This is a genomic window from Pedobacter jaeyakensis (genome assembly GCF_054461315.1).
Window position 1 is genome coordinate 3862152 of the sequence record NZ_CM136921.1, and the last position, 115343, is coordinate 3977494.

Sequence of the window (115343 nt, forward strand, 5' to 3'; positions counted from 1 at the left end):
ATTTTAATAAGGCATTCAAAAATCTGGCTTCAACCGGTGAAGGCTCTACTTTAGCTTTTGAAGATCAATGGCCAATTAGCGGCGACTTCGATTTAAACGATTTGGTGATATCTCACAATTATACCGTAGTCACCAATGCCAAAAATATCGTGGTACAAGTGATTGGTGAATACAAATTAAGGGCAACTGGCGGTGATATTTCAAATGGCTTCGGCGTTGAATTTCCATTAGTGGCTGGACAGGTGGCTAACCTCAAAGGGGCTAAACTCGAAGAGGGCCAAAAAAAGGCGGTAATTGTGTTGTTTACGGATATGCACAAAGAACTCGCTACCTACAACACAGTTCCCGGTCAGCCTGCCACTGAACCTAAATCTTATACCGTTACATTTGACGTAGAGAAAGGCCCTGAATTTGAAAGTTTTGGAACAGACTTTAATCCATTTATATTTTACAAAGTCGGCCAATCCAGGCATGAAGTTCATCTTTCCGGTAAATTACCAACTGATTTGGCAGACACCAAGCTTTTCGGAACCGCAGATGATGCCACTGAACCCGGAAGTGGGACTTATTACTTAACTAAAAAAGGTCTGCCATATGCCATCGATATTCCTTTGGCACAATTTGCATATCCCAGTGAGGGTAAAGACATCACCCTGGGTTATCTTCATTTCGCAGAATGGGCAAGATCTGGTGGAAAGGAATTTGTAGACTGGTATGAGAATTTATCAAAGGGCTACAGAAATCAGTCAATGTTGTATACTAAGTAAAACCTGATTCAGTTTCCCTATTTTTGTTTCTTATGAACAAAATAACGGTAACTGCAGATGGCTCAAATACGCTGTACAATGAAAGTATTGGTGAACACTATCATTCCAAGCATGGAGCTTTGCAGGAAAGCAAACATGTATTTATTGATGCCGGACTAAGGCATGCCATCAATCTTTTTCCTGAACAAGAGATCAGCATATTAGAGGTCGGTTTTGGAACCGGCCTCAATTTTCTCATGTCCGCTGCTTTTTGCAAAGAGCAAAATGTTAATATGAAGTATGTGGGATTAGAAGCATTTCCTTTACGATCTGAGAAATTGGTAGCTACAGGATATGATCAGTACGTGTCAGCAGATGTTTGGAGCGGACTGATAGACAATTATGGAAAAGCTATGCAACAGTCGGCACATATTTTGCCTAAACAGCAATTGAGGATATTTCATACATACCTGCATAGATTTGACACACCAGAACGTTTTAAGTTGATTTACTTTGATGCCTTTTCTGTACAACACCAACCAGAAATGTGGACTGATGAAATCATCGCTCAAGTATGTCAATTTTTACAGCCAGGCGGTATATTCGTAACTTACGCGATAACCGGCAACTTAAAACGTGCCTTGAAAAGCGAAGGCTTTACGATTGAAAAACTTCCCGGCGCCGCAGGTAAAAGAGAGATGCTGCGCGCGATAAAACAGGATTAGCTACCATTGAAACTAAGCATATGAAACAACTATCCATTCCATTTTATGCCAAGCTAGCGCTGGTACTTTTTGCTATCGTGTGTTTAGGCTACCTGGCCATATTAGGACAAACCCTGCTTGCACCTATGTTAACCTCATTTTTGCTTGCACTGCTCTTGCTCCCGCTGGCCAATTTTCTGGAACGGAAGTGCCGTTTTAAAAGAAGTATGGCTTCTATTTTCTCGGTTATTTTAATGATCGCAGTAATTTCAGGAATTATGTATTTTCTGGTTAATCAGCTTACCGATTTGTGGCAAGACTGGCCTTTGCTCAAAAAGCAGGCAGAAACTTCATTTCACGACGTGCAGTTGTGGATCTCCAGAACATTCCACGTGAACACTACCAAACAGATCAAATATTTGCAAGACAGTACCACAAGCGCTCTGGCCACCAGCGCTACGGTATTGGGTGCAACGTTGTTGACCGTTTCCTCTACCCTGCTATTTCTTTCATTTTTACTATTGTTCACCTTCTTCATCTTAAACTACCGCAGGATCCTTTTTAGATTCCTTACTTCTGTGTTTGCTGAAGAGCACGCAGAAAAGGTTAGCGATATTGTAGAACGAATTCAATACATCATTAAGAAATACATCACCGGGTTGTTCCTGCAAATGTTAATTGTGACCAGCCTGATGATGTTCGTATTGTGGATACTTGGCGTAAAATACGCTGTGCTCTTAGGTTTAATTGCGGGCATATTTAACGTCATCCCTTACATCGGTATTTTTAGTGCTTTACTTATTAGTGTGCTCATTACTTTTGCCACTGCCGGAGCTGCAAAAATGTTATTAGTCATAGCCGCCTTTGCGGCAGTACATGCAGTAGATGGCAATGTTTTAATGCCGCTGGTAGTGGGATCAAAAGTTAAGATCAACGCTTTGTTTGCATTTATTGGAATTGTAGTGGGAGAAATGATCTGGGGAATTTCTGGGATGTTCCTTTGCATCCCGTATTTGGCCATGCTTAAAATTATATTCGACCGCATAGATCAGCTTAAACCCTGGGGAATCTTACTTGGCGGAGAAGAAAAGCCAAATAAAAAACGTAAGATATACAGAATTACAAAGAACATTAAACTTGAAGAGCAGGAATAATTAACTTTGGCGCATACACCAGAATTTTATGCCCAACAACATACCCCCTGTTACCGCCAAAAGTCCCGCAACTGCTTTTGAAAGACTGCTTACAGTACTTAATACCTTGAGGACGGAATGCCCATGGGATAAAAAGCAAACCATGGAGACGCTCAGGCACCTCACCATTGAAGAGACCTACGAGCTTTCTGATGCGATTATAGAAGGCGACTTGCAAGAAGTCAAAAAGGAATTAGGTGATGTGATGATGCACCTGGTATTCTACGCAAGGATTGCCTCAGAAACCGGAGATTTTGATATCGTTGATGTTTTAAACAGCGTATGTGAGAAACTGATCAGCAGACATCCACACATTTATGGCGATGTTGAAGTTCTCGATGAACAGGATGTAAAGCGTAACTGGGAGAAACTTAAATTAAAAGAAGGAAACAAGTCTGTTTTGGGAGGGGTACCAAAGGGCTTACCTTCACTGGTAAAAGCCAGCAGGATCCAGGAAAAAGCGCGAGGCGTGGGGTTCGATTGGGACAATAAAGAACAGGTTTGGGAAAAGGTTGAGGAAGAATTACAGGAGTTTAAAGACGAGTTCAATATTGAGGATGGAAAAGAAATAGATGCAGAAAAAGCCGAAGGAGAATTTGGCGACCTCCTGTTCTCTTTAGTCAATTATGCACGATTCATCAACATCAACCCGGAGAATGCACTAGAGAAAACCAATAAGAAATTCATCAAACGCTTTCAGTATCTGGAAGAAAAAGCTAAAGAAAACGGCAAAGCGCTCCAGGACATGACATTAGCAGAAATGGACATCTACTGGAACGAAGCCAAGAAACTTTAACCGTGCTTCTTTTTCATGGTCATTTTGGCTTTCTGGCCAATGCCATAATTGTAATCCTTGGTATTGCTTTCTTTCTTATCATGAAAAGCACCCCCACCTTTTGGAGCACTTAAGTCTTCCTTTGTGGTTTTAACTTTTGGTACTTTAACAGCCTTTTCAATTAACAACTCTTCCGGTAGATCCATTACCTGGATCTTAGCACCTATGGACTGCTCAATCTTTTTTACATCGATCAGTTCCATATCAGTAGCAAAAGTGATGGCCACCACTTCTTCCTCACCTATTTTGACTATCCTGCTTAAAAAAGTTTCCTTTTTCTCAGGAACTTCGAAATGAAAAATAAAGGGGATACCAGATAGATCAAGTGAAGCCGAAAAACCCTCATTGGCAACTATCAATACCCTTGCTTCTGGAGTTTCTTTAAAATCCTCAATATGATCAAACCCTGCCTCATCAAAAAACAAAGGATTCAATACAGCTATGGCACCAGGCTTACGAGAAGGCAATGCTTGTCCGAGTTTTTGAGCAGTTAAACGTGTATTTACAAATACAACAACCTTATTAAAGACCTCATCATCGCGAAGCAGGAGGTCAAGCAAGTTAATTTTAGTCTTGTAGTTTGGAACTTGGTAAAGCAAAAGATCATGCGTTTCAGCGGTTTTTTCTCCTAAATCTTCTACTTCTAACGTAGTTGGCAAGCTCAAAAACTGGTCGACCATCTGGTTTAGCTTTTCGTGTACCACAGTAGTAAATATCAGGTGCTGACATTTGCCTGCACTTCTGGCCAACTCACAAACCGGCAATTGCATACCCTGCTTTACTATTTGTTCCGCATCATCAACAATAAACATTTGCAGGCGGTTCAGGTTGAGGCCAAGCTTTAAATATACCGCTCGGGCACGCGTAGGCGTAGAAACTACGATGTCCACTCCTTCAAGCAAATCCAGCACTTGCTCTTCCATACCTCCTGTGCCGTACATCCCTATAATGCGAAGATTCCGGTTACCACTAAGAGAAGTAAATTGATCAACAACTGCCAATACCCGCTCCTGATCAGGAACCAGGATCAATACTTTTGGCGCCTCGTCGGTGCTGTATTTCAGCTTCATTAAAACACCAAGCACATAGGTAGTGGTTTTTCCGGAACCTTCAGGGCCAACAGCGATGATGTCCTGCCCACCTAATATTCTGGACATACTTTTAGCCTGAATCTCTTTAGCACTAAGATACCCGGCATCCGTCATGGCCGAAACCAACTGCTTGCTTAATTTTAACTTCTCTAACGACACAATTCCTGTATTTGATAAATAATGATGCAAATTTACGCATTTCAAAGAACTTAATGACCCGCTATCTTAAGAGCTGCCATTCTCTGAGGCTTCTGTGCAGTTGCGCTGAGTTCAGGATACCTTTTTGTCACAGAAAACATGCAGAAGCTGCGTTATTACCACCCAAAATCAGAAAACAAAATTCAAATAAAACATCGCACTGCCATAGGGTTGTCAGTATAACATATTAATATTGCAGGAAATAAAACATGATGAAAACCATACAAATAGAAACACGCTACATTGTCGGTATATCAGTAAGAACTACAAATGAAAATGGACAGTCGGCCACCGACATCCCAGCGCTCTGGAATACATTTATGACCAACAACATGGCTGCCCAGATTCCTAATAAAATGGCTGATGATCTGTATTGCATTTACACCGATTATGAACTGGATTACACCAAACCATATACTACTATATTGGGTTGTCAAGTTTCTTCATTATCTAATGTTCCTGAAGGTTTTACAGGAATTACTATACCGGCCGACAACTATTTGCCCTTTTTGGCTAAGGGAAAAATGAGCGATAATATTGTATTTAAAGAATGGGAAAAGATTTGGAAAACTGACATCCCAAGAAGTTATCATGCGGACTTTGAGATTTACGGAGCAAAAGCTCAAAACTTTGATGATGCAGAAATTGAGATATTTATATCAGTTAAATAATTAACCTTATCGCTTTAAAAAGCCAATATTAGCGATGAAACTCACTAAGCAAACTGGCTCTAAAATACAAGAACATTAATTTTTTGGTAAATTGCCGTACATGGGCAAATATGTGAACCTTATTTTCTTTCTGCTACTTTCAACGTTTGCATCATCTTTCGCTAACGAGGCCGACACCAATATCATTAAGAACCATCTGATAGAAATTACCAAACCAGTTGCTTTTAGAAATTATCAAAATATTGATCAGCTCAATAAGACTGCAAAATATATTGAGGAATATTTTAACACATACGCTGATACCGTTTTTACTCAGGATTATTTGGTAGATAATCGGGTTTATAAAAATGTAATCTGCTCTTTCGGGCCATTAAATGCAAAACGCATTATAGTAGGCGCTCATTATGATGTATGCAACGAACAGGAAGGGGCGGATGATAATGCTAGCGGAGTGGTTGGACTCCTTGAACTGGCAAGATTGCTAAAAGGTAAAAAACTGAATTACAGGATTGATCTGGTTGCCTATACTTTGGAAGAACCTCCGTACTTCAGGACAGAATTTATGGGCAGTTATGTGCATGCTAAATCTCTCATTGATCAAAAGGCCGATGTTTTCGGCATGATCTCTTTGGAGATGATCGGCTATTTTAAAGACGAAAAGAAGACACAATCCTACCCTCTTGGCTTATTGTCATTGTTTTACGGAAACAAAGGCAATTACATTACAGTAGTTAAAAAGTTTGGTGCAGGAAAGTTTGCAAGAGCATTCAACAGAAACTTCAGAAACGCAAAAGTAGTTGAAACTAAGACATTCACCGGCCCACGTGCACTACCTGGAATTGACTTTTCTGACCACCTGAATTACTGGAAATTTGGTTACAGTGCACTAATGATCACAGATACGTCGTTTTATAGAAACAAAAACTATCACGAGAAAACTGATGTTCTTGAAACGCTGGACTTAACCAAGATGGCGAAAGTAATTGACGGTGTATTCTTAACACTAGGAAATTTAACCAATTAATTGATCACATTTTAATGAAAAGGCTTTTATCAATATTCCTATTTTTTTTCACTACTGGTTTAACCTTTGGACAGCAGCTTGATGTTAAATACCAAAAATCAGTCGGTGATTTTATCGCATTAGTAAAAAGCAATCAGCTTCAGAAGTTAGTTACATCCGTTAGATTCCCATTAAAGCGGGAATACCCATTGCCAGCAGTTAAAAACAAGGTTGACTTCATTAAAAGATATAAAGAGTTGTTTGATGATCAGCTAATTAAAATGATTACAAAATCTGATTTGAAGAATGATTGGTCGGCAGTGGGTTGGCGCGGGATTATGCTACGAAATGGTAGTGTTTGGCTGGATTATGATGGGAAATTAATTGGAATAAACTATCAATCTGACGCAGAGAAGTTAAGGAGAACCAAATTGATCAACGCAGATAAACTCTTGCTTCATGCATCACTAAAAAACTTTAAGAATCCTATCCTTGAAATGCACACGAGCAAGTTTAAGATTAGGATTGACGAAATGGATAACGGAAGTTATAGGTATGTATCCTGGCCGGTAAAAGGAGAAACGAGCAGCAAACCGGACTTAATATTACAAAATGGAAAATTTAAACCAGAGGGCAGTGGTGGCAACCACAGCTTTCAATTTACTAGCGGCGATTACCGTTATGAATGTGCTGTCCAGGTTCTTGGAGAAGAAAAAAGCCCTGAGGCGGCACTGACGATTTATAAAAATAATAAGGTAATCCTCAGCCAACCGGCCTCGCTTATTAATCAATAACAGAGTATTTGTTTATACTTATAATTATTCCATGGATCTTTTTAATACCATCAATAGCGACATAAACCTATTACCTAAAGATGGAATAGTAAATTACTACGGGCCAATTATGTCTTTAAATGAAGCAAATGGCTTCTACGATGCCTTGTTAAGCAATATAGAATGGAAAGCGGATGAGGCAATGATCTTTGGAAAACACATCCTTACCAAACGGAAAGTAGCCTGGTACGCAGATAGTAAATTCAGCTACACCTATTCTGGCATTACTAAAGAAGCGCTTCCCTGGACTAAAGAACTGCTGAAACTTAAAGCCATTACTGAAAAGGAAACCGGGGAGACCTTCAACTCTTGCCTGCTCAATCTTTACCACAATGGTGATGAAGGCATGGCATGGCATAGCGATGGAGAAAAGGACTTGAAAAAGCATGGCGCCATTGGATCGTTAAGTTTTGGCGCGCAACGGAAATTCTGCTTTAAACACAAGGAGACTAAAGATATCATCTCTTTGGTATTGGAGCATGGAAGCTTATTGGTGATGAAAGGCGCCACGCAAGACCATTGGTTGCACCGCCTCCCACCTACCAAACTGCCATTTAAACCGCGTGTTAACCTTACGTTTAGAACGATACAGAAATAACCGGGTTAATTCTTATCCTTAATTTTTATAACGGCAACGTATTTATCAATAGTGAAACAGCTGTTGAACCTCCAAATGCAGATTTTGGTTTAAGCTCTGGCGTTTTAGTTGCCCATTTGGTCTGAATTAAGTCCTGCGAATTTCTATTGTTATAAGCTACTTTAGCATTCAATTGTAACCATGGCACTAAATCCTTGTTTTTAGTTTCCAGCGTATACTTACGGGCATAGCGTACAAAGATCCCTTTGAAACCAGGAAGGTCGTTGCCACCATCTTCGTTGTTCATGGTCTTTCCGTTAAACATCTCGTCTCTTGCGTACAAAGCAATCTTCTTAGCATCTGCCAGGTATTGCTCATCTTTAGTGTATTTATAGAGCATTACTGCAGCGCCTAGGTAAGTGCCCTGATTATAGGTGGAACTCCAGGTACCAGTTTTTACCTCACCGGTCTGCTTGTCCAGATCAATATTATCATTCACTTTCCCTGTGGCAGGGTTAAAAAGATAAGTTTTAGACCATTTGTAAAGTCCTATTGCCTTATCATAATAGTTCCTATCGCCTGTTGCCTGTGCTAAGTAGCAAGCCGCCACCATTGCAGGACCTTGTATACAAGCATTCTTAGAAGTCTTGGTTTCAAACCAGTTTAATCCACCATCGTATTTATCGGTTAGCGCTCTTGCATACATTTTATCAAACTGATCTTTCCCTTTATCCAAATAGGCCTTGTTGCCAGTAAACAGGTATCCTCTAACGCTAAAAAGAACAGCCCAGGCGATGTCGTCATTAAAGTTATTGTACATCCAATCTTCTTTATTACGGGTGATGAAATTGGTGTACATCGAATTGAATTTATCCAGGTATTTCTTATCCTTGGTTACTTCATAGGCATCCAATACTATTTCCATCATCTCTGCCTTATCCCAAAATCCTCTTCCTGTTTCTATTTTATAATGGGTGTACCAGGCATCAAATACCTTTGCAGCTGCTTTTGGGCTAAGCGCCTTATCCTGGACTTGCTCTTGCTTGAAGACCCAGCTTTGCGCTTCGCCAACAGGTAATCGACTAAGGTTAACTTTAGCCCCGTCTGCCGTAGCATTGGCATATACGCCAAGCAAAGAGTTGACCTCAGATAAGGATTTTAGCTGGTAAGAACCGTCGTCTTTCTTAACGATTTTCCATTTCACATCGTCTGAGCCAGTGTTGTCATACTGGTCTACATTTACGGAATCCGCCACACCTGCTACTGCATGCAATAATTTTCCGCTGCCTAAATTGGTTAAGGTATAGATTCCCTGACCAAGGTGCGTGATTGTCCACCGCTGTGCGTCGGATTTTGTATCGGTCCAGCAATTGACCTGCGCCCTGTTTTCTACTGATGAGTTGTGAACATCAAGCAACTTTCCATTTGCTTTTGATTGCAGCGTGTAAATGGCTCGCGACTTGATACCCGCGGTTTGTGACACGCCCGCCTCCGGACGTAAAAAGCCGATCAGCATCACTGTGGTTGTTAAATAAATAGATCTCATTTGTGTGTGGTGTTAAGACCCACGAATATAATCTTATCTAACGAATTTTTCTGAGTGCTTTCTAATTGGTATCTTTCAAAACTGTTAATATCGCTTATTAAAATATCGCTAACCAATACACACAACATGAACATCACCAAGAAGTCTATCTTTTTCATCCTTTTTTCTACAGTCCTTTCAACCTTTCTATTTGCACAGAAAAAGAACAGCAATTTTTATAGTAATGAATTGAAATCTTTTGATGCTGTCCTTCAGAAAAACTTTTATGACAAAGAGTCTGGATACTACCTGGTAGTCCTTGATCCCGCGCAACGGGAAAATAAGAATGGTTATTTGAGAGAATATACCTACTTGTGGTCGCTTTGCGCGTTATACCAGGCAGCCAACGAAATGGAGAAGCTGGATCCTAAAGCCAACCTGATGGCGCCTTTGTTGAAAAATATGGAAGCCTACTACAACCCTGCCCCTCCAAAAGGTGGTTATACCGATTACATCATGAAGTTAAAACCAGGTGAACGTTACTATGACGATAACCAATGGATCGGCATTACTTCTTTGGATGCCTATGCCCGTAAAAAGAAGAAAGCTGATTTTGAGAAGGGTAAGGAGATGTACGATTTTATGATGACAGGTTATAACCAGGTTTTAGGTGGCGGAATTTACTGGAAAGAAGGTTCTACCAGTTCAAAAAATACCTGCTCAAATGGTCCGGGTGTATTGGTTGCCCTACAAATGTACCAGGCAACTAAGGATAAAAAGTACCTGGATACGGCAATAAAGATATTCAACTGGACTAACGACAAGCTGAAAACACCTGATGGCTTGTATTATGACAACATCCATACAAAGGATGGGAGTTTAGATAAGACCAAATTTTCTTATAACACAGGCACCATGCTAGAATCCAATGTGTATTTGTACGAGATTACTGGCGACAAAAAATACTTGGATGCCGCTAATAAAATGGCAGATGCATCTCTCGCATATTTTTATGGCGATGGTAAATTTAGAGATGGTTACTGGTTTAACGCAGTACTTTTAAGGGGTTATCAGCATTTGCTAAAGCACAACAAGGACACCAAATACCTAATTGGTTTTAAAAAATGTTTAGACCATGCGCTTAAGAATGAAAAAAACGGTCAAGGTCTCTTTATTGGAAAGGATGGTGTACAAAACCTGGTTGAGCAGGGCGGTATGCTAGAAATATTGGCTCGCTATGCCTGGTTGGAAAAGACGATTTCATTTTCTTAATTAACCCGGGAGTATGAAAAGGACAGGTATTTTTTTAATGTGCTGTTTGGTCATCTTAACTGGACAAATTGCTTTAGCGCTGGACAAACCCGGCATCGCAAAAAACCTTTATGGCGAAATCAATGGTGTTCAGATTTTTCAATACACTTTAACAAACATCAAGGGTATGCAGGTAAAACTGATTAATTATGGCGCCAGCATTACCGATATCATTACGCCGGATAGAGATGGCCGCATGGAAAGTGTGGTATTTGGTTTTGACTCACTAAGCGGATATACCGGTCGGCAAAATGCTTTAATGGGTGCTGCTGTTGGTCGTGTGGCGAACCGCATCGCCAATGGCAAATTTACATTGGAGGGAAAGGAATACACCTTAACTGCCAACATCCATGGGGGTAAAAATGGCTTTGACAGAAGGATTTGGAATGCTGAGGAAATACCTGGCAAAGAACCTGCTATAAAAATGACCTATTTTAGCAAGGATGGTGAGGAAGGATTCCCGGGAAATCTTTCTGTAAGTATCACCTACACGCTGACTAACCATAATGAACTTAAGATTGATTACCAGGCTAGTACTAATAAAGCTACCCACGTCAATTTTACCAACCACAGTTATTTTAATTTGTCGGGAGGCCGGGATGCTACTGCTTTGAACACAGAATTGACTATTCTTTCCGACCAATACCTGGAAGCCAATAAAGACAATATTCCCACCGGAAAGGTAATTAATGTAAAAGGAACAGAGATGGATTTTTCATCGCCAAGAAAGATTGAGCACGATTACGACCTCACCTATGTATTGAGAAATCAATCAGGCAAACTGGCTCTTGCTGCAACTGCCTATGAACCTTTAAGCGGTCGGGTTTTAAAAGCTTATACCACTGAACCCGGCCTGGTATTTTATGTGGGTAACCATTTAAATCCGGGGTTAGTTGGACGCGGACAAAAGGCTTCTATAAAAAACGCCGCTTTTTGCCTGGAAACGCAGCACTATCCTGATGCGGCTAACCAGCCTGCTTTCCCCAGTACGGTATTAAAACCAGGTCAGGTCTTCAAATCTCAGACCATCTACGCATTTTCAGTTAAAAAGAATTAAAGATATATCGCCCAAATATGTATTTTAGGCTATGCATCATTTGGTGATCCAATACGTTAGTCTATTATTTGTTATTCTCTTTGTAGTCATGCTGGCACAAAAAATCAAGGTGGCCTACCCGATCTTGTTAGTGCTGGTGGGCTTGCCTCTCGGTTTTGTGCCTTTCCTTCGGGGAATAGAGATAGAACCCGAACTTATCTTCGTGATCTTCCTGCCGCCATTGCTGTATGAAGCTGCATGGAACACCTCGTGGAAAGACTTTTGGAAGTGGCGCCGGGTCATCAGCAGTTTTGCTTTTCCTGTGGTTATACTGACCTCCTGTGTAGTAGCTTATGTATCGTCGAGCATTATCCCGGGCTTTACTTTAGCCGCAGGGTTCTTACTGGGTGGCATCGTTTCTCCGCCAGATGCGGTATCTGCAACTACGATATTGAAGAACCTGACTGTACCCAAGCGCTTTGTAACCATAGTTGAAGGTGAAAGCCTTTTAAACGATGCATCCAGTTTGGTGATCTTTCGTTTTGCCCTGGCTGCAGTAATTACCGGCAGTTTTGCATTTACCGAAGCTGCTACAGATTTTGTACTCGTTATTGTAATGGGTGTGGTAATTGGAATTGCAGTAGCTTTATTCTTTTATGCAGTACATCGTTGGCTCCCAACATCAACCAATAGTGATGTGGTGCTTACCCTGGTTACACCCTACGCGATGTACATGCTGGCAGAGCAATTTCATTTTTCGGGCGTGCTTGCCGTAGTTAGCGGTGGATTGTTCCTTTCTTCCAGGAGACATGAATTCCTATCGCACCGCAGCAGGCTTCATGGTGTTAATGTTTGGGAAGCCGTAGCTTTTGTACTTAACGGATTTGTCTTTATTTTAATTGGTTTGGAGTTTCCTGTGGTAATGAAAAACCTGGGCCCCGAAGGACTAAAGCCGGCACTTACTTATAGTCTGATTATTACCGGCGTACTCATCATCACCAGGTTTGCCAGCACTTATGGGGCCATTGTAGTGACGATGATCATGGGAAAATTTATAACCGTGGCCGACCCCAATCCAGGTTGGAAGGCCCCTATTCTATTCGGCTGGACGGGCATGAGAGGTGTGGTCTCTCTGGCCGCAGCACTGAGCATCCCGCTTACCATGAACGGTGGGACAGCTTTTCCTAATCGGGACCTCATCCTCTTTATTACCTTCACCGTAATCTTAGTTACGCTTGTAGTTCAAGGGCTTACTCTACCTGCTGTTGTAAGATGGGTAAATATGCCAGACCCCGATTTCACCATTACCTTCGAGCAGCAAAGACAATTGGTACGCAAAAAGCTCTCTCACTTATCACTGAAAATTCTTGATGAGGAGTATGCAGAACATATCGAAAACAACGACATGGTTAAGGCATTAAGGTTGAAATACAATGCTGATATTGAACTTTTAAAAGATTGGGACAAAGCGGATAATGAAGCACGTGCCAATGAATTTTACAAAGGTTACCGGCAAATTATGGCGCACTTACTTAGGGAACAGCGAAACCTGCTACAGACCTTGAATAAAAAGGAGAACGTAAGTGACGATCTGGTAAAGCAACAGCTTGAACTGCTGGATCTGGAAGAAGAAAAGCTAAGACAGCACTTTGAACCCAACAATAAAAACGAATAATACGATCGCCAATGTTAACAATAAATCTAGCCTCTTTACCCGTTCTGGAAACAAGCAGGCTTGTGCTGCGTGAGCATTCCTTAGCAGACGCTGCACCTTACCTGGAAATGCGGAGTGATGAACTGATTATGAAATACATTGACCGCCCACGTTACAAAGACCTGGACGAATCAAAAACTGTTCTGCAAAGCCTGATCGATGGATTTTATAAAAGAACAAACCTTCTTTGGGCAATAGAATTGAAAGATAGTCCAGGTAAAATGATTGGCAACCTTGGCTTTTGGCGTACTGAACTGGAAAACCACCGTGCAGAGCTGGGCTATATTCTTCATTCTGATTACTGGAGAAAAGGAATACTTACTGAGGCTTTAACCGCTGTTATTGAGTTTGCCTTTACAACGATTGGACTGCACTCCATATCGGCAAACATCAATCCCGATAATGTTGCATCACGACAATTGTTACTTAAGCATGGGTTTGAAAAAGAGGCCTATCACAAAGAAAATTACTATTTTAATGGAAAGTTTCTGGATAGTGAGCTTTACGGACTGCTTAACCCCTACCATAAGGCTTAACATTTTAATACTGATAACCAAATTGAACACCATGAACAAATTATTTAACCTGGCACTCCTAGCTCTGCTGCTTAGTCCAATCGCTATTTTTGCGCAAAGCGGAAAGGTTTACGACAACCTGAGCTTACCCAGCAAAATCTTAAAGAGCGAACGTAAATATGCGATATACCTTCCGCCAGATTATGAAAGCTCTGGTCGCAGTTATCCAGTACTTTACCTGTTGCACGGCTCTGGTGATGACCAGACAGGCTGGGTGCAATTTGGAGAGGTACTGAACATCACGGATAAGGCCATAGCTGATGGTACTGCTACACCGATGATTATTGTGATGCCTGATGCCAATACCGGAAGGCGCGGATACTTTAACGACATAAAGGGCGACTGGAACTATGAAGACTTCTTTTTTACGGAACTGATCCCTTTTATAGAGAAAAAGTACAGGGCTAAAACTGACAAACGTGCAAGGGCAATTTCCGGCCTTTCTATGGGTGGCGGTGGAACCTTTATGTATGCCATGCACCATCCTGAACTGTTTTCATCGGCTTGTCCATTAAGCGCTTCTGTTGGCGCAATTAATTTAGATGATGCCAAAGCTTCTATTAAAAAGAACAATGCGAATTTAGCAGACTCTACCATAACCAACTATGCAAACAGACACAGCGCAATTGCATTGGTAAATAACATGCCCGATAGTCAAAAGAAAGCAGTAAGGTGGTACGTAGACTGTGGTGATGATGATTTCCTGTACGAAGGAAATGCATTGGTACACATCGCAATGCGGAAAAAAGAAGTTCCTCATGAGTTTAGGGTTCGAGATGGTGGTCATACCTGGACCTATTGGCGAAGTGCACTACCTAAGGTTTTGGAGTTTGTATCAGATTCTTTTCATCAATACTAGTGATCTCGTAGAGATCTCCAAATCCTAATGGGCTGATTTTATGAAACTAAAAGACTTTAACGTAGTAGTTACTGCCGCAGGTTTGCTGTCTGTGCTAGCCCTTGGCTGCCACGTTTCACAGAAGAATAAGAAGGCAAACGCGGGTGTTAGCAACCAAAGTCAGATACCATATCCCGGACCTGAAAAGTTCGCTGATCACATACGCAGTACAGAATTTCAGACTCCTGAAAAGGAAAAAGCAGGGTTTAAGTTGCCACCAGGCTTTGAGATTTCCCTGTATGCTTCAGAACCAGATATTGGCAAGCCGATAAATATGGAGTTTGATGAAAAAGGGCGGCTATGGGTAACACAATCATCAGAATACCCAATGGCAGCAGCCTCTCTAAAAGGGCATGATAAAATTACGATCCTGGAAGATACCAATGGAGATGGGAAAGCCGACAAGTTTACACCATTTGCGACAGACCTCAACATCCCTATCGGGATCATTCCTGCACAAAAAGGAGCTATCGCCTTCAGCATCCCAAATATTTATAAGTTCAATGATGAAGATGGCGATGGGATTTCCGAAAGCAGGCACAAGCTATTCGGTGAGTTTGGTTATCAGGATACGCACGGTATGGTCAACAATTTTGCAAGGGGCTTTGACGGATGGATTTATGCTTGTCACGGTTTCACCAATACTTCTACTCTTGCAGGTACGGATCGCGATTCGATAACTATGGTATCTGGGAATACCTTTAGATTTAAGGAAGACGGAAGCCGTGTTGAACAAACCTCCTACGGCCGTGTTAACCCTTTTGGATATACATTTGATGAGCTGGGCTATTTGTACTCTGTAGACTGCCACAGCAAACCGATTTACCAACTGATAAGAGGTGGTGAATATCCTCATTTTGGAAAGAAAACTCCGGCAATGGGCTTTGCTCCTGAAATGATGAGCTTTGAACTGGGCTCAACTGCGTTATCAGGGTTAGACTATTATCTAGGCGAACAGTTTCCTGAAGAATACAGGAATAGCTTTTACAATGGCGATGTGGTGACTTGTCGAATCAACCGTAATACGATGTCGTTCAGCGGCTCATCACCTGAGGCCAAACGGGAAGAAGATTTTCTGATCAGCTCAGATCCCTGGTTTAGGCCAGTGGCTATTAAAGAAGGACCGGATGGCGCATTGTATATTGCAGATTTTTACAACCGCATCATCGGGCATTACGAAGTACCACTCAACCATCCGCTGCGCGACAGGCAAAGCGGCAGGATTTGGAAAATCAAATATGTAGGCGACAAGCCTCATAAAAATCATAAGCTGAGCGATTGGACAAAGGCAAACCTTGAGGAGCTTTTGAAAAACCTGGACTATCCGCAATTGAACTTAAGGATGTCCATAGCCAACCAGGTTGTGCAGCGCTTTGGCCCAACTGCAGTTAACCCATTATTGAAAATGGCGGCGTCTGATAAAATAAATTCAAAATCACTAGTTCAAATACTTTGGGCACTATTTCGATTAAATGCCTTGCCAGATGCAGTGATTGATAAAGCACTAATATATAAAGATATTTTAGTGCAGGTGCACACACTGCGGATACTGGCCGAGCAAAAAGTAGTAAACCCTGCTCATCAAAAAAAAGTACTGCAACTTTTGGAAACCGGCAATGTTCATGTGCAGCGCGCTGCAGCAGAAGTTCTGGCAAAAGCAACCAATATCAATAACATATCTGTGTTGCTTAGTGCCTACCAAAAAACCGACGACAAAGACAGTCACCTTAAATACACTTTACTGCTGTCGATACGCGATAACTTGCGGAACAGGGCCGTGATCGATGAGGTATCTGGTATGGTCTGGACAAAGGAGCAGTTACAGGTATTACTTAAGGTGATTAGGGATGTACCTTCTGCGAATGCTGCACTATTTACTATGTTGTATCTGGAGAATCATGACCTGCCACCTGCAGAACTGGTAAGCAACTTAGAATTTATTGGGCGATACATTAAGCCCTCCGAGCTTGGCAGAGCTATCGAACTAATCCAGAAACGCTTTTCAAACGATTTGAATGCCCAGTATGTGCTCTATGCAACCATGCAGCAAGGACTAAGGCAAAGCGGCACCCAGGAAATCACCGCCATGAAAGACTGGGGAATTCGACTTGCCGAAAGTGTGCTGAGTAACCTGCCTGCCACAAGTTCATCGGCCTGGAGTAATATCCCCTTGGAAGAAACAGGTGATCCGGAAAACCCCTGGTCGATGATTGACCGTGCCATTGTTGGCGAATTGCCACGGGTTAGGCTGATGTGGAGTGAATTTAACTGGTATGCTCCAACAGGTATGTTGGTTTCACCAGAATTTAAATTGCCTGCAAAATTGGAGTTGAGTGTTTTTGATAATGATGTACACAATACAGAAGCAAAGACTGGTGTCTCAAAGAATTCTGTCCGCATCAGGCTGGCTAAAACAAGGCAGGTTATTGGCAGCTACAGATCTGCATTCTCCACTCCTATGGGCATGGCCGATTTGATGAAGCAGGTGCCCTTTGACCTGAGTAAGTACGCTGGTCAGCAGGGGTACATTGAAGTGGTCGACAGTACAAAAACGGGATCAGTAGGTATAGGAGGTTTTGAGTCGGAGGTTTTAACCATACCAGACGCAGGCCTCGCAGAAACTGCTGAGAGGTATACTCGTGCAGCCGAGTTGGCAGGAAACTATCAAGTGGCCTCACTTGCACCTGCATTGAAAAGCTTGCTGTTGAACAAACGTGGAAATTACAGAACCAGGACCGCTGCAGCGAATTCATTAATGGCCATTGATGCTTCGAAGAACAGTGCCTTAATTGAGGTAATATTTTCTGATTTGGATGAAACACAACTGATCAAAGAAAAAATGGCCCAGGTACTATCGCAGAGTTCCTCCCCTTCTCGATTTAGCACATTGCAAAAAGGCCTGGCAGGCAGCCGGCGCAGCTTACAAATCACCATCGCCTCTATTCTAGTGAACACTGAACCGGGCATTTCAAAATTGCTAATGGCATTAAAACAAGGAGATATTAAATACGACCTGTTAACAGAGGTTTTAATTAAGGAGCGGCTCACTAACAACATGAACAGTGCACAGCGAGAGGAATTTAAGAAGTTATCGGCCGGACAAGCTTCAGAAAGCGAAGCCAGACAGGCGCTGATTAACTCACGACTGGCCAATTTTGATCCCTCTTCGGTGAGCGTAGAGAATGGCAGGGCTATGTTTATTCAAAATTGCAGCATGTGCCATCAAATAAAAGGAACTGGAGGAATGATTGGTCCGCAGCTGGATGGGATTGGCAATTGGGGGCAGAAAGCATTGACAGAAAAGATATTAGATCCGAACAGGAATATATCTCAGGCATTCCGCACCTATAACATCACTTTGAAGAACGGAAAAGTGCTTTCTGGTTTATTTCGAAGGGAAGAAGGGGCGGTTTTTGTATTTGCAAATCCAGGTGGCTCAGAGTTTACGGTAGCGAAAGCAGATATCAAAGAGCGGGCACCTGCAAAGTATACCCTTATGCCGGATGAATTTAGGAATACGATAACAAAAAAAGATTTTGATGCACTACTTAAATTTTTACTGGCCACCAAAGAGTAGTAATTGATTGTGAAAGTGTAAATTAGTAACACCAAATGAAATAAACACGATGAATGTAACCTATAAAATATGTCTCGCAGCATTGTTTACCACAATCAGTATGTACTGTGGAAACGTCTCGGCGCAACAATCAAAAGAACTGAAGTTTAAAAAACATGTGCTCAGCACAGAATTCTTTTCTGAAGGATCTGCTTATGGTGATTTTAATAAAGACGGTAAGATGGACATCGTTGCGGGAGCTTATTGGTATGAAGCGCCAAACTGGGTAAAACACGAAGTGTATACACCTGGCAAGTTTGATTTCAATACCGGTTATAGTAATTCGTTCATCAATCAGGCAATGGATGTTGATCAGGATGGATGGTTAGATTATGTCAGGGTAGATTTTCCGGGTGAAGCTGCTGTGTGGTACCAAAACCCGAAAAACTCAGGTGAACACTGGAAAGCTTTTCCACTTTATTCTTCAGTTGGTAATGAATCTCCATTGTTTACAGATGTTGATAGCGATGGGAGATTAGACCTACTGTGCAACGATTCTAAAGGCGGCAAAATGGTTTGGTTGGAATCGCCAAAGAAAAAAGGAGATACAGCATGGACTGTACATGTAATCAGCGATGTTAAAGATCGTGGCACACATCAGTTTACCCACGGACTAGGATTTGGCGACATCAATAAGGACGGAAAAAAAGACGTAGTGCTGAGAACAGGTTGGTGGGAATCTCCAAAAGATCCTAAACAAAGCAACTGGACCTGGCATCAGGCCGATCTAGGTGAAGATGCATCCCAGATGTATGTGATGGATTTGGATCAGGATGGTGATATGGATGTAATTAGTGCCTCCGCACACGCCTATGGAATTTGGTGGCATGAGCAAGTAGTTGATGCGCAAGGGCTAGTAAGCTGGAAGCATCATGAGATCCTAAAGACTTTTTCTCAAACACACGGACTAGGATTAGTAGACATAAACAAGGATGGTAATCCAGACCTGGTAACGGGCAAAAGATTTTGGGCACACATGGGCCATGACCCGGGAGAAAGAGAGCCGGCTGTACTCTATTGGTTGGAATATAAGCCCGGAAAAGTACCGTCATGGACACCACATTTAATAGACAGTGATTCTGGTAATGGGTTACAAACCAATGTAGTAGACATGAACAAAGACAAACTGCCTGACATTGTTGTAGCCAATAAAAAAGGTGTGTTTCTATTTGAGCAAATAAAAAATAAATAATCAAAAATAGACTGACATAGGGTTGTCAGTGGTGTGCCTTTTCTTTGTTTAAGAAATTAAACAATTGATTATGAACACAACAGAAATTAGTACCGAAACAGCAGTATTTATCTCAGCAGAGAACTTTTTAAATCAATGGTTAGGGCATCGCAGGGTAACTAGAAGGGTAATTGAAGCATTTCCGGAAGACCAACTATTTACCTTCAGTATTGGAGGGATGAGAACTTTCGCCAGTATGGTAAAAGAAATAGTGGATGTATCTGGTCCGGGTATAAGAGGTATCGCTACCAATAATTGGGAAAACACAGGAAACTGGGACCATACCGTTGCTCCAGAGCATCAGACAAAAGCAGCATTATTAAAACTTTATGACGATAGTACCGAAGTGATCAAAAGTTATTGGGCGCAAATTGATGAAGCGCGTTTCCAGGAGAAAGTAGCGGCCTTTGGTCAGTATGAAGACAATGTATACTCGTCTATTCTTTATTTTAAAGACAATGAAATCCATCACCGGGCGCAAGGCACCGTTTATCTGCGTGCATTAGGAATTGAGCCACCTGCATTTTACGATAGAAGCTAATCGCTTAAAATAGTTCAAGAGTAACAGCCGCCTGTCCGCCTTTGGACGGGCCAGGCTTTACTTTGCTTTTTTTACGATGATTTATAATCCAGTTCAAATAGTCTCGCTTCAAAACAGGTTCCTTTAACAAACCTGAAGCGTTCAGTATCTTAGTGTTCCGGTCATCAACAATTTGGCGGTATTTGAGCAACAGATGTTGCACTTGCTGTTGTAGTTTGTTCTTAGGTTTGATCCTGATATTTTTATTAAGCGGATTTAGCAGCTGTGTAGTCATCTCCTTTGCAAAATAGAGTTGTGCAGATTCGATCCTGCTTTGCAACACCTGCTGATTTTTAAATCCATGTTGTTTATGAAGCTGCAACAATTGAGACTGAAAGCGATCTGAAACAACAATTAGCTCCTTTATTGAGCTTATCAATTGTGCAATGATGACCTTAAGTTCAGGTAGATGTGCTTTGGCTATTTCTGGATTATTACTGATTTCGTTAAGGCCAGTAATCAGCGACGAAAGAGAAAACTCAGTAAGCACCAGCTTAAGAATAAAGCGTTCCTGTTCATGCAAAAGTAAATCATCAAGATCCCGCTCTCGCGCAGGGTTCAAGTAATTGATAACCTCTGTATTTGACCGGAGACTCTCGGTATTGATTTTTGACTTTAAAATAAGGCCATGAAGAGTTCTTACGCGACTTAAAGCCACATAAACCTGCCCGGCTACAAAAGATTTCCCAGCATCAATAATGGCACTATCGAAAGTCAAACCCTGACTTTTATGAATGGTTACAGCCCAAGCCAATTTAATTGGGTATTGAGAGAATTCTCCTACTTGTTGCTGTACTATAGCGTCTTCGTCTGCTCTATATTCAAATGATTGCCATGCAGATTTTTCCAGTGCCAGATCGTCTTCGTTGGGAAAAGAAATGTTGATGGTACCATTCTCAACGGCTTTAACTCTTCCTATCTTACCATTGTAAAACTTACGGTCATCACCAGTATCATTCTTAATGAACATGACCTGTGCACCAACCTTTAATTTTAAACTTTGCTCGGCCTGTAGATTTAGGTCGCGAAACTCTCCGCTTACCTCCGCTTCAAATGTATATTCCTCGCCATTTAACTCGTCCAACTTTGATTTATTAATGGTGTTCGCTTCCGCATTATGAGAGGTGATGATGATTGGATTCAGATCTTCAGTTGCCCGGAACATCGGATTATACCGCTGGTTTAACAAGGTTAGCCCGGCCTGATCAATCTGGTTATTCCTGATGTCGTTTAGAATTTTTATAAACTCGGGCTCAGTTTGCCGAAACATCTTTGTCAGCTCAATTTGTAAGAGCGGATTTCGATGGATCACATGCGCATCAAAAAAGTAGGGAGAGGCGTAAGCCGTTCTCATAAACGCCCACTCCTCACGTTTAGTTACTGGTGGCAACTGAAACAGATCTCCAATTAGGAGGAGTTGCACACCACCAAAGGGGTAATTGTTTCTTCTTACCGCTCGAAGTATCGTATCGATCACATCTAGCAGATCAGATCGCACCATGGAGATCTCGTCGATAACCAATAATTCCAGTTCAGTAAAAAGGGCTGTTTTTTCCCTGCTGTAACTCAGGTCTGATACCATCGACTGTATAGATAGGATACCCGATTGCAGGTTGATCAAACTGATATCGCCGGGAAAAAATGAACCTTGGGGTAGTTGGAAAAATGAATTGATGGTAGTGCCTTTTGCATTCATTGCCGCCACACCTGTTGGCGCCACAACCGCCAGCTTTTTAGTGGTTTGCTCCTTAATTTTTTTAAGCAAGGTTGTTTTCCCTGTACCCGCTTTACCGGTAAGAAAAATGTTCTGACCGGTATACTCTATAAAAGAAAGAATCTTATCAAAAATCAAATCAGCAGAACCCTCATTACTCATACTACAAATTTAGGGAAACCTATTTGAATCTCCATTGTTGTCTTTAAGATGATCACTAACAATTTGGAGGAGAACCCGATGGAAAGCTTTGTTCAGAAACAATGGGAAGAGATAGACAGGAAGTTATATAAAGTAATGTTGTTTAAAGATTTTCAGGAGGCATTTGCGTTTATGGTGCGTGTTGCTTTCCTGGCAGATAAAAATAACCATCATCCAAAATGGACAAATACTTATAATAAACTGGAGATTTGGTTGTGTACACATGATGCTGGCGACATTGTAACCGACAAAGACCGTAGCCTGGCCAAGCAAATCGATCAGCTGTTAGTGCCTTGTGATTAATGAGCTTTAAAGGTGTATTCGAAATTGAATCTACCTAGTGGAGCAACGTCGCCATTCACCAAAAAGTCCATTATGTCGCCGTCCTTTTGCATGTTGTCAGACCATTTAAACTGAAAGCTATTATCCCTTAAGTTTAACAGGATTTTTGGCACTTTAATTTCCAGCTTATGATCAGCAAAGCTGTACTGCACTTGCGCGTACGACTTCCAGTTCCATCCTTTGCCTGCCTTTTCCAGAATGGCCGTCTTGCCGGGCGAAGTCCTATTTATCAAATAATCGTAACCCTCCCATCCTGTTTGCTTATTGTTATCTATGTCGATAAAAAGACGCATCCAGCCTGGGTCTGTTTTTGGAGTTAAGCCAGCAACTGTTTCCACGTAGAAGTAAAAATTGCCTTTATCTTGAGCCACTTTCGCAACTAAGATGTCATTTCTACCGGTTGTATTGACATAGTGAGTTCCAGAAAACCCATCTGCATCACGATGCAGTGTGTTACCCTTATGACTTTTAAATTCTGGCAATACGTTTTTCCATTCATCAAACTTCCCGTCAATTTTAATAGTACTGTGCCCTGATGCCTTAGGAGGTGTTGGCATCCCTTTAAACCTCCTAATATTTGCAATCAGTTGGTAATAGTAATTATCGTTGTGCCCGCCCTTCATCGGTTCTATATCTCTGCTGTGCTCGGTATCAAACTGATCAGGAAAAGCATTTTGCTGGCCTTGCCATTTCTCATATCTACCTGCTATCCATTCATTCCATCCGGTAACAAAGACAAGCTCTACATTTTGCTTTAAGGCATAGTCCCATTGCTCCTGGAAATTAAGTCCGTACTGATGTGCATCCGGTCGAGGATCCTGCCCATTCTTATCCGTATAACTTCTTCCAAATGCACCCTTTGAATTCATGGCACTTAGGCCGTTTGCTTTGGTCCAGTTTTGCGAGGTGCCGACTGTCATTTCTTCAAAACTCCCGTCAGCGTTCTTCCCAAAGCCATGTTGAGGATATATTTCCAGCCAACCCCAATGGTCTTTTCGTTTAGGTCCTTTATCATATACAGGTTGGCCCGGACGAAAAGTAAAAAATTCCCTAATCTCAGGATCAACGTTGTCAGGATAGGCCATAATTAGCGGTTTACCTTTCCACTGAAACCATAAATCTTTGTACAAACCCCGCTTATACAAATCGTTATAAACCTGATTGATTGCGCTTTTGGTAGCATCGTTTGCCCCAAAACCCATCATAAAAGCAATTTGGGGTGTTTTGATACCATTTTTTCTTGCTTCAGTGAATACTTCGCAGAGCGCCGTGTATGCCGGTTTCCATACAAAATCACCATTGGTACAATCAAACATAATCATGTCAACATCCGCATCTGCAAGCATTTCTGCATGTCTATACAATACCCATTTATCCATATTGGTATAAAACCCAAATAATGGTTCTCCCCAAAAGTTCATAATATTTTGTGGCCAGGCAGAATTCTTATAATCATAAAGTGCATCTAGGTACTTTTGTAGAAAAGCTGTAGTATTGTTTGGCTTATTTGCCGCTTGCGCGTAGTGCCAGGTCCAGTAAAACAAAACCACAAAGCGGTCTTTCTTTAACTCACCAACTTCTTTATAAGTAGGTAGTTTTCTCCCCAGCGCATCTGTTGCAGGTAAACCAGCTGTATAGTTATGCAGCGTTTCCTGAGACCATGCGGAAAAACAATGCACAATTAAGAATAGGCTCAGTAAAATCTTATACATAGCGCTCTATTTAAACCTGATCGCTTTCAGCGGACTAATCTTACTCACGAGTAATGATGGCAAAATAAGCACGATCAGGCATACAAAGGCGGTACAAACATTCAATAGTAATACGTCTATAAAATGAATTTCTATAGGCACGTAAGCCAGATAATAGGATGTCTGGTCTAACTTAAAGATATGGGTATAAGCTTGTAAAATACCCAATCCCAAACCTAATATATTACCGAGCAGCAAGCCAAGTCCAACCAGGTAAAGTGCATTATACAGAAATATTTTCATCACGCTAAAATCCGTCATGCCGAATGCCTTGAGCATGCCAATCATATTTGTACGCTCCAGTATCATGATCAACAGTGCCGTTATCATATTGATCACCCCCACTACCATCATCAGTATGAGCAGTACCCTAGTATTTACATCTAATAAAGACAACCAGGTAAATATAGCTGGAAAATATTCCTGGACAGATTCCGATTTAAGTTTTATTTCCAGTCCTTCATAAATACCCCTTGAAGTCTCTTTCAGCTTGTTAAAATCCTTAACCCGTACTTCTAATCCACCAATTTCATTAGGTTTCCAGTTGTTTAGGCGCCTGATCAGGTTAAGATCTCCGATCACAAAACCCTTATCTATTTCTTCAACACCAATATTATAAATACCTACAATTTTAAAAGGCCGCTTACGCGGTGGGTTTTGCACAAAGTGCATGATAAAATCATCGCCAACCTTCAATTTTAGTCGGTTAGCAGTAAATTGGGAAATCATGATTTCCTTCATTGCCTTGACACTATCGGTAAAGTTGAGTACTCTACCACTAACCAGGTGCTTATTGATGTAATCCCAATGAAAGGTGTGGTCTACTCCTTTAAAATTAACACCCTCTACTTCATCATTAGCAGATATAATAGCCGGCTTAGTGGCATAGGGGTGAAAATAAACTACCTCAGGATTTGCCTTTAAACTCTTTATCGTTGCTGCAGCAGGCACAAAAGGCGACAACTCAAAGGAGTTGTTCAGGTCGTATTTAAAGACCCTGACATCACCTATATAACCCCTAACCTTATCCTGAATCTCTGTCTTGAAGCCTTTAATGATAGCTATAGACAACATCATTACTGCAAGGCTAAGCATTACCCCGGCTATCGCGATTCGAACAATCAGTTTAGAGAATGTTCTTTCCGATTTAATGGCGATGCGCCCTGCAATAAAATATTCTGTATTCAATATTTGCTATCTATAGGTATGCCCGCAAAAATGCAAATAATTAATAACTATTGTTTAAGCGTAAGCAGATATTCTGCAATATTTGCCAGGTCCTTTTCACTTAATTGAAGTGCTGAGGGCTCCGGCATAATTGACGTAGAGAACTGCTTTCTGGTCGCAATATCAGCTGCTTTCACGTTGTATTTCTCACCGGTCATACCTTTCAAAACAACGGTTTCACCGTCACCCTGTAAAAAGCCAGATACTGTAGTACCGTCCTTTTTGGTAATTAACCAGGATTCATATCCAAAAGCCATCCCGGCGCTTGGATTAACAATAGCATCCAGCAATCCATTCTTTTCAAACTTCTTGTTAATCAAAGTCAGTTCCGGACCAATACTGGCACCTTCGTTCCCAACTTTATGACAAGTCATACATTTATCTTTAAAGAGCAATCGGCCAAGCTTTGCATCTCCCTGTAATTTTGCAATCTTCGGAATAGAAAGGGCTGACGTAACACCAGGTTTTTTAAAGTAATCACTCGCCAGCACACGTACAGTTTGATCAGGATTACTAAAAATAACTTTACTCACCTCATCAATCAGCGGTTTAGATAGCTTCTTGTCTACTGCAAGGCCGATCAGCATTTCACCACCAACTTTGTCTTTAGCCATTGCTTTAATAGCCTCTATTTTATTAGCTGTTGAAGTGGTGCCATTTTCTATTTTCAGTTTTTGCACCAGCATCTTTTTCTGAGCCTCGGCATCTTTATCCGGACCGGTTGATGGCAGCTCCATTTTAAAGTTGCTCCAATCATTACCTTGACGGTAGCGCAGCCACCACAATGCTTGCTCCTTCACCTTTGCATCCTTATTGCTCATCAGATCCTGCATCGCATCAACAGCTTGCTGGTCCTTGATAAAACCTAGTGTAACAATCGCTTGTTTTTGCTGATCTGCCGAAAGCTGATCAGACCCTGCCCTCTGTTTCAAAGCCGTAACTGCAGCTTTGGGATGCAAGCGCCAAACCAGATCAGCAAAAGGCTGAGTCCATTTTAATGGCTCGCCACCAAGCTTTGCCTGCAGTAAAGGGTACAATTCTTCTTCCTTACCTTCTGCAGCCAGTCCGAGTGCTTCCAGATAATATCTGTCGTTACCTTCATATGCAGTCGCAAGAGGCATAAACAATTCATTAACTGCATTAAAAGGCAGGTTACGCATGGCAACAGCGACTTCTCTGCGTACTGCAGCCGATGGGTCTTTGCTCAACTGCATGGCATATGTACCTATTCCAGGCTTCACTTCACGCAAGGCACGGAATGCTGCGATTCTCAAATTTGGATCATTATCTTTCAAGGATGCTTCCACTGCAGAGATTCCAGGAGTGCCCATATTGGAAAGCAACCAGATGGCTCTGGCCCTGTAATACGGATTTGTAGAATCAAGGATCTTCTTTACATCTTTAACAGCCTTCGCGCCCTGTGCAGCAAGCAAAACAAAACCGGCATTACGCACATTAACGGCCGGGCTTAGTAAAGCATCAATTTGACCTTTAGTATTTTTAAGATTTATCTTAGGATTTACCAGCTTTTTCCCTTTTGGCGCAATGCGGTAGATGCGGCCAGCACCTGTAGTATCCGTCATTCTGTGTCCACCAACCATACTGTCATACCAGTCGGCCACATAAATTGCACCGTCGGTACCAATAGCCACATCACTCGGCCTAAACCATTTGGTTTTCTCATCTTGACCTACTGAACTCTGTGCTACCGCTACTTCGTCATCAGATAGAGAGGTAATTAGATTCTGACGCTTTAAGTCGTAACCCGCACCCAACACTGCTGGTTTATAGGCAAAAACCACATTTCTACCAGCATCACAAGCCAATAGCATGCCCCTATATTTCTCACCAAGTGCATCACTTTCATTAAATGCTACTCCTGTTGGTGAACCAGCACCTGTATTGTCTCCGTATGGAAGTACTCCAGGATCTTCCTGGTGCCAGTGGGCAGCGGCAGTTTGCTGACCAGGCCTGCGATCTGCTTCCCAGCGGCGGGTCCCGTCTGCACTTGCATAACCCATGTTTGCACCCTCCATTAACCAGGAAACACGCACCCCTCTGTTGCCATCGTCATCATTGTCATTTTGCCACATATTCCCGTAAGAATCCACGGTAAACTCATAGGAGTTACGGAAATTATGTCCAAGTACCTTCAATCCAGTTCCATCAGGATTAACGCGCATGGCGATTCCACCTACCCATATCTTACCGTCATCACTCACCAAACCGCCTTTGTTGCTATTGTTATATGGAGACCCTCCATTATAGTTACTACCTGATCTTAAATTCCAGCCAGCTTTATCAGTAACCATATGCGGACCAGCGTTACCAGCATTGAAATAATACTTGCCATCTGGCCCAGAGATCATGGCGTGTAAACTATGATCATGGTCTTTACCACCGAAACCCGTTAAGAAAACTTCTTTTTTATCTGGCTTATCATCGCCGTTTTCATCAGTATACACGATGATAGAGGGAGCGCAAGAAACAATGGTCTTGTTACCAATAACGGCAATTCCAAGTGGAGCAACAAGGTCTTTATCCTGCACAAATACTTTGGAAGTTTCAGCAACGCCATCCCCATCTTTGTCTTCAAGAATAACGACACGGTCACCCTCTACCCTATCCTTAAACTGAGGAGCTTTATTGTTGTATTTGCGATAGTTGACAGCTTCGGTAACCCAAATACGCCCTTTTATATCAACATCAATATTTGTTGGGTTATAAAATTTAGGAGACTCTGCCCATAATGTTGCTTCCAGATCATCTGGCAAAAAGAGCTTTGTTGCATCTGATTTGTATTTGTCTTCAAGTGTAAGTGTATCGTTTTTGATCAGGGTATATCCTGATACCACCGTTAAAACAGCAGCAATGGCGATAAGTTTGGTCTTCATGGTTATCATTTGGTTACGAGCCAACAATATAATAAACTTCTGTGGAAAATTTTATCTTTGTTTACCATGAAATCATACCTCCTGCATTTTGTCGTTTCCACCTTTCTGATCATTTCTTTTCAGGCTTGTGGTTCAACTCCAAAGATTATCATAAACAGTGCCGTTCCAAATCCATACAAAGTAGATCCGGAAGCAATAGATCCGCCAAAGGCGAAACTGATCACGGGAGCAGAACAGACCGGACTGTATGTGCCTTATTTAAAAGGTAAAAGGATTGGCATGGTGGTTAACCCTACCTCTATTATAGGAACTCAAACGTCAGTAGACAGCCTGCTGAAACTGGGTGTCCAAATTGTCAAGATCTTCGGACCCGAACATGGCTTCAGGGGCAATGCCAGCGCAGGTGTAAGTGTGGATGATGATGTGGATACCAAAACCGGGATCAAAGCGATATCTTTATATGGTAAGCACGCTATACCAACAAAAGAAGATCTGGCAGATGTAGACATCATGATATTTGACATCCAGGATGTAGGTGTTCGGTTCTATACTTATATCAATACGCTACAACATGTGATGGAAGCCTGCGCTGCGAATAATAAGGAGCTCATGATTCTGGATCGGCCTAATCCAAATGGCTTTTATATAGACGGCCCCATTTTAAATCCACAATTCAAGTCGGGCATTGGTCTAAAACCAATTCCCATTGTACACGGATTAACGGTTGCAGAGTATGCACAAATGCTAAATGGAGAGAACTGGCTGGACAATAAGCTGACTTGTAAATTAAAAATTATTAAAGTAGCGAACTATACGCACGATACCCCCTACGAATTACCGGTAAAGCCATCACCAAACCTGAATACGGCGCAGTCGATTCTCTTATATCCTTCAACCTGTCTGTTCGAAGGAACCTATCTAAACCATGGAAGAGGAACTATGTTTCCTTTTACCATTGTCGGCTCTCCATTTCTAAAAGGAAAATACAGTTTCTCCTACACCCCAAAAAGTATTAAAGGAATGGCAGAAACTCCCTTATTTATGAACCAGGAGTGCTTTGGTTTAGACCTCAGAAGTTACGATACTGAAAAAATTAGAAAAGAGAAAAAACTAAACCTAAGCTGGCTGATTGAATTGTACAATGCTTCGCCCAATAAAGCCGACTTCTTTAACACAAAGTTAAGTAACCAAATGGGTACAATTGAAAGGCTAATTGGAGTTGCGGATTTTAGGTTGCAGGTTATTGCCGGCAAATCAGAAAAAGAAATAAGGGCCAGCTGGGAACCTGGGTTATCTCAATACAAAACAATGCGCAAGAAATATCTGTTGTATCCGTAAAAGAAAGAATAAGGCGTCAATAGCCTATCGCTATCATCTGCCCGTCATTGTAAAGCAGTGGTCATTGTAATGATGATAATATTCGAACCTTTATTAATTAAATACAGATACATAACTCAGCAAAAATGAACAGCGCGCCAAAAAAGAAAAACGAAAAACCAAGCAGCAATTTCCGTGAAGAAACGCCAAAAGGAGGAGTTCCAGAGGGAGATAAGGCCGTAAAACAACCAGAAGATAAAGACTACAATAAAGAGGAAGCAGGATTTAAAGATCCGGCAAAAAGGCGTGAGCAAGACGAACAGCCCGTGCACCCGATTAAAAACGCACCTACCGACTAAGCCGCCTTCTTCGTTTTCAATTTGTTTTTTATGGGCTTTTTCTGCATAGCCTTAAGAAATGCCATAAGCACTTTCTCGTCGTTTTCCATCGCCGTAGCACTTACTGCCGGTTTCGTATTTACTTTCTTCAAATACTTATTTAATTCATCGTTTTCAAAGGCTTCCAACAATAGCGGATAGACGTAAGAGCTTTTGCAAACCGCTCTCGTGTTACCTAATTTGCTGGCCACACAATCCAATACTTCTACAATAACTTTCTTTTTAGGGCGGTCACTAACATCTACACAGCATTTAGCCAATTGCCTCAAAGCTTCCAACGTGCCGCCCCATGTGCGGAAATCCTTAGCCGTAAAGTCACAATCAGTAACTTCTTTAATATAGTTATTGATCCTACCTGAATCAATTGGTTTGTGCTCGTTTCCTTCGGTATAATATTGAAATAAATCTTGTCCGGGAATCTCCATGCATTGCTTAACCAGCTTTGCCAATGTTTTATCGTTCAGGTCTACATTTTGCTTTACGCCTTTTTTACCTATAAAATTGAGCTTTAAATGATTACCCGCAATTTTTACATGTTTGTTTCTCAAAGTGGTTAACCCATAGCTTCCATACATTTGTGCATAAGATTCATTGCCTACCCTGATCAGCGTTTTCATCATCACCTGTAAACATATGGCCAGAACTTTTCTTTCGTCGAACTCTTTACGTCTTAAATCTTTAGCAACTCGTTTACGTGCAACAGGCAATACTTTCCCAAATTCCAGTAACCTGAAATATTTACTCTCTGAGCGTCGAGAGGTCCAGTCGGCATGATACTTATATTGCTTCCTCCCTGCTGCATCCAAACCGGTTACCTGCAAATAAGCACTTTTCCTATTGGCAATCCACACGTTTGTCCATGCGGGAGGTATCACCAACGACTTAATCCGGGCAAGCTGCGCTTCATCGGTGATGCGCTTGCCATCCTTATCTTCATAGTGGAACTTACCAGGTTTACCTTTACGGTATATGCCTGGCTGACTATCGGTTGCGTAAGTCAGTCCGCTTTCTTTAATTTCTTCCAGGGTTTGTACCATAAAAATGCAGAAATATGCGTTAAATTTGATTGCTGTTACACATAAACATAAGATGATGAAAATAGTTTTTATGGGTACCCCCGATTTTGCAGTTGCTTCTTTAAATGCTTTGGTAGAAGCAGGATTTGAAGTGGCCGCCGTTGTTACCGCAGCTGATAAACCTGCCGGTCGCGGACAAAAATTACAAGAAAGTGCGGTAAAGCAGTATGCTGTTGCAAAAGGGATTAAGGTGCTGCAACCTTTAAAACTAAAAGACCCTGAATTCATCGAAAACCTTAAAGCTATTGGTGCGGACTTACAAGTAGTGGTTGCGTTTAGAATGCTACCTGAAATCGTGTGGAACATGCCCCATAAAGGCACTATTAATTTACATGGAAGTTTATTGCCGCAGTACCGCGGTGCAGCTCCTATTAACCATGCCATCATCAATGGAGAAAAAGAAAGCGGGGTAACTACCTTCTTTTTAAAACATGAAATAGACACAGGAGACATCATCCTATCAGATAAAGTTGATATTGCTGATGATGAAACTGCTGGAGAACTGCACGATAAATTGATGGAATTGGGTGCACGACTCATCGTTAAAACAGTTAAGGCAATAGAAGGGGGCAATTACCAGGAACAACCGCAGCCGGAAACTGATGTATTAAAACATGCCCCCAAGATTTTTAAGGAAAATTGCTTTATCGACTGGAACCAGTCCTCCCAAATCGTCCACAACATGATTAGAGGTCTTAGCCCTTATCCAACTGCTTTTACCAAGCTGAACGACAAAACGCTTAAAGTGTTTAAAGCAGAAATGGAAGATAAAGAGCCGGCTATTACTGCCGGTGGCTTTCTCACCGACGGGAAAACATTCCTAAAATTTGCCACTAAAGATGGTTTTATCAAGCTGCTTGATATCCAATACGAAGGCAAGAAGCGTATGACGGTTGAAGAGTTCTTGAGAGGCATTAGGTTGTAATAGATGAACGCGCCTTTTTTTTAAGGAACGTTATCACTAACAGTATATTTGTAGACTTGTCTACCTAATTGTCCATCCGCATTTATCCCTTCAAGAATGACTTTGTAAGTACCTGGACCATCTGGATTGAAAAAATTCAATCTTGTCTTACCTGTAGCAAGAATTTTTAGTCCTGCATCCCAGTAAATGGTTGAACGGAGGTCGGGCAAATCTAGGTTACTGCCCGGACGATCATATCGGGGGGTATAAAATTCTTTAGTTTTATCAAAGCTCTTTGGCGAAAAATTAACGATACTGGGATTGTAAGCTGGGGCATGGTTACCCCCATTCTTTGTGGTTATCAGGATTACTCCATTCTGCGCATCCGGCCCATAGATGTTGGTATAGCCAACCGACCTTAAAACTTCAATAGTAGCAATCTGCTCCGGCATAGGGTCATTAAAGTCAAAAATAGATCCATATATATTGGCATTTCGCTCGGTGGGGGCATATGGTATGCCATCCAATACCACCATCATCGCCCCTGGATAGGGCTTATCATCAATTGGCATATCGCCAGATGGGGCTCTAGTCGTAAAAGGTAAGGTTACGGCAGGTAAATTGGGGGACAATAGAACTGATCTAAAAGTGACACCGGTAATCCTACCACTCAGACAAGAGTGCAGGTGAGGACAGGATTGCAATTCCTCATTCTTAATAATCTGATCATACTTACCCGGGCCATTCTGATTAAAATTTCTTTGTTTAGGAAGATTTTCCTGATATTTCCTGGCCACGATATTGACCTCTTTTAAGCGCCTGGTCCTACTCATACCACCAAGCTTTTCCAGTATTTCATCCTGTTGTTTGCCATTATCGGCATAGGACTTAGTACTTCGGTATAAATCTGTATTCAGTGCACCAATATTTCTATTTTTCGTAGTAGCTAATTTAGGTACAGTATCCAGAATTACCTCAACTTTATTACTCTTTTTCTTAGCACGTGCCTGTATTGAAAACTTTAAGCTATCTGTCAAAAACATGCCATCAAACTTGAACCTTCCATCTGCATCAGCTTTTGTTCCTTTTACCAGGTTGGCCCTAACAGACATGAGTGTTACTGTCGCATTAGCCGCAGGCTTATTGCCAAGTGTAACCACCTTTCCAGAGATGTAGGTCCCAAAGCCTTCTGCTTTAAACGCAGGTGTTAAAATGTTACCCGATTTTAAATCCGACCATAAAAACCTCCTATACCCTTGAGTAAGCATCAAGTTGTCTAAAGATCTGTTTACCTCACCATTATCTGCAGTAAAATAGTAGTTAGGGTTCTCTACATAACCTTTAATATCAGAAGTTAGAAGCAGATTAGAAAAGATAGTACTTGCACGGGAATCATCGAATGGCACTTTACTTTCATCTATGACAGCAAGGGAAAAATTGCCTTCAGTTGGCAAATCGTCCGAATCCATTGCTTCCAGTTGCAGCTCAACCCTTTCTTTACTCTTATAAATCTGCTTAGTTGTATTCAGTTTCAATGTTAGCTGGTCTTTTGTTTTAATAAAAGCAATTCTTTCATTTAAAGGCTCACCCGTAGCAGAAAATAAGGTAAATTGGGCGATCCCAGAAGGAAATGCTTTCTTTTCTAACCAGAAGGATGTGATCGCTTTCTTTATCCTAAGGGGGGTGGAAGCAATTATTTCTCCACCAGAATGCACAAGGCAATTTACGTTAAGGGCTGTCTGATCGTTAAACATTTGCTCCGGCACTTTAATTCTCACCAAAATGCTGTCTGCATTAGGCTGAATTACACTCAATACGTAACCGTTGGTTATTGGGGTTGGTAAGGCGACTGACTTTTGGGATCCATCGGCAAACGTTATTTTTGCCGTATAAACCTTACCTGTCTCTGGTCTAAACAGAAAACTACCCATTCCTGCATAGCCGCTTGTAAAGTCTACAATAGGATCTTGTTCCTGATCAACAACTTCACCCTTAACAAAAAGCCCGTTACCATCTATACCGACAGTCTTAAATGCTAATCTTGAGGTTACTCCATATACCAGGCTTCCACTTTCAGGAAAGAATTGGATGTCGCTTTGCGATAAGTTGGCTTTGATTGGGAATTGCTTTTCAAATTTTGTCCGATCCGCCAATTCACCATTTGTCTTAATAATGGCCCCGCTCCAATCCTTTATTTTATCAGCTGGAATATTAACCATAATATTTCCTTTTCCATCAGTTTCCCTGGTTTTAGTGAACAAGGTATCATTGCCCGCAATTATCTCATAAGTGATCTTTCTGTTAACAAGGGCTGCACCGGTATCATCGGTATAATTCAAGGTGGCATTAAGAAATTGTTTACCATCTGTTTTTATATAGCTGTAATCTGCTTTCGCGATTACACTGTTCTCAAATGGATTGACCACCGTAAATGTATGGTCAAAAAAATAATCTTTTCCTGCATTACGCATCCACTGCGTGTATGCCCTAATACGGTAGTTTCCTTCTTTTAAATCATCTTTTAACGTAAAATTACCCATACTCATGCCAGCATTTAGAGGTAGCTTTAGTAAGCTTACTATAGAGTCTTTTTCATTAATAAGGTCTACATATAGTGCCCCGCTAATTGCCGATAACTGATGGCGGGAACCCGTAGTTACGTACGATTTAAACCAAATGGTATCACCAATTGCATAATAAGGTTTATCCATGTGGAGGTAAACTTTTTCCTGAGGAAATTTTTCCGACCATTGGTCTAATGAATTAGCTAGGCTGTCTAAGGGGTCATTTCCCTTTTGAACAAAAGCCATAAATCCCAAAACTAGAATTGAAAATACTATAATAATTGCCCGCATAGATATCATATTTTCAAGCATTAATTAATTTTCAATTTCTTTGCCCCACTCCCAATACTTCCATTCATATTTCCACCTTCTACATTGACGCTATAGCTACCTGTAATATCCGAGGTATAAAATGACACCTTAGCTCGTCCACTAACATCTGTAACAATGTTAGGTTCCCAAAATAAGGTGGAGCGGAAGTCCGGCGCTCCAGCATCAAAAGTCTTGACAGCATATTTCGGACTGTAGAACTCCTGTGGGTACATTATCGGAAGTGGCCTATAGGTTACTGCACCAGGGTTGTTATTTACATGGTAACCAGTACGAGATGGGGTAGTAATATCTATTACAGCAAAATAATAAGCTCTTATCTGTGCTAACGATTTGTAATTTACTTCTAAACCGCTAAACGTCTCCACTTGATAATAACTTAAAGCATCTACAACTTGATTTACAGAAGTTGTGTCATCAATCATGATCTCAAAATCTAATGGCTTGCCGTCAATCGAGATGTCGCCCTTTTTACCCCGGTATTTACCAAAAGCAAACATCACGGGACCACCAGGAATTTCCCAATTTCTAAATATTTTAAAGCCGGGAATTTTTTGTTTTAACAATTGATACAGATTCATTGTACCGGATTCTCTAATGTCTTGCTTATCAAATACTAGATCTGGCTCCTTACCAGTAAAGGGTCTTCTGGATCCAGGTATAACTTTCTTTCTGGCTATATTCACTTCGTTCAAACGTATTCCATCGCCCTTCATAAAATAATCGTCTGCTTTCTCAGCAGCCCGTTTCACATAATTCACTTGTGTACTATCTGTATTAACATACCATGGCAAGACAGCGCTTCTTATCATTGATGGCACTTCTGGCGCACGAAAACGCTCAACAGTAATGCCACCGAAAGCCCGTTGCTTACCTTTCGCAGTCATCGCCTGGATAAAAAATGAACCACTATCTATCGGTGGTAGATTTTTGAATACATAACGTCCATTTAGATCTGTTACTGAAGTAGTGATAAATGATGGCTTTTTCGAGGAAATTAGAACAGGCATATTCGCCACCGGCTTTTTAAACAGACTGGTGACTACACCACTTATTTGAAACTCTTTCTCTGCCTGGTATCTGAGTTTCGCCTCACTAAAAACATCTTCCCAGGCATAACCAGTCCATCCTTGTGTAAGCATTAAATTGTCTAGTGCCAGCCAGGAATTTTTATCTGATCTATTGAGATAGTAACCAGGTGATTCCACTGCACCTTTTAGATTTGACGACAACAATAAACTTGCCCCAATGGCCTCATTTCCAGTGCTGTCGGCCTTAACCTGACTGTCATCTGTAACCGTGATGGAGAAATTACCTTTTACTGGTAGTCCATTCTTGTCTTTAACGTGTATAACCAGCTCTGCACTGTCTCGCTTTAAATATGCCGGTTTACTTGGATCAACCTGAACAATTAACCGGTCATCGTGATCAATAAACACAGCGCGTTCGTTTATAGGCCTTTTCTCCTGGAACAAAGTGAATCTGGAAACTCCAGTCGGAAACTTTGATTTAGCTATGCTGATCTCCTCCGTATTAGAATCAACTTTTTGCCAGAAGTTCATGACTCCTTTTGAAGTACCAACCAAGTAATAGCTGCTATCGGCTTTCAATGCACCAGAGGTTGCTTTTAAGGTTATTTTTAAGGAAGCATTATCTTCTAAATTATCCACATGTATGATGGTACCTGACGTCTCAACTCTTGGGAATACATAACTGTTATTATCAATGCCAGGCAAATTTAATCTGGCGGTGTATACCTCAGCAGGCTTTGGCGTGAATTCAAACGAACCCATACCATTGTGTATTGCTTCAAATTTAGCGACCTCAACTCCTTTACTATCCAATATACTTCCATTAACAGGAGTACCTTTTCCATTTTCAGCAATTGCTTTAAATCCTACTACCGACCGTAAGCCAGCCACCAGATGTCCACCCTCAGGGAGGAACTGCAAGTCTATTTTTCCTTTTCTGTTGATGGTCAGCGGCACCTGTAAAATCTGGGTCTCTCTATCTTTTTTATCTGTCCTAATCTCTACCCGCAAATTTCTTCCGTCTGTCTTTTCTTTAAGTATTTTACTGAATTCCAAATTACCCTCTTGAGTAGTTCGCATTTTCTCATTGAAGATCCAATGATCGCCCTCATAGATTTTCACTTCGACATCTTTTAAGCCTACAGGAGATTTGTCTGTCTGCTGTAAATTGATATTCACGTCAAGCCTGTCTTTCTCTTCAAAATTGTTGATCTCGGCCTTTGAGTTGACCAGCCAGTTACTTAGCTTAGGGATTCCCAGATAAAACCTTTTGGTAAATACATAATCTTCGCCAAAGTTCTGCATCCAATTGGTATAGGCTCTTAAAGTATACCCCCCTTCATGAAATATTTTTGCTGGCAATGGAATTTGTCCCCAACCCAAACCTTTGTTTACAGGAATGCTAATTCTTCTTACCACTTCAGAACTATCATCATCCAATTCGATATAAAGTAATTTACTTTGTTTAGAGGCCGATAGGTTAGCATCCATCACATAACTCTTAAACCACAGGGTATCACCTATATTGTAATATGGCTTATCGGTATGCAAGTAAACTTTCTCGATAGGTAGTCTATTCTTTAAGCTATCCAACCCAGCAGAAATGGTTTTGGCAAGTCCTTCCGGAGGGCCGAGTTTCGATATACCGATTATCCCATTACTGGCATAGCGATCCCCTTCAACTGCATAGCGGTAAACTTGTCTGCCCAGCTCCCCTTCAGCGTTAATACCTTCTACAATAACTTTATAATTACCAGGCCCATCCCCATTAAAAAAATTGATTGTGGATTTGCCAGTACTATATGTTTTTACACTTGCGTCCCAAAATATCGTCGACCGAAGGTCGGGCAGCTCAATATCGCTGCCCGGACGATCGTACCTAGGGGAGTAAAATTCTTTTGCTTTGTTAAAGCCTTTGGGTTGGATGTTTGCAACATTAGGATTAAAAGGTTTCCGCAGTAGCACACCGTTTTTTCTGATGATCAGAATTGCCGGGCCACTCAAATAACTTATCATAGCCCCATTAGTGCGGACTACCTCTATCCTCAAAATATCTTCAGGCGACAAAGTAAGATCAAGGAGATTTGTTAATTCGTAAGGATCGTCAACTTTCCTGCCGTCAAGTATCAGATTCATCACTGAACCTCTAACATCTTTTATTACCGTAACACCCATAACATTTTCAAACACCACGCCATGAAGTCGCCCTTGCAGACAGGTCAGCAGTGTGGCACATTTCTCCGCATCCTCGAAAACGAAGGTCTGATCTGCAGAAACCGATGGTATTTTAAACATCCCCTGGGGAGCTTCAAGTGCTGCTGCATTTCTCTTCGCAGAAATGTTGACCTCTCTCAAGCGCTGCACCATGCTCAGCTTGCCCATTTTTGCAGCTATTGAATCCTGCTTTTTACCATAGTCTATATAAGTCTTAAGCGTCTGAAAGATATTGGTATTTACCTCGGCGATATTCTTGTTTTTAGAGGCGAAAACCTTGGGTACAGAATCCAAAATCACCTCTACCTTCGTTCCATTTTTCTCCGTTCGGGCCTGTACAGCAAATTTGATGCTGTCGGTAAGTACCAGTCCTTCAAACTTAAACCGCCCGCCAGCATCTGCTGTAGTGTTTTGAAGAATTCCTGCTTTTGTGGCCATTAACATTACCTTAGCATTTGGCACCATCTTACCTCCCAGGGTTTTTACCACGCCGGAAATGTCTACACCCAATCCCTCAACCTTAAACATGGAGTTGGTCATATAGGCCGACTTAGGATCCTGATTGGTCGAAGATGCTGCAGCAACTTCTTTCCATGTAAACCTACGATAGCCTTGCGTAAGCATCAGGTTATCCAATGCCTTATTAACTTCCGCATTATCCTTTGTAAAATAATAATTGGGTTTTTCGACGTAGCCCTTCAAATCCGAAGTCAGTAACAGATTTGAAAAAATGGTACTTTCTTCACTTTCATCAACAGGTACCTTGCTCTCGTCTATGACAGTTACGGAAAAATTACCGGCGGTCAATTTATCAGACCGATCTCTTGCCTCCAGGTTCAGTTCAACACGTTCTTTGCTCTTGTAAACTTTCCTGGCTGTAGACAACCGTAATTGCATTTGATCTTTACTTTTAATAAAAGCAATCCGCTCATTTAAAGGTTCCCCTGAATCTGAGAACAATGTAAACTGTGCAATACCAGATGGAAATGCGCTTTTCTCCAGCCAAAATGAGGTTGTAGCTCTTGTTATTGTAATCGGAGAAGCCATTATCGTTTCACCACCAATCTGCGCAATAAAACCTAAGTTAACAGGCGTACTTTTAAGTGATTCTGCTTTGCTTGGCGAAACACTTACTCTGACTAAAACGCTGTCTGCATTTGGTTGAAAAACACTCAATACATAGCCGTCGTTCAACGCCACAGGCAAAGGGATTGTTTTATTCGTGCCATCAGGAAGTGAAATTTGTGCAATGTAGGTTTTACCCGCCTGTGGCATCATGGAGAAACTTCCCATTCCTGCATTAAGCGTAGCAATTTCCGTTATCTCGTTGTTTTCACTATCCAATATTTTCCCTTTTACCGACAACCCCTTACCATCTATTCCGGTAATTTTAAACCCTACTTTAGATGCTACACCATTTACCAGGTTTCCACTTTCCGGAAAGAATTGAATGTCTGTTTGCGAAAGACCCGCTTTGATTGGAAAGTCCTTAATTATTTTATTACCTTTTACGTTAAATGTTGTACGGATATATCCACCTCGAAGGTCCAACTGCTTTTCATTGGGAATACCTATACTGATGCTGCCTTGATCATCTGTTTTTATGGATTTGGTGTAAATCCTGGTTCGGCCCAGCATGATCTCATATTCTACATTTTGACCAGTTATGGGTTTACCCTCGTCATCCGTATAATTAAGCGTTGCCGTGAGTGTAGTCTTATTATCAATGATTTTGTATTGATAGTTTGAAATGGCGGTTACCTCCTGACTAACTGGCGTACCTACCGTAAAGGTGTGATCATAGAAATATTCTGCACCAGCATTTCTCATCCACTGCGTATAAGCCCTAAGCCGGTAGCTCCCCTCTACAATCTGATCTTCCAGAGTAATATCTCCCATGCTCATCCCCGCGGCAAGTGGTAGTTTTAAAGATTTGATGATGGAGTCCTTTTCATTGATCAGCTCCACGTAAAGTGCGCCGCTCATGGCAGATAGCTGGTGCCGGCTGCCGGTAGTTACATAAGCTTTAAACCAAATGGTATCTCCAACTGCGTAATATGGCTTATCGGTATGCAGGTATACTTTTTCAATTGGATTGGTTTCTGTCCATTTCTGAAGGGAAGTCACCAGCTTGTCCAAAGGACCGTTGTCCTTTGGAACGAAAGCTAGAAACCCCAAAACTGAAATAAACAGGATGGTAAGAAGAGAGCGCTTCGATTTCATCAGTGTATATATTTGGTTAACATTTCATTTCTTTAATGCAGAAAACTTTAATTTTCCGCATTCATAAACAAAGGCAACTCAGAAATATAAACTGGGGACAAACAAATAAAATATTTTTAATTATCTATCTACTAACTAAGGCACATAATCCATTGGCATCATGTCTGCAACCATCTCGTAAGCCCATAAACCCTCATATAGCAATGATTCGGGATCATTGACGGCACCATTTTCATAAAAACCCGGCGATGACCTTAACTGATAAACTAATGATATCTGGTAGTTGACAAAATCATCTGGCCGCTTAATTTTAAAGCCTGAGTATTTGGTATAGTCTTTTGGCTCTTTCTCTCCCCTAAAAACGATGTAGAGTGCATCTTTAAAATCGAGCGTTTTCATTGACGGCACCTTTTGTTGAACTATCGAAAACCTTGGAACTTCTTCCCTGATCAAAACTTCCACCGTATCCGTCATCAGTTTCATTTTCAGCCAATTATTAAGTAGATCTTTGCGTTTCCTATCGTCACTCCGTTTACGTAGTTTCTCGGACAGCAACTTGATTTTCTCATCGATCACATAATCAGGCATTTTTTCTTTATTAGGCATTTTAATCATTTTATTAATGATAAAGCCTTGTTCCTGGTAGGTATTATTGTAAAGCGACTTAAAAAAATGTTGTGGTGAACCCAGGTAAGCCATTTCCCTTTTTTCTGCAAAACGCTTCCTTTTGCTTTCGTCCGGATCTGATTCTTCAAAATAGGGATAACCAGAAAAGTGCACTACACGAGTCTCATAGTCCATCTCGAAATATTTTAAAAAGTATTTCAACCTATAGCCCAGAGCTCTGTTGTCGATAATTAGAAATTCATCAGCTGAGGCCCTAAGTATCCTGTTTTGCCGGTCGTAATCAAAACGAATCACTTCCGGATTAATCACCTCGCATTTCTTCGCATTAGGCGATGTACCAATAAAATTCTCCAAAAAAGATTTCAGGTATTCTGGTCGATAAGGATCTGGTTTGATCACTACCTCAGTGAGTTGATTGACATTTTCGTCCAAAAAAATATCAAGTTCCTGAGATTTATTAGAAATGACCACATTCTTTGTCGTCGGCAAAAAACCAACCATCTGTATCAGGATGTTATAACTACCCGGACTCAGATCTTTTAGTTCAAATTTACCATCGTCACCGGCAGCTGTACCTATCTTATAACCTCCCAAAAGTATTGCAGCACCAGGCAATACTTCCCAGGTTCTGTTCCTTACTATCCCCTTTATGGTAAAAGTGATTCCTTTTAACTTGATAACTTCCTCTTTGGCTGTAATCACTACCATTTTATCCTGTATGGTATAATTTAAAGGGAGATTGAGCAGCACAGAATCCATTGCTTCATTAAGAGTAGCATTGCTAAGATTTACCTGAATAGGCTTGGTATTTTTAAGCAAATCATCATTATACAGGAAGCCGTAGTTCACCTGTTTCCTGATTTCTTTAAAAACATTTTGAAGGCTGATATTATCCTGTTTCAAATTGATGCGTTGGGCATGGGCTTGTTGCCGGGAAAAGACTAAGCAAGTTAACAAGATAAAGAGCGTAAGAAAGCTTCTCAACCTCATTTAACGGACAACAACCACTTTTCTGCCTGTTAATTGAAATTTTACTTTTCCAGCTGTTTCCAGCGACAATAGTACAGCCGATAAGTTGTTGTTTCTTGGTATAGCACCTGTGAGTCTTAATCCGTCGTGACCAACCTCATCGACGATCTCAACATTATACCAGCGAGATACCTGTCTGAGGACACTGCTAAAATCTTCCGCATTAAAAATAAAGTCTCCATTTTTCCAGGCTACGCTTTCATTGACATCCGCATTCGCCACTTTTTGATGTGATGCATTAATTTCAGCTTGTTGACCTGGCTTTAGCACTACGTCTTGTTTCGGACCATGGATAAGCACTGAACCTTCCAGTAAGGTGGTTTTGGTAGCTTTTTCATCTGCATAACTGTTTACATTAAAATGCGTACCCAGTACTTTAATCTCCTGCTGCGCTGTTTTAACAATGAACGGATGTAGTTTATCTTTCGCAACCTCGAAATACGCTTCTCCCGTTAGCGTAATGATGCGATTCTTCAAATCGGCAAAAGTTGCCGGGAATTTTACCGAGGAAGCCGCATTTAGCCATACCTTTGTTCCATCAGGCAAAACTACCTGGTATTGCTGTCCTTTAGCCGTCAACACGGTATTAAACTCTGGTTGCTTTCCTTTGTATTCTTTGGTTTGATAAACCAGTGTATTATCAGTTGTCTTAAAAATATTTACGCCCTGTTGCTCAGCAATTTTTCCGTTTGCAGCATTTGAAAGAACCACATCACTTCCGTCTGCAAGAATTAAAGTTGCAGTATTAATCCCGGGCACTATTTCGGTATTCTTGTTGCTCGTTTTATTCGAAACCAAATGATCTTGCCTTACTTCCGCCTTCCTATTGAAATAAAATAAAATCGCAAGCCCAATTATCACAATTGCTGCAGCAGAAGCTGCCATTGAAGGGTTCCAAAGACGAGTTACCTTTTCCGGCCTGACAGTTGGTCCATTCATTAACGACTCAAAAATCAGGTCGCTTTCCTCCTGCAGCTCCTTTTCGGATAAAGCAGGTATATCATCTCTCCTGAAATAATGCAGCCAATATTTTGCCGCTTTTTCGTTTTTGAAGTCTCTATTTTCCATCAATTAATAACAACGGGTTTACACCTTACCACTAAAGGCAACTTAAAAATAAAAAATGGGGACAAGCGCATAAAATATAATTCATTTATATTACAACTGGCTAATCATTAACAAGTATACCATTAAGCCCAACTTTAAGCGCAAATGCTTCTTTGCACGTTTCATTTGGGTAATTACGGTAGATTCTGCAACGCCAAGATGTTCAGCAGTTTCTTTTGTACTCATGTACGCTTTTCTTCTCAATTCAAACACCTCGCGCATACCCTTTGGCATTGCCGCAATCTCCCGCTCTATAACTGCGTTAATGTCCTTTTCCCTTATCAGAAAATCGGTTCCTGTCTCCTCAATATCCAAATAACCATTACCTTCTGTTGCGTACTTTCGTAACACTTCTTTATGTTTATACAGGTTATAAATTTTGTTTAAAACAGACTTGTACAGATAGCCAGACAAAGTAGTGGTTAAATTTAGGTTTTCGCGATTGTTAAGCAACCATGCGAAAACATCCTGCACCATATCTCTTGATTCCTCTTTATTACCTAACTTATGATAGGCATATAAATAAAGTAACTTATCGTACCTCATGTAAATTTCCTTAAAAGCAGCGTCATTACCCGACGCGAATAGCCGGATTAATTCCTGGTCACTGTAGTTGCTGAAATCCAACATGAGGAGTTAATTGGTTAGAAACACTAATATAGAAAAAATTATTTAGCGCTAACCGGCAATTGATTATTTAGAAAAATCTAACTGAATCGTGTTCTTCGCAGGACTAACCCTAAAAACAGTTTTATCGTTAGGTTTACTGAACGTGCCACTCAATGCGTTTACCCCATACTTCATTCCCTCAAACTCGCATTGAATATTATTGGCGTTTACAGCTATAAAAGGTAAAGCACTATTGCCGGCAGTTGTTAAATCCAGAAACCAGTTAACAGCTTTACCGCCCACAAGACTAACCTTCATTTGACGCTCATTCAGATCCATCACGAGCGAACCGTTGTTCCCCTCTAACGGCCATGAAATGTGCAATTTTCCACTAGAAGGGCTTGTTATATCCGGATTTCCCCCTTTAAGCAACACTTCTTTCCCATCTACCAAAGCTTTTAATCGCAATCCGGCCAAGTTACCTGGCTTACTCCAAATATAACCATCCACAAAAGGTAGGGTAAAGAAAGAACATTCGTTAGAAGTCGCCTTATTGTCGGCATAAACCGATGGGAAATTTTCGTTAAACAAATGAATATCTCTGAAGGTTAATCCGCCATCTTCCCACAAAACATTTACGCGGTAAAATCGACTGTTGAACCATACTGTTTTACGGTTACTACCTTCGATGTCCTTATTAACCGTAACCGAAGTGGCCGGCGTTACTTTATAATGATCTTTAAACCATTGTCCGGAGGCCGCAAGCGTTTCCACCTTAACCTTTTTCTCATCCCGCAGCTTAGCAATTAGCGGCATTTGGATCTGGAATCCTTTAGACATGGCGTCCCATGTAAAGGAATTTTCCTGACCGGCCTGCGTATAGGCAAATTCCATCGCTTCGCCTTCCACAAATTCTTTAAAGAACCAATTCACCCAAGCCGCATCTCCCCCAGCTTCCGGATATACGGGCTCCAATGTGATAACACCTTGCCTGCTAGAGCTCACACCTGTATCATATTGTCTTACAGGATCACTGCCCAACATCCTGAATATCGGTACAGGCAACTGTTTAGCAGCATTTTGCGCCGGCATGTAAGAGTTGATCCTGCTTGGATAATAGGCTTGGTTCCAGTAACCGCCCCATAACGTATAACCATCTGTGCCATACTGGTCTTTGCAATTTGCCGAGGCTACAATGTGGTATTTATCGTATAAATAATTTAAAGTATGAGAATCAATAAACCAGGAAGCCACAGATTTTGGATAGTATCCATAAATACTTTTGAAATCTTCCATGTATACATCTGCCAGTTTCTCCCGCTCTGCAGGCGTATAACCGGTAGAAAATCCAATATCTGCATGCCAGTCCCATGGATATCTTCCCCTCCACTTCAAACCAGCTTTCTCGACTAGAGGCTGAGGAATTTCCCACCAGGCACCGATCTCGAAATCTTCTTTCGGTAGCGACTTTAATAATTTTTGATACCGACTATCCATTAATGCATCATACTGCAATAAAAAAGAACCTCCCAACTTATATTTTTTCATGATTTCAACCTGCTTTACTACAGTTTGAAATAGCACGTCTTGCGTAATTTTGGGATCTCTGGGCTCTAATAGCCTGATGAAATTAACAATATTGATGATCTTAGGCTTAGGCTTTTCTGCTGCCTTCAAAGCTGGAGATATGGTTGTAGCCGCAAATAAATAGGCGATTATAAGGGAACTTATTTTCATAAGGTGCAATGATTTGGTTATATATTGGTTAGCGTAGCTGGCAAATTTAAGGGATTAAATTTACTAACCATCCTGCACCATGATGCCATCATTTCTCTAAGTAGTTGTATTTACTTTATTGCCTTCTTTATTTACAAAATGCATCCAGCGAAGGGCGATTTTGGTGCAGAATACATGGTGTAGGATTAGGCGTCTTGTGACACTAATCTACTTTAACTTGATTTGTCATCAGACTGTGCAGCAGTCAAAAAGTTATTGACCATATATTAACAATGGCTATACTATGGCTTTTGTACGGATTTAGCCGAACCAAACCCGTACAAAAGCCGTACTTATACCGTATTATAGCAAGTGAATACTACTGTACAGACCAAGCACTCTTCAAGATTAAATAGTCGATTTCAACCCCTTAAAATGATTCACTTTTTTCATTTTTATACCAATCTAATTGAAGGGTTGAAATCCAATCCTTCCCAAATGGGGTTGACCTGTTCAAAACGATCAGCTTTGAAACCAAATTTTTTCCCAAACCGTTTTCGGTAAGAAAGTAAGACAAACCTGATTTCTTGTTTTCCCATACGCGATAGGTCTTTCTTACACTGTCGTTATTTTTTACTTCGTTACCGTTTTCATCAAGTTCAATTGCACCTTTGGGCATGTGGGTTTGTTTGAAAACTAAGGTTGCAACTTTAGATGTAAGACTGATCAATGTATCTGTTTGCTGTTGGTTATAAAGCGTTAATTCATAACCTGCTAAGACTTTTTTATCGTTTTGATGAAATAAGACACTGTTTTTGCTTTTTCCCCTCTGACCCGACAGATCAAAATTTTCAAATCGAAGCACTTTTGAACTACTGCTTTTGAAAACTTCAAAACCCAGCATGGTTACGTCATTTTCCTCTTTTGCTTCCGGTTTAATACCCAAGTTGTTTGTCAGGACCTCCAGATTTTCGTTCAATGTTAGCTTTGCCAAATCAAACGGCCCTGAGTTTACAGAGGTTGTGTCACTGTTCTTTGTGGTATCCATTTTTGTGTTCTCTTTTGTGTTGGAATGACAAGCTGCGATTGTCAGACAAAAAAACAAATAAATCTTTTTTTTCATTTGTATAGTGTTTTATAGATGATTAAAGCATTAATGCAAGGATAAAAATATTAAACAGGACAGCCAACCCAAGGCAGGTATACCAACAGATCTTGTTTTTCATTTGTTGATAAAGGGCATACATCTTATAACAGTATAAAGCAGAAGCATAGCAAAAAATTTCGATCAAAAGGTATGCGATCCAAGCGAGGTAATATCCAACTTTATCAGTTGTATACCCCAAAATATCATAGTAATAATCAAATTTATCAGCTGTTTGTGTTGCTGATTTAAGATAAAAGAAATTGAGCTTTTCGCGTGGATCATTCAACTTGCTTAATTCATTTTTAAAAACATAAAAATCCACCTTTTGCCCAGTACCACCTTCTAAAGCATTTATATTGTCCCGTGCGGTATTCAACACCGGCGCATGGTAAGACCTGTTAAAAGAGGCATGGAAAGGTGAAATTTTAAAGTAGTAATGATGCGTTCCTTTGCCCGTATGATCCTGGAAAGAAGCAACTGTCCCCGTTCTTTTTGTAAGCGCGCTACTTAATTGGGAAACTTTCCAAAACAGAACCCCTGTGAATAAAATTGGCAAGACCAATAAGGCAAATAAGGCTATCGTAAATTTAGAGAGGTTACCTTCCGGCTTATACATGGTACCGGTTACGATTACCTCCGCATTCTGTCGGGCCGTATTACTAAACTCTAGCTTTACAATTGTCCCGCTAACCGACCTGATTTTACCAAAAGCACTTTCAAATTGGAGCGTTATAGGTTGATGTTCGTAATTTGCCGGGTCATCAGTGGCGAAAGAAAAAGGGGAACCCAGTAACGGTTGCCGAAACTTTAACTCAAAAAACTGCTGGTCGTGAAGCTGCTGCCCATACCGAAACCCTGACAAATCGGATATCACCATTCCTTTTATAACAATGTTGATTGGATGCTGCATTATAAATAGGTTAATTATCCATCGCTTGTCAATAAACACTACAAAACTGCTTATGTTGTTAATATTATAAATGAAATCTCCAAAGTCAGTTTCCTTTTCGATACATTCCCGGGATTTTCAATATGATTTAATATTGAGGATGAAGGCATTACAGCTTCCTCCCCCGAGTATTATAGCCATAGCGAGGACTCTCTGAGGATTATGGAGGGTTATCAGTCTTAATGCATTGGGCTTGCGAAGGGCCAGTCCACTCAAACTCGCGAAGAGGTAATTAAATGGTATTATACCAGTTACATTACCACTATTGCTAATGATGCTCCGGATGAATCGGAGAAGAAGGTAATTGAGCTAGAAAAGAAATCAATGATCTTTACATTGTTTCAAATTCTTCAGGCGGCGTAAATGTGCATTAGTTATAATTTCAATGGAATCAGTTCTGACTTTAAGTACTTTTAAAGAATTTCCTGAAATTATTAAATGTGTTATATCTGCTATTGCTTCACGTTAATCAACAAAGGTAGGTTACGCATATTCCCAGTGATGTGATGATTTTTATAGAAATCTCCTGTTGTGGAAATTTTAATGCATGGCTTAAGAGTGACTCCGCTACTAACGATGTTTCTTTCAACTTTCCGAATAGTTTATCTACTTCCTGTATCTTTAATACCCTTAAGTCAGCAGTTTCCGAAGCATCGACCATCAGGTTTCCAGTAATCATTTCTTTGGAAGAGGCAGTAGCTTTTACGATAAAGGAACCCGGTGCTTTTATAATTGTTTCTTGAACAACAGAGTGTTATGGCAATAACAATACTCCTAAATAGGTAATTAATTTTGCTTTCATAAATCATAAGAAGTCAAACGGAAAGAAAGAGAGTCAAGCCAAATTAGAAAAATATCAAATATCAAACAATAGCATTCAACTTGGCGCTCATCAACTTGGATACTTCATTAAAATACCGCTTACGTCCATAACCCATCACCCACTGGATGCCTTTAACCGCATTGGTGATGAAAACTTCATCTGCTTCTTTTAGCACTTCCGGATTTATCTGCGCTTCAATCATTGGGATATTGTTCTGTTTGGCAATGCCTGTAACCACACTGCGCATTACTCCTGCCACGCAACCTTCTGAAAGCGCGGGAGTATAAATCTCCTTATTATAAACTACAAATACGTTAGAGCTAATGCTTTCGCACAGAAAGCCTGCATTGTTGAGGATAAATGCATCATCCAGTCCATTTTGTTTTTTGAAAAGGCCCGCCATGATGTAAAGCAAAGAATTGGTGGTCTTAAAGTTGGAAAGCTTATCGGCCGATTTGGTAATCTCATCATAAACATCAACAATAAGCCCCTTTTTGTTCAATTCATAACCGGTATCACTCAAAGAAGTCGCTTCCAATAAATATCCGGTCTTATTGTGCTCCGGGGTATACAAGCCTCCACCCGCACGGTAAACGGAAAGACGCAAACGCGCATCGTCTTTCAGCTTATTCTTACGTGCCAGATCTGTGGCCTTTTGCTTCAAAAAATACTCGTCCATTAACACCGTACCTTCCAATTTAAGTGCTTTCATGCCATTGCTCAACCGATCGGCATGTTGCTCCGGAAACTGGAGCTTACCATTGCATATCCGCATGGTTTCAAATAGGCCATCTCCATACCTAAAGCCCCTGTTTTGAGCGGTAAGTACAGCCTGATCTGTTAAAATAAATTCGCCGTTATGTAGCAGGTATTGTTGTTGCATTTACTGGGGTTGTACGATGTAATTTCTCCATTTATTTAGGGCAGCATCAAAATCTGCCGGAAGTGGCGCTTCAAACTCCATATACTGTTGCGTAGTTGGATGTATAAAGCCCAAAGTTTGCGCATGCAGGGCCTGCCGCGGCATTAGCGTAAACGTGTTCTGCACAAATTGCTTGTACTTGTTAAAGGTGGTGCCTTTAACAATCTTATCGCCGCCGTAATTGGCATCGTTAAACAATGGGTGACCGATGTGCTGCATATGTGCCCTGATTTGGTGTGTGCGACCAGTTTCCAGCTGGCAGCTAATTAATGTTACATAGCCTAAACGTTCGAGCACGGTATAATGTGTTACCGACCACTTACCTTTTTCTTCATCATCGTAAACATCCATAATGATGCGGTTCTTTAAACTGCGACCAATATACCCGCTAACCGTTCCATTTTCAAGGACATCGCCCCAGGCAAGTGCTACATATTTACGAGTTATGGAGTGGTCAAAAAATTGTTTGGCAAGCTTGGTCATGGTAATCTCGTTTTTGCTAATGAGCAACAAACCAGAGGTATCTTTATCTATACGGTGTACTAAACCAGGTCTGCCCTCATTACCCGGCAACTCCGGTAACTGTTCAAAATGAAAGGCAAGCGCGTTCACTAAAGTACCGGTGTAATTGTTAAAGCCCGGGTGTACCACCATACCTGCAGGTTTATTAACCACAAGCAAATCCTTGTCTTCGTAAATGATATCCAGTGGGATATCTTCCGGATAAACTTCAGTATCACGTGGTGGATGCGGAAATACCACTGAAATTTCATCTGCAGGTTTTACTTTATAACTGGCCTTTACGGTACTCTTGTTAACCAGTACATTACCGGCTTCTATTGCATTCTGTATGCGGTTACGGGAGGCATTCTCTACACGGTGCATCAGGAATTTATCAATGCGGAGCAGCGACTGTCCTTTATCTACAACAATGTTCAAATGTTCATACAGTTCCTGATCGTCCAGATCTGCGTAACCTTTTATGTTTTCCATTAAATTTCTGCTTTCTCAATGTTAAGAAAACGTTATCCACAATTAGAAAGCTTGATTCTAACTAAATAGTGGGCTCCGGTTTCATTGTGCAAAACTAATCTTTACAGAGAACATATTTAAAAAAAGAAATTGGCCTGTTTTTTGATGTGCAACGTTTACTGTACCAAAATATTTTAAACATGAAAAACTTTACTGAAAACGTGAAAATAGTGTTGAATTTCTTTCCTTATCTGATCAGGAAAATATATTTCAAACCGTAAGCGCTCTTTCTCCCTTAAAAAGGCTGCTATATTTGTTACCATGTTAACTGATGTATTTAGCCCCTTACAAAGATTGAAACACCCTTCCAGACATCAAATACTGGTAAAAAGAGATGATTTAATCGATCCGTATATATCGGGTAATAAATGGCGCAAACTCAAACACATTTTACTTCAGGTTCAGGATCAAAATAAAGGCCACATCGTTACTTTCGGTGGTGCTTATTCCAACCATTTGGTTGCCACTGCTTCCGCTTGCGCCAGATCAGGCATCAAGAGCACAGCCTTCGTTAGAGGTGAAGCTGTTGATAATGAGATGCTTTTGCTATGCAAATTGTTTGGTATGGAGCTGATTTTTACTGATAGGGAATCCTACCGTAATAAACACCTGTTGTACGACAAGTATTTTCACCAAAACCCAGAAACCTATTTTGTTGATGAAGGCGGTGCTTCTAAAGAAGCCGTGAAAGGCTGTGCAGAGATCATTGCAGAATTGCCCTCAGATATTGATCATTTATTTTGTGCCGCAGGCACCGGAACTACCGCAGCCGGATTGCTCAAAGGTATACAGGATGCAGGCTTAAAAACACAGCTTCATGTAATTCCGGTTTTGAAAGGTGGTGCTTTTATAGCCGAAGAAATTTTAAAATATACTGGCTCTTTGGACCAACTTGTTCTGCATACCGACTATCATTTTGGCGGCTACGCTAAGACTACGCCCGAGTTAATTGCCTATATTAAAGGCTTTGTCGCACAGGAAGGCATGCTAATTGATCCGGTTTATACAGCAAAAATGTTTTTTGCCATTGATGATTTGATGCTAAAAGGAACATTTGGCAAAGATGAAAAGATTGTAGTAGTACATACCGGGGGGCTACTAGGTATAATGGGAATGAAAGACAAACTGTACCGGGATTAATTACCGTCTCCGTTCTTTTTTAATTACTTTTACTAGACACCAAATTAGAGCAGTATGTATCAGCTGAATATAAGTCCGGAACTTGTTAATGAAACGCTTAGTAAACATGTTTTAGCAGATGGTTTTGACCTCACTTATGATATGGAAAAAAGTGATGGTGTGTATATTTACGATTCCAAATACCAGCGCAAGCTACTTGATTTCTTTACCTGCTTTGCTTCTGTTCCACTAGGTTATAACCATCCTAAAATGATTGGCGACGAGGCTTTCAAGAAAAACCTTTTGCAGGCTGCACTTGCCAATCCTTCCAATTCTGATGTGTACACCCAACAGTATGCGCAGTTTGTGGAGACTTTCGGTAAAATAGGAATCCCTTCTTATTTGCCTCACGCTTTCTTTGTTGCGGGCGGCGGATTAGCCGTAGAGAATGCAATTAAAGTGGCTATGGACTGGAAGGTACAAATGAACTTTAGCAAAGGCTACCAACAGGAAAAAGGTTTTAAAGTGCTGCATTTTGAACGTGCTTTTCATGGAAGGACAGGCTATACCCTAAGCCTTACCAACACTTCGCCCGAAAAAACCAAATGGTTTGCCAAGTTCGACTGGCCCAGAATTCCCGTGCCAGCGGTAAAATTCCCTTTAAATGAACAAAATTTAAAGCTTGCTGCAGAAACTGAAAAATTATCTATCGCCCAAGTTAAGCAAGCCTTTGTTGATTTTAAGGATGACATCTGCGCCATCATCATAGAGCCCATACAGTCTGAGGGAGGCGACAACCATTTGAGGGAGGAGTTTTTGGTACAGTTAAAGTCTATAGCTGACGACAATGATGCTTTCTTAATTTATGATGAAGTGCAGACCGGTGTGGGACTTACTGGTAAATTCTGGTGTCACCAGCACTACAGTGAGCAGGCACAGCCAGACATTATTGCTTTTGGCAAAAAGATGCAGGTGTGCGGAATTTTGGTTGGCAATAAGGTTGACGAGGTGGAACGCAATGTTTTTAATGTTTCGTCCAGAATAAATTCTACCTGGGGCGGTAACCTTGTGGATATGGTACGTTCTACTCAGATTTTGCAAATTATTGAGGAAGATCAGTTGTGCGACAATGCCGCAAAAGTTGGCGCTCATCTTCTGGATAGCCTAACTAAGTTGAGTGAACGGTTTGGGCAAATGAGCAATGTGCGTGGAAAAGGTTTGCTTTGTGCATTTGATTTCCCTGATAAGACTACACGTGACGCCTTTATCAAAAAAGGCATGGAAACGAACGTGATGTTTTTAGGCTGCGGAAATCAAACTATACGTTTTAGACCTGCATTATGCATGGACAGCAAACACATTGATGAAGGCATAGCCGTGATGGAAAAAATCTTGCCCTCCCTTTAATAATTAAACGCTTATTTCAAATTGAATAAGCTGTTTACCCCTAAAAGTTTTCTTGAAGTAAAACCTTCGGCGTAGGTTGTTCCTATTGATTTCCCCATCTCTCTCGATCTAGCTATTACACTATCAAAAAATTCTGGTGAAGAGATGTATGTGCCGGGTCCTTCTTCCTGATCGGGATTATAAAACTGTGTTTTGAATGCCTGAATGCATTTTATCTTATCATCAATAAATGGTGTGATGTCTATGATGATGTCTGGCTTGATATAACGATCCTGAATATATTGAAGCACTAATGAAGGTCTCCAGGCTTCTTGAACTACCCCGTCAATTGATGTTTCTACTTTGGAGAGTCCTGAATAAAAACAAGCATCATTTGCAAGGTCTCCTGCCCTTCCATGATCCGGATGCCTATCGTCAAGCGCATTACTGAGCACGATTTCAGGTTGGTACTTACGGATCATTTTGATCACTTCGAGCTGGTGCTGCTCATCATTTTTAAAAAAACCGTCTTTAAATCTTAGGTTTTCGCGGGCATGTATTCCCAATATTTTGGCGGAATCAGCTGCTTCTTGGTCCCTGGTTTCAGCAGTGCCTCGGGTACCAAGTTCACCTCTGGTAAAATCAACTATGCCGACTTTCTTTCCTTCAGCAACGTATTTTAAAATTGTTCCGGAACAACCCAATTCTGCATCATCCGGGTGTACGGCAAGTACAAGTATGTCTAGTTTCATAGTGGCGCTAAAGCAATTTTTGAATCTTCTTCTTTAGTTTTGAAGATTTAGGCTTGGTGAAAGGGAAAAAGTAATCTACCACTTCTCCATCCCGGTTAATAAGGTATTTATGAAAATTCCATCTTGGCGTGGAGACTTTGGTAAGAAATTGATAAAGCGGATGCGCAGCTGCTCCTCTTATCATGATCTTTTCAAATAATGGAAATTTTACACCATGGTTAGTGGTACAGTAATCCGCAATAGCTAATCCTTCTAAAGGCTCTTGTCGGCCGAAATCATTAGATGGGAAACCAAGTACTTCAAAATGATCTGGATTAAACTCGCTATATAACTCCTGTAATTCAGCCAATTGTGGGGCAAAGCCACATCCAGAGGCAATGTTAACTACAAGAAGTACTTTATTTTTATAATCGGAAAGATTTTTTTCGACACCATTGATCAATTTTACCTTGAACTGGTGAATACTTTTTGAGGGATTGGGCATAATTGTTATTGATAAAACCCAGAAGAAACAATGATGGATTCAATGTCCCGATCCGTTTTCGGATCGTAGGTACTCTTCAGGTTGTGCCCAACTACTCGGGCAACAGATTGATATAAAAATGCGGTAATACCGCCCTTAGTCTCTTTAACGATATCGTAAGTAGTGCGACCGAGTTCTCTGTCTATCAGCTTGGTTAGGATTTGTCCCTGGGTAATGGTCAGTTCCTTTATCTCGCGGTTAAACATGTCTTTGATTTCCTTATCGCACTGCTTAACAAATTTCTTTTGTTCTTTTTTGTCGGTAGTTGAGGCCACTTCCTGCTCAAGCTGCTCATACCTTCTTTTGGCATAGAGCGCATAAGGCATCACCTTCATCACATTGTATTTTAAGCGATTGAATGCCGCTTGATCTGCGGGAGTTTTAAATATCCGGTAACCAAAAATAACTACTTCGTTAAGTGGTATCCATGCAATCATTTCGCCATTGTCGTTAGTACCCGCCACCCTGATGGTATCATTTTTACCAAGCACAGGCATTTTTACAGGCACACTACTTACCTGCGCCTTCAGTGAAGTGCTGGCAATAATGACAATTGGCAGAATAAAAAACCTATAAAATTTCATAAATTTATACCCCCGTAAAGGTACGGCTATTTTTACATTTTAGATTTGATTAACTATCTAATGTAATTATTTTACAAATAAATAGCTTTATTTTTTGCGTAAATAAATTACCACAAGAACCATACTAGAAAACAGCATTATTTAAGTTTTATTGTGTGGATTCTATTCGGTTAAAGATAAAATACATTATATTGAAAAAACAAACACAGCCTGAATGAAAAACGCATTGGTAATTGATTTAGAAGCAGAAAAGCAAGAGATCCTGAAAAGGTACAGGGCGCTTTTGCGTGCCTGTAAGCCAACGATGCAACGTGGGGATAAAAAGGAGATCAGGAAAGCTTTCGATATGGCTCTTGAAAGCCACAAAAATATGCGCCGTAAGTCTGGTGAGCCTTACATCTACCATCCTATAGCGGTAGCACAGATTGCTGCTGAGGAAATTGGCCTGGGCACCACCTCTATCGTTTGCGCATTGCTCCATGATGTAGTTGAAGATACGGACATTACCCTGGAAGATATTGAACGCGAGTTTGGAAAAAAAACAGCCAAAATTATTGACGGGCTAACCAAGATATCGGGGGTATTCGACTATAACAGTTCCCTGCAGGCAGAGAACTTTAGAAAGATGCTGCTGACGCTTGCTGATGATGTACGGGTGATTTTGATTAAGCTGGCCGACCGCCTGCACAACATGCGCACCATGGATTTTATGCCTAGACAGAAACAGCTGAAGATTGCTTCTGAAACCATATATCTATATGCGCCATTAGCTCACCGGCTGGGTCTCTACGCGATTAAATCCGAACTGGAAGATCTTTCCATGAAATACCTTGAGCCAGACACGTATAAATACATTGCTACGCAGCTTAATGAGAAAAAAGCAGAACGCACTTTATTTATTAAACGTTTTGTAGAACCAATTAGTGGTATTCTTGCAGAACAAGGTTTGGTAGCAGATATTTATGGAAGGCCTAAATCGATCCATTCCATATGGAACAAGATGAAAAGCAAGAACATTCCTTTTGAGGAGGTTTATGATCTTTTTGCCATCCGCATTATCCTGGACAGCCTGCCTGAGCATGAAAAAGCAGATTGCTGGAAAGCATATTCTATTGTTACCGATTTATACAGGCCTAATCCCGATAGATTGAGGGACTGGGTTTCATCTCCAAAAGGGAATGGATACGAATCGTTACACACCACTGTAATGGGCCCTAAAGGGCAGTGGGTGGAAGTTCAGATCCGCACCCAGCGCATGAACGAAATTGCAGAAAAAGGTTTTGCGGCACATTGGAAATACAAGGAATCTAGTAATGATAATGGTCTGGACCAGTGGATCATGAAGGTTAGGGAGATGCTAAGCAACCCTGAAGCCAACGCGCTTGACTTTTTGGATGATTTTAAGATGAACTTATTCTCTGATGAGATCTTCATTTTTACGCCAAAAGGTGCATTGCTACAATTGCCGTTGGGTGCTACTGCATTGGATTTTGCTTTTGAAATCCATACAGATGTTGGAGCCAAGTGTATTGGCGCAAAGGTAAACCACAAACTTGTTCCGCTTTCCTATAAACTTCAGAATGGAGACCAGGTAGAGATCATCACCTCTGGCAAGCAAACTCCAAAGGAGGACTGGTTAAACATCGTGGTAACCGCAAAAGCCAAATCAAAGATCAAATCTTCACTAAAAGAAGAAAAGCGTAAGATTGCCGAGATGGGAAAGGAATCTTTAGAACGAAAACTAAAATCGTTAAAGATCACCTACAATACAGATAACCTAAACAAGATCAGCTATTTCTTTAAGTTGCCTTCTACCCAGGAGCTGTTTATTTCGGTTGCGCAAGGCAAAATTGAGCTGAAAGACCTAAAAGATTACCTGGCTAGTGAAAAGGAAATAGAGAACAGGGGATCTGGCAGCACCGATCAGCAAAAAATTGAGACCATCCTGAATAAGGTAAAGGGTCCGGAGTATGATACCCTGCTAATTGGTGAGGACCTGCAAAAAATAGATTACACCTTAGCTGCATGTTGTAATCCGATACCGGGAGACGATGTTTTTGGTTTTGTAACCGTAAATGAAGGCATTAAAATACATCGTACCAGTTGCCCTAATGCAGCACAACTAATGGCCAATTATGGTTACCGCGTCATTAAGGCGAAGTGGAACAAGCAGCAGGAATTAACTTTTCTAACAGGTTTGCACATCATAGGAATTGATGATGTAGGCCTGATCAACAACATTACAAAAGTTATATCAAATGATTTTAAGGTAAATATGCGTTCTATTACGGTAGACACAGACAATGGGATTTTTGACGGTTCTATAATGATCTTTGTAAATGACAAGGAACATCTGGACATGCTGATCGAGAACTTGTTGCTGGTAAAAGGTGTTACCGCGGTAACCCGGTTCGACGCTTAAAATACCAACAAATGATTAGCGTTTTATATAAAAATTGATACCTTTGAAAGGAGTTTAAATACTATGTCAACAAACCACAACAGCGAGCTCGTTAGAAAAATATTCGAAGCGTACCTCGAAAACAAAAGCCTGAGGAAAACACCTGAGCGTTTTGCCATACTGGAAGAGATTTACTCAAGAGACGACCACTTTGATGTGGAAACGCTTTATATCCATATGAAGAACCAAAAGTACCGTGTAAGCAGGGCAACTGTTTATAATACATTGGAGCTGCTGGTTTCCTGTGATTTGGTAACGAAGCATCAGTTTGGTAAGAACATGGCTCAGTTTGAAAAATCTTATGGCTACCATCAGCATGATCATATCATTTGTATTGATTGCGGTAAAGTGGTAGAATTCTGCGATCCGCGTGTGCATCAGATACAAAGTATGGTGGGTGACTTGCTTAAGTTTGAGATTAAGCACCATTCCTTAAACCTTTATGGTGTTTGCTTTGATTGCGCTGCAAAGGCATCAATGAACAATCAAAACACCGCGATTAAAAATGCGAGTTAAAAATCCAATTATAAATTTCTATTATTAAATTTTAAGAATGACGCAAGTAGACGTGCTTCTGGGCCTGCAATGGGGCGATGAAGGCAAGGGTAAAATTGTTGACGTATTGAGTCCGCAATATGATTTGATAGCTCGTTTTCAAGGCGGTCCGAATGCCGGGCATACGTTAGAGTTTGATGGCAAAAAGTTTGTACTAAATACCATTCCTTCAGGAATATTTAATGAAAAAACCATGAACCTTATTGGTAATGGTGTGGTGATAGACCCCATCATTTTAAAAAGGGAACTGGATAACCTTAAAGCTGCAGGACATGATCCTATTGCCAAAGGTAAATTGGTTATTGCCCGTAAGGCGCATTTAATCCTTCCTACCCACCAGTTACTGGATGCTGCCAATGAGCAGAAAATGGGCAAGAACAAAATTGGTTCTACATTGAAAGGTATAGGGCCTACATATATGGATAAGACCGGACGTAATGGATTAAGAGTGGGTGATACTACCCTTCCTGATTTTAGGGAGCGTTACGACAAGCTTGTTGAAAAGCATAAAGAGCTTCTGTCTCATTACAAGTTTGAGTACGAACTTGCTGAAAAAGAAGCTGCATTTTTTGAAGCAATTGAGTTTATTAAAAGCATCCCGCATGTAGATAGTGAGCACTATGTGAACGGTTTCCTTAAAGACGGTAAAACGGTATTGGCAGAGGGTGCACAAGGTACATTGCTTGATGTTGATTTCGGCTCCTATCCATTTGTAACTTCATCAAATACGACCACAGCAGGTGCATGTACGGGTTTAGGGATTGCCCCAAACAAAGTTGGCGCAGTATATGGCATCTTTAAAGCTTATTGTACTCGTGTTGGCGGCGGACCTTTCCCTACTGAACTGGACAACGAGGTGGGTGAGACTTTACGTTCAGTCGGTCATGAATTTGGTGCAACAACTGGTCGCGCACGCAGATGCGGCTGGATTGATTTGCCGGCTTTGAAATACGCGATTATGCTGAACGGTGTAACTGAACTGATCATGATGAAGGCAGATGTATTGGATGGCTTTGATACCATCTATGCATGCACACATTATGAGCACAATGGGGAGACGATTGATTATATGCCTTACGATATCATAACTGTACAGCCTACACCTGTATTGAAAGAGATTGCAGGCTGGAAAACTGATGTAACCAAGATTACCAAAGTGGATGAAATACCTTCACAACTGTCTGACTACATTGCTTTCCTTGAAAAAGAATTAGATGTTCCTGTTAAATATTTATCTGTTGGACCAGATAGGACACAGACTTTAATTTTAAACTAGAATTTCCCAACGAGCACAATAGAGAGGCGGCAATTTGCCGCCTTTTTTGTAGCCGCTCATAGCTGCATATTATATACATTTGCTAAAGCAATGAAAATACCGGATCTGGATCTGTTTAAAAGAAAGGCACTGAAATGGGCAGACCGCTTTGATGTTTGCTGTTATCTGGACTCCAATCAATACAGTGATCCCTATGGAAAGTATGACTTTTTAATCGCTGCAGGCATAAAAAGAGAACTTAAGGCTAGTATTGGTGGTGCTTTTGATGCATGGAAAGCCTTTGTTGATGAAAATGCAACATGGATGTTTGGAATGCTTAGCTATGACCTAAAAAATGAAATTGAGCAGCTCCACTCTGGAAAACCAGACCGACTTGGATTCCCTGACCTATACTTCTTTGTACCGGAATACTTAATTGGCGGTAGAGGCGATGAAATGAGCGTAATAATTGGTGAAACAGCGTTATTAACTTCTATCAATGAAATAGAGCTAAGGGAAGGGGTTTCTGAAGGACAAAGCCCGAACGGATCAATTGAAATAAGACCTAAGATTACTAAACAGACCTACCTTTCTTCCGTAAAGGAACTACAACAACATATCTTACGAGGTGATGTGTATGAGACCAATTTTTGTCAGGAGTTTTTTGCAGAACATGCCCAAATAGAGCCAGTAGAAGTATATCTCAGACTAAGCGAGCTTTCCCCTACCCCATTTTCGGGCTATTTTAAATGGTATAAAAAATATATTCTATCTGCAAGTCCGGAACGCTTCCTCTGCAAAAGGGGAAATCGACTGATCTCTCAACCAATAAAGGGAACTGCGAAGCGGAGTACTGATGAAGTGGAGGATAATCAAAACAGGCTGGCGCTTAAACATGACATTAAAGAGCAATCAGAGAATGTAATGATTGTAGACCTGGTGAGGAACGACCTGACTAAAAGCGCAGTTAAAGGAAGTGTGGTGGTTAATGAACTTTTTGGAATCTATGCATTCCCTCAAGTTTACCAAATGATATCGACAATAAGCTGTGAGCTGGATCAGGGCATTCATTTTATAGATGCGATCAAAAACGCATTCCCTATGGGATCAATGACAGGTGCGCCTAAGTTGAGGGCAATGCAGTTAATTGAAGACGCTGAATTTAGTAAACGAGGGATGTATTCTGGTGCCATGGGGTATATAGACCCTGCCAGAGACTTCGATTTTAATGTGATTATCAGGTCTTTATTGTATGATACTGAAGCGCATTATTTATCATTTCAGGTTGGTGGCGCAATTACTTATGCTGCTAACGCGGAAGCTGAATATGAAGAATGCCTGCTAAAAGCATCCGCAATGATAAGAACACTAGAACAATAAAGAGGTACAAACGTCATTGCGAGGTAGGAAGCAATCACCTGGGCCTGATGAGATTGCTTCATACCTCGCAATGACGCCGCGAACGGCTGCTCGCATGGACGACCGAATTATTATAAGTGACGGCCGAACTACATGGATTACATTTTACTTGATCGGTTTCCCGGTGCTTGATTTATAATATTTCTGTGCTTCAGGTAAAGCATTTTGTATCCTTCCGATACGGGTTGCATCACTAGGGTGTGTACTTAAGAATTCTGGTGGTTTTTGACCTGATCCTGAAGCTGAAGACATTCTTTGCCAGAAGGCAACTGCATTTTGAGGATTGTAACCAGCCATCGCCATAAAAATAAGTCCTAACCTATCTGCTTCAAGTTCCTGGTTCCTACCGTAGCTCAACATCGCTAGAGGGGCTCCTACACCATAAAGGGTATTAAAAACAGATTGCCTTTTCGGATTGTTAGCGGTTGCTACGTTCCCCAATGTTCCTAAACCCTGACTAACCATTTGTTGCGACATCCTTTCGGCTGAGTGACCAGCAATAGCATGTGCGATTTCATGGCCCAACACGGTAGCAAGACCAGCATCATCCTTTGTTACCGGTAAGATACCAGTGTAGACTACAATCTTACCACCCGGCATACACCATGCATTTAGTTCCTTATTCTGGACCACGTTAACTTCCCATTGGTAATCTTTAATAAGATCACCATAGTTATTGGCATTCATGTAAGTTTTTACGGCATTAATTAAGCTGTTACCAACACGTTTAACCTGAATGGCTTGTGCACTCGAAGCTGATAATACTGTAGCTCTATTCTCAGTAAGAAATTCGCCATATGCCTGAAAAGCCATTGGCAAAACTTGAGAATCATCGACCAAATTTAGTCGGCTACGGCCTGTTAGTGGCACGGTTGTACATGAGGAAATGGCTAAGCTGATAGAAGCCAAGCTGAGAATCATTATCTTTTTCATAGATTTAGTTAACTAAGTTTTTTCTTGAACAGATAAACTTTTGATTCTTTGCCTTTGAGTAATCGTTCGAGGTTCTTCTGGTGTGTGATGAGTATTAAAATACAAACACACATTCCGTAAAGTACTTCTGACTTAATTGAGGACTGTAATACGAATATTATGCTGAGCGGAAAGGTAAAACCTGCGCAGATTGAGCTTAATGAAACATATTTAGTGGCCAACAACACTACAACAAAAACAAGAACGCAAAACATAGCTGCCGGAAAGTTAACTGCCAAAATCATTCCAAAAAGGGTGGCTACTCCTTTCCCTCCCCTGAACCCGGCAAATACCGGGAATAAATGGCCCATGACCGCGGTAACACCTAACGCTAGTTCGTAATTGATAAATTGTGAAGAATGCTGAGGACCAGTTACCGATAGACCTATAAAATAGGCAAGTTTAGTAGCAGTGTATCCTTTTGCGATATCTATGGTCATAACCGCAATTCCAGCCTTCTTACCTAACACACGAAAAGTGTTGGTCGCTCCGGCGTTACCGCTACCGTATTCCCTGACATCTACTCCATAAAAAGCTTGTCCAAGCCACACTGCCGTTGGAATGGATCCAAACAAGTAGGCTAGAAGAACGGCTGAAATAGAATAGATTGATATCATACTCTAGAAGGCTTTTAAGCTCATGTCTAAACTCTTAACGGAGTGGGTTAAGGCACCCATAGATATAAAATCAACTCCACAAGCTGCGTATTCCACAATATTGGCCTCAGTAATACCACCAGATGCTTCAGTGATATACCGGCCGTCTATTAATTCAATAGCCGCTTTAAGTTCAGAAGGTTCAAAATTATCAAGCATGATACGATTTACATTTCCAGTCTCTAGTACAGTTTGTAATTCAGAAATGTTTCTTACCTCTATTTCGATTTGTAAATTTTTGTTCTTTTCCTTTAGATAAAGATTTGCCGCCTGGATCGCATTGCTGATACCTCCAGCATAATCAACATGATTGTCCTTAATCAATATCATGTCGTAAAGTCCAATTCTGTGGTTAACCCCACCGCCGATCCGGACCGCCCACTTTTCCAATAACCTTAGTCCGGGAGTTGTTTTACGAGTATCCAGAAGTTTCGTGTTGTATCCTGAAAGTGACCTAACAATTTGGTTGGTTTTGGTTGCTATACCACTCATTCGTTGCATACAGTTTAATACTAACCTTTCAGCTAAAAGTATGCTGTGTACGCTACCAGAAACCGTTAGTGCAATATCCCCATAGACAACAGATTGCCCGTCGTGAATCAATTCTTCCACCTGAAGTTTGCTGTCTATAAAATTAAAAATGAGGAGTGCAAGCTCAACACCTGCAATAATTCCGTCTTCTTTTACAATGAGTTTTGCTTTTCCTGTTGCGCCTGCAGGAATGGTTGAGAGTGAAGTATGGTCGCCATCGCCAAGGTCTTCAGCTACTGCATTTTTTATGAATAGATCTATGATTTGCTTATCCAAAACTTAAATTTAAATCCAAAAATAGCATTTTGCTGCTATTTCTCGGCCTCTATTTTCAATTCTGTAATAAAAAAAACGTTAGCAGATTTTTTTAAAGTGATGGAAACCCGGAAGGTGCCGTTCTTAGTTACCAGAGATAATGCACCGTAACGAAAGTTTGGATTGGTATTAAGGCGATGGATGACAGTGGACTTTACTGGCTGATATTTGTTAAAAAAACTACGTAAAATTTGCTCGGCCTGTGCTTTAGAGTAGACATCTTCTTCATCAATGATGATTAAGTCTACAGTAGGCGAGAAACTAGATGCGATCTCTTTTGAACTTGCCGACTTAAAATTGGCACATAGATCGTCTATAATATCGCCTTGAGTGACGTTATACGCGGGAAAATGAAAAAACAAAACAATAAATGTTATTAAAGATTTCATAAACACTGCACAACTAACAACCTACTTGCACACAAATTATGCCATTTATCTTATCTTAAAGTGGATTTCTTAACATAAAAAGAGGAGAATAGGTTTATCTTTGCATTATTAAATAGCAAACATTGTAACTCTAATGAATAATAAAAAAGTAGTTCTGCTTATTCTTGACGGTTGGGGATATGGCAAAAAGGACAGTTCTGATGCCGCACATATGGCCAACACACCTTTTTTTGATAACTTATTAGATGCCTATCCAAACTCAAAGCTGGAAGCCTCAGGAGAAGCAGTAGGACTACCTGAAGGACAAATGGGCAACTCTGAAGTCGGCCATATGAACCTCGGGGCCGGAAGAGTCGTGTACCAGGAACTTGGCAGGATCAATAAAGCAATTAGCGACAAAACTTTACACAGCAATAAGGCGTTGCTGGATGCTTTCAGCTATGCAAAAGAAAATAATAAAGCAGTACATTTTATCGGACTGGTGTCTGACGGAGGAGTTCATGCACACATTAATCACCTGAAAGCACTTTGTGATGCTGCTGGAGAACAAGGTTTGAGCGATGTTTTTATCCATGGCTTCCTGGATGGCAGGGATACTGACCCTAATTCTGGCTTGAATTTTATCAAAGACCTTGAACATCATTTAGCAACCTCAACAGGCAAGATTGCCAGTTTGATTGGGAGATATTACGCAATGGACAGGGATACAAGATGGGAACGCGTTAAGTTGGCCTATGACCTGTTAACTAAAGGAGAAGGACAGAAAGTGCATGATCCGATTGACGCAATATCACAATCTTATAAGGAAGGTATCACCGACGAATTCATTAAACCGATTGTGGTAGCAAATGAAGATGGCAGCCCTGTATCAGTGATCAAAGCTGATGATGTGGTGATCTGTTTCAATTATCGTACAGATAGAGGAAGAGAAATTACATCGGTACTTAGCCAGGCTGATTATCCCGATTTTGGCATGTACAAGTTACCGCTCTACTATGTAACAATGACCACTTACGACGAAAGTTTTAAAGGGGTAAGAGTTGTATTTACAAAAGATGATCTTACGCAAACACTTGGTGAAGTGTTGGAAGCAAATCATAAAAAACAGATTCGCATTGCGGAAACAGAAAAATATCCACATGTTACTTTCTTTTTCTCAGGAGGAAGAGAGTTAGAATTTAAAGATGAGAAGCGAATATTGATCCCATCTCCAAAGGTGGCAACATACGACCTTCAACCAGAGATGAGTGCAGCGGGGATTACAGAAGCGATAACCAAAGAGTTAAAAGCCGGGTGGCCTGATTTTGTTTGCCTTAACTTTGCAAATCCTGATATGGTTGGCCATACCGGGGTTTTCGATGCGGTAGTAAAAGCTGTGGAGACTGCAGATAGTTGCGCTGAAGCGGTTGTAAAGACTGGAATAGAGAACGGGTATTCCTTCATTATCCTTGCTGATCATGGAAACTCAGAATATATGATTAATAATGATGGATCTGCAAACACCGCGCACACTACCAATCTCGTTCCATGTATTCTGATTGACAATGACTTCAAGTCAATAAAAGATGGCAAACTAGGTGATGTTGCTCCAACCATTTTAACAATCATGGGAATTGCTATTCCTGATATCATGACTGGGGATGTATTGGTATAAATGAGGAAAAGAGTATTAATATCTTTTATTATAATAGCATTTTATGGATGTCAAAGTAAGGATGGTCCCGTTATTACGAAGGTAGATCCTTACTTTGATCTTAAAACTTACATTAATACTGAAGCAGACCGGTTAAGCAAAGCCAATCTGAGCGTTGACAAAACGGTAGCTGTAAATGGCTTAGCGGAGACCAAGAAACTGAAAATAGTCGATTGGAAATCTGAATTAAGTATATTTTCAAATACTGAGATTAACCGCGCTTCCTGGAAAGGTCTTTTTAAAGTAGAAAGTAATAAAAACTTAGTTATTTATAGATCTGATAATGACAAAGTACCGGTTAAAGAACTATGCGTATTCTTAAATGGCAATCACATAAAAGGAATTACGGCAGTTGTTAAAAATAGCAATTTACTTTACACCTCGATCGATAGCTTAAGTTATTTTGCGGACAGTGCATATCAGGTTAAAAAGCAACAAGATATTAGATTTTTGGCCAAGAAGACCTATCTGATATCTGGTAAATTTACTCGTTGAGTATTATTTTAAGCTGGTAATCTGAGCCTTTACGTAAGTGATTAAGTTAGTGATGTCTGCCCGTTGAGGTTGCACCACAAGAATCTTTTGGAAATCTGATACGGAATTGTTGAACAAAGTAATACAAGCTGCTTTATCAACCGCTTTTTTAATCTTGTACGATTTGTAAATCGCGTAATCTTTATAAGCCAAACCCCTGTTTTGAAGTAATTGAGCATCTTCTTCCCCATTGAGCTCTATAGCTTTTGAAAAATCTTTAACTGCAGACAGGTAAAAACTCTCTCTCATCTGGTTTAAAGACTCCCGAGGATCATTGGCAACTTGCAAGCGAGCTTTACCTCTATAGTAATAGGCCGAATAATCTGCCGGTTTAAGCGTTATATAACGACTGTAAGTAGAAACGGCGTTCTCAAAATTACCGCATTGATAATAAGAGTACCCAAGCATTTTTAAGACATTGGCATTGTTAGGATCTTTTGTATCTGCCTTTTCCAACTGGGAAACTGCCGCCTTAAAATCACCTTTCATCATTAGAGCCTGAAAACCGAGCTTATCATAGCTATTGCTTTGTGCAATACTTTGCGATGTTAAAAAAACGAGAAACAATAAAAAAGTCTGTTTGAAATAGTTCATTTAAGTTTACTTAATAGAATATAAATATATTTAGTTTTGACCTAATACCCCAATAATCATTGAAACTAATTTAAGGTAACAGGAAAAGTTGTTAACAGACAACTATCGTACCATTAAACTCGTTCCTAAACAACGTAAATAAACTGGAAATATGATAAGGGTAAAGATTTTAATTTTACTCCTGACTTTTTAACATGTAAAATCTTTTAACAACGTTTTGGCACAGGAGTTGAAAATATAGATAATCTGTATAAATAATAAAATTAGAGAACGACGGCTGTCAGATTGTCGTTATTAATATAAAGAAACGATTTAATGAGTAAACAAGATCATTTTGACTTTAGTAATGCATTACCTATCATAAACGAAGACACTGAATTCTTCCCGCTAATGTCTCAGCAGGATGAGGATGAAATGAACAATGAAGAGACACCAGAAATCCTGCCAATACTTCCGCTAAGGAATACAGTTTTGTTCCCCGGAGTTGTTATACCCATCACTGTTGGCAGAGATAAATCGATTAAGCTTATAAAAGAAGCCTACAAAGGAGATAAAATAATTGGGGTTGTTTCGCAACGGGATGTTTCTATTGAGGATCCAACTTTTGAACAACTCAACAGTGTCGGGACTGTTGCACACATTATTAAAATGCTGCAGATGCCTGACGGAAATACAACTGTTATTATCCAGGGTAAACAGCGTTTCACATTAATAGAGGAGGTTCAATCCGAGCCCTATATAAAGGTGAGCGTATCTAAGTTTAGTGAAACCAAGACTAAACCTGATAAAGAATTCAAGGCCCTGGTAGCATCAATAAAAGAGATGTCTTCACAGATCATCCAATTGTCTCCAAATATCCCAAGCGAGGCTGGAATTGCACTTAAGAACATTGAAAGCACTTCGTTCCTGATCAACTTCATCTCGTCTAACATGAATGCAGATGTTTCCGATAAGCAAAAGATGCTTGAAATGATCAACCTGCGTGATAGGGCGATGATGGTTATGGAATTGCTTACCCTCGAATTGCAGATGTTGGAGTTGAAAAATCAAATACAGTCTAAAGTTAGAACAGACCTTGATAAGCAGCAAAGAGATTATTTTCTAAATCAACAATTAAAGACCATACAAGAGGAACTTGGTGGAAACTCCTCTGATTTGGAATACGAGGCTTTACAAACCGGTGCAAAAAAGAAGAAGTGGGCAGTTCATGTTAAAGATCACTTCAATAAAGAGCTGGAAAAATTGGGAAGGATGAATCCTGCTGCTCCAGATTATTCTGTACAGATCAATTACCTGGAGCTTTTGCTTGATTTACCTTGGAACGATTTTACTAAAGATAATTTTGATCTGAGACGTGCGCAAAAAACGCTTGATAAAGATCACTTCGGGCTGGAAAAGGTTAAAAAACGTATTATAGAATATTTGGCGGTGCTGAAGCTAAAAAAAGACATGAAAGCACCAATTATATGTTTGGTTGGCCCTCCGGGTGTTGGTAAAACTTCATTAGGAAAGTCAATTGCAAAAGCATTGAATAGGAAATACGTAAGAATGGCCTTGGGCGGCATACGTGACGAGGCTGAGATTCGTGGGCATCGAAAAACTTACATTGGCGCAATGCCTGGAAGGATTATCCAATCTATAAAAAAAGCAGGAGCTGCTAATCCTGTTTTCGTGCTTGATGAAATTGATAAGGTTGGATCCGATCAACGCGGAGATCCTTCATCAGCATTGCTTGAAGTTTTGGATCCGGAACAGAATAGTGCCTTTAACGATCATTATGTTGAAGCTGATTACGATCTTTCTAATGTACTTTTCATAGCAACAGCCAATTCGCTGAGCTCCATACAACCTGCGTTGTTAGACAGGATGGAGATTATTGAAGTGAACGGCTACACGATTGAGGAGAAGATTGAGATTGCAAAAAAATACCTGTTGCCAAAACAAAAAGAACAACACGGTATCAAGACCAAAGACATTAACTTGAAAAGTAGTCTCATAGAAAAAGTAATTGAAGATTACACGAGGGAATCTGGAGTGCGTGGTCTGGAGAAAAAAATTGGATCTCTTGTACGTGGGGTGGCTACAAAAATAGCTATGGAGGAAGAATACGAGCCTAATTTGAATTACGCAGATGTGGAACGTATTCTGGGCGCACCAGTATATGATAAAGATTTGTACGAGGGCAACGAAGTGGCCGGAGTAGTAACTGGTTTAGCGTGGACTCAGGTAGGCGGTGATATTTTATTTATAGAAGCAAGTTTAAGCCCGGGCAAAGGAAAATTGACACTTACTGGAAATCTTGGTGATGTTATGAAGGAATCTGCCATTATAGCCCTTGCTTATCTACGCGCACATGCTGATCTTTTTGAAATTGACAACCTCTTGTTTGAACAATGGGATATACATGTGCATGTTCCTGCTGGAGCTACACCTAAAGATGGGCCTTCTGCGGGCATTACCATGTTAACTGCCCTTACTTCTGCATTTACGCAAAGAAAAGTTAAATCAAACCTGGCTATGACCGGAGAGATTACCTTAAGGGGTAAAGTTTTACCTGTGGGCGGAATCAAAGAGAAAATACTGGCCGCAAAAAGAGCAGACATTAAAGACATCATTTTGTCTAAATCTAACCGTAAGGATATCCTTGAAATTAAAGAAAGTTATATTAAAGATCTTACTTTCCATTACGTTTCTGAAATGAAAGAAGTGATTGACCTGGCGCTTACGAAGGACAAAGTAAAGAACCCACAGAATTTAACGCCTAAGCGTGACGCAATTGCAAACTAGTGTTTTTTTGTCTATTATTGAGCTCAACAAACAGACCAACTAATGAACAAACTAAGATCAATTCTTGTTGCAGCAATGCTGTTGGCGTCCGCTTATGCGAATGCACAGGATGTTACTAAGAGGGCTCAAAACATTTTTATTGAGCTTGGCGGACAAGGCCTAACTTTCACGGCCAATTATGACAGTCGCTTCACAGACTCGAGAGATGGTTTAGGTGGCCGTATTGGGATTGGTTATATTAGTGATTCTGGAGACAAGATCACAACTATACCATTGTCGTTAAACTATTTGCTCGGCAAAGGAAATAAATTTTTCGAAATCGGTTTAGGTGCTACCTATTTAAGTACTACAGGAAGTAGCAGTGTGCTATTTAGTGAAAATGAAAGTAACGTAATTGGTACCATGAGTTTCTTCTACAGGTTACAGCCCGTAGATAGTGGTTTTTCTTTCAGGGCTGGCCTGAGTCCGGTATTTAGTAAAGATTTTTTCATTCCATATTATGGAGGCTTAAGCCTTGGTTATACATTCTAAAATGAATAAAAGAACACAAATATCCTTAATATTTACTATGCTTATAAGTTTGAACTTATCAGCTCAAAAATATAAAAATGAGTTTGGTTTTAAGAGTGATAATGACTCTTATCTTGCTCAGGGATCGGATAGATACTACACTAACGGCCTTTTTATTAATTTCAGAAGGGCTATTGACCAAACCAAGCTGAAGCAGGGTCTAGAGAAAAAAATATATGAAATCTCTGTGGGACAAAAGATGTATAATCCTATCTCAGGTTATGCTCCAAACCCGGCAACGCATGACAGGCCATTTGCAGGTTATCTCTTTGCATCAGGCGGATTAAGCTGGTTGAAAACCGATGAAAGCATATTGAAGGTTAATGCTGAACTCGGAACCGTTGGACCGAGCTCTCTCGCTGAAGACGGGCAAGAACTGTTACATAAAACAGTTGGCTTTTATGAACTGGCGGGCTGGGAATATCAAATTAGGGACGAAATGGCGATAAATATTAGCGCCCAGTATACAAAATTGATCCATCGCCTGGCCAGCAATTCTGCCGACATTTCATTTGAAGGATATGCGAATGCAGGAACTACTTATAGCGGAGCGGGTGCTGGAGTCTTAATTAGAGCAGGTGGAATCAACCAATTATTTAATTCTGCTTACACTAATGCCGCTGTAGGGAATAATTCTAAAACGAAAGGCCTGGTTTCCAAAGAAGTCTTCTTTTATGCTAAACCCCAACTTAATTTTGTAGCCTACGATGCCACAGTTCAGGGTAGCCTTTTTAAGAACAATAGTCCAGTTACTTTTGACGTAAAACCGATTGTGTTTGCACAACAGATCGGTTTTAATTACAGTTCTCAGCGGTTTACCTTTGACTTTGGAATGATTTTTAAAACAAAAGAAATTAAAAGTAGCGCAAGAGCACATCAATATGGCTCAATCAGTATGTTTTACAGATTCGATTAGACAATTTAGTCTATAACCGGTTTTCTCCGAAATTCTTTTTTTGCAGAAATGGATTGCTTGTGGGCAATTCTCTTCCTGATAACTGCTTTAGGTATTTTTGTAGGTACCCTTTTCTTTTGAACAACTAATGTTGATCTAATGAGTGAAATTAACTTAAGAATTGCCCGCTCTTTATTCATCAATTGACTCCTATCTTCCTGAGACACAACATGGAGATTGAATTCACCATCTAATCTGTTTGACAACTTTTTGATAATCCTGCTCTTTTCGTCCTCGGTCAGAAATGCCGCAGAAGGGATATTCAAAATAAGCTCCACCTTACTCGAAACCTTATTAACGTTCTGTCCGCCCTTACCCCCACTCCTTGAAGTTTTAACAGAAGCATATTTAATGATGTCGTCTTTGTTTGGTATCATGCTTCAAAATTAAACAATAAGTACTTGATTTGTTAATCGCGAATGCGAGAATTAAAATGTCTTAATTACTATCTTTGTTAAGTATGAGAAAAAATGTTGTTGTTGCAATAGACGGCTATTCATCGTGTGGTAAAAGTACCTTAGCCAAAGCTTTAGCCAAAAAACTCAATTTCATATATATTGATAGCGGTGCGATGTACCGCGCAGTAACACTTTACTTTCTTCGGAATAATATTGATGTCAAACAAGAGGATCTGGTGAAGGATGCGATTCAGCATATTGAATTGAACTTTCACTCTAGAGATTATGAATCACACATCACACTCAATGGAGAAGAGGTATCAGAAGAAATTAGACAAATGCCGGTTTCAGAATCGGTAAGTTACGTCTCTGCCAACAAGTTTGTTAGAAGAGAAATGGTCAAGCAGCAACAACGGATGGGGAGGTCGAAAAATATCGTTATGGATGGTAGAGATATTGGAACAACTGTATTCCCGGATGCGCAAGTTAAGTTTTTCATGACTGCAGATCCAAAAATACGTGCTGAACGGCGGTTTAAAGAATTACAGTCAAAGGGTGATTCGGCAACCACATTAGAGGAGGTTTTCGAAAACTTAGCACATAGGGATTACGCAGATACCACAAGAACGGAGAGCCCCTTAATTAGGGCTGATGATGCTATCATATTAGACAATACAGAACTGACACAGGAAGAGCAGCTGACTTTTGCACTAGAACAGGTTAGTGTACATTTGACACACTAATTACACTTTTCGTGAATTTGTGAGAAACAAGGCTTAATTTTTGCAAATCTTTAGTTACAAAGGAAGACACTACTTAAACATTACATTTCGATGTTTTAACTCAATGTAAGTATAGATAATTTCGACCATTGACTTCTTTTCTATTCACGATAATGTTAAAAATGAAAGCAAACACCCCCCTAACCTATTTTTTTATTTCCTTAATTACGATTTTAGTATCCTGTGGAGGAGAGAACAAAAAACCTGCGCCAGGTGACCAGGTTCAAACCTATCCAATTGTAGCACTTGAAACACAATCTACCACTTTGGAGACCGACTATCCAGCGACGCTGGAAGGTATTCAAAACATCGACATCAGACCAAAAGTGGATGGCTTTATTGCTCAAATCTATGTAGACGAAGGTGCAAAAGTTAAAAAAGGTCAGCTTCTTTTTTCTATTAACGCTCCACAGTACGAGCAATTGGTTAGAACAGCAAACGCCGCAATTAGCAGTGCAGAAGCTGATGTGAATGCAGCGCAATTACAAGTAAATAAAACAAAACCTCTAGTTGATAAGGACATCATTAGTAAATACGATCTTGATGCTGCACAACTAACATTGCAGAGCAGAAAAGCTGCCTTAGCCCAAGCAAAAGCAGAACTTGTAAATGCCAAAGTAAACCTCAGTTACACTAAAATCACAAGCCCTGTTGACGGTGTAATTGGAAGTATTCCTTTTAAAACAGGAAGCTTGGTTAGTCCGACAGGTGCACAACCATTAACTACTGTATCCAATATCTCTAAAGTCTATGCTTATTTTTCATTAAATGAAAAGCAGTTGCTAGAATTTTCCAAAACCTATAAGGGTGCAGATTTGGCGGCTCAAATGAAAAACATTCCTGCTGTTTCATTGGTACTTGCCGATGGAACGACGTACGCTCAGAACGGCAAAATCGAATCTATTAACGGACTGATCAATACCAGTACAGGATCGGCAAGTTTGAGGGCTACATTTTCTAATCCTACTATGATTCTCAGGAGCGGTGCCAGTGCGTCAGTACGCATTCCACAACAAGTTAATGATGCAATTTTGATCCCACAAAAGTCTACAGTAGATATTCAGGGTAAAAAGTTTGTTTACCTGGCAGAAAGTGACAGCACAGTAAAAAATACAGAGATAGAGATCATGGAAATTCCTAAAGGAAATTACTATGTGGTAACAAAAGGTCTTAAAGCCGGCGATAAAATTGTGCTTGAGGGATTTCAATCTCTTAAAGATGGCGCCAAGATAAAAGCAGATGTAAAAAAAACCGACTCTGTTTACACAGATCTTAAAAAATAGTTATGTTCAAAAAATTTATAGAGAAACCGGTTTTATCGACCGTAATATCCATCATAATTGTGATTTTGGGCATTTTGGGTTTAATTACCCTTCCCGTATCCCAATATCCTGAAATTGCCCCTCCTACTGTTCAAGTATCTGCATCTTATCAAGGTGCAAATGCCGATGTGGTAATGAATAGTGTTGTTGTACCACTTGAAGAGCAGATTAATGGGGTTGAAGACATGACTTACATGACTTCCTCTGCAAGTAATGATGGTACTGCAACAATTACAATTAACTTTAAATTGGGCACAAACCCGGATCTTGCTGCAGTAAATGTTCAAAACAGGGTATCAAGGGCATCTAGCCTTTTGCCTGCAGAGGTAACCCGCGCTGGTGTTGTAACCGCAAAAAGACAAGCTAGTAATGTATTGATTTTTGGAATTTATAGCGATATTGCATCCTATGACCAGAAGTTTCTGCAGAATTATGCAAATATAAATCTGATCCCCCAGATTAAAAGAATCAACGGAGTTGGAGATGCCAGTGCTTTCGGCTTAATGGACTACACCATGAGGATTTGGCTTAAACCGGATATTATGGCCACATACGGTCTGGTACCTAATGATGTTAGTGTTGCATTAGCTGAACAAAATATCGAGGCTGCGCCGGGACAGCTTGGAGAACAGGGAAACCAATCGTTTCAATACACACTGAAGTATTCAGGCAGGTTAAAAAACGAGACAGAATTTAGCAACATCATCATCAGAACTGCGGATAACGGTCAGGTTTTGCGTTTGAAGGATATTGCGCGAATTGAACTTGGTGCACAAAGTTACGCAAGCTCAGTACGTTTTGATGGCAAGCCCGCATTAGGGATTGCAATTAATCAAACTGCAGGATCCAATGCAAAAGAAGTTATTGAAGGTTCCCTTGCTGCACTGGATGCAGCAGCGGTTAATTTTCCAAAAGGTATACACTACACTGCTTTGATCAACATCAACGATTTCCTTGATGCTTCCATTGAAAAAGTTATTCATACGCTAATTGAGGCATTCATCCTTGTGTTCCTTGTTGTATTTATCTTTCTTCAGGATTTTCGGTCTACGCTTATTCCGGCTATTAGTGTTCCGGTAGCCATTATTGGAACTTTCTTCTTTCTTAGCTTATTTGGTTTCACAATAAACCTGCTTACGCTGTTTGCACTCGTATTGGCTATTGGTATTGTTGTAGATGATGCTATTGTGGTTGTAGAGGCCGTTCACGCCAAACTAGATAGTGGATATACTTCAGCTAAGAAGGCTACAATTGATGCAATGGAAGATATTACGGGCGCAATTATCTCCATAACATTGGTAATGGCCGCTGTTTTTATCCCAGTTAGTTTTATTAAGGGTTCATCAGGCGTATTCTATAAACAATTTGGTCTAACACTGGCAATTGCCATCATCTTATCCGCAATAAATGCACTTACATTAAGTCCGGCACTCTGCGCATTGTTTCTAAAACCGCATACGGACGATCACGGCAAAAAGAAAAACTTTATGCAGCGGTTCTATGTCGGATTCAATACTTCATTTGACCTCATGACCAGTCGATATAAAAGATCGGTAACTTTCCTGTCCCGTCAGAAATGGGTGGCTATAGTGGGAATTGTCTTTTTTACGATTGTGCTCATCTGGACAATGAATACAACTCCAAAGGGATTTGTACCCAACGAGGATTTGGGGACGATTATGTCTGATATTTCCTTGCCGGCATCTACATCTCAGGAAAGGACTAATGAGGTTATCACACAGATTGACAAAATCGTACACACCATTCCAGAGGTGAAATCTTCTTTAAAAATAGTGGGCCGTAGTATGATCAGTGGTTCAGGAAGCTCATACGGTATGGTTATCTCCAGATTGAAACCTTGGAAAGATCGCGATAGAGATGTTAAAGCTATAATTGGCGAATTATTTGCGAAGACTGCAAGCATTAAAGGTGCAAAGATCATATTTTTCGCCCCACCTACTATACAGGGATTTGGTACGAGTGGTGGGTTTGAATTTCAGTTACAAGACAAAACCGGTGGCGATATCAACAAATTTAATACTGTTGGCAACGAATTCCTGGCTGCATTAAGTAAAAGACCCGAAGTTCAATATGCGTCTACATCGTTCAATCCTAACTTCCCACAGTACCAGATAGATGTTAATGTAGCCAAGATTAAACAGGCGGGTTTGACGGTAACAGATGTTTTGGGGGTATTGCAAGGCTATTATGGTGGAGTATACGCTTCGAACTTCAATAAATATGGGAAACAGTATCGTGTAATGTATCAGGCAGACGCAGCATATCGCGCTAATGAACAAACCCTAAATAGTATTTATGCGCGAACTGCAAATGGAACTATGGCACCAGTAGGTAGTTTCATTACGCTAACTAAAGTGTATGGTCCTCAGGCTATTTCACGTTTTAATTTGTTTACTTCAATTGCAGTTACAGGTGCACCAAACGCAGGATTTAGCTCTGGCGATGCATTAAAAGCGGTGCAAGAAGAAGCCGCTATCCATTTGCCTGCTGGTTATGGGTATGAATTTTCAGGTCTGTCCAGGGAAGAGATGGCTGGCGGAAGTCAGACTGTATTTATCTTTTTGCTTTGTGTAATCTTTGTATATTTCCTGCTTTGTGCACAATACGAAAGTTATATCTTGCCACTTGCAGTGTTAATTTCCCTTCCTATTGGTCTTGCAGGGGTATTTATTTTCGATAAGATATTTAAAGTGGACAACAATATTTACACACAAATCACTCTGATTATGTTAGTTGGTTTACTTGCAAAAAATGCCATTTTGATTGTAGAATATGCTGTGGACCGAAGAAGAAAAGGAATGAGCATAGTCAATGCTGCAATCGACGGAGCAACCGCACGATTACGCCCGATCCTAATGACCTCTTTTGCTTTTATACTTGGATTATTGCCATTAATGCTTTCAACAGGAGTTGGAGCTGCAGGTAATAAATCAATTGGTACAGGTGCTGTGGGCGGTATGTTGATCGGTACCATTTTCGGAGTTTTCGTAATTCCTGCGCTATTCATAATTTTTCAAACTCTTCAGGAAAAAGTAAGTAACAAATCTCCATTTGACGAGGGTGTGGAACCCGATCAAGTATCCACGGAACTTCCTGCGGCAGAAAACCGCAACCACTAATCTTAAACACATGAAATTTAGTTTTAACAAAATATACATCATTGTTTCCCTTGTTATAGTAAGCCTTGCATCTTGCGTAAGTAAAAAGTATGAACGACCTAAATTAAATAGCAATGGCTTGTACAGGGATCAGACAACTACTGATACGACTACAATAGCTAATTTACCCTGGAAAACACTGTTTGCTGATCCTACTCTTCAGACGTTGATACAACAAGGACTTAATGAGAATTTGGATCTTAAACAAGCTGTGGAACGCATTAAAATTGCCGAGGCAACGCTGTATCAAAGTAAAGCCGCATTGTTACCCAGCCTTTCTGCTGATCTTTCAGTTACAGATGCTAAGCAATCAAAGGCCGCACTAAATTTTCCGGCTGGAGTTAACATCAACACAGAGACACAAACCTACCGTGCTCAACTAAGTACAAGTTGGGAAGCAGATATTTGGGGCAAATTAGGTAGTGCAAAAAGATCTGCTTATGCGAGTTTATTGCAAACAGATGCAGCTAAACGAGCTATTCAAACGCAATTAATCGCAAACATTGCTAACATATATTACAATCTTTTGGCTTTAGACAAACAACTTGCTATTACTGAGCAGACGGTAAAAATTAGAGAAAGTGATGTCGAGACCATGAAGGCACTTAAACAGGGTGCGATTGTTAACGGTGCAGCGGTAGTACAAAGCGAAGCGAATTTGTATGCTGCACAGGTTACCATTCCTGACCTTAAAAGAAGCATAAAAGAGACTGAAAATTCTTTAAATATATTATTAGGCAAAGGGCCCGCATCAGTTGAGAGATCTAACCTAGATACGCAACAGCCATATAGTGAGCTACAAACTGGGGTTTCATCGCAACTATTACAGAACAGACCAGATGTACAAGCTGCAGAATTTGCATTCAGGGCTGCGTTTGAAAATACAAACGTTGCCAAGTCCTACTTTTATCCTGCTTTGACGCTCACTGCTAGTGGGGGACTTTCCACACTTGATATGAAGAACTTCTTTGACAACTCAGTTTTTTATAATCTTATAGGTGGTCTTACCCAGCCTATTTTTAACAAAGGACAGAACAAGGCCAGGCTCAAAACTGCAGAAGCGCAACAGCAGCAAGCCTTTTACAGTTTTCAGCAAACATTGCTAACTGGCGGACAAGAAGTTTCAAATGCACTCTTCGCTTATCAGACCGCTTCAGAGAAAGAAACAGTAAGAGCAAAGCAAATCGCTTCGTTAACGAAGGCAGTGGATTTCACCAAAGAATTATTAAGATATAGTTCTGCAACTAATTACACAGACGTACTTACATCTGAACAAAGTTTGTTAAACGCACAGCTAAGCAGTATCAATGATAGACTTCAGAAATTACAAGCTGTAGTTAACCTTTACAGAGCCCTGGGCGGAGGTTGGAAATAATATCGTATGAAAATTCTTATTGTTGAAGACGAAAGATCCCTTGCCCTTGAGATTGCTGAATTTCTGGGAAAGGAAGGTTATACCGTTGAGCATGCCTGGAAGGCATCAACAGCAGAAGAAAAAATCTTTGTTAATACTTATGATTTCATTTTACTGGATCTTGGATTGCCAGGCGGAAATGGCTTTGATATACTAAAACAGTTTAAGAAGTTAACCAACAGAGAGGATGCGATAATTATTTTGACTGCAAGGGGTGAAGTTGATGACAAAGTTAAAGGTCTGGAAGCCGGAGCGGATGATTATCTTGCCAAACCATTTTCATTATCTGAACTGCTGGCTAGAATGCATGCTATAATCCGTCGGAAGCATAGGTTAACTACTAATACAATAAAAGTTCATGAATTTACATTGGATATTAAGAATCACACGGTAAGTTTCGATTCAAAAAAAATATCTTTAACCAATAAAGAGTTTGAGATTTTCAACTATCTTGTTCTAAATAAAAATAGGGTGATATCTAGAATTAACTTAACAGAACATGTATGGAGCGATATCTTAGAAGTAAATTCTGATTCGAATTTTGTTGATGTCCATGTAAAAAACTTACGTAAAAAATTGGCTGCCTTCGCTCCTATTGACTGGCTGGAAACCGTGCGAAGCATTGGTTATCGCGTAAACTTGTAGCAATTGAAACTCCAGTTTAAACTAGCCTTTTACAATACCATAACTAAGATAGGTATAGTAAGTTTACTAGGGGTAGTTATTCTGATTTCAATTAACAGGATTTCAACAAGACACATACAGCAACGTCTTTTGCAAAAGAAAGATAAGCTGATATCAAATCTTTCGACTGTCGAGATAAATGATCTCCTGACCAAACAACGTACTTACACTGACTACAATTTGGTTAGAGAAGAGTACATTATATTGACAGAGTCGGCCCATCTAATTCCTTTAGGCAAAAGTCGCTTTCTCGAGGAGCCAAGAATTATAGAAAATGATGAAGCTAACTATCAAATTTTGCTGACCAATTTCGAGTTTAAAGGCAAAACCTACAAGCTTGAACTCGGTGAAAACATGGCATCTGTTATCCAACTGGAACGTACCATTTCAGTTTTCACTTTTTTGATCATGTTGGTTGCAATAATACTTTCGATAGTTGCAGACCTCGCATTCACCAAATTCCTACTCGCTCCATTCTACAAAATTATTGAGCAAAAACTCAATAAGGTAAACGATCCTATGAACTTTAATTATGATGCAGTTAAAACTTCGACAGAAGATTTTTTGGTTTTAGATCGAAGCATCAGTACTTTGATGAGCAAAATGGCAAACCTTCTTATTACTGAAAAAGAATTTATAGCCAATGTATCTCATGAGTTATTGACTCCCATTGCCACCTTAAGTTCAAGATTTGAAAATTTGTTGGACGGAGAAAATCTAACTGAAGCAGCTCAGAATAAGATTTTCTCAAGTTTAAAAACCCTGAGCAGATTAAAAGCAATCATTAACAGCTTATTATTAATATCAAAAGTAGAAAACAATCAATTTACAAAGCAGGATTCCATCTCCATTAAAAAGACAATTAATGATGTGTACGAAGAATTAGAGCATCGGTTACTAATGAAGAACTTGAAATTTAAGATTCATCTTATGGATGATCACAACATCAAAGGAAACCAGTCCTTAATTCATACCTTATTTATGAATGTTATCAATAACGCGATCAAATACAATGTGGACCATGGTATAATTGAAATAAGAGGCATTGTTTTAGAAAAATCATTCCAATTAGAAATAATTGACACTGGGATCGGAATGGATCAGGAAAAATCTAAAAATGTATTTAAAAGATTTGAAAGATTGGACTCTTCAGAAAAGGATAGCTACGGACTTGGCTTAGCAATTGTTCACAGTATTACTGTATTTCACGGAATCGATATACAAATTGAATCCGTGAAGAACAAGGGAACAAAAGTTAATTTCACCTTTTATAATTAAGTAAATCGTTCTTCATCAAATCTTCATGTTTGGTTAGCAACTTTGACTCAACAAATAACCGTTAATAATTTTAAAGTTATGAAAAGAACAATCTTAATGTTAGCACTAGTTGCAACTACATTTGGCGCATTTGCTCAAACTCCTGCTCAAACTACTAAACCAGTGGTTAAATCTGAAAAAAAACATGCAAAAGCCACTAAGGAAGTCGTTACCAAAACACCTGTGAAAAAGAAATCAGGCAAATAATTCTGGTTTGATAGTTTTGCCTAAACCGTCTGTGCTAGCAGACGGTTTTTTTTTACACCTAATACATAGATAAACCGCGCTTTCTGGCTATCGATTGCATGTAGGTAATCGCTTTTCGTTTCAAATTTCTCACTGTTTCTTTTGAAATACCGAATTTGATTGCAATCTGGTCCAGGGTAAGCTTCTCGTAATTCGACACCCCAAAATAATGCCTGATAATATTTCTGTCTCTATCTTTTTTTAGGGTCGCTATAAATAGATTAGCTTTAAACAATAGCTGCTCTTGCACGTCAGTGTATTTTTCATCTGGCAGAGGGGAATTGGAATCTGGAATAACATCAATTAGCTTTAGGCTTTCACTGTTTTCGACATAACTGTCAAGGGAATAAACTGGTCCCGGGTGGGTCGAGCAATCATCTACTTGATAGAGCTCTAAATTACAACGATCGGCAACTTCCTCATTAGTAGGGGATCTGGAAAGTTCTTGCTCCAGCACTTGGGTGGTCCTGTTTATCCTGCTTATTTTAACAATTTGATTAGTGGGAACTTTAATTAAAGATCTATGCTCCGCTAGGTATTTATATATATTTTGTCGGATATACCAGACTGCCAAAGATATAAACTTGAAGCCTTTGGAATCATCAAACCTTTCCACGGCGACGATTAAACCAATGTTACCTTCGGATATTAAATCCTCAAGGGTGACGTCATTGCAAACAAATGATTTCGCAACACTGATGACAAAGCGGGTATTCGAGGATATAAAAAGGTTTCTAGCAGATGCATCCCCTTTTGCCATGAGCCTTGCTAGAACAACTTCATGTTCAGGAGAAAGTATTTGAAATTTTTTAGTTTCATTAATATACCGGAAATAATTATCTGTGCCTCGGCTAGTGATCTTTGGAATTAATTTAAATTTCTTCATTTAGTTCAGTTTAAGCCGCAAATCTCTCAGGACAAAATAAAATAACCAAAAGTAAATAGATAAATACCAATAGACTTACTAAAACAACAAAACGCAGAATATAATTTTGAATTCACGTCGCATTTTGGAAAAAATGTTCAAAATTTCGAATTATCGCCTGTATAAAACTAAAAGTAAATGTGGTTACTAGAATAGTGAGGGCAAGCCTCAATTCGCATACAATGGCTTCAATATCAACAACATTTATAAAAAAAATCTTTTCTTTAAAAATTTAAATATCTATCTTTGCCGTCCCTAACGGGGAAAAGGAGATTTAATTTTAATGGCTAAGAAACAAGTAGCAGAAAAAGAACTAGAGGCTAAAACAGCTGAACTACAAGGCGCAGACGCTCGTCTGGCTGAAAAAGAAACTATTGAATCAGAAGCTGATTCAGTATCGATCGAACAGATCAAATCATCATTAGCAACACCAGATCAAGATTTTGATTGGGATGCAGATGACAAAGCATTCGGAAATTACAGTGATGAAGACCGTAAAAAGTTTGAAGACATGTATACCGATACTTTCAATCAAATCACTCAAGGTGAAATTATTAGCGGTACTGTTGTTTCAATAAACAACAAAGATGTTGTATTGAACGTTGGATTTAAATCTGATGGTTTAGTATCTACATCAGAATTCCGTGATACACCTGATTTGAAAGTTGGCGATAAAGTTGACGTTTTCGTGGAAGCTCCAGAAGATGCAAATGGCCAATTGATTTTATCTCGTAAAAGAGCTAAAACTCAAAGATCATGGGAAACCATTAATGAAGCACTTGATAATGATAGAATTATCAATGGATTTGTTAAGAGCCGTACTAAAGGTGGTCTTATTGTTGACATTATGGGAGTTGAGGCGTTCTTGCCAGGTTCTCAAATTGACATCAAACCTATCCGCGATTACGATGTATACGTGGGTAAAACAATGGAATTCAAAGTTGTTAAGATCAATCACGAGTTTAAAAACGTAGTTGTATCACATAAAATACTTATTGAAGACGACTTAGAAAGTCAAAAAGTTGAAATCGTATCTAAACTTGAAAAAGGTCAGGTATTGGAAGGAACTGTTAAAAACATTACTGACTTCGGTGTATTCATCGATTTGGGCGGTGTTGATGGACTACTTCACATTACCGATATTTCTTGGGGCCGCATAGAGCATCCGAAAGAAGTATTAAGTTTAGATGAAAAGATCAACGTAGTTGTTCTTGATTTTGATGACGAGAAAAAACGTATCGCTTTAGGCTTAAAACAATTAACTCCACATCCTTGGGAATCTTTGGATGCTAATTTAGCTGTTGGTTCTAAAGTAAAAGGAAAAATTGTTACAGTTGCTGATTACGGTGCATTCTTGGAAATCATCCCAGGTGTTGAAGGACTAATTCACGTATCTGAAATGTCATGGTCTCAAAATCTTCGCAGCCCTCAAGAATTCTTGAAAGTTGGTGATGAAATCGAAGCTGAAGTATTGACGCTAGATAGAGATGATCGCAAGATGAGCCTTGGTATCAAACAACTTACTCAAGATCCTTGGCAAAATGTTGCTGAAAGATATCCTATCGGAAGCAAACATACTGCTGTAGTTAAAAACATGACTAATTTCGGTGTTTTTGTAGAAATTGAAGAAGGAATTGATGGATTGATCCACATTTCTGACCTATCTTGGTCTAAGAAAGTAAACCACCCTAATGAATTTACTAAAGTTGGTGATACATTAGATGTTGTTGTACTTGAATTAGATGTAGAAAGCCGTAAATTAAGCCTTGGCCATAAACAACTTGAAGAAAATCCTTGGGATACTTTTGAAACTATCTTCACAGTAGATTCAATACATCAAGGTACAGTTGTAAAAGTAACAGATAAAGGTGCTGTAATTGCTTTACCATATGGTGTAGAAGGTTTTGTACCAACTAAACACATGGCTAAAGAGGACGGTTCTACAATTAAAGCTGAAGAAACCAATGACTTCAAAATCATTGAGTTCAATAAAGATGCTAAACGTATAGTTGTTTCTCATGCCCGTATCTGGGAAGAGGCTAAAGCTGAAGCTGTTGCTGAAGAGCGCGCTACTAAGAAAAAAGAAGCGAAAGCATCTAACAATGCAGTGAAGAAAGTTAAAGAATCGGTAGAAAAATCTACATTAGGTGATTTGGGTGTGTTAGCACAACTAAAACAACAAATGGAAGGCGAAGAAAACAAGGCTAAAAAATAGTTAGTTTTCCTATCAAATAATATCGAAAAGGTGCACATAATTATGTGCACCTTTTTTTATTTTTATATATATTTGCCTAATCATTAGTCAATGCAAAAAAGAACACTGCTAGACGGGCAAAAATTCCAAATCACAATTAAGAGACTTTGTCATCAATTAATTGAGAATCACGACGATTTTTCTAATACTGTTTTAATTGGTATCCAACCGAGGGGTAGTTTTTTCGCCAATAGGATTCACAGCGAACTATCTACAATCACAAAAACAACCGCCATCAAAAAAGGTAATCTCGACATCACCTTCTTTCGCGACGATTTTAGACGAAAAGATGGACTGGTATCTGCGAGCAGCAACACCATTAATTTTATTATTGAGGGTAAAAATGTGATTCTTATAGATGATGTTTTGTGGACAGGTCGTACCATAAGGGCCGCAATGGATGCACTATTAGCATACGGCAGACCCGCGAAAGTCGAATTGCTGGTATTAATCGACAGAAGGTTCTCAAGACAATTACCTATTGATCCTGATTACATTGGTTTGCAAGTAGACAGTTTGAACTCACAGCACGTAAAGGTAAGCTGGGCGGAGACTGAAGGCGAGGACAAAGTGACATTAATATCAGAAACTAATAAATAAATATGGCATCAGATCGATTATCAACACGACATCTTTTAGGTATTAAGGATATAAGCCAAAACGATATAGAATTGATTTTTGAGACGGCTGATAATTTTAAAGATGTAATCAATCGCCCCATAAAGCGCGTCCCCTCATTAAGAGACATTACTATAGCCAACATATTTTTTGAGAACTCCACCCGCACTAAACTTTCATTTGAGTTAGCGGAGAAGAGGCTATCAGCGGATGTAGTTAATTTTGCTGCGTCTTCTTCGTCCGTGAGCAAAGGAGAAACTTTGATTGATACAGTAAATAATATCCTTGCGATGAAAGTCGACATGGTTGTCATGAGGCACCCTTATGCTGGCGCTGGCGTATTTCTCAGCAAACATATAGATGCGCAAATTATAAACGCTGGAGATGGTGCTCATGAGCATCCCACACAGGCGCTATTGGATGCCTACTCAATCCGCCAGAAATTGGGGAGTGTTTCAGGAAAAAAAGTTGTCATAGTTGGAGATATATTACATTCAAGAGTGGCAATTTCAAATATTCTTTGCCTTAAGAAACTTGGCGCTGAGGTTATGGTATGCGGCCCTACGACGTTGATACCTAAATACATCGAATCTTTGGGCGTGAAGATAGAACATGACCTAAGAAAAGCCTTAAATTGGTGTGACGTGGCCAATATGCTACGCATCCAACTGGAACGTCAGGACATCAAATATTTTCCTTCTTTGAGGGAATACGCAATGATGTATGGTTTAAATAAACAAATACTTGACAGTTTAAACAAAGAAATCATTGTGATGCACCCAGGTCCAATTAACCGGGGTGTGGAAATCACCACTGACGTTGCCGACAGCAAACAGTCTATTATTTTAGAGCAAGTAGAAAATGGTGTTGCGGTAAGAATGGCTGTACTTTATCTTTTGGCAGCACAAAGAGATTAAATTCTTCATAACAATTATAATTTCTTTTCGTTTAAACCATTGTTATCAACAGATGTTAATTTCTATTGTTAACAAGACGCAATACTATTTTTATATTAGTAGCAACCATATTTGAAATCAAATGCAGAAAAAATACTTTTTTATTCCGCTATTATTAGCTGGCGGCTTAACAGCGGGCTATGGGCAGACAAGCAAATTAGTAACGCTTAATAAGAATTATCAGACCGGACTCGAACTTTTAAATAACGAAAAATATGTAGCAGCTGCACAACAATTTAGGTTAGTAGAGCAAGCCAGGGATAAACCTAGCACCCAGCAGGAAAGCAATGCAGAACTATCAATTCTTAAAGAAAATGCAAAATTTTATGCCGCAGTGTGTGCGTTGGAACTTGGAAACTCTGATGCAGAAAGTCTTTTCCAAAACTTCATAAAAGAATATCCATTAAATGCTAACACAAAGCTGGCTTACTTTCATGTAGGTAAATCATATTTCGCCCAAAAGAACTATACTAAGGCATTAGAGTGGTTTGAAAAAACAGACCCTTCTACCCTTTCCGCAAAGCAAAGAATCGAATATCAATTTAAACAAGGGTATTCTTATTTTGAATTAAACAATATTGAAAAAGCAGAACCGCTTTTTGAAATTGTTAAAAAAGATGAATCACCTTTTCAGGAAAGTGCAACTTATTATTTTGCTTATATCAACTACTTAAACAAAGAGTATAAAACAGCTTTAAGCAATTTCGAAAAATTAAAAGGATCTCCAACGTATGAAGCAAGTTATCCTTATTACATAACTTCAATGTATTACCTGGATGAGCGTTATGATGACGTGATTAGTTATGCAGTGCCTATTCTGAGAACTTCCAAACAACAATATGAAGCAGACATGTTAAGTCTGATTGCGGCCTCTTACTTCGCGAAATCAGATTACATAAACGCAGAAAAGTACTTTGCTGAATTCTATTCAAAAGACAAATCGAACATTAAGAACAATCTTTTTACCTATCAATACGGTTACGCGCTATTTCAATTGAAGAAATATTCACAGTCAGTATCTGTTTTAGAAAAACTGAGTGCCGACGATATCTATCTTCAAAGCGGTATGTATACGTTGGGGCGTTCCTTTATCGAACTAAAAAGTAAAGAAAAAGCAAGAAGCGCTTTCTTCAGAGCTTCAAGGTTAGATTTTGATAAATTTATTCAAGAAGAATCATGGATTAATTACGCAAGACTAAGTTACGAACTGGATTTTAACCAGCAGGCATTAGAAGCCACTCAAAATTTTTTAAAGCAATTTCCTACCTCAAGAAAAGTTAATGAAGCAAAAACCCTACTGGGCGAAATTTTGCTGACTAGTAAAAATTACCAGGCTGCCATAGACATATTGGAACCAATCCAAAACAAATCTGCAGAAGCCAAGGAAGCTTACCAAAAAGTAACCTACTTCAGAGGTTTGGAATTTTATAACGAACGTGCGTTTCCCAATGCCTTATCTATGTTTTTGCGATCAGAGAAATTTCCACAGGATGAGGAAATACTGGCTTTGAGTACCTATTGGAAAGCAGAAGCTTCTTATGAACTCAGGAAATTTGGCGAAGCGGTAACTCATTTTGAAACGTTTCTGGACATGCCGGGTGCTCAGAAAACAGGGGTATATAATTTCGCGAATTATGCGCTAGCCTATTCTGCCTTTGAAGATGAGAAATACAGCAAGGCAGCTAACTATTTCGAGAAATTCCTAAACGGGAACGACAAAGATCAAAAAACTGTAAATGATGCGATCATTAGACTTGCAGACTCCTATTTTGTGAGCAAGAGCTACGGAAATGCCCTTGTAAATTACAATAAGATTATTGCCAGCAAAGCTACAGGCGAAGATTATGCATTGTTTCAGCGAGGTATGATTCAAGGTTTGGACAATCAGAACGATGCAAAAATTGCGACCATGCAAGACCTGCTTAAACAATTTTCAAACTCTAACTATGCTGACGATGCTGGCTTTGAAACTGCGTATACCTATTTTAACAAGGGAGACTTTGAAAAGTCGAAGTCTGACTTAATCAGCCTGGTAAGTAAGTACCCAAACAGCAGCTATGTTCCTAGAGCGCTGGTAACCATCGGCTTAGTTCAATACAATCAAGATAAAGACGACGAGGCACTGGAATCCTTTAAAAAAGTAATTAGAGAATATGCAAGTTCTGAGGAAGCAAAGCAAGCACTAGAGTCTATCAAAAACATTTATGTTGACAGAGGAGATTCAGAAGGATTTATTGCCTATGCTAACTCAACTCCACTCGGAAATTATTCTATGGCTGAGCAAGATAATATCGTTTTTCAGGCCGCAAATAACAGGTATTTGAAAGGCGATTTCAAAGGGGCTTTCGAAGCAGTTAATGCTTATTTCGATAAATTTCCAAAAGCTATACATGATAAGGAAGCGAAATTTGTTAGGGCCGAGTCGCTGGTAAAACTTGACCGCCCACTGGAAGCAGTACCAGATTATGAATTTATCTTAAATGACTGGACAAGTGACTACACTGAAAGATCGTTGGTTAGCATCTCAAAGTTGTTCCTGGATCAGAAAAAATACAACGAAGCAATCGTATACCTTAAAAGGCTGGAGACCACTGCAGACTATAAATCACACTACAGCTATGCCATCAACAATCTATTAAAAGCGTATGACGCGCTTAATATGCCGGATGACATGGTCAAGTATGTGCAGCTTATTAAAGAATCTGAAAAAGGTTCGCAGGAAGAAAAAAATAGCGCAGATCTATATGCCGGGAAAGCCTATCTGTTGAAAGCAGATACTGCGATGGCTATTAAGTCGTTCAACAATGTAGTTGCGAAAACGAAAACGATAGCAGCTGCAGAGGCAAAATATAACCTGGCTGCCCTTCAATATGCCAAAGGCGATTTTAAAACCTCAACAAAAACATGTTTTGACCTGATCAATAATATGCCATCTTACGATTATTGGGTGGCCAAATCATTTATACTACTTTCAGATAATTATGTGGCTTTAAAAGACAACCTTCAAGCAAAAAGCACATTATTAAGTATCATAGACAACTATGATGGTAAAGATGATATTATTCCTATCGCTAAAGAGAAATTACAAAAAATTAAATAAGATGAGATTAACCAATCTAACATATATAACCATTATAAGCCTAACCACGCTAACTTTTACGGCCAGGGCGCAGGACACAAAAAAAGTTGAGGAAAAGGTCGTAACAGAAGAAATCGAGGTAGTAAGGCCTTATAAACCTGTACTGGCAGAAGCAGTGAAGCTCAGGAGAAGCCCAGATCTGAACGACGTAAAGACATATAAGGCCAAATTTAATTACAGTTTAACCGATCGTAAATTAGATTTAAACTCAGACATCAATAAGCTACAGGCTCAACAAGTTGCAGATGAGAAAAAAGCCGAGCTAATCAATAATTATGTTAAAGGTGGGTTTGGAAGTGCAAAGACCATATTTGGAGAAGCTTATGTAAATATTGGAGATGATCCGGCGCTGCAGGCTGGTGCATTTTTTCAACATTTCAGCCAATCTGGCAAAATAAATAAACAACAATCTGATCAGCAAAAGCTGAGTGCTTTTGGAAGAAGTATCGGTGATGCGTATACCCTAAATGGAAAAATAACTTTTCAGAGAAACGGAATGTATTTCTATGGAATAGATCCCGCTAACGCAGCTCAAAACCTTAACCCTGAAAAGCAAGTCCTAAATTACTTTGAGGCCGAAGGTGAGATTGTAAATAAATTTACGGACGATCCTGATGCATTAAGCTACGCAGCTAAAGTAAATGGCTACCTATGGAGTGATAAATTCAACGCCAATGAAAATTCAATTGTGCTAAATGGTTATTTGAACAAACGCATCAGTAGTTTCAACCTTGGTTTAGCCGCATCAACAGAATTTGGTAGCACTAAAGATTCAATTGCAAGCGTTGGAAACAACCTCTTAAAATTGAATCCATACATTCGCCTGCAGGCCAAAGGTGTTAGAATAAATGCAGGTATAAATTTCGTTCAGGAATTTGGAGCATTTTCATCAACCAGGATATTCCCAGCAGTTACGGCAGATTTCACCCTTATACCAGACTACCTCCAAATATTCGGAGAGGTTAAAGGTGATGTGAACCGTAACTCCTTGAAACAATTTACAGATGAAAATCCATTTCTAAATAGCAACATCACCATCAGAAATTCTTTTGAAAAGCTTAGCATAAGCGGTGGGATCAAAGGAACGGGTGGGCCAGGCTTTGGGTATAAAGCAAGATTTTACCATAAGTCTATCGAAGATATGCCGCTCTTCGTTAACAACTTCTATAAGCCAAATAAATTCGATGTTATTTACGATTATGGAACTATGAAACTCAACGGATTAGAAGGCGAGCTGTCAGTTCAGGTTAGTGATGCTTTGAAATGGACAGGAAAAGTAAACTTTGATGATTACGCTCCAGCTGCAGAGACACAAAGCTGGTTTAAGCCGCTCCTGCGCGTTAGTTCTGATTTAATGTACAACATTACCAAAGAACTAACACTCAATGCTTCTGTAGCTATACAAGATGACAGCAAAGCGAAGTTATATACTACCGCTCCGGCAAATCCTTATCTTGTTCCTATCCCGGCACAAGAAACAGTAACCACCGTGAAGGGATTTGTAGACCTAGGTGTAGGTGCTAATTATAAGATAAATAACAAATTCTCTGCATTTGCAAGAGCCAACAACCTGTTAAATTCAACTTACAGTAGATATTTATATTATGAAGTTATTGGTCTGAACATATTTGGCGGAATCAGTTATTCCTTCTAACAGGTTTGAATTATTAGTTGGTTGGTATGGAATTATAATTTATTTTTACAAAAATGGATATCTCATCATACCTTAAAGTATTATTAAAAACCCAAAAAGAAGTTGGAGTTGCGGGCTTGGGCACATTTTTTAAAAAGAAAATAGCGGGTAGGTATGATAGCGAATCTCATTCATTTATCCCACCCAATTACCTATTAAGCTTTACCACAGATGTTTCAGAAGACACATTATTAAGAGATTATATCTGTAAGAAAAGAAATATTTCGGCAGAATCGGCAGATTATTTCATAAATGGCTTCGCGCAAGATATCAATGGTCAAATTGATCAACATGAGAAAGCAATCCTGGCTGAACTGGGTACAATCACCAAAAATAACGGTGAATGGATAATCGAAAAAACAGAAAATGAATCAGCAGATTTCGGTTTTTATGGCCTGCCACCAATTTCTGAAAGTGTTGCTGAGGCGAACACTGAGGTTAATGATGAGATTGACTACCCATCACAAACACAAGATACATCAGAATTAGAAGATCAATTAATCGAAGAGGAACCTCAGAAAATTTTTGAAAGCGAAACATTCACACCCGAAACGTCCATTGAAGATACAACAGGCCAAAAAACTTCATCACACGAAACGACGACCGAAGATTTAACCACACTGGAAAGTGATGATCAGGAAGTTTATGAAGAAATTTCAGAACAACCCCCAGTTGAATACCGTCCAATTAGCGATGAAACACAAGTCGACTCAGAAAATCACTTTTCTGGACAACCAGCTATTATTGAAACAGCTGAAACATTAGAGGAAACTGAAATTCCCGAAAGTGCAAATACAGAAACAGAGAGTGATGAAATCCCATTAGTTCCAACTAAAACAGTTGAAACAAATCAAGCTATAGATTCTTTAGAAGAGAAGCAAAAAGTTATTAAAGCTGACGCAGCTAATATTTGGCATTTCGACCGTGCAAATTCATCACCAAAAACCGTTAAAAATGACCCTGTTTCAGGATCGGATGGTCAAGGTATTGCAACTTGGCTGAAAATTCTGATTGGATTTTTGATATTGGTTGTTGCCGTTGTAGCACTGTATCTATTAAAACCTTCAATTTTTCAATCTGGTCCGGCAAAAGTAGTTAAGACTGCAACGGTCAAAACTTCTCCACCGGTCTCAAAACCAATTGTAGTAGATACCATATCTAAAGTGGATACCATAAAAGTTTCTACACCAGCTATAGACACTTTGAAAACTACGGTTCCTGTCGACTCTGCTACAACATGGGAAATAATTGGCGCTTCGTTAACAAAAAAAGAAGTAAAACAATATATCGCTGAGATGAAGGCAAAAGGTATTGTTGCAAAGCCCATACCCGGATTACCCGGACGCAGAATACATATGAGCATTGCAACCTTCAATGATGAAAAAAGTGCAAGGGAGGCTCGAAAAGTATTAGTCAAAAAATTAAGAGACGACGAGCTCTACGTACAGGAAAATAAACACACATACAAACCATTATAACATGATTTTATTATTACAAGGTGCTACGGATACGGCTACCAAACTTCTTGATTCAGCAAATAACCTTACTCAGCCAATCGCAACGGCACCACCGGAACTTCATTTTATAGACCTGCTATTTAAAGGGGGTTGGGTAATGATCCCGCTGGCACTTCTTGCTTTTATGGGCTTGGTCATTTTCGTTGAGCGCTACATCACCATTAGAAAAGCATCGAAAAATGAGTCTAATCTGATGCTTCAGATCAAACAGTACATACATGATGGCAGACTAGATAACGCCATCGCATTGTGCAAGAACAATAACTCCCCACTGGCCAGAATGTTGGAGAAAGGTCTGAAAAGAATTGGTCGTCCAATCAAAGATATCGAGGCAGCAATAGAGAACAATGGGAAGCTTGAAGTATCCAAATTAGAAAAGAATATTGGCATATTGGGTATCGTTGCCGGTATAGCTCCCATGTTAGGTTTCGTGGGTACTATTATTGGAGTGATTACTATATTCCATGATGTGTCCATAAAAGGTGCAATTGAAATCGGAACTATTTCTGGTGGACTTTATACTAAAATGATTACATCGGCAACAGGTTTAATAATCGGTATCATTTCATACGTATTGTACCATATCCTAAATATGATGGTTGAACGCATCATTTTAAGAATGGAAACTGACGCGATTGAATTTATTGATTTATTAGAGGAGCCAGGAAAATAATGAATTTACGCAAAAGAAATAAAGCAACAGTAGAGGTGCATACCTCTGCGCTGAATGACATCATGTTCTTCCTGATGCTGTTCTTCCTTTTGGCTTCCGCTGTAGTGAATCCAACCGTAGTTAAATTGCTGCTTCCACAATCTTCCAGTGGCCAACAATCCACTGCTAAAAAAGCCGTTACAGTAACAATAGATGAAAATCTGAAGTACACGATAGATAAAAAACCAGTAACCATAGAAGAACTTGAGCCAGCATTAGCAGCTTATCAAAAAGTAGCCCCAGATCTGACCATTCTTTTATATGTTTCAAGGAATGTGACCTATCAAGAGGGTTTCGTTGTAAATGATATTGCTAACAAATTAAAATTGAAACTTGTTGTAGCCGTAGAACCTAAAAAATAATGAACTATAGAGCTCAAAATGTACCTGAAGAAAACAATTATCCCAAAGCAATTGCTATTGCCAGCGGGATAATGGCCTTTCTTTTATTAATTAGCTTTTTTATCGTCATTGGATCATTCCAACCAGTGGAAGAAGCAGGTATGGGTGGTATGGTTGTAAATTATGGAACCTCAAAAGAAGGTATGGGGGATGACTACACCAGTATTGAAGAACCCTCTTCAGATCCTAATGCCAATGGGAAAGCACCGGATAAAGTTACGCCGGAAGACAAAGTGACCCCCACTACTTCCAGTGAAAATAGTGATAAAGCAATTCAAACTCAAAATACAGATGACGCAATTGCGGTAAATACGAAGCCAACCAAAGCAAACAATACCACTCCTACTCCTGTTACGGAAGACAAACCTTCCAAACCGGTAATTAATCAAAATGCGCTTTACAAGGGCAAAAAGAATACCGGTCAGGGCCGAGGCGACGGAACTGGTAGCACGCCAGGAAATCAAGGTGATCCAGATGGAGATCCTAATGCATCCAATTATGGTGAAGGTGGATCAGGTTTTGGAGAAACCCCTATCGACCTCAGAAAGTTTACTGACCTCGTATTACCACAAGATGATGGACAAAAAACTGGTAAGGTTGCTGTTCGCATCAAAGTTAATAGAAGTGGCCAGGTTTTGGATGCTACTCCCGGTGTTAAAGGCACTACCTTGAACGACAGGGAACTATGGCAAAAATGCAAAGATGCTGTCATGAAGGCGCGTGTTACCCAATCAGAAGGTGGGCCGGATGTTCAACTGAAAGTAGTCATATTCTATTTCAAGGTAAAATAACCTACCGTTTTTACAGGCTGAGTAATGGATTATAAAACTACAATCGAATACTTGTATGAAAGACTACCTATGTTCACCAGAATTGGTGCAGTAGCTTTCAAAAAAGATCTTCACAACACAATAGCGTTATGTAACGCATTAGGAAACCCTGAAAATAAATTCAAGTCTGTACACATCGCCGGTACCAATGGAAAAGGCTCAACCTCCCATATGCTGGCTGCTATTTTTCAACAGGCAGGATACAAGACTGGACTTTACACCTCCCCCCATTTAAAGGACTTCAGAGAACGCATCAAAATTAACGGTGTGATGGTTACGGAAAATTTTGTCGTAGAATTTGTTACACACCAAAAGGCACTAATTGAAGAACTAAATCCTTCTTTTTTTGAAGTCACAGTAGCCATGGCTTTCTCCTATTTTGAAAAAGAACAGGTAGATATCGCAATAATTGAAGTTGGCCTGGGTGGACGATTGGACTCCACCAACATTATAAATCCAGAACTTTCTGTGATCACTAATATCAGCCTTGACCACACCAATATCCTGGGAAATACTATAACAGAGATTGCTTCAGAGAAGGCTGGAATCATCAAATCCAGTGTGTCGATCGTTATTGGCGAGCACGACACTGAAGCAGATCCAGTATTCATAAATAAAGCAGCAGAGACACAAAGTGCAATTAATTTCGCATCGGGAGATCTAAAAGTGATTGATATAAAACCTAATGCAGAGCTATTGCAACTGTCAGTCGCTAATGATGATGGTATCTTATATAAAGACCTATTACTTGATCTAACTGGTTCCTACCAACAAAAAAATCTACTTACAGTTTTAAAAGCAATAGAACTTCTTAATTCAAAAGGATTTCCTGTTGATGAGTCTGCAATCAGAAATGCACTTAGAAACGTAAAGTCTTTAACTGGACTCCAGGGAAGATGGCAAATACTGGGAAGTCATCCACTTATCATATGCGACACTGGGCATAACCAAGCAGGTATTCAAGAAGTAGTAAAAAATATTAAGGCCACGCCATACGATAAACTTCATATGGTAATTGGAATGGTTAAGGACAAAGACATCAGTGGTGTACTCCAACAATTGCCAATAGAAGCAACCTACTACTTTTGTCAGCCACATTTGGAGCGCGCACTCCCTGCAATCGAACTTATGGAAAGTGCAAAGATGTTTAATCTGAATGGTGATTCATACCAATCTGTTTCCAAAGCTTTAGAAGCTGCAAAAGCGAATGCTGGTGAAAAAGACCTGATATTTGTTGGAGGAAGCACATTTGTAGTAGCGGAAATACTATAATATCTTTACACAAAATTAAACATGGAGTTAAGGTAAGTAACTACCTTTAAATCCATTATAAGACCTAATAGATGAGAAAAAGATTAGCATTTTTTTTTATACTTTCATGCATGATCAGCACTGCAGGTGTTGCGCAATCGAAAAAGACCATTACAACCACTAAAACATTTCCAGCCAATGTTGCCCGTCCAAAACTGGTTATTGGCATGGTGATAGACCAAATGCGTTGGGACTATTTGTACAGGTATTACAATAGATATTCAAACGGTGGCTTTAAACGACTAATAAATGAAGGATTTTCTGCAGAGAATACTTTCATTCCCTATACACCAACATATACCGCCTGCGGTCATGCAAGCATATATACCGGCTCGGTACCCGCATTAAATGGAATAATAGGTAATGATTGGTATGACAGGCAATTAAAGAGAAACATTTATTGCGCTGAGGACACTTCAGTTACCAGCGTAGGAAGCAATACGACTGCCGGAAAGATGTCTCCTAAAAACTTATTGGTAACCACTATTACAGATGAACTCCGCCTGGCCACTAACTTTAAAAGTAAGGTGATCGGAATTTCCCTTAAAGACAGAGGTTCAATTATGCCTGCCGGTCATTCTGCAAATGCTGCATACTGGTACGATGGTCAAACAGGCGATTGGATTACGAGCACCCATTACATGACGGAACTTCCTTCATGGCTTGCAGACTACAATAAAATAAAATTGGCCAATAAGTTCTACGATAAAAACTGGAATACACTTTACCCGTTGAATACCTATGCTCAAAGTACAGCCGACAATAAAGTTTATGAAGGTAAGGCCAGAGGTGAAGAAACACCTACTTTTCCACACCCCCTGAAGCTATACATTGGTAAAAATTACGACATCATTAGAAGCACACCCTATGGAAATACCATGACTTTAGATTTGGCAAAGCTTGCCATACTATCCGAAAATCTTGGTAAAGGTGAAGCGACCGACTTTCTCGCCGTGAGCTGCTCTTCAACAGATTATGTTGGTCACCAATACGGTCCGAACTCTATTGAGGCCGAAGACACTTATTTAAGATTAGATAGAGATCTAGAGGAGTTTTTCAATTACCTGGATAAAACTATTGGAAAAGGGAACTACCTATTCTTTTTATCCGCAGATCACGGTGCAGCGCATGTTCCTGGCTTCATGGAAGAAAATAAATTACCTGGCGGGCTTTATAGTGATTCTCAGGTAATTAAATCATTGAACACGCTGATTGAAGATAAATTTAAAGTGAAGAAAGCTATCATCACATCCACCAACAGTCAGCTTTACTTTGATCACGAAGCGATTAAAGATGCAAAAGCAGACTTTACTGCAATAAAAGCATTATCAATTGAAATGCTTAGAAGAGAAGATGCAGTAATGGATGCATTTGATCTGGAAAAATTAGCAACAGAAACTATCCAGGAGCAAATTAAAAAAGCAGTTACCAACGGTTACAACGCCAAAAGGAGTGGAGATGTTTATTATGTACTAAAATCCAACTATTTTGGTGGAGGTAAAACAGGAACCACACATGGCTCCTGGAATCCATATGACTCCCATATCCCATGTGTATTTATGGGTTGGCACGTTAAACCAGGTAAAACCAACAAGACTCATTACATGACAGATATTTCCGCAACTTTAGCGGCTATGCTTCAAATTCAAATGCCTAGCGGTTGTGTTGGAGAGCCAATCACCGAATTGACAAATCAACAGTAAACTTATAAATGGTAAAAATAATAAAGCCGTTTTGAGCATATCAAAACGGCTTTATTAGTATCAATAAATTATTCTAATTAACTGTGTATCCAGCTAAATTTATACTCCATGGTAGGATTATTCATTCGCTCCGCAACACGTAATAACCTGTTCGGTAACGCCATAATGTAGTCTCTTGCTTTCTCTCCAGCTTCATTAAGATCACGCATGCTTTCCAGCTTCCATTCCTCTATTAATTGTTGCATGATCTCTACATAATCAACCGCAGTGTAAACACCGAGACGTTGAGCAGCATCAGTAAAATGACCAAATGTTTGACCGATCTTCATACCCATTTCTCTTAAAAAGTGTGCTGGCATCACAATCTTCTTTCTCATCATATCTTCGAAAGCGATCATAGCTTCATTAGGATCAACCTCGAAAATCTTACTCATAAAATCTTTATAAGCTTTAGCATGACGAGCCTCATCAGAAGCAATTAACCCACACATCTTTGAAAGCAGCACATCTCCATCTTTCTTGGCAAGTGATGCCACCCTTCTGTGAGAAATATTCGTAGCTAACTCTTGAAAGCTGGTATATATAAAGTTTCTGTAGGGATCATGTCCGGTACCTATATCAAAACCATCAGCAATTAGATATTGGGTAGATATTTCCATCTGCCTCATATCAACCCTGCCAGATAAATAAAGATATCTATTTAATAAATCACCGTGCCTGTTTTCTTCAGCAGTCCAATGACGAACCCACTTCATCCAGCCGCCTTCTTCATTCCTGGTAATTCCATCAACCATGCTTAACCAAGACTCGTAAGTCGGTAAAGCCTCTTCTGTAATGGTATCACCAATCAACACCGCTACAAGATCATAAGATAGATCTCTGGCATTTTCACGTAAAAGCTTTATATCCTGGAAAAAAGTATCACTGGTAGAATCTGGCAAAAAATCAGATGGCTGCCAATTTGTGTCAATTGGCTTCAAGTATGTGCCCATCATATCAAGCATATAATTCTCTATGTGTAGCATCACTTCCCTTCTTTTCTCTGCGAAAAAGCTCATTGTTATCCCGTTTTAAATTTGTATCAAATATATCAAAACTTTCGCAGAAAGCAGATGCTTAACTGAATGTTAATTAGGTATTATGCTTTTAAACGGCTTGATTTAACATTTACATTGACCAAATTGGATCAAAACTGTCCAGATTTTTGTTTACATCCTGTTTGCAGGAAGTGGGTGTGCATGTATTGGGGCCGGTGCAGCGGCAGAGATTTTGTTTTGAGGTTAGAGGTGTTTGATTTTGGTTTATGTTATAAACAAGAATACCCTGTAGTTTTCACTACAGGGTATCTTTAAGATCTGGCACCGACCTACTCTCCCACGTGTTACCGCAGTACCATCGGCTCTGGTGGGCTTAACTTCTCTGTTCGGAATGGGAAGAGGTGGACACCACCGATATAGGCACCTGAATATTTTAAATGTTTAGCAGTTAGTATTTAGATTTTACTAGTTAGCTAGTATCCGGACGATTTGTCTAAATACTAAGTACTATGTACTAAATACAACAGTAAACAATGACATATTATTGAAAGAAGTTAGTTAGGAAGAACAAACAACAGTTCTATGCTCTTGAAAGCTTCGGATTATTAGTATTACTCGACTTTGATGTCGCCATCTTTACATCTGTAACCTATCAACGTAGTAGTCTGCTACGGTCCTATATGGAATTCTCATCTCGTGGCTAGTTTCGCACTTAGATGCTTTCAGCGCTTATCTATTCCCAGCGTAGCTACTCTGCAATGCCCCTGGCGGAACAACAGATTCACTAGAGGCTAGTCCAACCCGGTCCTCTCGTACTAAGGTCAGCCCCACTCAAAATTCCAACGCCCACAACAGATAGGGACCGAACTGTCTCGCGACGTTCTGAACCCAGCTCGCGTGCCACTTTAATCGGCGAACAGCCGAACCCTTGGGACCTTCTCCAGCCCCAGGATGTGACGAGCCGACATCGAGGTGCCAAACCTCCCCGTCGATATGAGCTCTTGGGGGAGATCAGCCTGTTATCCCCAGCGTACCTTTTATCCTTTGAGCGATGGCCCTTCCATGCAGAACCACCGGATCACTATATCCGTCTTTCGACCCTGATCGACTTGTCTGTCTCACAGTCAAGCAAGCTTATGCTATTGCACTCCTCATACGGTTACCAAGCGTATTGAGCTTACCTTTGAAAGCCTCCGTTACCTTTTTGGAGGCGACCACCCCAGTCAAACTACCCATCAAACAATGTCCTCCATTAGATGGAGTTAGACACCGAATACAGAAAGGGTGGTATTTCAACGTTGACTCCACGACGCCTGGCGACGCCGCTTCATAGTCTCCCACCTATCCTACACATCCTGTATCCAATGTCAATGTTAAATTGTAGTGAAGGTGCATGGGGTCTTTCCGTCCCGTTGCGGGTACCCGGCGTCTTCACCGGGACCACAATTTCACCGAGCTCATGGCTGAGACAGCGCCCAGATCGTTACACCATTCGTGCAGGTCGGAACTTACCCGACAAGGAATTTCGCTACCTTAGGACCGTTATAGTTACGGCCGCCGTTTACTGGGGCTTCGATTCAATGCTTCTCCTTGCGGATGACATCCCCTCTTAACCTTCCAGCACCGGGCAGGTGTCAGGCCTTATACTTCATCTTTCGATTTTGCAAAGCCATGTGTTTTTGTTAAACAGTCGCCTGGGCCTTTTCACTGCGGCTGACATTGCTGCCAGCGCCCCTTCTCCCGAAGTTACAGGGCCATTTTGCCGAGTTCCTTAGCCATGATTCACTCGAGCACCTTAGAATTCTCTTCCCGGATACCTGTGTCGGTTTGCGGTACGGGTTTTTATAACCTGAAGCTTAGCGGTTTTTCTTGGAAGTCTGATTACCTGCGCTATCCACTTACCCGAAGGCTCGCGGTACTATCGGCGTTCAGCTAGGTCTGCGGATTTACCTACAGTCCCAATACCTACAGCCTTTAACGATCTATTCCGTCAGATCGCGGCAGTGTCACTACTCCGTCCCCACATCGCAGTTATAAAAAGTACGGAAATATTAATCCGTTGTCCATCGAATATCCCTCTCGGGTTCTCCTTAGGCCCCGACTAACCCTGATCCGATTAGCGTTGATCAGGAAACCTTATCCTTTCGGTGGGCGGGTTTCTCGCCCGCCTTATCGTTACTTATGCCTACATTTGCTTTTCCAGAAGCTCCACCACAACTTACGTCATAGCTTCGCTGCCGCTGGAATGCTCCCCTACCGTAATATTAATATTACCCATAGCTTCGGTGTACAATTTAATGCCCGTTTATTATCCATGCCCGATCGCTCGACTAGTGAGCTGTTACGCACTCTTTAAATGAATGGCTGCTTCCAAGCCAACATCCTAGCTGTCTATGCAATCGGACCTCGTTAGTTCAACTTAACTGTAACTTGGGGACCTTAGCTGATGGTCTGGGTTCTTTCCCTCTCGGCGCGTGACCTTAGCACCCCGCGCCTCACTGCAGTGTATATTAAATAGCATTCGGAGTTTGTCTGGATTTGGTAGGATTTGACTCCCCCGCACCCAATCAGTAGCTCTACCTCTAGTTAACTTAACCACCACGCTGTTCCTAAAAACATTTCGGGGAGTACGAGCTATTTCCCAGTTTGATTAGCCTTTCACCCCTACCCACAGATCATCCGGAAACTTTTCAACGTTTATCGGTTCGGTCCTCCAGTACGTGTTACCGCACCTTCAACCTGTCCATGGGTAGATCACAAGGTTTCGCGTCTACCTCCCCTGACTATACGCCCTATTCAGACTCGCTTTCGCTTCGGATCCGTGTCTTAAACACTTAACCTTGCCAGAGAAGAGTAACTCGTAGGCTCATTATGCAAAAGGCACGCCGTCACGCCACCTGGACGCTCCGACCGCTTGTAAGCACACAGTTTCAGGTTCTATTTCACTCCCCTGTTCGGGGTTCTTTTCACCTTTCCCTCACGGTACTGGTTCACTATCGGTCTCTCAGGAGTATTTAGCCTTACCGGATGGTGCCGGCAGATTCCCACAAGGCGTCTCCGACCTCGCGGTACTCAGGATACTACTAGACTAATGGTACTTACGTGTACGAGGCTCTCACTCTATATTGCCAGGCTTCCCATCCTGTTCCACTTCATTGCATTATAATCATATCGTAGTCCTACAACCCCACATATGCCGTAACATAAGTGGTTTGGGCTCTTTCCCGTTCGCTCGCCACTACTTAGGAAATCATTATTATTTTCTCTTCCTCTGCTTACTTAGATGTTTCAGTTCGGCAGGTTTGCGTATTATATACGACTAGTCTTCAACTAGCCAGGTTTCCCCATTCGGAAATCACCGGATCAATTCATATTTGCTAATCCCCAGTGCTTATCGCAGCTTATCACGTCCTTCATCGCCTCTGAGAGCCAAGGCATCCCCTGTGTGCTCTTATTTACTTTCTTCTCTCCATAGCCTTTTGCGCCTATGGAAATGCTTTTTTTGATCATTGTTAACTCTTTACGAACAAAATACATAGTACATAACTGCCACTAACTTCCCTGTCCGGATAAATCCTTCTGTTCAGTACATCGTAACGTGTACATAACTGTTTCTTCTGTCCAAGCTAACAACCTATCTATTGTTGTTTGCTCTTCTTTTTTAACTTCTTCCAATATGTCAAAGAACTTTTCAATCCCGGGTCGGCTGTTGCCAGTTTCCCTATTTCTGTACCTTTTATATTAAGTACCGGTGATGGTGGAGAATAACGGAGTCGAACCGTTGACCTCCTGCGTGCAAGGCAGGCGCTCTAGCCAGCTGAGCTAATCCCCCTTAAGATTCAATATGTAGTCCCGAGCAGATTTGAACTGCTGACCCCTACATTATCAGTGTAGTGCTCTAACCAAACTGAGCTACGGGACTAATTGTCTTTACTGCAGTATGAGAACACTATGTGATGTTTCATCCTATGGGTTTTCTTTTTTGAGATCTTGTGTCATTTATATCATTTTACGTAGCGAGTAGTCAATCCTACTCCAGAAAGGAGGTATTCCAGCCGCACCTTCCGGTACGGCTACCTTGTTACGACTTAGCCCCAGTTATCGGTTTTACCCTAGGACGCTCCTTGCGGTTACATACTTTAGGTACCCCCAACTTCCATGGCTTGACGGGCGGTGTGTACAAGGCCCGGGAACGTATTCACCGCGTCATTGCTGATACGCGATTACTAGCGAATCCAACTTCAAGAGGTCGAGTTGCAGACCTCTATCCGAACTGTGAATGGCTTTTTGAGATTTGCTTGCTGTTACCAGCTTGCTGCCCTCTGTACCATCCATTGTAGCACGTGTGTAGCCCCGGACGTAAGGGCCATGATGACTTGACGTCGTCCCCTCCTTCCTCTCTGTTTGCACAGGCAGTCTGTTTAGAGTCCCCACCTTAACGTGCTGGCAACTAAACATAGGGGTTGCGCTCGTTGCGGGACTTAACCCAACACCTCACGGCACGAGCTGACGACAGCCATGCAGCACCTAGTTTCGTGTGATTGCTCACTGATCTATCTCTAAATCATTCACTAACTTTCAAGCCCGGGTAAGGTTCCTCGCGTATCATCGAATTAAACCACATGCTCCTCCGCTTGTGCGGGCCCCCGTCAATTCCTTTGAGTTTCACCCTTGCGGGCGTACTCCCCAGGTGGAATACTTAACGCTTTCGCTTAGCCGCTAACTGTATATCGCTAACAGCGAGTATTCATCGTTTAGGGCGTGGACTACCAGGGTATCTAATCCTGTTTGATCCCCACGCTTTCGTGCCTCAGCGTCAATAAAACCATAGTAAGCTGCCTTCGCAATCGGTGTTCTGTGACATATCTATGCATTTCACCGCTACTTGTCACATTCCGCCTACCTCTAGTTCATTCAAGCTCATCAGTATCAAAGGCACTGCGATGGTTGAGCCACCGTCTTTCACCCCTGACTTAATAAGCCGCCTACGCACCCTTTAAACCCAATAAATCCGGATAACGCTTGGATCCTCCGTATTACCGCGGCTGCTGGCACGGAGTTAGCCGATCCTTATTCCTTCGGTACATTCAGCTTCCTACACGTAGAAAGGTTTATTCCCGAATAAAAGCAGTTTACGACCCAGAGGGCTGTCTTCCTGCACGCGGCATGGCTGGTTCAGAGTTGCCTCCATTGACCAATATTCCTTACTGCTGCCTCCCGTAGGAGTCTGGTCCGTGTCTCAGTACCAGTGTGGGGGGTCATCCTCTCAGATCCCCTAGTCATCGTCGCCTTGGTGGGCCGTTACCCCGCCAACTAGCTAATGACACGCATGCCCATCTTATTCCTATAAATATTTGATCATTACTCAATGCTGAGCTGTGATTTTATGCGGTGTTAATCCGAATTTCTTCGGGCTATCCCCCTGAATAAGGTAGGTTGCATACGCGTTACGCACCCGTGCGCCACTTTTCGATTAGTGCAAGCACCAATCTATCGTTCGACTTGCATGTATTAGGCCTGCCGCTAGCGTTCATCCTGAGCCAGGATCAAACTCTCCATTGTAAAATGTGTTGTTTGAACGCTGACCATTCTTAACTTAATTAATAATAGTCTTTATTCTATTTGTATTGTCTGATAGAAATTAACTCTAAAATAATAGCACTGGTATCATGTACTTTGAATCAGCACTCTCTTACCTCGCTACGCTATAAATGACATCTCTTTAATGAACTTGTCGGAATCTCCTCGCGGTTCTCCCTTCTATATCTTATAAACATGATCCCTGTGTTTCTGCAAGGTCTTTATCATCCCCGCATCTGTTTAAAATCACATCCTTTCAATCTTTGTTATACTTACCAGACTCCGTCCGGTAAATCCCCGTTTTGTTGGGACTGCAAAGGTAAGAATCTTTTTGATCTTGTCAAGCTTTTTTTAATCTTTTTTTTAAAGTCCTTTAAAACCCTAAAACAAATAACTCAACAATCTCAATCCCTTACCCCAGCTTATCAATGTACTAATCCCTAACTACCCCAATCATTCTTATCCTTCCCTCCGTAGCGGGTTGCAAAAGTAGAAAAAATTTCAACCACACCAAACATTTATATCAACTAATTTGTTAACCTCAGCTAACACCCTAATAAACAACAAGAAAAAGTTGAACCCAGTGGTGTGCCTATACCACCGGCAGCAAAAGGCGTAATAAAAACAAGGGATTTGCAACGGGTCAGTAACGGGTTAGTAACGGGTCTGCAACGGCTCAAGCCGTCCCAAACCCATTTAAAAGCCCTTTTTTATCCAAAATCATGACTACGTGTATTTAAAGGCAGGTAAACCGTGACCTTTCTAACTGCAAAGGATCTGTATTTGACAATTTTTCAGAAATATAGAAGCAGTGAAATTCATCACGATGTTCAATATAAAATTAAATCACTAAACTGTATATTTATTTCAGGACAAGACATGTTAAGTTTTTACCAACCTCAAAAACTGCAAAGCGTTTCCAGTATCGGACATAATGTAAACTTATGTCAGTACAGGACAGACGGACAAGACACGAGTTGCAGTATAGGTTGGTTAGTCGTTGGTAGGTCCTTGGTAGGTCCTTGATTAATCTTTCACTCGACTGAAGACGAGCCAATAGCTAAGCAATGACTTATCAATATCATAGGATTAAAAGACTAATACATAACCCATAGCGAAGGAACAACAATGCCAGATAGCATTTTAGTGATTTTGGAGAATGTTTAGAGGAGTTAATAGATTACCTAATGCTCGGGGTACGCACCTTTAACCAAGTAAATTTAATTTTCCCTACCTTCATAGGCATAATATATATCATATGAAACTTCTGTTAACGTTACTCGGCATATTTATATTCGCTACCATATTATCATTCATAGGATGCTATGAAATATTTACTTGGTTTCTTGAGTGTATACCTGCCTTTCTGGGCGTACTTGTATTGATACTAACCTATAAAAAATTCAGATTCAGCAACTTTACTTACATCATCATCCTAATTCATTGTATCATACTCATCGTTGGTGGACATTATACCTATGCAAAAGTCCACTTATTTGATTGGATCAAAGAAATCTTCCATCAATCAAGGAACAACTATGATAAGGTTGGGCATTTCGCACAAGGCTTTGTCCCTGCACTCATCATCAGGGAAATATTCATGAGAAAAAATGTGGTGAACGGCAAAAAGTGGTTAGGTTTCATTATTGTAAGCATAGCCTTGGCAATAAGTGCTTTTTATGAACTAATTGAATGGTTCGTTTCCGTAAATACGGGAGAATCCGGTGATGCGTTTTTGGGAACACAGGGCTACATCTGGGACACCCAATCTGATATGTTAACTGCGCTCATAGGGGCTACCGTTTCAATTTTATTATTCGCAAAGATCCAAGACAAGTCTATAGCGCAATTAACAGCTAAATAAATCCAGCGGCTACGGACTAACGGTCTCTATTTCTGAACCTTCGTCTGGTTTATCTTGTTCCGCAGGCTCGTCCTCCTGTTTGTCGCTTTCTGGTTGACCATGAATCTCCTCACTTTCAACAGCCTTTTCATTAGTTGAACCTTGCTGATTGGGCATTACTTCAGCTTTCCGATCATTAGGCTGTCCGTCCTTTTCTGTGTCAGGGGTAACTGTTTCTATATTCAAATGTAGATCTTTTGAGTTTTCCATTGTAATCGGGTTTGTACCTATATATACTACTGTAACACCAAAATTGTTTTAGTACATACAAGCGCAATAGTTACTCAACTATAAAATTTAACTAAATAAGTTACTTTTGAATAGATGGAAGACAAAATATCAGTAAAGCACCTAAAGGCTATAATTGGCGGATCAGCAGGAAATCTGGTCGAATGGTACGATTGGTATGCTTATTCAGCTTTTGCCATTTATTTTTCGGCTTCCTTTTTTCCCAAGGGAGATGCAACAGCGCAACTATTAAACACAGCAGGGATATTTGCACTTGGATTTTTAATGAGGCCGCTAGGCGGCTACCTATTTGGGCGGCTTGCCGACAGACTTGGTCGCAAACAGGCCATGACAATGTCGGTTTTACTGATGTCTTTTGGCTCTTTAATGATAGCCCTTACCCCCAATTACCACACCATCGGAATATTTGCACCTATATTATTACTTACCGCCCGATTATTACAAGGACTTAGTGTTGGTGGAGAGTATGGTGTATCCGCAACATATCTAAGCGAAATGGCTACAAAGAACAGGCGTGGCTTTTATTCTAGTTTTCAATATGTAACTTTAATTGGCGGACAATTGCTGGCACTTGCCGTACAGTTGGTGTTACAAAAAGTTTTTCTAACTGATCAGCAGCTAATAGTCTGGGGTTGGAGATTGCCTTTCGTGATTGGAGCTATCTTATCTATTGTAGCTTTATATCTCCGGAATAATCTAGAAGAAACAGCCGCATTCTCCAATCAAAAGGCAAAGGGCGAAAATAAAAAAGGCACGCTTGGAGAACTAGGCAAACATCCAAAAGCCATAATTACAGTTATAGGGCTTACGCTGGGTGGCACGTTGGCGTTCTATACTTATACTACATACATGCAAAAGTTCCTGGTTAATACCGTTCACTTAACCAAGGAGCAATCTACTTTAATGTCATTTGTTACCTTGCTTATTTTTGCTTCTTTACAGCCATTGTTTGGGGCACTATCTGATAGAATCGGTCGTAGGCCTTTGTTAATTGGGTTCGGGATTCTGGGAACATTATTCACCGTGCCACTACTAACCGCCCTAAGTAATACAGACTCCCAATGGATGGCCTTTTTTCTGCTAATTGCGGGTTTAGTAATTGTTAGCGGTTATACCAGTATCAATGCAATAGTTAAAGCTGAATTGTTTCCAGCAGAGGTACGGGCCCTTGGGGTTGGTCTTCCTTACGCATTAACTGTAGCTATTTTTGGAGGAACTGCAGAATACATCGCCCTATGGCTCAAAGGAATTGGGCATGAGCCGTATTACTATTGGTATATTACTGGATGCATTTTCCTATCGCTAATGGTGTATGTGTTTATGAAAGATACACGTAAGAATTCTTCCCTTAATGATGATCCGCATTAATCTCGGCATACTTAGGTTTTGAAAACTAATCTCCGGGTTGGTATTCAAATGGTAGCTGGTCGCCGATTCTCTTCCTACCCCAAAAGCCTTGTATATAAAAACTCCTATAATCTACATAGCTCCCCTTTTTATCAATAACGGCGTTTGTCAGATAGAGCTGCATGATGGAGCCATTTTTCCCCATTTCTTTGGTAATTGATTCTTGCTTTGAGGTTTCGTCCTCAACTGAAGCGGCTTTAACATCGTGAATTATGTAGAGTCGCTGTTTAAATTTCATCTCCACAAAATTGCTGTCAACGGTAAAGAGAAATTGCTCCATGTTGACTGGATTTGGATCCAGCGTTAAAGGTTCCACTCTATTGGTAATGTTATAGGTTAAAAAACCTTCTTCTCTGGTTGTATTTAAATAAAGTGACCTTAAGTAATGCATTAATGATCCTTCATAAGCTTTTTTTCGATTTACCTTCCATTGCGCCTGCTGCCTTTCGTCGCCTTGCATATTCTCAAAAATCGATTCACCATCATAGCTGGTGATACCTGTACCACTGTTAAAACGGAAATTCCGTAACAAGTACTTAATGTTGTAACCAAGATTTCGATTCTCTATCAACAGGAAGTCGCTGGTAGTGGCTTCCAGCAAAGTCTTTTTTGTGCTAAAGTCCAGTAACTCGGTGTTTAGTATCTTGCAATTGCGGGCATTCTCAGATTCACCAAGAAAATTCTTAATAAAGGTTTTAACTTGAGCGGCCCGTCCTGAACCATCTCCAATCATAACTTCGGCAAGCACTATTTGCTTTTCAGATAAGGCAATGCTTATGGCTACAGATTTATCCTGAATGATTACATTTTGTTTAACTGATGCAAATCCAATCATATTGACAACTACTTCGTACGTCCCGGGGTTGACTTTTGGAAAAATAAAATTACCCTGAGCATCAGTCTTAGTTATCTGTTTGGAGCCATTTATGAAAACGGTTGCGGATTCAATTGGCTTGCCATCCGTAGTTTTCACCGTTCCAGAAATATTAAAAGATGTTTGTGCTTGAGTGGCGACAGACAGGAAAACCAATACCATTACACGTAAGACCATTCTCATAGCTTAAATAATATTATTAACCCAGCCATTGTAATAGCTGCGAAAAACGTGCTTAAAAAGTTGACCAAATTATTACCTGCGTTACCTTTTCTTTCCAACCAGGCGCCTAAAAATGAGTCGGTTATATTACCTAAAAATCCGGATAAAGTTATTAGGATCGCCATTTTACTGAAACCTGAAAATGCAAAGCCAACTAGTAAAGCACCTATAAAACCAATCAGTGTTCCTTCCAGGCTCACCACTCCGTCTAAACCGCGCAGATCTTTTTTAAAGGTAAGCACATTGAAAAAACGGCTGCCGTACACCGTACCGAGCTCAGAAGATAGGGTATCACTAAGAGCCGCGGCCAAACTAGCGCTCATCATTGCAAGAAATAATTGGGCATGTAAAGGAAAAATTAAAGCGCTGATTGCCATAATCCCTGCCATCCCGCCATTTGCAAAAACCTGTCCAATTGTTCTACCATCTGGATTGCCAGGATCTGTCTCATATTTGGCCTTAAATTGCTTTTTGTGACTCGTTGCGATAACGCTCAAAATAAAAAAAAGTAACAATGAAAATATACCCGTTAGATCAGCAGCAAGGTAAACTATCATTCCGATAACCGCAGCAAGTGCGGATGCAGCTGGAGTAAGTTTCTTTGTTTTAACACAGGCTATAACAGAAACCAATAACAATACGGCAGTAAAAATCTCCTTTGTTGCCATGGTCAGTGCTATACTCTTTTCAAATCTGGCGACCAGTTTATTATTGATTTCTTGATTTGATCAGCAGAAAGCCCTTCGCTAATGGCTTTATTCACCAGTTCGGGTAATTCTTCATCCGGAGCAAAGCGGAGCGCTGCTATTTGTCCGAATGTTAACCTATCTTCAATCAGTTCGAATCTTTCTTTAGTAAGCACATAATACCTAAATCTCATCTCCAACACGACAATACGGTTTTGAAGAACCAATGCATAATGCTGTCTAAGCATGTAAGACAGCCAGCCGAGCATGAGCAGCAACACTACCATAAAAATCCAGATCAAATGATTTTCGCCAGAAAATGCCTGATAAGCAGCAAATGCAATTAAAAAACCTAAAATGGGGTAGAAAACAAAATGATGAGGGATGTAGAAGCGAATATGATTTTTATAGTTCTGCATTAGTGGCTTTTTTATTAAAGGTACAAAAATCTTTAGTTCGCGATTATCCGGGTAAATAAAAACCCGGAAGATAAATCCTCCGGGTCTTTTCCCGTTCCCCTCTTTTCCGTCTCACGTGTGTAATCACCCTCACCTCTCTTTTCAAAACCAATCGTCGTCTCACCCGCTTCTGTTTAACAAACGATAGAATTCTATTAACAGATGTGGGATGTTTTAGCATTTACTTTCCAATGACAGATCAGGAAAACTTGAGTTTGATTTGTTAAATAATGTTAACTGCCGACTTGATTATGTACCTTTTACATAGCTTAGCGTCCTATTATTTTAATTGACGTTGTCGTAATATTACTTATCTTTGCAGAATGTTTAAAATTAAACACATAACACTATTAAGTTTTACCATCATTGCGCTTACCATTGCGGGCTGTAAAAGTCAGTTCGAAAAAATTAGGTTAAGTAATGATGTTGCTAAAAAAAATCAGGAGGCGATGCGGCTTTATAATAAGAAGAGCTACAGTAAAGCGTTAATCTTATTTGAAGACCTATCACAAAAATACAGAGGGAGAGACGGGGCGCAGCAGTTGAATTACTATTATGCGATGACGCTTTATAAATTAAAGGATTACACGACTGCAAGATATCAGTTTAAGGTATTTGCTGATACTTACCCGACCAGTGAATATGCAGAGGAATGCCGCTATATGAGCGCTTATTGCTATTATCTGGAATCGCCAGAACCAAGTCTTGATCAAGAAAACACTTATAAAGCGATAGATGCACTTCAGCTTTTTATTAACTTTTATCCTAAAACTGAGCGCGCCGTTGAGGCAACGAAGTATATTGCCATCTTACGTTCAAAGTTGGAAGATAAAGCTTTTGCAAATGCAAAGATGTATTTTGAATTAGGTGGATATGACATCACAAATTATAAATCTGCCGTTATTGCTTTGAAAAATGCGCAGATCGAGTTCCCTGATATTAAGTATGCTGAGGAGATGGATCTTCTGATTGTAAAATCCCAGTATGCATACGCCAAGAACAGTACTGAAGAACGTCAGGAAGACCGGTTTAATGAAGCGATTACTTATGCAAATGAGTTTATAGAATCTCATCCACAGAGTGCGCTTTTAGCTGAAGCAAAAGACCTTAAAAAAGACAGTGAAGCAGGAATCGTTTCTGCAAAAAATTATTTCGCTACACAAACTGCGCTGAACGAAAAATATAAGGCTCAGCTTTCTAAAGAATCAAAAAGTAAAAGAGATACTACCATTAAAACCCCAATAAAATAATGAATACGAATAAATCTGCAGTTCCGAATACTACGGTTACAAGAAATGTTAATGATCTTGATCAGAAAACAGGAAACATCTATGAGTCTTTAGTAATTATTTCTAAAAGGGCTAACCAGATTTCTAACAATATGAAAGAAGAATTACATGGCAAATTAGCTGAATTTGCTTCTTCTAACGATAATTTGGAGGAGATTTTTGAAAATAGGGAGCAAATTGAAATCAGCAAGCACTATGAGCGTATGCCTAAGCCTAGCCTTATTGCCGTTGATGAATTCCTTAACGACAAAATTTATCACAGAAATCCTGCTAAAGAGCAGCAATAGTACCTGGCATTGGCTTAGATTGCATAAATGCATTAATAACCATGCTAAAAAATAAAAAAATATTATTGGGCGTTTGCGGCAGCATCGCAGCTTATAAATCGGCAACTTTAGTAAGGCTGCTTGTAAAAGCTGGCGCAAACGTTAAAATAATTCTTACCTCGGATGCTGCGAATTTCATCACGCCGCTAACCCTTGCTACCCTCTCAAAAAATCCAGTATATACGCAATACTTTGAAGCCGAAACTGGTGTCTGGAGTAACCATGTTGAGTTGGGTCTCTGGGCTGATTACATGATCATTGCTCCAGCAAGCGCGAACACTATTGCCAAAATGGCAAATGGATTGTGCGACAATCTTTTGACCGCTGTTTATCTTTCCGCAAAATGCCCTGTTTACTTCGCACCAGCAATGGATCTGGACATGTGGAAGCATGAAAGTACCCATCACAATGTAAAGACATTACTTTCTTACGGAAATATACTGATCTCGCCGGGCACAGGTGAACTTGCCAGTGGTTTATATGGAGAAGGAAGAATGGCCGAGCCTGAAGAGATCCTATCAAATTTATTATCGGCAATAACTCAGGGTTTGCCTCTTCTTGGAAAAAAGGTTCTAGTTACCGCTGGTCCTACATATGAAGCCATTGACCCTGTTCGCTTTATTGGAAATCACTCTTCAGGAAAAATGGGCTTTGCTGTTGCCCATGAATTTCAAAGGCTGGGTGCTGAAGTTACGCTAATAAGCGGTCCGAGTGCTGAAAAGAATGACCCAGGAATAAAACGCATTGATATTGTTAGTGCGGCACAGATGCTGGAGGCATGCAAAGTTGAGTTTAAAAATGCGAACATCACAGTAATGACAGCAGCGGTAGCTGATTATACGCCCCAGGTTCAGGAACAACAGAAGATTAAAAAAACTACAGATGAGTTTAGCCTGAGTCTGAAGAAAACCGAAGACATACTGACAACTCTAGGTAATTTAAAAACTGCCGGGCAACTATTGGTTGGCTTTGCACTTGAAACCAATAACGAAGAAGAACACGCATTGGCTAAACTAAAGAAAAAAAACCTGGACTTTATTGTACTAAATTCCTTAAACGATAAAGGCGCCGGGTTTAAGTCTGAAACCAATAAAATAACTATCTTTAATAAGGCGTTTGAAAAAAAGGTCTTTGAAGTAAAGTCAAAAATCGAGGTTGCAAAAGATATCTGCGCTGAAGTGTTAAAGATGATTTCAAAATGAAATATTATTATTCTCTTGTTTTCTTATTGGTATTATTTAGCACTCCTATACTAAAAGCTCAGGAATTGAATGCGCGGGTCCAGATCTTGGCCCCTACTGTACCTAATATTGACAAGAGAAATCTTGATGTCTTACAAAAAAACATTAGAGAATTCTTAAATAACAACAAATGGAGTAATGAGAACTACGCTCCGCAGGAAAGAATTGAGTGTAATTTCGTAATTACGATCACGGAATGGGATGGAAATTCTGCTTACAAGGCTGAAGCACAACTCCAGTCTAGCCGACCGGTCTATGGCACTGCTTACAACAGTACACTATTAAATTTGAGTGATAAAGACTTCGATTTTAATTATACTGAAGGGCAGTCGTTGGATTTTTCAGATCAGAATTTCATATCAAATCTAAGTTCCTTGCTCGGCTTTTATGCTTACACTATAATTGGATTGGACAAAGATAGTTTTAGTCCTCTTGGGGGAACTTTCTATTATAAAAAAGCATTAACACTGCTAAATAATGCCCAGGTATCTTCAAATAAAGGATGGAAAGCATTTGATGGGTTAAGAAATCGGTACTGGTTGAACGAAAACTTACTGAATAAAGGGTTCGAAGACCTAAGGGTATTTATATATGATTATCATTTTAATGGGCTGGACAAACTACAAGACAACACCGGCAGAGGTGTAAAAAAAATGATTAGCCTTCTTGGTGGTCTTAAACAAATGGACAAGCAGAAATTAGGTTCCATCTTCCCTAATTTTTATTTTGCCAGTAAAGCTGATGAAGTAGTCAATATTTTCTCAACACCTACCGGCGATCCTTCTGATAAGTTGAAGGCCTATAATCTTTTGATTGAAGTTGACCCCGCAAACATCAACAAATATGAAGCATTGAAAAGAGCTTCTACCACTCTAAATCAAGACAATAAAAATAATTAGCTAAAACTGTTAAAATTATTTTGATTATACGAATACATTCGTACATTTGAATACGAAACAATTCGTATAACGAATATATGACAGTATCCAACAATCTTAAGCCTACAGAAAGCGAACTGGAAATACTACAGATCATTTGGGAAAAGGGCGAATGCACGGTGCGCGATGTACACGAAATTCTTGAAAAAAGCAAAGCTGCAGGTTATACCACTACTTTAAAGTTGATGCAAATAATGCATGAAAAAGGATTGCTTTCACGTGATACTTCTTCAAAAACCCACTTATATAAATCATTGATAAATCAGCAAAAAACGCAACAGCAACTGGTTAATAAAATGATAGATAACGTTTTTAACGGATCAGCAGCAAGATTGGTGATGCAGGCGCTGGGTAACCATAGCGCAAGTAAAGATGAGATAGATTCGATCAAGGAATATTTAGATCAACTTAGCAAGAAATAATTTTTATGGAAGCAATTGTAAACAACCTCATTAAAGCAATTGGATGGAGTATTTTTCATTCCTTATGGCAAGGTGCAATAGTGTATGGAGTGTTATTACTCCTCATAAATACCTTACCCGGGATAAAGGCAAGAACGAAACACAACATGGCCTATGGCGCATTGTGTCTTATGTTTGTTGGTTTCTGTATTGCCTTCTTTTCAATCTTTAAGCTGCCTATTCAAAATACACAAGTAAGCCTTGGCTATCTAGAAAATACCGGCACCAGGCATTTTGAACAAATTCTAAGTCTACCCCAGGAAATTAACAACAGAACCGAACATACATTCCCATATCTTGTTGGCGTGTATCTGTTAGGCTTAATTTTACAGACAGTTGTACTATGCAAGGGTTACTTAAAATTGAATAAACTTAAAAAAGAATTGCACATTGGGGTACCTGAACACTGGCAAGATATTTTTAATAATCTTGTTATTCACTTGAACCTTCATCAAAAGATAAGCTTTTATCTAACTGAACATGTGAATGTGCCGCTGGTAATTGGCTACCTAAAGCCCATTGTGCTTTTTCCGGTTGCCTTAGCAACTCAATTGGACACCAGTCAGGTAGAAGCCATCCTTATTCATGAACTGTCTCATATTAGGAGGAACGATTACTTACTAAATCTAATCAAAACCGTAATTGAAACAGTACTGTTCTTTAATCCTTTTGTATGGTTAAGTAGCAAGCTTATCAATATTGAGAGAGAGCATGCATGTGACGATCTGGTGGTAAGGTTTACGGGAAGCCCCTTAAACTATGCCCATGCATTATTGAAACTGGAAATCCTAAAAGATAAATCAAGCCCGGCATTTGCCATGGCCTCAACAGGAAAAAATCAACACTTGTATCAACGTATAAAACGAATCACGGATATGAAAACAAATTACATGAATGCAAAACAGCAGCTGTTTGCCATTACCTTAACATTAGCAACTGTTATATCCCTGGCTTGGGTAAGCCCAACTAAAATTAGTAAAGGATTAAAAACTGTTGTAAATACTAAAAAAGAGGAGCTCGTAAAAGCAATAAATAAACAGAATGGTACCGCATCAAAAATTTTTAGCGTGAACGATACTACTCCTATTAAAAAAACTGCAGTGTTAGCGGACACTACTAAGAAAAAGAGGACTGTTAAAATTGTAACCATTGATGAAAAGGGAAATGAGAAGGAGTATCGTTCTTTAAAAGAAGTTCCTGATAGTTTAAAGCTTAATTTGATTTTAGACTCTTCGTCTAATTTTAGTTTCAAGTTTGATAATTTCAAAGGTCTTGATTCATTATTGAGATTAAATACCATCTTTTTAAAATCGCCAGAATTCAAAGCGCAAATAGAGACCCAAACAAAGTTTTTGAAATCGCCAGAATTTAAAGCACAAATGCAGGAGCAACTCAAGTTTTTTCGATCTCCTGAATTTAAAGCCCAAACTTTGGCCTTAAGTAAAAATGCTTTAGAACTTGCCAAAAAGGCAAACAGTGCAGAATTTAAGGCACAAGTTCAGGAATTCCACAAAAATGGAGAAGCATTTAGGCTAATGTTCACATCGCCAGAAAATAAAAAACAACTGGAAGAATTGAAAGAATTACAGAAAACTCCAGAGTACAAAAAGTTGAAAGAAAAGTTTGACAAAGACTTAAAGAAACTTAAAGAAAAAAAAGGCATTAAATCAGACCTAACAGTTCGTAATAATTCTGTTTATATCGCAGATCCCGCTACAGCAAGCACATTTTAGCCTCACCACACATTAAAACCAAGGGCAGGAGATTATTCTTCTGCCTTTTTTATGTCTTTGGGTAAACACTGATTGATTTAGTTTTCATAATTTAGCAGTGTATTATGCTACAAAAACTCACTATCCGTAATTACGCATTGATCGACAGTGTTGACCTTGAACTTGACAAAGGTTTGAATATTATTACTGGCGAAACTGGTGCGGGTAAATCTATTATGCTGGGTGCATTATCTCTGATTTTAGGTCAGCGTGCAGAAACCAGGTACTTTTACAATCAGGATAAAAAATGCATAATTGAAGGTCAATTCACCTTGTCAGATAATTCACTAAAGGTCTTTTTTGAGGAAAATGATATTGATTTCTATCAGGAAACCACTTTAAGAAGGGAAATTTCTACTGATGGTAAATCTAGAGCATTTATAAATGATACCCCTGTTACCTTAACCGTTATGAAGGCGACTGGAGAACGACTAATTGATATACATTCCCAGCATGCAACGTTAGAAATTAACGATCCTGCATTCCAGCTATCCGTAATCGACACCGTTGCTAATCACGGTTTGTTACTTACGGATTACCGCAATCTTTTCAAATCGTTTAAGAAAGCTCAGCAACAACTCACTCTAATAAAAACAGATGCGGATGAGGCTCGAAAAAAGCAGGACTATGAACAGTTTCTTTTTAATGAACTGGAAGCCGCAGCCTTGAAGGAAGATGAACAGGAGAAGCTAGAAGCCGAATTGGAATTGCTTGATAATTCAGAGAATATCAAACGTAACTTGTTGAATGCCGCACAGCTGATTGACGATCAGGAATCCGCTGCCACTACCTTACTAAAAGAAGGTGCTAATCAATTACAGGCCATTGGAGGGTTTAGTGCCGACTACCAAACGTTAAATGAAAGGCTCCGTTCGGTTTTAATTGAGGTTAAAGACATTGCTGCGGAGATAAATGCCCTGGAAGAAGAAATCGTATTTAATCCAACCCGCATATCAGAACTCAAT

At 40.1% G+C, this 115343-nt stretch carries 91 protein-coding genes, 2 tRNA genes and 3 rRNA genes (2 of these 96 cut by a window edge); 58 read left to right on the plus strand and 38 right to left on the minus strand.

All coding sequences use genetic code 11. From position 1 onward, the window contains the following. The 4 genes in view from ACXZ1K_RS17195 to mazG are tightly spaced (at most 32 nt apart) and all read left to right on the plus strand, a layout consistent with a single transcriptional unit that may run on beyond the window. Nucleotides 1–767 carry the 3' portion of an LruC domain-containing protein gene (locus tag ACXZ1K_RS17195; protein ID WP_458970915.1) on the plus strand. It extends 763 nt beyond the left edge of the window, so only the last 767 of its 1530 coding nucleotides appear in the window; the start codon falls outside the window, past its left edge; the stop codon is at nucleotides 765–767. A 32-nt stretch (nucleotides 768–799) separates the two neighbouring features. After that, complete coding sequence (gene mnmD / locus ACXZ1K_RS17200) at nucleotides 800–1471, plus strand: tRNA (5-methylaminomethyl-2-thiouridine)(34)-methyltransferase MnmD (protein WP_458970916.1); 672 nt, start codon at nucleotides 800–802, stop codon at nucleotides 1469–1471. Nucleotides 1472–1491: 20 nt separating this feature from the next. Beyond that, nucleotides 1492–2604 carry an AI-2E family transporter gene (locus ACXZ1K_RS17205; RefSeq protein WP_458970917.1) on the plus strand — a complete coding sequence of 371 codons (1113 nt, stop codon included), beginning with the start codon at nucleotides 1492–1494 and terminating at the stop codon, nucleotides 2602–2604. A 28-nt stretch (nucleotides 2605–2632) separates the two neighbouring features. Continuing rightward, nucleotides 2633–3439, plus strand: a complete 807-nt coding sequence (gene mazG / locus ACXZ1K_RS17210) for a nucleoside triphosphate pyrophosphohydrolase (RefSeq protein ID WP_458970918.1) — start codon at nucleotides 2633–2635, stop codon at nucleotides 3437–3439. On the opposite strand, the gene ACXZ1K_RS17215 is transcribed toward mazG, so the two are convergent. Then, a complete protein-coding gene (locus ACXZ1K_RS17215) occupies nucleotides 3436–4728 on the minus strand; it encodes a DEAD/DEAH box helicase (protein WP_458970919.1) in 1293 nt (430 codons plus the stop codon). The two genes, mazG and ACXZ1K_RS17215, sit on opposite strands and share 4 nt — an antisense overlap. A gap of 248 nt (nucleotides 4729–4976) precedes the next feature. On the opposite strand from ACXZ1K_RS17215, the gene ACXZ1K_RS17220 reads away from it, so the two are divergent. From ACXZ1K_RS17220 to ACXZ1K_RS17235, 4 genes are all read left to right on the plus strand, one after another. After that, nucleotides 4977–5438, plus strand: a complete 462-nt coding sequence (locus ACXZ1K_RS17220) for a GyrI-like domain-containing protein (protein WP_458970920.1) — start codon at nucleotides 4977–4979, stop codon at nucleotides 5436–5438. Between the two features lie 100 nt (nucleotides 5439–5538). Beyond that, entirely contained in the window at nucleotides 5539–6462 is a 924-nt protein-coding gene (locus ACXZ1K_RS17225; protein ID WP_458970921.1) for a M28 family peptidase, read from the plus strand. Nucleotides 6463–6476: 14 nt separating this feature from the next. Continuing rightward, nucleotides 6477–7235, plus strand: a complete 759-nt coding sequence (locus ACXZ1K_RS17230) for a hypothetical protein (protein WP_458970922.1) — start codon at nucleotides 6477–6479, stop codon at nucleotides 7233–7235. Nucleotides 7236–7266: 31 nt separating this feature from the next. After that, nucleotides 7267–7872, plus strand: a complete 606-nt coding sequence (locus ACXZ1K_RS17235) for an alpha-ketoglutarate-dependent dioxygenase AlkB family protein (protein ID WP_458970923.1) — start codon at nucleotides 7267–7269, stop codon at nucleotides 7870–7872. A 25-nt stretch (nucleotides 7873–7897) separates the two neighbouring features. Here the strand turns inward: ACXZ1K_RS17235 and ACXZ1K_RS17240 are convergent, their stop codons facing one another. Beyond that, a complete protein-coding gene (locus tag ACXZ1K_RS17240) occupies nucleotides 7898–9397 on the minus strand; it encodes a glycoside hydrolase family 76 protein (RefSeq protein WP_458970924.1) in 1500 nt (499 codons plus the stop codon). 126 nt (nucleotides 9398–9523) lie between these two features. On the opposite strand from ACXZ1K_RS17240, the gene ACXZ1K_RS17245 reads away from it, so the two are divergent. From ACXZ1K_RS17245 to ACXZ1K_RS17280, 8 genes are all read left to right on the plus strand, one after another. After that, nucleotides 9524–10648 carry a glycoside hydrolase family 76 protein gene (locus tag ACXZ1K_RS17245; protein ID WP_458970925.1) on the plus strand — a complete coding sequence of 375 codons (1125 nt, stop codon included), beginning with the start codon at nucleotides 9524–9526 and terminating at the stop codon, nucleotides 10646–10648. 13 nt (nucleotides 10649–10661) lie between these two features. Next, nucleotides 10662–11744: an aldose epimerase family protein gene (locus tag ACXZ1K_RS17250; protein WP_458970926.1), complete on the plus strand. Its 1083-nt coding sequence runs from the start codon at nucleotides 10662–10664 to the stop codon at nucleotides 11742–11744. Between the two features lie 31 nt (nucleotides 11745–11775). Next, nucleotides 11776–13398 (plus strand): Na+/H+ antiporter, encoded by a 1623-nt coding sequence (locus ACXZ1K_RS17255; protein ID WP_458970927.1) that lies wholly within the window; start codon nucleotides 11776–11778, stop codon nucleotides 13396–13398. Between the two features lie 11 nt (nucleotides 13399–13409). After that, nucleotides 13410–13973, plus strand: a complete 564-nt coding sequence (locus ACXZ1K_RS17260) for a GNAT family N-acetyltransferase (protein ID WP_458970928.1) — start codon at nucleotides 13410–13412, stop codon at nucleotides 13971–13973. Nucleotides 13974–14004: 31 nt separating this feature from the next. After that, the gene (locus ACXZ1K_RS17265; protein ID WP_458970929.1) at nucleotides 14005–14871 is read left to right on the plus strand and encodes an alpha/beta hydrolase; all 867 of its coding nucleotides are present in this window, start codon (nucleotides 14005–14007) and stop codon (nucleotides 14869–14871) included. 40 nt (nucleotides 14872–14911) lie between these two features. Next, on the plus strand, nucleotides 14912–18487 hold the full coding sequence (locus tag ACXZ1K_RS17270) for a PVC-type heme-binding CxxCH protein (RefSeq protein WP_458970930.1): 3576 nt from the start codon (nucleotides 14912–14914) through the stop codon (nucleotides 18485–18487). A 49-nt stretch (nucleotides 18488–18536) separates the two neighbouring features. Continuing rightward, nucleotides 18537–19718, plus strand: coding sequence for an FG-GAP repeat domain-containing protein (locus ACXZ1K_RS17275; RefSeq protein ID WP_458970931.1), 1182 nt, complete (start codon nucleotides 18537–18539; stop codon nucleotides 19716–19718). Between the two features lie 70 nt (nucleotides 19719–19788). Further along, the gene (locus ACXZ1K_RS17280) at nucleotides 19789–20298 is read left to right on the plus strand and encodes a DinB family protein (protein ID WP_458970932.1); all 510 of its coding nucleotides are present in this window, start codon (nucleotides 19789–19791) and stop codon (nucleotides 20296–20298) included. A 4-nt stretch (nucleotides 20299–20302) separates the two neighbouring features. Here the strand turns inward: ACXZ1K_RS17280 and ACXZ1K_RS17285 are convergent, their stop codons facing one another. Beyond that, the gene (locus ACXZ1K_RS17285; RefSeq protein WP_458970933.1) at nucleotides 20303–22213 is read right to left on the minus strand and encodes an ATP-dependent DNA helicase; all 1911 of its coding nucleotides are present in this window, start codon (nucleotides 22211–22213) and stop codon (nucleotides 20303–20305) included. A gap of 48 nt (nucleotides 22214–22261) precedes the next feature. On the opposite strand from ACXZ1K_RS17285, the gene ACXZ1K_RS17290 reads away from it, so the two are divergent. Next, nucleotides 22262–22555: a 4a-hydroxytetrahydrobiopterin dehydratase gene (locus tag ACXZ1K_RS17290; RefSeq protein WP_458970934.1), complete on the plus strand. Its 294-nt coding sequence runs from the start codon at nucleotides 22262–22264 to the stop codon at nucleotides 22553–22555. Here the strand turns inward: ACXZ1K_RS17290 and ACXZ1K_RS17295 are convergent. From ACXZ1K_RS17295 to ACXZ1K_RS17305, 3 genes are read right to left on the minus strand one after another with little or no spacing between them, the layout of a single operon-like run. Further along, nucleotides 22552–24306 carry a hypothetical protein gene (locus ACXZ1K_RS17295; RefSeq protein ID WP_458970935.1) on the minus strand — a complete coding sequence of 585 codons (1755 nt, stop codon included), beginning with the start codon at nucleotides 24304–24306 and terminating at the stop codon, nucleotides 22552–22554. The two genes, ACXZ1K_RS17290 and ACXZ1K_RS17295, sit on opposite strands and share 4 nt — an antisense overlap. A 6-nt stretch (nucleotides 24307–24312) precedes the next feature. Further along, nucleotides 24313–25533, minus strand: a complete 1221-nt coding sequence (locus ACXZ1K_RS17300; RefSeq protein ID WP_458970936.1) for an ABC transporter permease — start codon at nucleotides 25531–25533, stop codon at nucleotides 24313–24315. Between the two features lie 47 nt (nucleotides 25534–25580). Next, a complete protein-coding gene (locus ACXZ1K_RS17305) occupies nucleotides 25581–28466 on the minus strand; it encodes a PVC-type heme-binding CxxCH protein (protein WP_458970937.1) in 2886 nt (961 codons plus the stop codon). A 66-nt stretch (nucleotides 28467–28532) separates the two neighbouring features. Between ACXZ1K_RS17305 and ACXZ1K_RS17310 the strand changes: the two genes are divergently transcribed. Next, on the plus strand, nucleotides 28533–29804 hold the full coding sequence (locus ACXZ1K_RS17310) for an exo-beta-N-acetylmuramidase NamZ family protein (protein WP_458970938.1): 1272 nt from the start codon (nucleotides 28533–28535) through the stop codon (nucleotides 29802–29804). Between the two features lie 125 nt (nucleotides 29805–29929). Continuing rightward, nucleotides 29930–30142, plus strand: coding sequence for a hypothetical protein (locus ACXZ1K_RS17315; RefSeq protein ID WP_458970939.1), 213 nt, complete (start codon nucleotides 29930–29932; stop codon nucleotides 30140–30142). On the opposite strand, the gene ACXZ1K_RS17320 is transcribed toward ACXZ1K_RS17315, so the two are convergent. Beyond that, nucleotides 30139–31218 (minus strand): DNA topoisomerase IB, encoded by a 1080-nt coding sequence (locus ACXZ1K_RS17320; protein ID WP_458970940.1) that lies wholly within the window; start codon nucleotides 31216–31218, stop codon nucleotides 30139–30141. The genes ACXZ1K_RS17315 and ACXZ1K_RS17320 overlap by 4 nt on opposite strands. A gap of 55 nt (nucleotides 31219–31273) precedes the next feature. On the opposite strand from ACXZ1K_RS17320, the gene fmt reads away from it, so the two are divergent. Then, complete coding sequence (gene fmt / locus ACXZ1K_RS17325; protein WP_458973261.1) at nucleotides 31274–32182, plus strand: methionyl-tRNA formyltransferase; 909 nt, start codon at nucleotides 31274–31276, stop codon at nucleotides 32180–32182. A 20-nt stretch (nucleotides 32183–32202) separates the two neighbouring features. On the opposite strand, the gene ACXZ1K_RS17330 is transcribed toward fmt, so the two are convergent. From ACXZ1K_RS17330 to ACXZ1K_RS17380, 11 genes are all read right to left on the minus strand, one after another. Then, nucleotides 32203–34971 carry a TonB-dependent receptor gene (locus ACXZ1K_RS17330; protein WP_458970941.1) on the minus strand — a complete coding sequence of 923 codons (2769 nt, stop codon included), beginning with the start codon at nucleotides 34969–34971 and terminating at the stop codon, nucleotides 32203–32205. 65 nt (nucleotides 34972–35036) lie between these two features. Next, complete coding sequence (locus ACXZ1K_RS17335; protein WP_458970942.1) at nucleotides 35037–40523, minus strand: hypothetical protein; 5487 nt, start codon at nucleotides 40521–40523, stop codon at nucleotides 35037–35039. A gap of 135 nt (nucleotides 40524–40658) precedes the next feature. Next, a complete protein-coding gene (locus ACXZ1K_RS17340; RefSeq protein WP_458970943.1) occupies nucleotides 40659–42053 on the minus strand; it encodes a carboxypeptidase-like regulatory domain-containing protein in 1395 nt (464 codons plus the stop codon). Between the two features lie 87 nt (nucleotides 42054–42140). Beyond that, nucleotides 42141–43247, minus strand: a complete 1107-nt coding sequence (locus tag ACXZ1K_RS17345; RefSeq protein WP_458970944.1) for a FecR family protein — start codon at nucleotides 43245–43247, stop codon at nucleotides 42141–42143. 90 nt (nucleotides 43248–43337) lie between these two features. Then, nucleotides 43338–43916 carry an RNA polymerase sigma factor gene (locus ACXZ1K_RS17350; RefSeq protein WP_458970945.1) on the minus strand — a complete coding sequence of 193 codons (579 nt, stop codon included), beginning with the start codon at nucleotides 43914–43916 and terminating at the stop codon, nucleotides 43338–43340. A gap of 63 nt (nucleotides 43917–43979) precedes the next feature. Next, on the minus strand, nucleotides 43980–45632 hold the full coding sequence (locus ACXZ1K_RS17355) for a hypothetical protein (protein ID WP_458970946.1): 1653 nt from the start codon (nucleotides 45630–45632) through the stop codon (nucleotides 43980–43982). 409 nt (nucleotides 45633–46041) lie between these two features. Further along, nucleotides 46042–46734: a hypothetical protein gene (locus tag ACXZ1K_RS17360; protein ID WP_458970947.1), complete on the minus strand. Its 693-nt coding sequence runs from the start codon at nucleotides 46732–46734 to the stop codon at nucleotides 46042–46044. Nucleotides 46735–46756: 22 nt separating this feature from the next. Then, the gene (locus ACXZ1K_RS17365; RefSeq protein ID WP_458970948.1) at nucleotides 46757–47668 is read right to left on the minus strand and encodes a hypothetical protein; all 912 of its coding nucleotides are present in this window, start codon (nucleotides 47666–47668) and stop codon (nucleotides 46757–46759) included. Nucleotides 47669–48176: 508 nt separating this feature from the next. Further along, nucleotides 48177–48386, minus strand: coding sequence for a hypothetical protein (locus tag ACXZ1K_RS17370; protein WP_458970949.1), 210 nt, complete (start codon nucleotides 48384–48386; stop codon nucleotides 48177–48179). 184 nt (nucleotides 48387–48570) lie between these two features. Continuing rightward, nucleotides 48571–49413: an aminotransferase class IV gene (locus tag ACXZ1K_RS17375; protein WP_458970950.1), complete on the minus strand. Its 843-nt coding sequence runs from the start codon at nucleotides 49411–49413 to the stop codon at nucleotides 48571–48573. Continuing rightward, a complete protein-coding gene (locus tag ACXZ1K_RS17380; RefSeq protein WP_458970951.1) occupies nucleotides 49414–50445 on the minus strand; it encodes an RluA family pseudouridine synthase in 1032 nt (343 codons plus the stop codon). Between the two features lie 300 nt (nucleotides 50446–50745). Here ACXZ1K_RS17380 and ACXZ1K_RS17385 point away from each other — a divergent pair, with 300 nt between their 5' ends. Next, nucleotides 50746–51624, plus strand: coding sequence for a 1-aminocyclopropane-1-carboxylate deaminase/D-cysteine desulfhydrase (locus ACXZ1K_RS17385; protein WP_458970952.1), 879 nt, complete (start codon nucleotides 50746–50748; stop codon nucleotides 51622–51624). A 54-nt stretch (nucleotides 51625–51678) separates the two neighbouring features. Beyond that, nucleotides 51679–53010, plus strand: a complete 1332-nt coding sequence (lat, locus tag ACXZ1K_RS17390; protein WP_458970953.1) for an L-lysine 6-transaminase — start codon at nucleotides 51679–51681, stop codon at nucleotides 53008–53010. An 11-nt stretch (nucleotides 53011–53021) separates the two neighbouring features. Here lat and bshB1 read toward each other — a convergent pair whose 3' ends face one another. From bshB1 to ACXZ1K_RS17405, 3 genes are read right to left on the minus strand one after another with little or no spacing between them, the layout of a single operon-like run. After that, nucleotides 53022–53741 (minus strand): bacillithiol biosynthesis deacetylase BshB1, encoded by a 720-nt coding sequence (bshB1, locus tag ACXZ1K_RS17395; protein ID WP_458970954.1) that lies wholly within the window; start codon nucleotides 53739–53741, stop codon nucleotides 53022–53024. A 7-nt stretch (nucleotides 53742–53748) separates the two neighbouring features. Next, nucleotides 53749–54225 (minus strand): glutathione peroxidase, encoded by a 477-nt coding sequence (locus tag ACXZ1K_RS17400; RefSeq protein ID WP_458970955.1) that lies wholly within the window; start codon nucleotides 54223–54225, stop codon nucleotides 53749–53751. Between the two features lie 5 nt (nucleotides 54226–54230). Beyond that, nucleotides 54231–54848, minus strand: a complete 618-nt coding sequence (locus tag ACXZ1K_RS17405) for a DUF4294 domain-containing protein (RefSeq protein ID WP_458970956.1) — start codon at nucleotides 54846–54848, stop codon at nucleotides 54231–54233. Between the two features lie 214 nt (nucleotides 54849–55062). On the opposite strand from ACXZ1K_RS17405, the gene ACXZ1K_RS17410 reads away from it, so the two are divergent. The 4 genes from ACXZ1K_RS17410 (at nucleotide 55063) to ACXZ1K_RS17425 (ending at nucleotide 60499) form a co-directional block, all read left to right on the plus strand. Beyond that, nucleotides 55063–57270, plus strand: coding sequence for a RelA/SpoT family protein (locus ACXZ1K_RS17410; RefSeq protein WP_458970957.1), 2208 nt, complete (start codon nucleotides 55063–55065; stop codon nucleotides 57268–57270). Nucleotides 57271–57333: 63 nt separating this feature from the next. Beyond that, a complete protein-coding gene (locus tag ACXZ1K_RS17415; RefSeq protein WP_458970958.1) occupies nucleotides 57334–57825 on the plus strand; it encodes a Fur family transcriptional regulator in 492 nt (163 codons plus the stop codon). Nucleotides 57826–57862: 37 nt separating this feature from the next. After that, the gene (locus ACXZ1K_RS17420) at nucleotides 57863–59140 is read left to right on the plus strand and encodes an adenylosuccinate synthase (RefSeq protein ID WP_458970959.1); all 1278 of its coding nucleotides are present in this window, start codon (nucleotides 57863–57865) and stop codon (nucleotides 59138–59140) included. 90 nt (nucleotides 59141–59230) lie between these two features. Further along, the gene (locus ACXZ1K_RS17425) at nucleotides 59231–60499 is read left to right on the plus strand and encodes an anthranilate synthase component I family protein (RefSeq protein ID WP_458970960.1); all 1269 of its coding nucleotides are present in this window, start codon (nucleotides 59231–59233) and stop codon (nucleotides 60497–60499) included. A gap of 144 nt (nucleotides 60500–60643) precedes the next feature. On the opposite strand, the gene ACXZ1K_RS17430 is transcribed toward ACXZ1K_RS17425, so the two are convergent. Genes ACXZ1K_RS17430 through ACXZ1K_RS17445 form a run of 4 tightly spaced genes read right to left on the minus strand, consistent with a single transcriptional unit; the run spans nucleotide 60644 to nucleotide 63401 of the window. Further along, nucleotides 60644–61471: a M48 family metallopeptidase gene (locus ACXZ1K_RS17430; protein ID WP_458970961.1), complete on the minus strand. Its 828-nt coding sequence runs from the start codon at nucleotides 61469–61471 to the stop codon at nucleotides 60644–60646. An 8-nt stretch (nucleotides 61472–61479) separates the two neighbouring features. Beyond that, nucleotides 61480–62127, minus strand: coding sequence for a glycerol-3-phosphate 1-O-acyltransferase PlsY (gene plsY / locus ACXZ1K_RS17435; protein ID WP_458970962.1), 648 nt, complete (start codon nucleotides 62125–62127; stop codon nucleotides 61480–61482). Nucleotides 62128–62130: 3 nt separating this feature from the next. Then, nucleotides 62131–62973, minus strand: a complete 843-nt coding sequence (gene nadC, locus ACXZ1K_RS17440) for a carboxylating nicotinate-nucleotide diphosphorylase (RefSeq protein ID WP_458970963.1) — start codon at nucleotides 62971–62973, stop codon at nucleotides 62131–62133. Nucleotides 62974–63008: 35 nt separating this feature from the next. After that, a complete protein-coding gene (locus ACXZ1K_RS17445) occupies nucleotides 63009–63401 on the minus strand; it encodes a DUF4783 domain-containing protein (protein ID WP_458970964.1) in 393 nt (130 codons plus the stop codon). Nucleotides 63402–63534: 133 nt separating this feature from the next. Between ACXZ1K_RS17445 and gpmI the strand changes: the two genes are divergently transcribed. Next, nucleotides 63535–65055: a 2,3-bisphosphoglycerate-independent phosphoglycerate mutase gene (gene gpmI, locus ACXZ1K_RS17450; protein ID WP_458970965.1), complete on the plus strand. Its 1521-nt coding sequence runs from the start codon at nucleotides 63535–63537 to the stop codon at nucleotides 65053–65055. Further along, the gene (locus ACXZ1K_RS17455; RefSeq protein WP_458970966.1) at nucleotides 65056–65589 is read left to right on the plus strand and encodes a hypothetical protein; all 534 of its coding nucleotides are present in this window, start codon (nucleotides 65056–65058) and stop codon (nucleotides 65587–65589) included. It begins immediately after the preceding gene. A gap of 3 nt (nucleotides 65590–65592) precedes the next feature. Here the strand turns inward: ACXZ1K_RS17455 and ACXZ1K_RS17460 are convergent, their stop codons facing one another. Then, complete coding sequence (locus ACXZ1K_RS17460; RefSeq protein ID WP_458970967.1) at nucleotides 65593–66222, minus strand: tetratricopeptide repeat protein; 630 nt, start codon at nucleotides 66220–66222, stop codon at nucleotides 65593–65595. A gap of 315 nt (nucleotides 66223–66537) precedes the next feature. On the opposite strand from ACXZ1K_RS17460, the gene lon reads away from it, so the two are divergent. Genes lon through ACXZ1K_RS17475 form a run of 3 tightly spaced genes read left to right on the plus strand, consistent with a single transcriptional unit; the run spans nucleotide 66538 to nucleotide 70495 of the window. Next, on the plus strand, nucleotides 66538–69009 hold the full coding sequence (gene lon / locus ACXZ1K_RS17465; protein ID WP_458970968.1) for an endopeptidase La: 2472 nt from the start codon (nucleotides 66538–66540) through the stop codon (nucleotides 69007–69009). 42 nt (nucleotides 69010–69051) lie between these two features. After that, nucleotides 69052–69540, plus strand: coding sequence for a hypothetical protein (locus ACXZ1K_RS17470; protein WP_458970969.1), 489 nt, complete (start codon nucleotides 69052–69054; stop codon nucleotides 69538–69540). Between the two features lie 37 nt (nucleotides 69541–69577). After that, complete coding sequence (locus tag ACXZ1K_RS17475; protein ID WP_458970970.1) at nucleotides 69578–70495, plus strand: lipid A deacylase LpxR family protein; 918 nt, start codon at nucleotides 69578–69580, stop codon at nucleotides 70493–70495. A gap of 5 nt (nucleotides 70496–70500) precedes the next feature. Here ACXZ1K_RS17475 and arfB read toward each other — a convergent pair whose 3' ends face one another. Then, nucleotides 70501–70911: an alternative ribosome rescue aminoacyl-tRNA hydrolase ArfB gene (arfB, locus tag ACXZ1K_RS17480; RefSeq protein WP_458970971.1), complete on the minus strand. Its 411-nt coding sequence runs from the start codon at nucleotides 70909–70911 to the stop codon at nucleotides 70501–70503. 83 nt (nucleotides 70912–70994) lie between these two features. On the opposite strand from arfB, the gene cmk reads away from it, so the two are divergent. From cmk to ACXZ1K_RS17515, 7 genes are all read left to right on the plus strand, one after another. Then, nucleotides 70995–71675, plus strand: a complete 681-nt coding sequence (gene cmk, locus ACXZ1K_RS17485) for a (d)CMP kinase (RefSeq protein ID WP_458970972.1) — start codon at nucleotides 70995–70997, stop codon at nucleotides 71673–71675. A gap of 161 nt (nucleotides 71676–71836) precedes the next feature. Then, nucleotides 71837–72997 carry an efflux RND transporter periplasmic adaptor subunit gene (locus ACXZ1K_RS17490; protein ID WP_458970973.1) on the plus strand — a complete coding sequence of 387 codons (1161 nt, stop codon included), beginning with the start codon at nucleotides 71837–71839 and terminating at the stop codon, nucleotides 72995–72997. A 2-nt stretch (nucleotides 72998–72999) separates the two neighbouring features. After that, the gene (locus ACXZ1K_RS17495; protein ID WP_458970974.1) at nucleotides 73000–76176 is read left to right on the plus strand and encodes an efflux RND transporter permease subunit; all 3177 of its coding nucleotides are present in this window, start codon (nucleotides 73000–73002) and stop codon (nucleotides 76174–76176) included. Between the two features lie 10 nt (nucleotides 76177–76186). Beyond that, complete coding sequence (locus tag ACXZ1K_RS17500) at nucleotides 76187–77590, plus strand: efflux transporter outer membrane subunit (RefSeq protein ID WP_458970975.1); 1404 nt, start codon at nucleotides 76187–76189, stop codon at nucleotides 77588–77590. Nucleotides 77591–77596: 6 nt separating this feature from the next. Further along, on the plus strand, nucleotides 77597–78274 hold the full coding sequence (locus tag ACXZ1K_RS17505; RefSeq protein ID WP_458970976.1) for a response regulator transcription factor: 678 nt from the start codon (nucleotides 77597–77599) through the stop codon (nucleotides 78272–78274). Between the two features lie 3 nt (nucleotides 78275–78277). Next, nucleotides 78278–79591, plus strand: a complete 1314-nt coding sequence (locus tag ACXZ1K_RS17510; protein WP_458970977.1) for a sensor histidine kinase — start codon at nucleotides 78278–78280, stop codon at nucleotides 79589–79591. A 78-nt stretch (nucleotides 79592–79669) separates the two neighbouring features. Beyond that, entirely contained in the window at nucleotides 79670–79837 is a 168-nt protein-coding gene (locus ACXZ1K_RS17515) for a hypothetical protein (protein ID WP_458970978.1), read from the plus strand. 58 nt (nucleotides 79838–79895) lie between these two features. Here ACXZ1K_RS17515 and ACXZ1K_RS17520 read toward each other — a convergent pair whose 3' ends face one another. Beyond that, entirely contained in the window at nucleotides 79896–80762 is an 867-nt protein-coding gene (locus ACXZ1K_RS17520) for a sigma-70 family RNA polymerase sigma factor (protein ID WP_458970979.1), read from the minus strand. A 322-nt stretch (nucleotides 80763–81084) separates the two neighbouring features. Here ACXZ1K_RS17520 and rpsA point away from each other — a divergent pair, with 322 nt between their 5' ends. The 11 genes from rpsA to pafA all read left to right on the plus strand — a co-directional run bounded on the left by rpsA (nucleotide 81085) and on the right by pafA (nucleotide 95935). Beyond that, a complete protein-coding gene (rpsA, locus tag ACXZ1K_RS17525; RefSeq protein WP_458970980.1) occupies nucleotides 81085–83016 on the plus strand; it encodes a 30S ribosomal protein S1 in 1932 nt (643 codons plus the stop codon). A gap of 90 nt (nucleotides 83017–83106) precedes the next feature. After that, the gene (gene pyrR / locus ACXZ1K_RS17530; protein WP_458970981.1) at nucleotides 83107–83655 is read left to right on the plus strand and encodes a bifunctional pyr operon transcriptional regulator/uracil phosphoribosyltransferase PyrR; all 549 of its coding nucleotides are present in this window, start codon (nucleotides 83107–83109) and stop codon (nucleotides 83653–83655) included. A 2-nt stretch (nucleotides 83656–83657) separates the two neighbouring features. Continuing rightward, nucleotides 83658–84590: an aspartate carbamoyltransferase catalytic subunit gene (locus tag ACXZ1K_RS17535; protein ID WP_458970982.1), complete on the plus strand. Its 933-nt coding sequence runs from the start codon at nucleotides 83658–83660 to the stop codon at nucleotides 84588–84590. 121 nt (nucleotides 84591–84711) lie between these two features. Further along, nucleotides 84712–87729 (plus strand): tetratricopeptide repeat protein, encoded by a 3018-nt coding sequence (locus ACXZ1K_RS17540; protein WP_458970983.1) that lies wholly within the window; start codon nucleotides 84712–84714, stop codon nucleotides 87727–87729. Nucleotide 87730: 1 nt separating this feature from the next. Beyond that, complete coding sequence (locus tag ACXZ1K_RS17545; protein WP_458970984.1) at nucleotides 87731–89422, plus strand: TonB-dependent receptor; 1692 nt, start codon at nucleotides 87731–87733, stop codon at nucleotides 89420–89422. 53 nt (nucleotides 89423–89475) lie between these two features. Then, nucleotides 89476–90939, plus strand: coding sequence for a hypothetical protein (locus ACXZ1K_RS17550; RefSeq protein ID WP_458970985.1), 1464 nt, complete (start codon nucleotides 89476–89478; stop codon nucleotides 90937–90939). A gap of 1 nt (nucleotide 90940) precedes the next feature. Beyond that, on the plus strand, nucleotides 90941–91651 hold the full coding sequence (locus tag ACXZ1K_RS17555; RefSeq protein WP_458970986.1) for a MotA/TolQ/ExbB proton channel family protein: 711 nt from the start codon (nucleotides 90941–90943) through the stop codon (nucleotides 91649–91651). Beyond that, a complete protein-coding gene (locus ACXZ1K_RS17560) occupies nucleotides 91651–92052 on the plus strand; it encodes an ExbD/TolR family protein (protein ID WP_458970987.1) in 402 nt (133 codons plus the stop codon). Before ACXZ1K_RS17555 ends, ACXZ1K_RS17560 begins: the two co-directional genes overlap by 1 nt. Then, nucleotides 92052–92882: an energy transducer TonB gene (locus ACXZ1K_RS17565; RefSeq protein ID WP_458970988.1), complete on the plus strand. Its 831-nt coding sequence runs from the start codon at nucleotides 92052–92054 to the stop codon at nucleotides 92880–92882. Before ACXZ1K_RS17560 ends, ACXZ1K_RS17565 begins: the two co-directional genes overlap by 1 nt. A 24-nt stretch (nucleotides 92883–92906) precedes the next feature. Further along, the gene (locus ACXZ1K_RS17570) at nucleotides 92907–94193 is read left to right on the plus strand and encodes a bifunctional folylpolyglutamate synthase/dihydrofolate synthase (protein ID WP_458970989.1); all 1287 of its coding nucleotides are present in this window, start codon (nucleotides 92907–92909) and stop codon (nucleotides 94191–94193) included. Between the two features lie 71 nt (nucleotides 94194–94264). Next, nucleotides 94265–95935 (plus strand): alkaline phosphatase PafA, encoded by a 1671-nt coding sequence (pafA, locus tag ACXZ1K_RS17575; RefSeq protein WP_458970990.1) that lies wholly within the window; start codon nucleotides 94265–94267, stop codon nucleotides 95933–95935. A 77-nt stretch (nucleotides 95936–96012) separates the two neighbouring features. Here the strand turns inward: pafA and ACXZ1K_RS17580 are convergent, their stop codons facing one another. The 6 genes from ACXZ1K_RS17580 to ACXZ1K_RS17605 all read right to left on the minus strand — a co-directional run bounded on the left by ACXZ1K_RS17580 (nucleotide 96013) and on the right by ACXZ1K_RS17605 (nucleotide 102534). Next, nucleotides 96013–96993 carry an acyl-ACP desaturase gene (locus tag ACXZ1K_RS17580; RefSeq protein ID WP_458970991.1) on the minus strand — a complete coding sequence of 327 codons (981 nt, stop codon included), beginning with the start codon at nucleotides 96991–96993 and terminating at the stop codon, nucleotides 96013–96015. Between the two features lie 295 nt (nucleotides 96994–97288). Then, a 5S ribosomal RNA gene (gene rrf / locus ACXZ1K_RS17585) occupies nucleotides 97289–97400 on the minus strand. Nucleotides 97401–97558: 158 nt separating this feature from the next. Then, nucleotides 97559–100437 (minus strand): 23S ribosomal RNA (locus ACXZ1K_RS17590). A gap of 290 nt (nucleotides 100438–100727) precedes the next feature. After that, a tRNA-Ala gene (locus tag ACXZ1K_RS17595) sits at nucleotides 100728–100804 on the minus strand. A 15-nt stretch (nucleotides 100805–100819) separates the two neighbouring features. Beyond that, nucleotides 100820–100894: transfer RNA gene (locus tag ACXZ1K_RS17600), tRNA-Ile, on the minus strand. 117 nt (nucleotides 100895–101011) lie between these two features. Next, nucleotides 101012–102534 (minus strand): 16S ribosomal RNA (locus ACXZ1K_RS17605). Together the 16S, 23S and 5S rRNA genes with 2 tRNA genes alongside form the textbook arrangement of a ribosomal RNA operon. 1276 nt (nucleotides 102535–103810) lie before the next feature. Between ACXZ1K_RS17605 and ACXZ1K_RS17610 the strand changes: the two genes are divergently transcribed. Then, a complete protein-coding gene (locus tag ACXZ1K_RS17610; protein ID WP_458970992.1) occupies nucleotides 103811–104416 on the plus strand; it encodes a DUF2238 domain-containing protein in 606 nt (201 codons plus the stop codon). A gap of 9 nt (nucleotides 104417–104425) precedes the next feature. Here the strand turns inward: ACXZ1K_RS17610 and ACXZ1K_RS17615 are convergent, their stop codons facing one another. Then, nucleotides 104426–104665 carry a hypothetical protein gene (locus tag ACXZ1K_RS17615; protein WP_458970993.1) on the minus strand — a complete coding sequence of 80 codons (240 nt, stop codon included), beginning with the start codon at nucleotides 104663–104665 and terminating at the stop codon, nucleotides 104426–104428. A 114-nt stretch (nucleotides 104666–104779) separates the two neighbouring features. On the opposite strand from ACXZ1K_RS17615, the gene ACXZ1K_RS17620 reads away from it, so the two are divergent. Continuing rightward, nucleotides 104780–106072, plus strand: coding sequence for an MFS transporter (locus ACXZ1K_RS17620; protein WP_458970994.1), 1293 nt, complete (start codon nucleotides 104780–104782; stop codon nucleotides 106070–106072). A gap of 25 nt (nucleotides 106073–106097) precedes the next feature. Here ACXZ1K_RS17620 and ACXZ1K_RS17625 read toward each other — a convergent pair whose 3' ends face one another. From ACXZ1K_RS17625 to ACXZ1K_RS17635, 3 genes are read right to left on the minus strand one after another with little or no spacing between them, the layout of a single operon-like run. Further along, a complete protein-coding gene (locus tag ACXZ1K_RS17625) occupies nucleotides 106098–107162 on the minus strand; it encodes a carboxypeptidase-like regulatory domain-containing protein (RefSeq protein WP_458970995.1) in 1065 nt (354 codons plus the stop codon). A 2-nt stretch (nucleotides 107163–107164) separates the two neighbouring features. Beyond that, a complete protein-coding gene (locus ACXZ1K_RS17630) occupies nucleotides 107165–107875 on the minus strand; it encodes a DUF92 domain-containing protein (protein WP_458970996.1) in 711 nt (236 codons plus the stop codon). 8 nt (nucleotides 107876–107883) lie between these two features. Then, entirely contained in the window at nucleotides 107884–108312 is a 429-nt protein-coding gene (locus ACXZ1K_RS17635; RefSeq protein WP_458970997.1) for a DUF6526 family protein, read from the minus strand. A 362-nt stretch (nucleotides 108313–108674) separates the two neighbouring features. On the opposite strand from ACXZ1K_RS17635, the gene ACXZ1K_RS17640 reads away from it, so the two are divergent. The 7 genes from ACXZ1K_RS17640 to recN form a co-directional block, all read left to right on the plus strand. Further along, nucleotides 108675–109601 (plus strand): outer membrane protein assembly factor BamD, encoded by a 927-nt coding sequence (locus ACXZ1K_RS17640; protein ID WP_458970998.1) that lies wholly within the window; start codon nucleotides 108675–108677, stop codon nucleotides 109599–109601. Continuing rightward, nucleotides 109601–109927, plus strand: a complete 327-nt coding sequence (locus ACXZ1K_RS17645; protein ID WP_458970999.1) for a DNA-directed RNA polymerase subunit omega — start codon at nucleotides 109601–109603, stop codon at nucleotides 109925–109927. The genes ACXZ1K_RS17640 and ACXZ1K_RS17645 overlap by 1 nt, the downstream gene beginning before the upstream one ends. 41 nt (nucleotides 109928–109968) lie before the next feature. Continuing rightward, complete coding sequence (gene coaBC, locus ACXZ1K_RS17650) at nucleotides 109969–111168, plus strand: bifunctional phosphopantothenoylcysteine decarboxylase/phosphopantothenate--cysteine ligase CoaBC (RefSeq protein WP_458971000.1); 1200 nt, start codon at nucleotides 109969–109971, stop codon at nucleotides 111166–111168. Beyond that, nucleotides 111165–112106, plus strand: a complete 942-nt coding sequence (gene porD, locus ACXZ1K_RS17655; protein WP_458971001.1) for a type IX secretion system protein PorD — start codon at nucleotides 111165–111167, stop codon at nucleotides 112104–112106. The genes coaBC and porD overlap by 4 nt, the downstream gene beginning before the upstream one ends. A 77-nt stretch (nucleotides 112107–112183) precedes the next feature. Then, the gene (locus tag ACXZ1K_RS17660; protein WP_458971002.1) at nucleotides 112184–112567 is read left to right on the plus strand and encodes a BlaI/MecI/CopY family transcriptional regulator; all 384 of its coding nucleotides are present in this window, start codon (nucleotides 112184–112186) and stop codon (nucleotides 112565–112567) included. A 5-nt stretch (nucleotides 112568–112572) separates the two neighbouring features. Continuing rightward, nucleotides 112573–114339: a M56 family metallopeptidase gene (locus ACXZ1K_RS17665; protein WP_458971003.1), complete on the plus strand. Its 1767-nt coding sequence runs from the start codon at nucleotides 112573–112575 to the stop codon at nucleotides 114337–114339. A gap of 104 nt (nucleotides 114340–114443) precedes the next feature. Then, a protein-coding gene (recN, locus tag ACXZ1K_RS17670) for a DNA repair protein RecN (protein WP_458971004.1) crosses the window boundary here: on the plus strand, nucleotides 114444–115343 show its 5' portion. 759 nt of this gene lie beyond the right edge of the window; the window shows 900 of its 1659 coding nt (coding positions 1–900); its start codon is at nucleotides 114444–114446; its stop codon lies beyond the right edge, outside the window.

Excerpts from the sequence above, each read along its gene's own strand:
- mnmD (WP_458970916.1), top strand. The coding sequence starts at position 800 with ATGAACAAAATAACGGTAACTGCAGATGGCTCAAATACGCTGTACAAT.
- ACXZ1K_RS17205 (WP_458970917.1), top strand. The coding sequence starts at position 1,492 with ATGAAACAACTATCCATTCCATTTTATGCCAAGCTAGCGCTGGTACTT.
- mazG (WP_458970918.1), top strand. The coding sequence starts at position 2,633 with ATGCCCAACAACATACCCCCTGTTACCGCCAAAAGTCCCGCAACTGCT.
- ACXZ1K_RS17220 (WP_458970920.1), top strand. The coding sequence starts at position 4,977 with ATGATGAAAACCATACAAATAGAAACACGCTACATTGTCGGTATATCA.
- ACXZ1K_RS17225 (WP_458970921.1), top strand. The coding sequence starts at position 5,539 with ATGGGCAAATATGTGAACCTTATTTTCTTTCTGCTACTTTCAACGTTT.
- ACXZ1K_RS17230 (WP_458970922.1), top strand. The coding sequence starts at position 6,477 with ATGAAAAGGCTTTTATCAATATTCCTATTTTTTTTCACTACTGGTTTA.
- ACXZ1K_RS17235 (WP_458970923.1), top strand. The coding sequence starts at position 7,267 with ATGGATCTTTTTAATACCATCAATAGCGACATAAACCTATTACCTAAA.
- ACXZ1K_RS17240 (WP_458970924.1), bottom strand. The coding sequence starts at position 9,397 with ATGAGATCTATTTATTTAACAACCACAGTGATGCTGATCGGCTTTTTA.
- ACXZ1K_RS17245 (WP_458970925.1), top strand. The coding sequence starts at position 9,524 with ATGAACATCACCAAGAAGTCTATCTTTTTCATCCTTTTTTCTACAGTC.
- ACXZ1K_RS17250 (WP_458970926.1), top strand. The coding sequence starts at position 10,662 with ATGAAAAGGACAGGTATTTTTTTAATGTGCTGTTTGGTCATCTTAACT.
- ACXZ1K_RS17255 (WP_458970927.1), top strand. The coding sequence starts at position 11,776 with ATGCATCATTTGGTGATCCAATACGTTAGTCTATTATTTGTTATTCTC.
- ACXZ1K_RS17260 (WP_458970928.1), top strand. The coding sequence starts at position 13,410 with ATGTTAACAATAAATCTAGCCTCTTTACCCGTTCTGGAAACAAGCAGG.
- ACXZ1K_RS17265 (WP_458970929.1), top strand. The coding sequence starts at position 14,005 with ATGAACAAATTATTTAACCTGGCACTCCTAGCTCTGCTGCTTAGTCCA.
- ACXZ1K_RS17270 (WP_458970930.1), top strand. The coding sequence starts at position 14,912 with ATGAAACTAAAAGACTTTAACGTAGTAGTTACTGCCGCAGGTTTGCTG.
- ACXZ1K_RS17275 (WP_458970931.1), top strand. The coding sequence starts at position 18,537 with ATGAATGTAACCTATAAAATATGTCTCGCAGCATTGTTTACCACAATC.
- ACXZ1K_RS17280 (WP_458970932.1), top strand. The coding sequence starts at position 19,789 with ATGAACACAACAGAAATTAGTACCGAAACAGCAGTATTTATCTCAGCA.
- ACXZ1K_RS17285 (WP_458970933.1), bottom strand. The coding sequence starts at position 22,213 with ATGAGTAATGAGGGTTCTGCTGATTTGATTTTTGATAAGATTCTTTCT.
- ACXZ1K_RS17290 (WP_458970934.1), top strand. The coding sequence starts at position 22,262 with ATGATCACTAACAATTTGGAGGAGAACCCGATGGAAAGCTTTGTTCAG.
- ACXZ1K_RS17295 (WP_458970935.1), bottom strand. The coding sequence starts at position 24,306 with ATGTATAAGATTTTACTGAGCCTATTCTTAATTGTGCATTGTTTTTCC.
- ACXZ1K_RS17305 (WP_458970937.1), bottom strand. The coding sequence starts at position 28,466 with ATGAAGACCAAACTTATCGCCATTGCTGCTGTTTTAACGGTGGTATCA.
- ACXZ1K_RS17310 (WP_458970938.1), top strand. The coding sequence starts at position 28,533 with ATGAAATCATACCTCCTGCATTTTGTCGTTTCCACCTTTCTGATCATT.
- ACXZ1K_RS17315 (WP_458970939.1), top strand. The coding sequence starts at position 29,930 with ATGAACAGCGCGCCAAAAAAGAAAAACGAAAAACCAAGCAGCAATTTC.
- ACXZ1K_RS17320 (WP_458970940.1), bottom strand. The coding sequence starts at position 31,218 with ATGGTACAAACCCTGGAAGAAATTAAAGAAAGCGGACTGACTTACGCA.
- fmt (WP_458973261.1), top strand. The coding sequence starts at position 31,274 with ATGAAAATAGTTTTTATGGGTACCCCCGATTTTGCAGTTGCTTCTTTA.
- ACXZ1K_RS17330 (WP_458970941.1), bottom strand. The coding sequence starts at position 34,971 with ATGGCTTTTGTTCAAAAGGGAAATGACCCCTTAGACAGCCTAGCTAAT.
- ACXZ1K_RS17335 (WP_458970942.1), bottom strand. The coding sequence starts at position 40,523 with ATGAAATCGAAGCGCTCTCTTCTTACCATCCTGTTTATTTCAGTTTTG.
- ACXZ1K_RS17345 (WP_458970944.1), bottom strand. The coding sequence starts at position 43,247 with ATGGAAAATAGAGACTTCAAAAACGAAAAAGCGGCAAAATATTGGCTG.
- ACXZ1K_RS17350 (WP_458970945.1), bottom strand. The coding sequence starts at position 43,916 with ATGTTGGATTTCAGCAACTACAGTGACCAGGAATTAATCCGGCTATTC.
- ACXZ1K_RS17355 (WP_458970946.1), bottom strand. The coding sequence starts at position 45,632 with ATGAAAATAAGTTCCCTTATAATCGCCTATTTATTTGCGGCTACAACC.
- ACXZ1K_RS17360 (WP_458970947.1), bottom strand. The coding sequence starts at position 46,734 with ATGAAAAAAAAGATTTATTTGTTTTTTTGTCTGACAATCGCAGCTTGT.
- ACXZ1K_RS17365 (WP_458970948.1), bottom strand. The coding sequence starts at position 47,668 with ATGCAGCATCCAATCAACATTGTTATAAAAGGAATGGTGATATCCGAT.
- ACXZ1K_RS17370 (WP_458970949.1), bottom strand. The coding sequence starts at position 48,386 with ATGATTACTGGAAACCTGATGGTCGATGCTTCGGAAACTGCTGACTTA.
- ACXZ1K_RS17375 (WP_458970950.1), bottom strand. The coding sequence starts at position 49,413 with ATGCAACAACAATACCTGCTACATAACGGCGAATTTATTTTAACAGAT.
- ACXZ1K_RS17380 (WP_458970951.1), bottom strand. The coding sequence starts at position 50,445 with ATGGAAAACATAAAAGGTTACGCAGATCTGGACGATCAGGAACTGTAT.
- ACXZ1K_RS17385 (WP_458970952.1), top strand. The coding sequence starts at position 50,746 with ATGTTAACTGATGTATTTAGCCCCTTACAAAGATTGAAACACCCTTCC.
- lat (WP_458970953.1), top strand. The coding sequence starts at position 51,679 with ATGTATCAGCTGAATATAAGTCCGGAACTTGTTAATGAAACGCTTAGT.
- bshB1 (WP_458970954.1), bottom strand. The coding sequence starts at position 53,741 with ATGAAACTAGACATACTTGTACTTGCCGTACACCCGGATGATGCAGAA.
- ACXZ1K_RS17400 (WP_458970955.1), bottom strand. The coding sequence starts at position 54,225 with ATGCCCAATCCCTCAAAAAGTATTCACCAGTTCAAGGTAAAATTGATC.
- ACXZ1K_RS17405 (WP_458970956.1), bottom strand. The coding sequence starts at position 54,848 with ATGAAATTTTATAGGTTTTTTATTCTGCCAATTGTCATTATTGCCAGC.
- ACXZ1K_RS17410 (WP_458970957.1), top strand. The coding sequence starts at position 55,063 with ATGAAAAACGCATTGGTAATTGATTTAGAAGCAGAAAAGCAAGAGATC.
- ACXZ1K_RS17415 (WP_458970958.1), top strand. The coding sequence starts at position 57,334 with ATGTCAACAAACCACAACAGCGAGCTCGTTAGAAAAATATTCGAAGCG.
- ACXZ1K_RS17420 (WP_458970959.1), top strand. The coding sequence starts at position 57,863 with ATGACGCAAGTAGACGTGCTTCTGGGCCTGCAATGGGGCGATGAAGGC.
- ACXZ1K_RS17425 (WP_458970960.1), top strand. The coding sequence starts at position 59,231 with ATGAAAATACCGGATCTGGATCTGTTTAAAAGAAAGGCACTGAAATGG.
- ACXZ1K_RS17430 (WP_458970961.1), bottom strand. The coding sequence starts at position 61,471 with ATGAAAAAGATAATGATTCTCAGCTTGGCTTCTATCAGCTTAGCCATT.
- plsY (WP_458970962.1), bottom strand. The coding sequence starts at position 62,127 with ATGATATCAATCTATTCTATTTCAGCCGTTCTTCTAGCCTACTTGTTT.
- ACXZ1K_RS17445 (WP_458970964.1), bottom strand. The coding sequence starts at position 63,401 with ATGAAATCTTTAATAACATTTATTGTTTTGTTTTTTCATTTTCCCGCG.
- gpmI (WP_458970965.1), top strand. The coding sequence starts at position 63,535 with ATGAATAATAAAAAAGTAGTTCTGCTTATTCTTGACGGTTGGGGATAT.
- ACXZ1K_RS17455 (WP_458970966.1), top strand. The coding sequence starts at position 65,056 with ATGAGGAAAAGAGTATTAATATCTTTTATTATAATAGCATTTTATGGA.
- ACXZ1K_RS17460 (WP_458970967.1), bottom strand. The coding sequence starts at position 66,222 with ATGAACTATTTCAAACAGACTTTTTTATTGTTTCTCGTTTTTTTAACA.
- lon (WP_458970968.1), top strand. The coding sequence starts at position 66,538 with ATGAGTAAACAAGATCATTTTGACTTTAGTAATGCATTACCTATCATA.
- ACXZ1K_RS17470 (WP_458970969.1), top strand. The coding sequence starts at position 69,052 with ATGAACAAACTAAGATCAATTCTTGTTGCAGCAATGCTGTTGGCGTCC.
- ACXZ1K_RS17475 (WP_458970970.1), top strand. The coding sequence starts at position 69,578 with ATGCTTATAAGTTTGAACTTATCAGCTCAAAAATATAAAAATGAGTTT.
- arfB (WP_458970971.1), bottom strand. The coding sequence starts at position 70,911 with ATGATACCAAACAAAGACGACATCATTAAATATGCTTCTGTTAAAACT.
- cmk (WP_458970972.1), top strand. The coding sequence starts at position 70,995 with ATGAGAAAAAATGTTGTTGTTGCAATAGACGGCTATTCATCGTGTGGT.
- ACXZ1K_RS17490 (WP_458970973.1), top strand. The coding sequence starts at position 71,837 with ATGAAAGCAAACACCCCCCTAACCTATTTTTTTATTTCCTTAATTACG.
- ACXZ1K_RS17495 (WP_458970974.1), top strand. The coding sequence starts at position 73,000 with ATGTTCAAAAAATTTATAGAGAAACCGGTTTTATCGACCGTAATATCC.
- ACXZ1K_RS17500 (WP_458970975.1), top strand. The coding sequence starts at position 76,187 with ATGAAATTTAGTTTTAACAAAATATACATCATTGTTTCCCTTGTTATA.
- ACXZ1K_RS17505 (WP_458970976.1), top strand. The coding sequence starts at position 77,597 with ATGAAAATTCTTATTGTTGAAGACGAAAGATCCCTTGCCCTTGAGATT.
- ACXZ1K_RS17515 (WP_458970978.1), top strand. The coding sequence starts at position 79,670 with ATGAAAAGAACAATCTTAATGTTAGCACTAGTTGCAACTACATTTGGC.
- ACXZ1K_RS17520 (WP_458970979.1), bottom strand. The coding sequence starts at position 80,762 with ATGAAGAAATTTAAATTAATTCCAAAGATCACTAGCCGAGGCACAGAT.
- rpsA (WP_458970980.1), top strand. The coding sequence starts at position 81,085 with ATGGCTAAGAAACAAGTAGCAGAAAAAGAACTAGAGGCTAAAACAGCT.
- pyrR (WP_458970981.1), top strand. The coding sequence starts at position 83,107 with ATGCAAAAAAGAACACTGCTAGACGGGCAAAAATTCCAAATCACAATT.
- ACXZ1K_RS17535 (WP_458970982.1), top strand. The coding sequence starts at position 83,658 with ATGGCATCAGATCGATTATCAACACGACATCTTTTAGGTATTAAGGAT.
- ACXZ1K_RS17540 (WP_458970983.1), top strand. The coding sequence starts at position 84,712 with ATGCAGAAAAAATACTTTTTTATTCCGCTATTATTAGCTGGCGGCTTA.
- ACXZ1K_RS17545 (WP_458970984.1), top strand. The coding sequence starts at position 87,731 with ATGAGATTAACCAATCTAACATATATAACCATTATAAGCCTAACCACG.
- ACXZ1K_RS17550 (WP_458970985.1), top strand. The coding sequence starts at position 89,476 with ATGGATATCTCATCATACCTTAAAGTATTATTAAAAACCCAAAAAGAA.
- ACXZ1K_RS17555 (WP_458970986.1), top strand. The coding sequence starts at position 90,941 with ATGATTTTATTATTACAAGGTGCTACGGATACGGCTACCAAACTTCTT.
- ACXZ1K_RS17560 (WP_458970987.1), top strand. The coding sequence starts at position 91,651 with ATGAATTTACGCAAAAGAAATAAAGCAACAGTAGAGGTGCATACCTCT.
- ACXZ1K_RS17565 (WP_458970988.1), top strand. The coding sequence starts at position 92,052 with ATGAACTATAGAGCTCAAAATGTACCTGAAGAAAACAATTATCCCAAA.
- ACXZ1K_RS17570 (WP_458970989.1), top strand. The coding sequence starts at position 92,907 with ATGGATTATAAAACTACAATCGAATACTTGTATGAAAGACTACCTATG.
- pafA (WP_458970990.1), top strand. The coding sequence starts at position 94,265 with ATGAGAAAAAGATTAGCATTTTTTTTTATACTTTCATGCATGATCAGC.
- ACXZ1K_RS17580 (WP_458970991.1), bottom strand. The coding sequence starts at position 96,993 with ATGAGCTTTTTCGCAGAGAAAAGAAGGGAAGTGATGCTACACATAGAG.
- ACXZ1K_RS17610 (WP_458970992.1), top strand. The coding sequence starts at position 103,811 with ATGAAACTTCTGTTAACGTTACTCGGCATATTTATATTCGCTACCATA.
- ACXZ1K_RS17615 (WP_458970993.1), bottom strand. The coding sequence starts at position 104,665 with ATGGAAAACTCAAAAGATCTACATTTGAATATAGAAACAGTTACCCCT.
- ACXZ1K_RS17620 (WP_458970994.1), top strand. The coding sequence starts at position 104,780 with ATGGAAGACAAAATATCAGTAAAGCACCTAAAGGCTATAATTGGCGGA.
- ACXZ1K_RS17625 (WP_458970995.1), bottom strand. The coding sequence starts at position 107,162 with ATGGTCTTACGTGTAATGGTATTGGTTTTCCTGTCTGTCGCCACTCAA.
- ACXZ1K_RS17630 (WP_458970996.1), bottom strand. The coding sequence starts at position 107,875 with ATGGCAACAAAGGAGATTTTTACTGCCGTATTGTTATTGGTTTCTGTT.
- ACXZ1K_RS17635 (WP_458970997.1), bottom strand. The coding sequence starts at position 108,312 with ATGCAGAACTATAAAAATCATATTCGCTTCTACATCCCTCATCATTTT.
- ACXZ1K_RS17640 (WP_458970998.1), top strand. The coding sequence starts at position 108,675 with ATGTTTAAAATTAAACACATAACACTATTAAGTTTTACCATCATTGCG.
- ACXZ1K_RS17645 (WP_458970999.1), top strand. The coding sequence starts at position 109,601 with ATGAATACGAATAAATCTGCAGTTCCGAATACTACGGTTACAAGAAAT.
- coaBC (WP_458971000.1), top strand. The coding sequence starts at position 109,969 with ATGCTAAAAAATAAAAAAATATTATTGGGCGTTTGCGGCAGCATCGCA.
- porD (WP_458971001.1), top strand. The coding sequence starts at position 111,165 with ATGAAATATTATTATTCTCTTGTTTTCTTATTGGTATTATTTAGCACT.
- ACXZ1K_RS17660 (WP_458971002.1), top strand. The coding sequence starts at position 112,184 with ATGACAGTATCCAACAATCTTAAGCCTACAGAAAGCGAACTGGAAATA.
- ACXZ1K_RS17665 (WP_458971003.1), top strand. The coding sequence starts at position 112,573 with ATGGAAGCAATTGTAAACAACCTCATTAAAGCAATTGGATGGAGTATT.